Source organism: Streptomyces sp. NPDC102490 (genome assembly GCF_044765285.1).
GTDB lineage: Bacteria > Actinomycetota > Actinomycetes > Streptomycetales > Streptomycetaceae > Streptomyces.
The window spans coordinates 57,672-169,778 of record NZ_JBIWJU010000004.1; the positions used below are offsets into that span (position 1 = coordinate 57,672).

Below are 112,107 nucleotides of genomic sequence, written 5' to 3' on the forward strand. Positions count from 1 at the left end.
CAACGTTTATAGTGAGTCCATGAGTGGTGCGAACGGCGACCTCCAGCCACCGGCACGACTGCGGGCACTCACGAGCTGGCAGGCGAGCAGGGTCTCCACGATCGGGGCCCGCATGACGGCGAGGTACATGCCTCTGACGGCGCGCTCCGACTTCGCTGTCCTCGCCGCACTGGAGGAGTACGGCGCACTCAGCCAGGCCGATCTCGGCAGGCGGCTCGGCCTCGACCGCAACGACGTCAGCGGCATCGTGACCCGGCTCCAAACCGGCGGTCACCTCGACCGCCAGGCCGATCCAGCCGATCGGCGTCGCAACCTCGTCACCATCAACCAGGCCGGCAGGCGCTATCTCGAACAGATCCAGCGGAACGCGGACAAGGCCCAGGCCGAACTGCTGTCGAGCCTGGACGAGGACGAGCGCCGGCAACTCCACGCGCTCCTGGTGAAGGCCCTGGAAGGACACAAGCCCGAACCCGCGTAGCAGGGTCCGGCACGGAGTCCGTTCGCGAACACCGGCACCGCGCCCGCCGAGGGTCATCCGGGCAGATCAGCCGGCACGGCGGTCTCCTCCAGCCGGTCCACAGCGCTTCCGATCTCGGTCACGCTGTCCTGCTTTCCTCCGAGTCGACCGCTGCGGCCACGGTGTCGATGACACCGAGCGGCCGGTGCGCCGGCACAGGTTCGCGGACACGTACTCGCGTATCCGCTCGCGATCCGGCCTGGGGTACACATGCCCTGCTCGCGGCCGAGATCGGTGCCCGGCGGCCCAGATCGGTCCGCAGGGCGCTTGTCAGCGCGGATCCGATGGGGACGGACACGTGGCCGCCCCGGCCCGATGCCGGGCACGCGGATCTTTTCCAAGACGGGTTCGAACCGCGGTGAGTCCTCCGCGCTGCCCACTGGTCACCACGTTCGACGTGGACTTTTGCCCCTGCGCGACGGCCAGGTGCAGTGTGGTGGTGAACCCGCCGCGCGAGTGTCCCAGCCCGTGATCACCTGGTTCGGCGAAGAAACTGCCTCACATTCTCCCTGGCCGGCCCCGGCGCCCGGAAGTCGCCCGGCCGAGATCCGGCGTGCGCTGCCGGGCCTCGGCCGGTAGGCCGGGGCGTTCTATGTCCCCGGCAGCAGTGGTGACGGGTCAGAGCCGGTTCAGGAGGGCCTTGTCGACCCGGTTCGCGTCGTCGAGGTCGGCGAGTTCCTCCGCGACCGCCTTCGCCGTTCGGACGTACGAGGGGTCGGAGATCACCTGCGCACCGCGTCGCCCGCCGACGCGAGGTCCTCGATCTCCACGGCGATGCTGCAACCAAAGGCGGAACGCGACGACTCCCCCGGCCGTCTTCCACTCCGTCCGGAACCCCACAGCGCAACGGACGGTGGACGAGCCCTGCCCGCACCCGGCGGACCGGTCGCCGCGGTGACTTTCGGCACCTCGGTGCAGGACCCCGCCGCGATGGGGTCGCTGGTGCGGTCGATCGCGAGCACTGGTGTGTCCGTACTCGCCACGGTCGAACCTGGCGAGTTCGACGTCGACGAGAGCCTGCGGCACAGGCTCCACACGGTCGGCTTCGTACCGCTGGCGCGGCTGCTGCCCTCGGTGGACGTGGTGGTGAGCGCGGGCGGGACGGGCACACTGCCGGCCGCACTGGCCCTGGGCAGGCCCCGCGTCGGGATACGGGTCCACCACCGCGATCGGCGCGGGGCGTGCGACACCGCGTGCCCTGTACTCACCCTCCGCCCGATCGGCCATCGCCCGCAGCAACTGCTCGGGCATCGGTCCGGTGATGCGGTGCTCGGCCAGGGGAATGCCGAGCACGGCGGCGATCAGCGTGGCCCATCGCGTCGACGGTGTCGTGCACGACGAGGTCAGGCGCGAACCGCCGCGCGACCTCGACCGCCTCGTCTACGACCCCGGCGAGGCGCACCGCGCCGAACAACTCCACAGTTCGGGACCGGGCTTGGTCCCGTCCTGGCCGTCGCCGAGGCGACGGCCGGTTTCCGTGATCGCCTCGGCCATGGACGGGCCGACCCTCGAATACGTCCATGGACGGCACCATCGCCGCCCCCCCCCGGCCCGGGAAGATGAACGAATGGGGGACGACGCCGTGACCGATGAGAGAGGCTGTGCGCATGCGGTGTCCCGCCGGGAAGGGGCGTCGGACACTCCGCGTTCCGCCCGCCCCATGATTGTCCGGCAGGCCCGTCCGGGCGCGGCTTGCGCGGGTGCCGGGTTGTCGTACGCGGAGGCTGCCGTGGCGGGGACGAGGTGTGCCCTGTGTCCGCGGGCCGCGGAGTGGACCACCACCAGGGGCGGGATGGGGGCGCGGCGAGGGGGACGTCCTGTCACTCGCCGTTGGTCCGGCCGAGGAGCCGTCGCATCCAGGCTGCCCGGGTAGCGGACGCGGTCCGTGACAGGGCGGCCTGCGGGGCCATCGCGTCGAATCCGTGGAAGGCGCCCGGCCACAGGTGCAGTTCGCACTGGACGCCGGCCTGCACCAGCCGGGCGGCGTAGTCGACGGCCTCGTCGCGGAAGGTCTCCACCGAGCCGACGTCGACGAACGCGGTGGGCAGGCCGGCCAGGTCCGTCGCCCTGGCCGGTGCCGCGTAGACGCTGACGTCGTCGCCGCCCCTGCGCGCGCCGAGCAGCGCGTTCCACCCGGTCTCGTTGCTGGTGGCGTCCCAGATGCCCTCGCCTTCCAGTTCCTGGCTGCTCGGTGTCAGGAGCCGGTCGTCGAGCATCGGGCACATCAGCATCTGAGCCAGCAGCCGAGGACCGCCGCGGTCGCGGGCGAGCAGGGCCACACCGGCGGCAAGTCCCCCGCCGGCGCTCGTACCGGCGACGATGACGCGGCCGGCGTCACCGCCGAAGTCGGCGGTGTGCTGGTGTAGCCACAGCAGGCCCGCGTAGCAGTCCTCGATCGGAGCAGGGTCGGGATGTTCCGGCGCCAGCCGGTAGTCCACCGACACCACGACCGCGCCGTTGTCGACGGCCCAGTCCAGCACATTGCCGAGGCCGGTCCGGTTGTTGCCGATGATCATGCCGCCGCCGTGCATGTAGTAGATGACGGGCGCCTGGGGCGCCAGCCCGGCGGGCCGGAGGACGAGCATCGGGACCTCGGGGGCGCCTGCGGGCCCCGGGGCGGAGAACTCCCGCAGTTCCACGGTGCCGTCGCGTGTCAACTCCTCGTCCAGGACGGCGAACGCGGGGTTGGCCCGCAGCGCCCCGATGTCCCCGGGGGTGACGGTCGGCGACACGTGCTGCTGCACCACCGCCAGCACCGGGGCGAGTTCGGGATCGATCGGCGGATGTGTGGTCAACGTGGGCTCCTCGGTGCGGGGTTGCTTGTGTCGGTGAAGGTGTCGGCGACCCAGCGCGCCACCCCCGCCGGATAGGGCGCGCTCAGCCCGAGCACGATGTGGTCGAACCCGCCGTCCAGCGCCTCGCGGGCGGCCTGGCGGGTGTCGTCGGGCCGGTCGTAGGAGATTGGCAGGACGATGGATCGGGTGATCTCGGCCGGGTCCCGGCCGATCTCGGCGCACAGCCGGTCCAGCCTGGCGCTGACCTCGATCGCGTGGTCGATGCTGCCGCCGGGCATGTTCCACCGGTCCGCGTGTTCGGCGACGACCCGCAGCGTCCGGGTGGCCTGGCCGCCGATCACCAGCGGCGGATGGGGCCGCTGCACGGGCCCCGGGGCGCAGAAAGCGCCCTCGAGTCGGTAGTGGTCGCCCGGGAAGTCGAACGGCTCGGTGGCGGTCCACAGCCGTCGGATGAGGGTGCATGCCTCGGCGAGAGCGCCGACCGCGTGGGCGGCGTCGTGGTAGGGCAGGCCGTGAGCGTCGTACTCACGCCGGGCCCAGGGCACGTCGGTGCGTGAGCCCGCGCCGATGCCGAACTCCAGCCGGCCGCCGGAGACGACGTCGACCGTGGCGGCGATCTTGGCCAGCATGGCCGGCGGACGGAACCGGTTGCTCGTGACCATCACGCCGAGACGCAACCGCTCGGTCCGGGCCGCCAGCGCGGACAGCAGCGTCCACGCCTCGAAAGTGGGACCGTTCGGGTCGCCGCCGAGCGGCATGAGGTGGTCGAACAGCCAGGCGTGCTCGATCTGCGGGATGCCGTCCGCCTCGCGCCAGACCCGCAGCAGGTCCGCATAGCCGACCTGGGACGGCGGGGTCATGATGCCGAAGCTGGGCCGACGGGCCGGCCAGAGGGAGCCGGTCACTTCGAGTCGATCCTGCCCAGCGGCTCGGCGGCCGCGGTGAGGGCCTCCCGGGCAGCGGGCCACGCCTGGGCGTCCAGACCGAGAGCCGTGCGCAGGTAAACCAGGGTGGCCTGCTGGACGAGTGCGACGCGCTCGGGGTTCTCGTCGGTGGTGCGCGTGTCGAAGGTGCCCTGGATGCCGCCGAGGCCGTGCTCGGCCCCGAAGAGGGTCAGCAGATCGGTGGCGCCCGGGCTGAGGTGGTAGCCGTCGGTGAACCAGTCCGGGCCGCGCACCGTCAGCGGGGACTGGTCCCGGTCGCCGGCCACGATCAGGCTCGGGGCCTTGAGCTCGGAGAAGTCCGGGCTCATGAAGGGGAAGTACTGGGCGGCCAGCGGGGACAGGTCGTCGCCGCCGGTGCCGGGCAGGCACAGCAGGACCGCGGCCCGCACCGCGGGTCGGCCATGCTCTCGCCGGGCGTGCCGTCGGCGTCCACGACCCGCGCGCCTACCAGGATGCTCGCCGACTGGGCACCCCATGAGTGTCCTGCGACGGCGACGCGGTTGTGGTCGATGCGGCCGGCGAGGCCGGGCACCTCGGCCTCGATGGTGTCCAGGTGGTCCAGGACGCCGGTCAGATCGTCGGTGCGGATGCGCCACACCCGTGGAGTGCGCGGGTCGTCCAGGGCGAGGCCGAGGGAGTCGAGGTGGGTGGGCTGGACGACGACGAAGCCGTGCGCGGCCCAGTGGGCGGCCAGCGGTGTGTAGTCGTCCATGAGCGGCCTCGTCAATACGGGGCGATGTGGGACGGGCAGGTGATGCCGGTGCGTGAGGCACGGCCGGGCACGGTGATCGGCGGACGGTACCGGCTCGACACGGCGCTTGCCCGCGGTGGATTCGGCGTCGTGTGGAAGGCCCGCGACCTCCAGCTGGAACTGGGCGTTGCCGTCAAAGAGGTGTATCTGCCGCCCGCCACATCGCCGCAGGAACATGCCGCGCGGCTTGTCAGGGCGCGCAGGGAAGCCCGCAATGCAGCCGCCCTCCGCGACCGGCCACACATTGTTGCCGTACACGACATGGTCACCCAGGATGACCGGCCATGGATGGTGATGCGTCTCGTCGACGGCCACTCCCTGGAACAACACCTTGCCACCCGGGGCACATTGCCGGTCGGGGAGGCCGTGCGCGCTGCTCGGTGCCTGCTCCGCGCCCTCGCCGCAGCACACGACGCCGGGATCGTCCACCGCGATGTCAAACCCGCGAACGTGATGATGACCGACGACGGCGACTACTTGCTCACCGACTTCGGTATAGCCGTCCACACCACCGACACCTCCCTTACCGACACCGGGGCGATCATCGGCTCGCTGGAGTACATGGCACCCGAGCGTTTCAACGGCGAGGACCTACCCGCCGGAGACTTGTTCTCGCTAGGCGCAATGCTTTACCAGGCCACTGAGGGCATCTCGCCATTCCGCAGGGCCCATCCCAACGAGACACTAACGGCCCTGCTCGGAGAATCGCCGCCGGCACTCCGCAAGGCGGGACCACTCGCCCCCTTGATCACCGGGCTCCTGGACAAGGACCCGCGCCGCCGGCCCACGGTCACCGAAGCGCTCCGGATGCTCGACACACCCCCGACGCGCACCGAGGTCATCGCCGACCGGACGACCGTGGTCCAGCGGAAGGATTCCCCACCACAGGCCACCGAAGCCGCCCGTGCCCGAGCGGCGGAACGGGGCGTAGACCTCGACCAGGTCAAGGGGAGCGGCAAAGACGGACGCATCACCATTCAGGACGTCTACGCGGCCGAGGGGCTGAGAGAGCGACAGCGGAAGAGCAACGAGACAGCTTCTGCAACAGGCTGGCTCGTCGTCCTCGGCATCGTCGTCGTCATCATCGCCGTGTTGACTCAGCGCTAGCTAGGAGCTGGCCGGAGGATCAGGTCGCATACGGGCGGTATCCGCCCACGGCAAGATCTGTCGGGCAGGATCGTGTCATGGGCCACGGCATACCGCAGGGATCTCGCGTTGTCAGCCCAGAGACAACTCAACGGAAAGGTCAGTAGGCCGGGATCACAGCCGGCCAGAACTGATCCGAGGCACCCGTACGGCCTCCAGGACCGGCTGGAACTGTGGGCTGTCGTGCCGGTGCCCCGCGGTGATGAGGAGCGAAAATGGCTTCTGACCCTGCTCGCAGGCCAGGTGAATCTTCGTGGTGAACCCACCCCTTGACCGGCCCAGCCCGTGGTCGTCGGGCTCGGTGGCGATACCACCAGGCGGTTCCTTCTGCCCTGCGCCGTCCCGGCGGGCGCCGGCCGCGTGCTGGTGGGCCCGGCAGATCGCGGAGTCGACGTTGACCTCCCAGGTGATCAGCTTGGCCCCTTCGGCCCGGGCCCGTAACAGCGTCCGCAGCCTCGCCCACACCGCCTGCCGCTGCCATCGCCGGAACAGCCCGTACACGGTCTGCCAGGGCCCGTACTCACGCGGCAGGTCACGCCATGGAACACCGGTCCGCACCCGCCAGCGCACCCCATCCACCAACCGTCGCCGCCCTGGCCACCTGCGACTCACACCCGCCGCAGGCAGCAACGACTCCAGCACCGACCACTGCTCATCAGAGAGATCCCCACGCGCCACACGGCGATCATCACGGCACGAGACGTGGACCGGAGCCCCGACCCAAAGCGCGGCCTGCTACCGCAGCATGAAGCGTTGTGGTCGAGAGGAGCGGCCCATGAGCGCCAACAGCAGGCTGACCGTCGCCGCCCACGCGCTGGCCTGGATCGGCCTCTACCAGCGCCAGGGCCGTGAGGTCGCCACCTCCGAGCAGATCGCGACCAGCGCGAACACCAACCCCGTGGTGATCAGAGGGCTGCTGGAGGCCGTAGGCAGTATTGGCAGACAACGGCGCGGCGGCAGCCCCCAGCGTGACAACATCAACGCATGGGCAGGGCATCTTCGACTCCATCGCGCGTGGCCCCGGTAGCCTCCGCCCGGTGTCCGACGCGGAACTCGAAGACGAGCGCGACGCGCTGGGACAGCGTTACGTATCTAGCGGAATGACAACGAGGCGTCGGAACTCCACGACGAGCTGCACCACTACGACGAAGAGATGACGCGCCGCGCAACCGAAGCCTTCGAGAATCCGAACCCACCCAGAGCCCGGGCATCGCAGGCACGGGTGGTACCTGCCGAACGACGACTGGCCTGATCTTTAACCTGTGCGGCGAGGTCGCGGAGTGGGCGACTTCTTGTTGGCGGATGTGCCGGAAGTCGCGGCGAACACCTGCCGGGGTCAGCCTGTCTGAGAAAACGGGCCCCTCCCATGGCGACGTCGGTCGGCTGCGAGTGGCCGAGCCAGTCGCCGTTGGGTGTAGTCAGCGAGGATCAGCCAGGTCCAGCGGTCCGCCGCCTCGGGGGTGCGGACCGTCGGCCACGTCCGCCGAGTGGCTCCTTGAACAGGCGGAAGGTGTGCTCGATGTCGAAACGACGCAGGTATGCATGCCGGAGTCGATCGCTGTCCGCTTCGGTGGCGTCCGTGCCCGCCCGCCACAGACAGACCGGCTTCGGGTGGCTCCGCTGGGCAGACGATCGATGTCCAGGCGAATCACGGTCCCCTCGACGACAGGGAGTGAGCCGTCGACCGTGGCCCAGGAAGAACGGTGGGTGAGCTTGGGATGGAGCCGGTTCCAGGAGCGTGCGGTGACGGTGCCATAGCGGCGCATGTCGGTCACAGTTTCGGTGTCCAGGGTGCCCCAGGTGGCGGGCTGCCCGAGGACGAACTCGCCGCCGTGCCGGGGCGGCCGGCCCATGGTGTGAGGCTGCCGCGGCGGGGCCGGCCTGCGCAGGACACGGTCCGAACGCATCCTGGCCAGGACCTGAACCGGCAGATCCCCCAGGAGATGGGCCAGACGAGGTGCGTCGTGTCCGGTATCCGCGATGGCGAGGACGTCCGGGTCGCCGACCTGCCACTGGCCTGTGGTGATCAGCCACTCAACCAGTTCGCGCAACCGTCGGGCGGTGACTGTGGCGGTGTCGTCCCCAGGCGCCAGACGCAGAGCATCTAGCGGGGCGGTCCACGAGCTGCGACCAGGCTCCAGCGCACAGACGATCGAGTACAGCCACCCGGGAACGGGAATAGGCTGGTCTTTGCCCCGGCCGTAGGTGTGGAACAGGGGCCGCTCCGGTGATGTCTGGGCGTCCGGCCGCAGCCAGCACGTGACTTCGACGGCCAGGACCAGCCGGCCGTCCGCCGCCCGCGGCAAGAGCACCGATGCCAGGGCCCGCCGCATCTGATCCGCTTCTAACCTGCCCTTTGAGACGGCGGCGTACAGCCCTCCGTGACCACGGCGGTGTTTTCGCCCGGGCGCGGGCCACATCGCCAGAGACCCGGCCGACGGCAACGATGGCGGCCAGTACGTGCAAGGGACAGAAAGTGCTTGGTCACTGCTGGTACTCCGGGGCGGTCCGGCGCTCGCCGGTAACCTTCGAAGACGGAAGGCGGCCGGCCTTGGAGGTGCCCTGGAGGATGTCGCCGTCGACCCTCACGTCGAACACCAGGTCAAGCCGCATGGGCTTGGTGATGGCCTGGGTCCAGGTGAGCCGGTCGCCGTCGAGGGAGAGGTCACCGAGTGGTACGTCCTCGCCGGCGCCGTGGGCGACACCGGTCAGGAGGCCGTCCCGCTCACGGAGTTCGACGACGGCCTTGATTTTGCCGATGGGGGTGGAGATGGACAGGTTCCAGGTGCCATCAACGGACATGTGGGTGTTCCTGACTGTGCAAGGGGATGGTGAGCGCCTCGGTCTGCGAAGGGCCGAGGCTCAGAGGGTGGTGGGCACCGGTCCCTGGGCGCGCCAGACAGTGCCGCGCCGCTCGTAGGAGAAGAGTTCTTCGACGGCGTGCGCGACGCGGGGCCCCACCTCGCGCTCCAGAAGGTAGAGGCCCAGGTCGAGCCCCGAGGTGACACCAGCGCCGGTGACCAGGTCGCCGTCATCCACGATGCGCGCGCGGACCACGTGGGCCCCGGTGGCGTCCAGCATGTCGAGACCCATGTGGTGGGTGGTGGCGTGACGTCCCTCCAGCAGGCCCGCCAGGGCCAGGACGAGCGAGCCACCGCAGACGGTGGCAACCGTGGTGTCCGGGTCGTCCATCGCCTGCTTGAGGAGCGCGGGAAGCTCAGTGGTCAGCGTGCGGCCCAGCAGCACCGGGATGAATTCGTCCTGCCGCCACTCACCGGCGCCCACCTCTTCTTCCGGGACCTCGCCGGGTTCGCCCACACGGCCGGAGGCCCCGGGCACCAGAAGCATGTCCGCACGCTGGGGGTCGAGGACACCGGCGGCGCGCAGCGTCAGTCCTCCGGTGCCGCTGATCACCTCGCGGGGGCCCTCGGCAGTGACCAGTTCGACTGTCACCGCGCCGTCCGACGCCGAGCCGCCGGCGTACAGCACCTCGTAGGGAGCAATGGCATCGAGCGGGTCGAAGCCGTCGTACAAGACAACCTGGATGTGCATGGATGTTCCTTCAGGGTCGTTTTCCCTCGGATGCTGCGAAGTCAACCGGCTGCCGCTGTGATCGCCCAGTGGCGCCAGAGACAGGTTTCGACGGGATAGTGCCAGGCCCTCACAGAAGGTTGAGAGCCGCGATGAACTGGGGCTTTGCGGGTATCGGGCCGGTTCCGCCCGAGGCGTTTCCTCCGGGGCGCTTCGCGGACCAGATGAAGGTCGGTGTGAGGTGGGGTGCGGGGAGGTGGACGGTTGCGGTCTTGTCGTGGCGGGTGGCGGGGCCGCGCCCTTGTCTGTTCCTCTTCCCCCGCCGCTCAGGCGGTGCACGCCGCATCGCCGCCTCCGGCCTGCGGGTCGGCACCAGGCGCATGCGCGTGCGGTGTCGGCCGGCGGGATGGCTCGTCCTGGCTGAGGCCGTCGTGTTGGCCCTGGCGCCTCAGCTCGGCCGGCACGGCAACGGCTCCTCAGATTGTCCGGGCGAGCACCGCGCATACGCGTTCGTGATCGGAGATGGGTACCAGATGGGGTCAGCGCCTGGCCGACCTCGCCGGCGGCAACGACGTCTCGCGCACCACCGTGGACCGGTGGCTGAAGGAGATGATCGAGGTGCTGGCCGCGAAGGCGCCGCGGCTTCAGCGGGTGCTGGCGAAGATCGTCTGGGAGGGCGGGGGCATGGTCCTCCTCGACGGATCGCTGATACCCGGCGAGCGCCGAGCGGGCTTGCCCATCAAGCGTCGCTGGTCGGCCAGGGATAAACGGCACGGGCTGCTGGTCATCGCGCTGACCGACGTGCGCGGGCGGCTGTCGTGGACCTCCACAGCCCGGCCCGCCCACGGTTCGGAGATCACCGCCTGCCGCCACGACGACCTGGTTGGCCGTCTCCGCGCGGCGGGCCTGGCCGCGATCGCCGACCTCGGCTTCGTCGGCCTGGACGACGACCGCGGCCCGGACGCCGACCCGGCGGTCATCACCGGTTACAAGAAGCCCAGGGGTAAAAAGCTCCCGCCCGCAAAGAAGCTGGTCAACCAGCTCATCGCCGCGAAACGAGCGGTATGCGAGCACGCGTTCGCCACGTGAAGAACTCGCGCGTGCCGACCAAGCTCCGCCTCGACGTGAAGTGGGCCACCCGACTCGTCCGGCCCCTGATGATCCTCACCCAGCACGAAATCGCCCGCTGACCGACGATCTTCACCCCAGACAGGCCCCAACGACCAGCGCGAGCACCACATCACCCGTCCACGCCACCACCGTGACCAGCACGAGCACGTCCAGGCTGAACGTTCATGCGGGGAGGGCGTCTCCTGGGAAGCCGTGGCACGGGTGAACCTCGAAACGCATCATCCCCGCTCGCACGCAGGGGTCCCCGGCCATGATCTCCGCGGCTTCCTCGGTCGGCACGGTCATGATTGCGACGCCGGCCACAGTGTCGGAGGCGACCGGACACAGGATCGCGATCACCCCCTCAGCGCGCAGCGACACCATGCGTCGCTGGTGTTCCAGTTCGATCGCGTCCGCGCCGTCCATGGTCCGCTCCTGCCCCCACTGAAGGAGCGCCAGGCTGTAGGGCTTCGCGGTCGCGGCCAGTGCCTGAATCTGTTCGTCGGTCACGGTCGTGCTCATGATGTCTCCCTACTTCTCGCTACTTCTGAATGCGCTCGGCCAGCGAGACGATGATTCCTTCGGGCCCGCGGACGTAGGCCATCCGCCACACGCCCTCGTATTCGCCCATGCCTCCCACCAGGCCGTAGCCGGCGACTGCGGCCTGGTCGACCGCGGCTTGGAGGTCGTGCACCTCGAAGGCGACGCTGCGCAGGCCCAGCTCGTTGGCCGGCGCGGCAGGCGAACCCGGGAGGTGGTCCGGCCGCGTGAAACTCGAGAGCTCCAGCGTCGTGCCTCCGCCGGGCGGTCTCAGCATGACGATCTCAGTGCGGGCGTCGGTCATGCCGATCACCGTGTCCAGGAACTCCCCTTCGACGGCCATCTTCCGATCGGCCTCCAGACCGAGGCTGACGAAGAACGCCGTCACGGCGTCGAGGTCGGCGACGGTGATGCCGACGTGGTCGAAACGCCTGATGAAGGTCATCGGATCCCTTTCGGTGATTCTTTAAGAGACGCCGAGGACGGTAGCACTCAAGGTTCCCTAAGGGAACTCAACTTGCTAGATTGCCGCCATGCAGCGAACGCAGTTCGGACGGATGACGTGTTCCATCGCGCGCACCTTGGACGTGATCGGCGAGCCTTGGTCGCCGCTGATCCTGCGCGACGTGTGGGCCGGGGTGCACCGCTTCGCCCACATCCAGGCCGACCTCGGGATTTCCCGCAAGGTACTCACCGAACGGCTCAACTACCTGGTCCAACAGGGCGTACTCGAGCGGCTGCCCTACGACGCCCGCCCCCGCTACGAGTACCACCTCACCGCCAAGGGCGCCGACCTCGTCGAGACGCTCATGGTGATGGCGCGGTGGGGTGACCGCTGGCTCGCCGGCGAGGCCGGGCCTCCCGTCCTGTACCGCCACCATGCCTGCGGGCAGATCGGCCACGTCGACCCGCGCTGCAGTCATTGCGGAGAGCCGATGCACGCCGACGACGTCGACCTCCTCCCGGGCCCGGGTTCAGCCTGATGATCAAAGGCCGTGCCGCCGGCCACTGACAGACGATCTTCGCCGCGGACAGCGCCCACGATCAGCATGAGCATCCCGGCGACCGATCACACCAGCCTCTTGACCTGCGGCTTCAGGATGAACGGAACTCATTTCGGCTCAGCGGCGACTCCGGGTGGCAGGTCGGGACGGGCAACCGGTGTGGTGAGCATCGGCTCCGGCAGCGTCCCGGTCATGCCTGATGCCTTCCAAGCACGCTCGCTCTGTGTGCGCCTATGGGTCAAGCGGCACGGAAATCGTGAGCCGGGCCGCCGCGCCATTCCACCCACCGCCCGTCGTCCAGAACGGCCTCCGCGTCGTCGATGCCGGTGCCTTCGAGGAACACCACCACGTCGTGATCGCTGTAGGCGGTGCCGAGGATTTCGTCCCGGCCGTGGCGGCGCACGCTGACCCGTCGGCCCCCGGAGATCGAAGGCCGATGCACGACGATGGGCGCACGGCTCACTCCTCCAGGGTGCCCCTGCCACCCCGGAAGCGCGAGCAGCGCGCGAGGGGGCGGTCAGCGGCCGGCGTCGTTGATGCCGGAGGCCGGCTGCCCCACGACGTCGAGCACGCCCTGCCCGAACCCGGTCGGCGCGACGAGGACGCCGAAGACAAGGACGATCAGCACGGTCAGCTTCTCGTCGTCGCGGCTGCGCGCCTCGGTCCTACGGCGCAGCCGCACGACGATGATGACCGCCAGCAGCAAGGATGGCCGCATCTATCCGCCAGATCGGCCGGTTCAGCCGCCTTGTCTCCCGGCTCGAACCCCCTCACCGCTCAGCCCGACTCAGGTGGCGCGGAGCGTCCTCCCCCAGCGCTGGACTGCCTTGGCGTCGCAGCTCGCACAGCGGGAAGCGGGCCCCGGAGCCGTATTTGCGGGTCGGCCTATGACACGTGGAACACGGGCCGATGCGGTCGCCGGGACACGTGCGCGCTGATGTGTCCGGCTCGCTGGTGGGCGGTACGGGGGCGGTCATCGTGTTTCCTCTCCGTTCTGGTCCGTTCTGGCTGCCTTGTGCCACCGAGCCATGACGTGTGCCAACGAAATTTGAGCGGTGCGGGCCGCTCGCTGAGATTCGTAGCGGAGGATGTCGAGAACGTGCCGCTGGCTCCGTCCCAGGGACATCAGCGGCCACCACCCGGCCGCACACGGAAGAAGGAGAAACCAGCATGGCGATTCAGCGGATGGACAACGTCGGCATCGTCGTCGAAGACATGGCCGCCGCCATCGCGTTCTTCGTGGAACTCGGTATGCAGCTGGAGGGCAGGGCGGAGGTCGAGGGCCTCGTCGCCGACCAGTGCACCGGACTCGACGGCGTCCGCTGTGACATCGCGATGGTCCGGACCCCTGACGGTCACAGCCGACTCGAGCTGGCGAAGTACCACAGCCCCGAGGCGATCAGCGACGGGCCGCGCAACCGGCCGCACAACACTCTGGGCACGCACCGCGTCATGTTCGCCGTCGACGACATCGAGGACACCGTTGCCCGCCTACGCACCCGCGGCGCCGAGCTCGTGGGCGAGCTGGCACAGTACAAGGACAGTTACCGGCTCTGCTATGTCCGCGGTCCTGAGGGCATCATCGTCGGACTGGCCGAGCAACTCGGCTGAAGGCCGACGACGGTCCGGCGGGCCCGCAACCCTCCGGTCACCACTTCTCACGACAGGTACGGCCCGTGCCATCCGAACTTCGGTGGCAGTCGTCCCCGCCGACGCGCGGGTGCTCCGGAGGGGCGCGAGGCCGCCAGGTCCAAGGCCCTGAGCAGCGCCGGTACAGGTGCAGTGACCGGCGGGGCAGCTGTGATCCTGGCCTCCGCCCGGTGAAGGTCAGGAGTATCGGCGTTGGGTTGCGACACTGGTCTCTGCGCTTGCTCCTCTTTTCACGATCACATGATCCAGGCCGGGTTCTGGGGGATCAATGAGCTTCCCAGGGACCGCCTCTCTCCATCGGCCGTTGAAGGGGAGGGCGGGGAGCATCTCAGCGCGGCAAGTGGCAGCCACTCGGTCGGGACAGATCGGCCTTGCGCCCGTTCGACCGGGCGGCGACGGCGAACAGGTTGGTAGATGCGCCCTGTCCGTTGGAGTACGCCTCACGCTGCTGCGCCGACCACGCGGACGCACCGACTGGCAGGGGGCGTTGACGGCGGCAGGCGGCACTGACAGTGCTCTGAGACCTGGAGAAGGGGCGAAGCGTATGGGCACATCCGCGCTCGTACGCTTCGCCCCTTCGTGCGGCCTTGATGCCACACCCGCGCGAGCAGGGTGCAGAGCGCCGCAGAACTGGAACAGGCGGCGCCTGCCCCGGTTCTGCGGTGTGAGGGCCGCGAGGTGCTGCTCAGGTCACAGTTGGAGCAGCGTGCGGTGGGCGAAGCTGGTGTCTCTCAGCGGTTTCAGGGCGAGGCGCACCAGTTTCAGTGCGTTGTCGTCGCCGGCGATCCGGTTGGCGCTGAGCTCACCGCAGGACTGGCACAGGTGGATGATCACCCACTCACCATCGGGCCGTACCGACATGCTCAGCGCTTCCATCCGTCCACGGCAGGCTGCTGCCCGGTCCCCCGGGATCCGGAGGTCGACGTGCAGGCTGGCCAGGCAGTTCGGGCAGTGGTTGCGGTGGCTGGTGCCGGGCGCATCCAAGGACACATCCAGGCGGCAGCCCACACACCTGAACTCGTGTCGCCGGTGCCCTCCCTGGCGGTGCAGGACGTCCTTGTGCCGCTGTGGCCGCCGTGTTCTCCGCGTACGTCTGCTGGAGTTGTTCGCTCGTCCGGGCATGGGGGGTCTTCCTCCTTCCAGTTTTTACAGGTCGCCGAATGCTTCGAGCGGGAACGGTGGTTGTGCCAGCGGCCGCACGGCCATGCGCATCAGGATGAGCTGGTTGTCGTCGGTGCAGATCGGGTTGGAGGTCAGCTCGTCGCAGCGCACGCAACGGTGGATGACCATCCAGCCGCCGGTGCGCAGCACGGCGACGGAGATGGGCGACATCCGGCCCTGGCATTCGCTGGAGCCACCCTCGACATGGTCGAGAACGTGCTGCGAGTGCAGGCACGACGGGCAGTGGTTTCGCCGTGTGCCGTCGCCAGTGGCGGCGGACACCGTCAGGCCGCACCACGCACAGGTGAAAGTGCCGACGAGAACGGTGTGGGGGGTATTGGAGCGAGTGTTGTTGGTACTGGACACCCGGAGGGCTCCTTGCTGAGAAGTCGGTCATGACAGCAAGAGCAGGCCGAGCGGGCCTCGCCGAAGAGGCCCCCGTATACCGCAGCGCGCGGGGACTACGGGGTGTGTGGGCAGGTCAGAGCACCAGAGAGCCGCGTCCGGCAACCGTCGGAGTGGGACGGGGGCAGGAGGACGTGATGGCTGGAGCCGCACAGCGAGGCACGCGCGGCGTAGGCCGGGGCACAAAACTCACTCCTTCCGGGGCGCAGCAGGCGCGAGTAGTTCGATGAGTCGCCCGACAGTAGCAAGGGGGCGTAAGCGGCCGTCAACGGATTATCGGGCTCGCCACTGCGGTGAACAGCGAGGACGTCGTGAGGAACGCGGGCCTGCGATGTCTGCGCCGTTCGCGTCCCTGCGCGAGATCGTCATAGTCGTCGGGGGGGCGTCGCTGGTGCGCATGCGACTGGTGCGGGTAATTCGGTCTTCCGGAAGGGAAGCTTGTCCCGGATCGGCAGGCGCAAGGCTCCGGGAAGGCTGAAGCTCTGTTCATGAGAGGTCCCCGCGTTGCCCGGCCGGGGCAAATGTTTTCAGGTGATGCCACGGTCTGTGTGGAAGTGGCGGACAGGCCACTCTTGGGGATCGGAGGAGATGCGCGATGACGGTCGTGGTGACCATCGCTGTGTGCGGTGCCCGACTCGTTCGCATCTCTCGGGTCTCGGCCTGACGTTCCCTCTGCTGCCTCCCCTCTGCGGGAGTGGTTCCGGCATGCCTGCCGTCCGGCGGGACCCCCCGTTTGTGAGAACGCGAACCGAGAGCGCGTGAACACTGCGCGACTCGGGCACCTCCCGTTCACATCATCCGGTGGAAGTGCCGACGACCACGGCCTCCGCGCCGTGGTCGCCAGATGTGCTGTCTGTTGCGACGCTAGATCGCGGTGAAACCGCCGTCAGCGGCGACCACGGCTCCCGTGACGAAGCTGGAGCGGGGCGAGACGAGGAAGCACAGGACTTCGGCGATCTCCTCGGGCTGCGCCACACGTCCCAGTGGCTGAGCGGCGGCGAAGGACGCCAGGTAGGCACGGCTGTCGGGGCGGATCGTGTCGAGGAAGTCGGTCTCGATGACGCCCGCGGCTACGAGGTTGGCGCGGATGCCCAGCGGGCCGCCCTCGACGGCGAGCACCTTGGTCAGCTGGGCCAGAGCGCCCTTCGACGCACTGTAGGCGACGCCTTCGGGCAGGGCGACGGTGGAGGCGTACGAGCCGGTGCTGACGATGGCGCCGCCGCCGCGGCTCTTCATGGTCCGGAATGCCTCGCGGGCGCAGAAGAAGGAGCCACGGGCGTTGACCGCCATCACGGTGTCCCAGTCCTCGGCCGTGGTGTCGGTGATGGGTTTGTTCTGGGTCCGCCCGGCATTGTTCACGAGGATGTCCAGTCCGCCGAAGGCTTCCAGGGCCGTTGCCACCGCGCGGTGGGCGGTCTCCTCCTGGGTGATGTCACCGTTTGCCGCGACGACGCCGGGAAACTCCCCCGCCAGGTTCCTGACGTCGGGGCGGAGGTCGAGGGCGACGACCCGGGCACCGCGGGCGTGGAGGAGGGCCACGGTCTCCCGGCCCACCCCTCTCGCGGCTCCGGTGACGAGGGCGATCTTCCCGGCGAACTCGGTGGATTCGGAGGGTGCGGCGGATGCGGTTGCAGGTGTCATGGTGCGGTCCCTGGAGATGGTGAGTACGGGCGCCGGTGCGGAGAACCTGGGCACCTGAAGTGCTGTGCAGTGGTGCGGTGCGCGGACCGGGTGGGTCGCGCTGTTGACGCCTTCACGGGAGGCCCACGTGAACGTCGTACGGCTGGGTGTTCAGTGCGCGGTGAGCCCGCCGTCGACCACCAGCTCCGTGCCGGTGACGAACGAGGAGTCGTCGCAGGCCAGGAAGAGGATCGCGGGTGCGATCTCGTCGGCGCGGCCGGCTCGGCGCATGGGGGTGCGTTGGATGTCCGGTTGCTGGTCGCCCTGTTCGTCCAGGAGTTCCTGGATCATCGGCGTGGCGATCACGCCGGGATGCACCGAGTTGATCCGTACTCCCTGCCGGGCGTACTCGACTGCGGCGGTCTTGCTCAACAGGCGCACGGCCCCCTTGGACGCCTGGTAGGCCGCAGCAGCACCGCTTCCTACCAGGCCGAGGACTGACGACGTATTGATCACCGAAGCGTTGCCGTTCGCGCGCAGGAGCGGCATCGCCGCCTTCATGCCGAGCCATGTGCCTTTCTGGTTCACGTCGATGACGCGGTCCCACGCCTCTTCCCGTGTGTCCTCGATCCCTGGCCAGTCCAGAATGCCGGCGAGGTTCACGAGCACGTCCAGCGTTCCGAATCGGTCGCGTACGACGGTGATCACTTCGTCCCACTCCCGCGCGGAGGAGACATCGAGGCGAGCAGTGACGACCTCCGCGCCTTGTGCTCGGATCCGGTGGGACAGGTCCCGCAGGGGGCCTTCGGCGATATCGGTGATCACTAGTCGGGCGCCTTCGCGGGCGAAGAGTTCGGCGGTCGCTGTGCCTAGGCCGCCGGTCGCGCCCGTGATCAGCGCGATCTTGCCGTCAAGTCGTTGTCCTGTCATGGATGTGGTCCTTCATTCTCGTTGCTGCTGCTGACCGGCTGGCTGACCGCTGTGCCGGGACTTCTGGGTCCGCCGACGGCGGATTCGCCCCCGGTGCCCGGAGCAGCCGTGGCCGGCCCCTCTACGACGACTTCTTCTCCCGGTAGAGCACGAGGTGCTCGTGATAGAGCACCCCGCCCCGGATGTCGCCCGTGGCGGTGAACCCGGTGTCATCGATGTAGTCCAGGTGGCTGCCGGTCACCGTGTACCGGCCGGTGTACGCGCTGCGCCGCTCGCCGCGGGCTTCGTCGTAGCGGCCGTCCGGCAACAACTCCTGACGGATGTGACCGTCCGCGGTCACCCACATCCCGACCACGTCGACGTGGTCGCCCTCAACAGCCCCGGCCATGGCGGACTCCTCTCCTCGAATGGTGCGGTCCTTCCTGCACCGCCGAGTCTGGGCAGGTCAACGGCCATCAACCAGGGCGCCTGCTGCCTGGGTGTGGCTCACCCAGGCAGCACACCGGGCCACCGCCTAGTGCTGTGACCGGATTGGTTCACCGGGTTGGCCGTACTGTCCGCGCATGAATCGGTTCCCCAGCGCTTTGGAAGTCCTCGTTGTGCGCGCCGGCTTCTCGGCAGAGGGTGCTTGGGAGGCGCTGCGGGAGGCGCTGTTCTCGCCCAGCAAGGACGGCTTCTTGGCCAACGTCGCGCTTGTTGATGACCGGAGGTTCGAGAGCCTGTCACCCGACCAGGCCCTCGACCTGATCCCTGCGGAGTACCAGCATGCATTTCTGGTCCTGGCGGATTCAGTAGCTGTGGCCTCGACTGAACGGCCACTCCTCGTGGTGGAATTGCAGACTGAGCGTCTGCGTTGTGGCAGCCGAGTTGTGGAGCATCGAGAACAACCTCTCGGGCGCGAACATGGACTTCGAGGAGTTCGCCCACGCCGTCGACGACGACGGCGTGTTCCGGGGGTTTGAGTCACTGGCCGCCCTGTCGCCGCGGGGTGGCTGCGGTAGCGGGAGTCGGCACGGAGTAGCAGCCGTGAAAGTAGATGACGCCCTGGGTGCGGCGGTAGGTCGCCGGCAGGCGGTCGGGCTGCCCTGTTTCGTCCAGCAGGAGCCCGGCGACCCCCTCCAGGTCGTGGTCCGCTGGAAGGTTATGCCGCTGCGGGCGAGCAGGCACCACAATGCCTCGCGGCCGATCTGGATCACGTGTACGCGCTCTTCGACGCGCTCCTGAACGCGGGGCGCGTGCCCCGGACCGGTGTCGGGCGGCCGGGCCGACGGCAGACCGCCGGCCTTCGACCGCGACGTCTGCAAGGTCCGCAACGTCGTCGAACGCTGCTTCAACCAGCTCAAAGAGTCCCGCGCCGTTGCGACCCGCTTCGATAAACTCGCCGTCCGTTACCGGGCCGGTCTCCACCCGCAGCTCTCATGCTCTGGCTCCACGAATCACAAAGCTGTCGAGCTTCCCGCAGCAGGCCCGGAATCAACTCGTCGTGCCCGGCCCGGGGCAGGCGTGATCACCTCGTGCCAGGCGGCTCCGGCGGTATCCCCACGGCCACACTCTTCCCATTCCTGGCACCTATGAGTGCGGACTCACTGCATCAGGCGGTCCGCGCCGGGCGGTGGACGACCGGTGCTTGGGATGCCCTGGCACCCCAGGGACCCGCCGAGGCCGATTCCACCGAGTCTGCTCGACGCCGGCTCCCGTCGTCCTCGGCCTCTGGCGCCCCCGACTCATCCGCCCTGAGGCAGTGCTTTCAAGTCTGATACGGCCGGGCGGAACTATGCCTCGTCTATGCGTCGGAGCGCGTCCGCGAGGACTGGTGGCCGACTTATGGCCACGCTCCGAGGCGCCCCGGCCAGCCTCGATACGGTCGACGGCCAGGAACGGACGCACCGCCGAGGCACCTGGCGATCTCGAACTCTGATTCGATTATCATCTCATCCGTGCATGAGAACCCACGTGTTCGGCGACGCGGACGCTCCCGTCGGGAGCAACGACGTCGCCGCAGGGCCAGGCGACGCCGCATAACGTGGACCGTGACATCGGTCGTGATCCTGGTCGGCGGCGTCACCACGTATGCCATCACCGGGAGCGACTCCGGCGAGTCGCCCGCTCCCGCCCGGGCGAAGACTCCGTCCTCACCAGGCGACTCGGCCCGGGCGAAGGCAGGCGAGGCGCCTGCGGACGCACCGGAACCACTGCCGTCGCCCATCCCGGCACAGAAGTCATTCGACCTCCAACCGGCTCTGGCTCCCGTGACCGCGCTCTTCGGCGCCAACCGGATGTCCGTGGCGATGCTGGACGTCGACAGCGGCGCCATGGCGACGTACGGACACGACGCCTTCGACACCGCCAGCATCGTGAAGGTGGACATCCTGGCTACCCTGCTGCTCCAAGCCCAGGACGAGGGTCGGAAGTTGAGCACCGAGGAGCGTGCCCAGTCCGCTGCCATGATCCAGAAGAGCGACAACGCCTCCACCAGTGCCCTGTGGACCCGCATAGGCAGTGCCCGCGGGCTCGACGCGGCCAACGAACGACTCGGCCTGTCCCAGACACAGGGTGGTAAAGGGACCGTGTGGGGCATCACCCAAACCACAGCGGAGGATCAGATACGCCTGCTCCAGTCCGTGTTCGGCGACAAGTCGCCCTTGAGTGAGGCGTCGCGTGCCTACATCCAGGACCTGATGCGGCACGTCGTGGGAAGCCAGACCTGGGGCGTGTCCGCGGCAGCCGACTCGGGCACGACAGCGCTGAAGAACGGGTGGCTCAAGCGGACTCAGACCAAGAAATGGGACGTCAACAGCATCGGTCGGATACAGCATCAGGGCCGCGTCTATCTGATGGCGGTACTTCTCAACGGCTGCAGCACCCAGGAGGTCGGCATCAGCATCGTAGAGCAGGCGTCGCGCGCGTCCGCGACGGCGTTCTCCCGACAGCTCAGGGAGAAGTCCACCACCTGACGCCCCGGCATCGCATGCTCGCGAGTGGCTTCACCCATCCGTGCCCGTAGATGGCGACGGCCGCACTGGGCGCCTGAGTCGCCCCGAGCGGCATCATGCGACCCACCACCGATGCCTCAAGACCTCTGCCGGGTAGTGCTCCCGGCCGGGGCTTTCTCGGCGGTGGCGTGCCGACGGCGTCTGCGGGACCGGACTGAGGCCGGCGTCTGGCCCAGCCTGCACGAGATCCTCCTCGCGGAACCCCGCAGAGCCGACCTGCTGGACATGAACGACGCCGCGGTCGACGGCTCACATGTCCGGGCCCTGAAAGGGGGCTCACACCGGACCTTCACCAGTCGACCGCGGCTGTCGGGGCAGCACGACGTCACCCAGCTCATGCCCCTGCTCGACGCAATACCCCGCAGCCGCGGCCTGGTGGGCGGGCCCGTCACCGACCACGGCGGCTGCTCCCCGACCGCGGCTATGACTACGACAAGCACCGCCCACGGATCCGGCATTGGCAAGACCAGGCGGGTCGTCGAGCTATTCTTCGCCTGGCTCCCCCAGTTCAAGCGCCTGGGGACCCAAACCTCATCCTGAAATGATCAGTTTAGAAGAAGTGCTTGCGTCCACCGACCGCGCGACCGGTCGCACCCAGGATCCACAGGATGGCGCCAACCAGAATGAGGATGCCACCGATCGTCGTCAGCAGACCCATACCGACAAGCAGACCGATGATCAGCAGAATAAGCCCAAGAATGATCATTTCAAATCCCATCGTCAATTCCGACTCAGGCACCTATACGCACCAGCGTCACAAGGGCCTGAGTTTGTCCCTTGGTTGGTAGATCCCGACCAGCTCCACATGCCAGAACCTCGGTGCGATAGTCCGGGTGCCCGGCGACACGGTGTTCACACCCTCCTTCGAAAATTCGTTCAGTACGCCATCTCCTCGACCGAACCCCGCTCCGGTAAGGCCCCCTCCATGCTGGACCCTCACCAGCCAGCGCCGGGTGACGGTCCATGGCCGCAGGCTGGTTCGGTGGCTCGCCTCGAACCTTCCTCGGCTCGTGACACCGCCAGCCCTTCCAGGGACACCTACGGCTCCTGCGAGAAAGCACCGCCGCGAAGGAGTAGTCCTGTTCCGACTGGAAGGTTCGGCAGGCCGTGCTCCTTCACGGGCAGCACGGCTGAGCCGCTCGCTTCGGGAGGGTACGTCGGGTACGTGTCTGTGGCGTTGGAGCCGCAAACGGTGAACGTCGACCGTACTGACAGTTCACTCCTCACCCGGTGCACCGACCAGTCCTCCGGGGCCGGTCACGCTGATCACGGGGCGACGTTCTTCACGGTTACCCGCGCACTGCCGCTGACCGGACGGTTCACGCCGTCGTCAGCGGTCAGCGTGACGGTGTAGGTGCCGTCATCGGTACAGGTGAACCCGGTGTTCACGCTCAACTGGTCCGTGAACGTGCAGGTGGGTTCCCCACGTCCACGTCCTCGCCCGCGGTAGAGGACCACTCGGCTTCCAGACGGCCGCCATCGTCGGAGGCAGCCCCGTCGGGCCACGCCTGTGAACCCTCGTTCCCGGTGGCGTCGGGCCCGGCATGCACCATCGGGGATGAGTCGTCCGGATCACCGTTCATGGGAGCAATGGTGGGCATCCGGTCCCCGTCGAAGCCCCAGTTGCATTCGTGGGTCGGATCCAGCACCTTCTCCCCCGGAATGTTCGCGTGCTCCGCCTCCAGCTCCCACGTCGGGATGCCTGTCCGCCCCGGTATGGCATACAGCAGGTGGCAGGCCAGTTGCTTGAGCATCGACTCGCTCTGGTCCGCGATGGCGCCCGAGGGCAGCGGTGTGCGTTCCAGGAGTTCGTCCCGGGTCTCGTCGAACGAGCCGACGCGTCCGTACGCATTCGTGGTCGGCACGATGGGCGCGATGACGGTGTCCTTACCGGTGGTACCGACCTCGTCGCGGCAGACGCTGGAGTGGACGGAGAACAGGTCGTCTCCCTCATGGTCTCGGGGCGCAGCCGATCTTCACCATGTGGGTGCGATGGGGAAATCGGGCAACAGGCGGTCGTCCGTGAGTGCCGCGATGCGGGTCCTTGTGTCTTCGGTGTTGGCCTTCTGCAACGTTGACTACCGCGGCCGTATCGGCTGTTCAGCGCCTCCCGCAGCGCGCGCGACCTGGGGACGTGCCGAGGTGATCACGACGGATGTGTAGGGCATGGTGACGTGGCCGCCGAGCTTGTCGATCGCGGCCCCGGCGCTGTCCAGGACCTTCGCCATTCTCACGGGAGTACGTGCGCTCCCAGGCGAAGCGCCACTGTTCCGGTTCGCTGAAGCTTCCGGTCTGACGGATTCCGTCGGCGATTTTCGCGAACCCTTCCCCCTGGACTGCATCAGGCAGCGGCCTCCTCCTCTGTCGGTTGCCGCAGCGGAAAACCGGAGCACAGCCCCCTGCGCACGATGGCGTCCAACCGCATAGAAACGGGCCGATGGAGCACATCTCCTGCATGGGAACAGTGGTGCACGTACCGCAGACGAGGGACATGATCGGTGACGAGTTGTCCGGAGACGAAGCGTGGACCGCGCTGCGCCGCTACGGGGGCCGCCGGCTGGTGACCGACGCGTTCCTGCGCTTCCGGTACGCCGACGGATTCAGCTTCGCACGGGCCCTCGCCTTCCAGTTGGTGATCGGGATGGTGCCGCTCGCCATCGCCCTGGTCGGGGTCTCCGCGGCCATGCACACAGAGAGCGTCGGACGGCTGATCGAACTGACCTTGAGCGAAATCGTTCCGGCGGCCAGCGCCGAACTCGTGCGCGATGGCTTGCTGGCAACCCGCACGCATGCCGATGCCGACACGGCGGGCACCGTGGCCATGTGGCTGGGCCTCGGTTTCGCCGTGCTGAACCTCGCATCGGCCATGGGCCAGGTCGAGCGGGGGTGCAACCGCATCTACGGGATCGAACGCGACCGGCCGTTCCTGGAGAAGTACGGCCGCAGCCTGCTGCTGGCGGTCGGTGCGGGCGGACCGCTGGTACTCGGATTTCTCGTGACGGTGGCCGGCGAGACGGTGGGCAGGGCGGTGACGGAGGTGTTCGGCTGGCCCGGTGCCTGGCTGAGTTGGTGGGACTGGGGGAAGGTCCCAGTGGGCGTGGCGCTCGCCTGCATGGCATCGGCTGTCGTCCTGCGGTGGGCGCCCCGGCGCAGCCAACCAGGCTACACCTGGCTGGTGTTCGGGTCCGTCGTGCAGCTCGTCCTGTGGATCACGGCTACCTGGCTGCTGGCCCTCTACGTGGGGCACAGTGGGTCCTTCGGCTCGCTGTACGGGCCGCTGACCGCCCTGATGGCCCTGTTCCTCTGGGCCAACCTGGCGGGCGTAGCGCTCTTCTTGGGTGTGGCCTTCGCGGCCCAGCTGGAGGCCGCCCGGGCCGGCATCACCAGGCCCGTGCATCCGGATCCCGGTTCCGGGCCCTGGTCCACTGACCAACTGCCTCAGCAGCGGATGGACAGGGATCAGCCGATGACGCCGGCGAGGCGGCCACGCCAGAGTTCCTAGTGCGCCGACCACGCCCCTTCGGCGAACGCTCCGGTTCGGTGGCCGTGCCCGGCGTGCGGTGCGGCGCACGAGCTGCGGCAGGCGTGCCTCGACCTCGTGCCGGTTGAGGCGCTTGGTGTGGGCGTGGTGTGTCCCCGCGGTCTGCGCGGCTTCCGGCCCTGCGCGATGCCTGCAGCCTGTTGCAGCGTGATGAGTTCGGCAGGCAGCTCCCTCGTGGTCTGGTCGTCCGCACGGCGTGGTCTTCACGCTGTCCGAGGATTGGGGTGTCGTCTCAGGGTTCGTGGGCGGGTGTGCAGCCTCGGCGGCTGGCGTGGCCGGCTGCGGGGGCCGTGCGGCCAGGAGGGGACGGACTGCCGGGAGGAAGTCCGGGGCAGACGGGTCCTGTGTGACGGGCGGGGCGGTGGGCGGCTGGCAGGCGGGGCGGTTGCGGCTGGCTCCGGTCGCTGGGGGGGGCGGGCGTTCGGGAGGCCGGGAGGTGTCGTCGATGTCCAGGTCGTTCAGGCGGTCGCGGTCGGCACTGGTCAGCAGTGACACTGCCCGGCCTCCCGGCGCGGAACCGGATGGGCGTCATGGTGCCGGCGGTGTCTGGCGGACCATGCCGTCGAAGGAGACGTCGCGGGGGCTTGGCGGTGGTGCGGGCGAGACGCTCAGCGACGGCCCCGTCGGCCAAACGCGCTTCACTGGTGAACAGGCGGTGTTCCGACCGTGCACTCTTCCCTGCCGTGAGGCGGCACGGTGGGAGATGCGTGCTTTCAGAAGCACGGCCGGTGTGTGACCTCCCCTCGAATTCCTGCGCCCTGGGCCCAGGCGTCAGCCGCAACGTAGGCCACGGAACTGCCTGACCGCAGTCACGGTCCGCCGGCTACGCTCCCGGCGACAGTGCAACAGCTGCCGCTGCACACCGACCCCCGCTGCAGCACCGCCTCGATCACCGGCCTCGTCAAGGGCGCCCTCGCGCCCTTCACCTCGCCGTATCGACATGAGGTGGGTAGTGCTCGCTGTGGTCAGTGGGGTTTGAATTCGGGGTAGTAGGCCGCGGCGGCGGTTGCGGTGTCGATGTTCCGTGGGAAAAGCGCGGCTTCGTAGGCGCGGATGGCCGCGTCGATGTCCTTGGGCTGTTGGGCTATGGCGTTGCCGAGCTGGCCTGCGTCGAAGAGTGCCCAGTTCGCTCCTTCGCCGTCCGGCGGTGCCAGGTGGGCGGCGTCTCCGATGAGTGTGGCTCCGGGTACATGGTCCCAGCGGTGCCCGATGGGTAGCCCGTACAAGGGGCGGAAGATCGGCGGGATGTCGCTGTCCGCGACCAGAGCGACGAGTTCGGGCGCCCACCCCTCGAACATCGCCGCGACGGTGCGGGCGGCCGCGGGGCCGTCCTTGAAGTCGATGCCGTCGAACCAGTCGAGCGGCTGGTCGAACATGGCGTAGGAGTGCAAGGTGTCCGCGCGCTCGCGCTGCACGCCAAGACCAATGCGGGTGGTTTCGTCGTAGGCGGTCATCGATCCGCCGCCGACCAGCGCCAGGGTGGCAGGGTGCCGGGTGTTGCTCCCATACAGGTATGTCTCGATCATCGAGCGTCCGGCATAGGCGGGCGTGGCATCGGAGAGCAGGGGTCGGACCCTCGACCAGGCGCCGTCGGCACCGACGAGGATGTCGGTGACAAGCGTCGCTCCGTTGGCGAAGGTCACTTCGTGGCGGCCGTCAGCGAGGGTCCGGACACTCCGGGTCTTGTGCCCCCAGACGATAGTGCCGGCGGGCAGGGATTCCAGCAGCAACTGTCGCAGTTCGCCCCGCTGTACCTCGGGGCGGCCTCCGGCGGGGTCGTCGGGCTGGTCCGCCAGGATGGTGCCGTCAGGTGCCACGTCGCGGGATGCCTGGCGGCCTTCGAGGATGAGGGATCGGAAGCCGTCCATCAGGCCGGTGGCACGGATCCCGTGTTGTCCGTTGTAGTCGTGGATGTCGAGCATGCCGCCTTGGCCACGGGCCTGAGCAGACGTCTCCGCCTCGTACACCGTGGACGGGATTCCATGGACTGCCAGGGTTCGTGCCAGTGTCAGTCCCGCGAGACCGGCACCGATGATCGTGATCTGAGCCATACATGCGTTCCTTACTGCTGGTGAATGAGCCTGCGGCCCTGACCGCGAGGCTCCGGGCGCCGTGCGGGGCAGTAGAGCGGATCAGGGAGAGCTGGGTGGTTCGATCCGGGAGGCGAGCTGTTCCAGGAGTTCATGGAGTCGTGCCCGCCCTGTGGCACCCAGCGGCGCGAGGATCGACTCCTCGACTCGGTCCATGGCCTCTTCGAAACCCTGGATCAGTTCGGAGCCCGCTGCAGTGACATGCACCCGACGGCTTCGCGTGTCGTCCTCCTGCGTCCGGCGCTCCACGAGTCCGCGCCGCTCGAGTCCGGCCAGGAGCCGCGAGACGCTCGGCGCACTGGTACGCATGGCCCGCGCGACGTCACGCTGAATGGCCTCCGGATTCTGCGACAGGTACGCCAGCACGGCGCTCTGCTCGTGCGTGAGGCCGCGTTCCCGTATCCAGTCGTCAGCGGAGCGTCGCTGCGCCCACACAACCCACCGCATCAGCTCCAACGTGTCCTCTCGTCTCACACCGTTCATAGTTAACACGCTAACTGTTGCAGGGCTAACGGTCAAGCCTCCGTGAGCAGGGGTGCGATGCGCTTCTCAGTAGGCAGGCGAGGTCCTGGCGACGACGGCGGTGCCGGCAGCCGATGGCTCTGTGCCGCTCGGGCAGGTGTCGGCCGAGGAACCGCGGGGCTGGTTTGGAAACGACTCAGTGCCGCTCGGCCAGGCCGGCCACCGGTTCCATTCCTGTCAGGCATGAAACGAGAACAGATGAATCTTGGACGGGCACGGAAAATGCCTGTTCCCTGGAGGCATGATCCACCACACGATGATCGTAGCTTTCGATGATCCGATTCCCACGAGTGAGCTGGACGAGTACCTCAAGGAGTTCGAGGAGCTCGTGATGGGTTCCGGTCTGGTCGAGTCGGTCGCCACCCGGCACCACCTCCGTGTTCCGGGCGACGATCACGCCCCAGTGGCCGTCGCCAGCGCCGTCCTGCAGCTGCGCCTGGCCGACCTCGACGCCCTCAACGCGACCTTCACCATGCCTGGGGCCGTCGACCTGATCAAGCGCTGGCAGAGCCGTCACCCGTACAAGGCGGTCTGGGTCAACCACGAGCCGCTGGCATGAGCAGTTACGCCGGCAAGGCCGGTCTGGTGACCGGCGCCGGCAGCGGAATCGGGCGCGCCGCTGCGCTCGAGTTCGCCCGGCGCGGGGCCGCGGTCGCCGTGCTCGACCTGGACGAGGGCAGCGCCCGGGAGACCGTGGGGCTGATCGCGGAGGAGGGCGGCCGAGCCGAGGCCGTGGCCGTTGACATCGCCGATGAGAACTCCGTGCAGCGAGCCGTGACTCAGGTCGTGGCACCGTTCGGTCGGCTCGACTTCGCGGTGAACAACGCGGGGATACCCTCGACCGGTCAGGTCCTGACGGAGATGCCGGTCCACGAGTGGGAGCACGTGCTGCGAGTGAACCTGACCGGCACGTGGCTGTGCCTGAAGTACGAACTGCCCGTGATGAAGCAGCTCGGCGGCGGGGCAATCGTCAACGTCGCCTCCAACGGCGGCCTGTACGCGATCCCCGGCGCCCCGGCGTACGTGGCCAGCAAGCACGGGGTCGTCGGCCTGTCCAAGGTGGCCGCCGTCGACTACGGGCCGGACAACATCCGCGTGAACGCGCTGTGCCCGGCACTGACGAAGACCACCATGTTCGACGGTGTCGTCGCTTCGGCCGACGCGCAGATGGCCGAACAGCAGGCGACCGTGACTCCGCTGCGCAGGCTGGCGGACCCCGAGGAGGTCGCGGCAGCGGCAGTATGGCTGTGCTCGCCAGGGGCCTCCTATATCACTGGCGCGGTCCTGTCTGCTGACGGCGGCCGACGGGCCTGACCGGGGAACGGACGGCGGTGGGGCCGCCGCAGCCGCCCCGCTCCCCCCAAGTAGTCGGTCGTCGCCGGGGCTTGGCCGGGGCAGATGCGGATGCGGCCGCCACGCGTCCCGCTGAGCGGCTTCCCGTTCCTCACGGCACCGTTCCTCTTCCCTGTCGGCCCGGCGGCCGTGGGCGAGACGGGCGTCCCGGCGAGCGATGCCGATCGCGTCCAGCAGCGGCTGGCGGTGGTTGTGGCCGAAGCGCCAGAGATGGGCTCGGCCGGGCCGGGTCGCGCAGTTCCTCCAGCTTGGTCGCCATGCTGGGCGCCGCGTGAGACCGGTGATCCGGCCCATCTGGTTCTCGCCGGAGCGCTGGACGGCCTGGTGGAAGATCCGGGGCAGCACTCCGGCGAGAACCCTGGCTAGGCAGCCAGCTCCTCTTCGTCCTGGGAAACGGCCGTACGGTCGGTGTATTGGTCGAGCAGGGCGTCCGCCGTGGTCAGGGCGTCCTCGGCGGTGCGAGCTCCGGTGATCACACACAGCGTGTAGGTGGCATCGTCGAGTGCCCTGCGGGTGCGGCCGGTGGGACACACGTCGTATTCCTTGCGCGCGTGGGCGAACCGAGCCAGCACCGCACGCAGTTCCTTCTCCGCCGGAAGGATCATCGTCTTGCCTCTCCCCTAGGTGAATCCCGCCCGCGCGGCGGCCGACCGCCGCACCGCGAGGCGGTGACTGTCTCCATCTCCCCGGTCCCCGCAACTCGGGCAGGACCGCGTCAAACAGAATCCCGAATGCCCCGTGTCGAGAGGTCCATTCCGACCTCCTGGCCAGAATTGCGGAAGCAGGTACGACGAAAGACACCGCAACACTCGCCGGCCACTGCCGCCTCATCGAATGCGGCGTCCAGCGGACGGTCTCCGACGCAGGAGGCGCGAGGCGCGACCGTGGCCTTCCCCCGTCTCCTTGCTCGTACAGGACGAAACCCATCGCATCATCACCGTGTGCGGCATGCGACCCGCTTCAACGGGCATATGAACGGACCACAAGCGGAGGGAAAAACACAGACATGACGACGGAGTCGATCGGGCGGCCGCAGGCAAGGGCCGGCGGGTGCTGTACGTGCGGAGGGCACGGCGACGTCGCCACGGACGAAGCACCGGAGACGCCAAGCGAGCGGGTCAACCGTCGCTGGAACGAGATCATGCAGGAAACGCGCGTCGCTCAGACCGGAGTCCAGATCCTGTTCGGCTTCCTGCTCAGTGTCGCGTTCACGCCGCTCTTCCGTGACCTGGACACCTTCGACCACGCCGTCTACGTCACCACCGTCGTCTCCGGCGCCACGGCCACCGCGTGCCTGATCGCCCCGGTCTCCATTCATCGCTTCCTCTCGGGGCAGCGGATGAAGGACGAGATGGTCGAGGCGGCGCACCGGCTGATGATGTGCGGCTTGCTCCTGATGGCCCTGACCATCGGCTGCACACTGCTTCTGATCCTGCACGTCGTGGTGCCGGGACTCTGGGCGAAACTGCTCGTCGGCGGCGTGATGACGTGGTTCGCGCTGTCCTGGTACGCCCTGCCCCTGTGGCTTCGCCGCCGGGCCGCACGGCGTGCGGCCCGTTGACAGGCGCCGCAGTCCGCAGCAGAAGCGGAAAGAAGTAGCGAAGTAAGGAACGGAACAAAGGGATGTCACACCCGCAGATTCGCCGTGGAGAGCAGGCCGTTGAGCGGACGGCTCTCCCCAAGCCTCAATGGCAGAACCTCTTCACGGCCCCCGCCTACGGTCCCGAGGTCGGCGAGGACCTCGACCATGACGAAGCGCTCCTCCCCCGGCGTCCGCGACAGCGCCGCGGTGGACGGGGCCGCATCCGGGCCGCCTGAGTATCGGAGCCGGTCCGCCACGGCGGACCGGCTGCGTTCCCGCCGGGATGATCAGTAGAATCAGCGCATGGCAGAGGCACCTCAAGCTCACGTCGGATGGACGTTCGTCACCAACCACGCCCGCGTGCTGGCCGCCATCGCCGACAACCCGAACATCCGGATCCGCGACATCGCCGCCCGCTGCCGGCTCACCGAGCGCGCCGTCCAACGGATCATCTCCGACCTCGAACAGGACGGCTACCTCTCCCACACCCGGGACGGGCGCACCAACACCTACCGCATCCAGCCGGACCGGGTCCTGCGCCACCCCGCGGAAGCGGGCCTGACCGTGGCCTCGCTCCTCTCCCTGCTCGTACAGGACGAAACCGACCGCGGACGACCGTCCGGGACCACGCTGTCGCGTTTCGCTCACACGAGCGGTGCGCGATAGGGGGCAGGGTCGCAGTTCGCCCACGAGGCGCCACCCGTGTTGCACCGGCACCGCGTGCCCTGACAGCATGCCGTCATGGACGGTCCTCCGCGGCGCGACGGCCGGACGCCACACGACTCCCCCGAGCCCCGGAACCGGCCGCGGCCCGGTGCCCTGCTCCACCTCACGCTGGACGACGTGAGCACGTCCGCCATCGTGCTGGACGACGACGGCGCCATCGTCGCAGCCAATGACGCGGCCCTCAGGATGCTGGGCAGAAGCCTCTTGGAGCTCGTCGGAGAGGACTTCCACGACCTGCTGCACCGGGACGACCACGGGCACACCATGCCCCGCACCAGCTGCCCGCTGCGCAGAGCGCTGCTCGAAGGCAGCACCAGCCACGGCGACACCGGGCGGTTCGTCCTCGGGGACGGCTCCCTCGTCCTGCTGTCCTGGGTGGTCACCCCCTACGCACTCGGCGCGCAGGCGCCGGGCGGGCTCGTACTCCTGTACGAACCGACCGGAGTGACACTCGCCAAGGGTGATGAAGGAGCCCCTGCCCCCCTGACGGAACTGGAGCGCCTGGCCCTGCTGGCGGAGACGACCACGAGGCTCACCTCTACGCTGGACGTGGACGAGGCGCTGCACCGGCTGGTGGCCCTGACGGTGCCCCGGCTGGCGGACTGGGCGGTGTTCGACCTGCTCACCGAACGCGACGAGGTGACGCGCGCGCTGGTGATGGAGCACAAGGACGGCGTCCTGGTCGAGCGGGAGGATCTTCAGGGGCCCATGCCACCGGTCCCGGACGCGTCCCCGATGCCTCTGTCCAGGGCGCTGCGCGGCGTCGCCTCCTCACTCGCCGGCCCCTCCACCTACCAGGGCGAGCCCGACTCGGGCATCGCCGTCGAACAGCACCGTCTCTTCACCACCACGGGCATGCATTCCGCGATCATCGCGCCCATCCGCGGCCTGCGGGACGTACTCGGCGCCCTGACCCTGGGTCGCTCGCAGCGCCCTGACGCCTTCACCGCCGCGGACCTGCCGCTGCTGGAGGACCTGACGCGCCGCACGGGTCTCGCCCTGGACAACGCCCGCTTGTACCAGCGCCAGCGCAAGGTCGCCGAAACCATGCAGCGCCATCTGCTGCCCCAGCTCCCCAGCGTGCCCGGCCTCGAGATGACCACGAGGTACGTGCCCGCACCGCACGCCTCCTCCGTGGGCGGAGACTGGTACGACGCCTTCGCCCTGTCCCCCGACGCGCACGCCCTGGTCATCGGTGATGTCGTCGGACACGATCTCGACGCCGCGGCCGGCATGGCGCAGGTACGCAACATGCTGCGTGCCTTCGCCTGGTCCCAGCCGACGGCCGACCCGAGTGCCGTGGTCAAGCAGCTCGACGAGGCCGTGATGCACATCGCCGAGGTCCCCATGGTGACCATGATCCTCGGCAGGATCTGTCGCGGTGACGACGATCTCTGGCATCTGCGGTGGACGAACGCCGGTCATCCGCCGCCCCTGCTCATCACCCACGACGGGCAGGCCCGCTATCTGGACGACGCCCACGGCCTCCTCCTCGGCACCGGGGCCGACAGGCCGCGTCCCGACACCGTCACCGTCCTTCCGCCCCGCGCGACGCTGCTGCTGTACACCGATGGGCTGGTTGAGTCCCCGCACCATTCCATCGACCGGGGACTGGACCGGCTGCGCCGGCACGCGGCATCCCTCGCCCGCCGTCCACTCCCCCGTTTCTGCGACTCCCTGCTGCACGGGGTGCGACCGGACGACAACGACGACGACGTCGCCATGCTCGCCTTGCGCACGCCGGACCGATCCCAGGAATGACGCTCGTTGGTACGGCGAGCTGTGGTGGCTGCTGCCCGGACACGCGGGTGGGCCCGCCGCCTACCTGAGGCGGCGGGCCCACCCGCGTTGCGAGGGCGCTCGGCCGGTGAGCGCAGGGCGGTGGCGTGGTCACTCACCCGGCCTGATGCGCCCGCGCCAAGCTCCCGACTCGTCGCCGCGCTTTTCGATGTACTCCTTGAAGCGCTGCATGTCGCCCTTCACCCGCCGGTCGATGACTCCCAGCATGTCGCCGGTCTTCTCCGCGACGCCGGTGGGCTCGACGTCCATGACGAGTTCAACCCGGGTGTGCGTGTCGTCCAGGCGCTGGAAGCGGACAGTGCCCTTCTGGTCGGTGTCACCCGTCGTGGTACGCCACGTGATGCGCTCGTCGGGGAGCTGATCGACGATCTCGGTGTCGAACTCACGCTTCACACCGCTGACTTGGGTGACCCAGTGGTTGTGCCGCTCGTCGAGCTGCCTGACCTCCTCGACCCCCTCCATGAAATGCGGGAACTCCTCGAACTGGGTCCACTGGTTGTAGGCGGTGTGCACGGGAACCTCGACGTCCACCGCTTCCTTGACCGTGCTCATCTGAGAACTTCCCTCTCTGTAGCGTTCGTTGCTGCCAAGAGGCTGAGCTGACGTCCGGCCAGAGCCCTCGGCACGATGAGGCGAGTACCCGAGGACCAGCCGTAAAACGTCGATCCGCCGACGCGAACCGTGCGAGGGCCACGCCCCAGACAATGAAGGCCAAGCGGCGCTGCTGCCGACGACGCCGTCGGGCAGTCGGACTCACATGAACGCACCGGGGGACATCGTTCACGGCCGTTTCAAGCTGATCGAGCGGCTCGGCAGTGGGGGAATGGGCGTGGTGCGGCGAGCTCGGGACACCGTGCTGCACCGTGAAGTCGCACTCAAGTCCGTACGCCCGGACATGGACGCCTCGGACGCCGTACGTGAGCGCGTCATACGCGAGGCGGGCCACCACCACGCCGACGGCCACGGGCGAACTCATCGGGTCGCCCGAGTACATCGCTCCTGAGCGCGTTCGCGGTCACGACGACGATCCGGCGTCCGATCTGTGGTCGCTCGGGCTCGTCCTGTAACACATGACATCACCGAGGCGTCGGTCTGCCACGGAGGGGCGGGGCTGCTCCTGGCCGTCGACCGGATCGCCTCGGACGCCGCGCTTCCCGACCTACGGCTTGGCTGACGAGGTGATCGGCGGTCCGGCCTGGGCCACGGAGTCCGGCACTCCCGTGTAGTCGGGCAGCTCGATGCCGTTGATCGCGCGCCCGACCAGCTCGGTGAACCATTCGCTCGTGAAATCGGGGCGCGGCTCGGCGTCCGGTCCGGGGACCTCGCGGCTGCGGGCGTTCAATCGGCCGATCTCCTGGTTGGCCTCGACGAACGAGCGCATCCGCGCCTCGTAGCGGGCGAACCCGGTGTCGGGGTCCCACTCGGCGGCGGCCAGCTCTCCGGCCAGCACGTAGGCGCCGACCAGCGCCAGCCCGGTGCCCTGCCCGGACATCGGTGACGAGCTGAACGCCGCGTCCCCGAGCAGTCCCACCCGTCCGCTAGACCAGCGGTCCATCACCACCTGGGCGACCTGGTCGAGGTAGAAGTCCGGGGTGTCGTCCAGGTGCGCGAGGATGTCCGGGACCAGCCAGCCCAGGCCCGCCATCCGCTCACGCAGCAGGCGCTTCTGGGCCGCGACGTCCCGGTAGTCGACGTCGAAATCAGCAGAGGCAGAGGCGGTGTAGAACATCGCCATCGCCCGAGTGGCGTCCTGGATGGGCCGCAGGAGGGCTGAGCGCCCGGACTCCTGGTCCTGGTACTCGAGCAGCCAGCGGTCCAGCCCGAACTCGTTGGGCACACTGTAGAAGGCCAGCACGTGCCCGAGGTGGCGGAGGAACCGCTCATGCGGCCCGAAGACCATCGCCCGCAGTTCCGAGTGCAGCCCGTCGGCCCCGATCACCAGGTCGAAGCGCCGCCGGTCGCCGCCCGCGAAGACCACGTCGACCCCGTCCGTGTCCTGGGCGAGTTCGGCGATTCGGTCGCCGAAGATGTACTCGACGCCGTCGCGGGTGTCGTCGTAGAGCACCTGGGACAGGTCCCCTCGCAGGATCTCGATGTCCGCGATGAAGCCGTCGCCACCGTCGTCGTCCGCATGGAAGGTCTCCAGCACCTGCCCGTCCGCGTCCACGGTGTGGGCGCCGGCGGTGTCGGTGCACGCCGCGCGGACCGCCGCGTCCAACCCCATGCGCCCGATGACCTCCTTGGCGACCCCGCGCGCGTCCACCGCCTGCCCGCCGGGACGCAGCTCGGGAGCCCGCTCCGCCACGGTCACCTCGGCCCCCCACCGGCGCAGCCAGTGGGCCGCGGCGGGTCCCGCGATGCTCGCCCCCGCCACCAACACCCTGGGACCGCTCATCCGCGTCCCCTGCTCGGAGTCGTCGACGCCCATCACTGCCTCCATGTCCTTCGTCCTGTGCTGGAACGTTCCCGGCACAGGCCCACCCCGGTCGGTGGATCCGGGGGTAGGGACTGCGGGCCCGCACGAGACTCATCGGTTTGGCCGACATCGCATTCGCGCTCCCGCACACCGGTCGCGGCTCGCCGGGCACGGCTGCTACAGGTCGAACTCGAGGTGCTCGATGTCCGTGAACCGGACTTCTTCCAGGGAGCCGGCGCGTCGGCCGCCGTCCTGGAAGTAGACCTCCTTGAGGGCCTCGGCCGCGATCTCCTGGAGGCGGGTGTCGGTGGCGCCGGCCTCCTGGGCGTCGAAGAGGCGGGCGGCGTAGGCCGGTGGCAGGGCGACGGTCAGGTGCCGGATGCGGTCCTGGTCCGTCGACCCGATGGGGGCGGTGTAACCCAGGCGGGCTCGGGTGTCGATGACGATGCCGTCGGTGGTCGCCGCCCTCTGCCTCGCCTTGGCGCGGATCTGCGGCTGCCAGCGCCTGTTCACCTCGCGCTCCAGGCGGGCTGCGAGGTCCGGTCGGGGCTTTTTGATCTCGTCCTTCACGTAGCGCTCGACGGTGCGCTGGGAGACGCGCAGCAGCTGGGCGACCGCGCGGGTGCCCTTCAGCTGCCGGACCAGGTAGCGCATCCGCGCGGGCGCGGTCTTCGGTGCGGGGCGGGTGAACGCCTTCCGCACGGCGGCGTCCAGGCCGTCCGCGAACATGCTCATCGCCTGCCTGCTCCCCTACTCGCCGTGGTCGGCATCGGTGACCGAGCCGTCCTTGATGTACCGGGCGAGGTTGAGGTCGGGGGCGTCGAACCGGTCGCGGACCTCTTCGCCCCACAGCACGCTCTGGGTGCCCTCGTGTTTGACCAGGCCGGGGTTGACGCCGAGTTTGAATCCGCCGGGCAGCGCCTTGCCACTCCGGTAGGGCAGGAAGTCCAGCGGCGAGGGGCCGGCTGCCGCGTAGACGACGCAGTCCGAGAGGACGGCGACGGGGTACTGGCCGGTGAACGCCGCGTGCTTGACGATCTTCCGGTGGAGGTTGATCCGGGTGCGGGAGATGACCGCCGCGCGGATGTCCGGCCGCCAGGTGGGCCTGGCCAGGGCGTGCCAGGGCTGGCCGGGCTTCCAGCCCTCGCCGCGGGGGCGTTCGCGGAGTTTGCCCAGGCCGCCCTTGACGGTCGCCTTGATGGCGGAGGCCACGATGGCGAGTTGCGGGTCGCGGTCCCGGTAGCCGTCCATCGCCGTGAGGAAGTCGGCCGGCGGCATGTCGGCGCTCACGCCGAGGTCGGCCATGGTGGCGAGGTAGGCGTCGCGCAGCCGCTGGTACCAGCCGTCCAGGTAGCGGCCGCTGTCGTGGCGGACGTATGCCTCCAGCGGGCGTACCTCGTAGCCGAGCTCCACCGCGTAGGCGACGGTGGGTGTGGCGTACCAGGCCGGGCCCTGGGGCCGGTCGCCCTTGGGGGTGAACGGGGAAGGCAGCAGGGCGGCGTCCAGCTCCACCCACTCCTTGCCGGTCCTCACCCTGGACAGGTCGACGTGGGAGAGGTCGACCAGCCAGGAGCCGGGCAGCTTCGCGTCGAACTCGGGTGCCTTGACGTGGGTGGGGGCGCCGAGGCCGACGGTCAGGCCGTTGGCGCCGGCGGCGAAGGCCATGTTGACGTCGATGCCGACCAGGTGGCGCAGCATGCACTCGGCGTCGGTCATCGGCCTGGCCCAGTCGTATGCCTCTTCGAACAGCTTCTCGTCGGGTCCGCGGACGTGGAAGCGCGGCAGGTCCGCCAGGAGCGGGTGGCCGTCGGGGGCCTCGCAGGGCGCGCAGTCGACGGGGTCCTGGCCCAGACTGCCGGGGTTGTGTTCGGAGCGCCGTCTGCCCGCCGCGTCCGGCGCCGAGGCGCGGGTCGGTGGATGCAGCGCGGTCATCAGCTCCAGACCGGTGACAGCGGTCGACCCGCGCGGCGTCATCACCCTTGAGGCGTACACGCCCAGCACGCGGGCCAGTTCCGCCGGCGGCAGCTGCGCGGCGGCACCCCAGTGCCGGGCGTCCAGGGCGTGCCACGACAGGATGCACAGCTGCACGCAGGAGCGCTGTGCGCCGGTGGCGGGGCGGTAGATCCGCGCCCACGGTCCGAAGCCGCGCCGGGTCAGCTTCCAGTCCGCGCGGGCCAGCTGCTTGATGACCTTGTGGTCCTCCGGGATCCGCCCGGCGAGCCGCTCCTTCTCCGTGAGCGTCGTCGGCAGGCCGTAGCGTTCCAGCGCGGTCTCGGTGAGCACGAGCAGCGGGTCGGCGTCCTTGCCCGGCCCGGACAGTCTCGCCTGCCCGAGCCGTGCCTCGTGCAGCGTCCAGTCCACCAGGGCCGCGAGGCTTTTGGCGGGTACGTCCAGGACGAGGCCACCCATGCAGTACGCGAGGACCTGGCCGTCGGCGTCGGTGTCGACGACCGCCAGCGGCCCGTGCGCGAACCGCGCATCGGCGTCCGCCGACGTGCCGGCCGACGCGGCGTGGGGGGCGGCGGTGCTCTGTTTCCCGCCCGCACGCCTGGCCGGCTGTCTGCTGCCGGCCGCCGCCGGGCGGGACGGGGGCGCGGGCGCGGCATGCGGTGTCGCGCGGACGGCTGGTGGCGGGGGGGTGCCCTGGTCCGGTCGCGGCAGACCGGCCTCGCTGCTGCCGGACGGCGCGGCGGACACCGGGAAGCGCCGGGACAGGCCGTCCAGGAGTCTGCGGTAGGCCTCGAGGCGTTCGGCCTTCGGTTCGGCTCGGCCCGCCTCCCATGCCTGGATGCTGGCAACGCGCACGCCGAGGGTCTGGGCTACGGCGGCCTGGGTCAGTCCGGCCGCCTCGCGCAGCCTGACCCGTTCGTCCAAGGCAGGCAGCACACTGCCGCCGTCGACGGCGGCGAGCAGCGCGTCGACCGCGGTGAACAAGGGCTGCGGCTGGTCCGTCATCTGCTGCGCCCCTCTACCGAACGCCCTGACGGATTTCTTCGAGGCGGGTCACCAGCCGCTGGTAGCGCTGGGAAGAGTTCAGGCCCTGATGCCCGGCGATCTGCCGCCAGTCCATGCCGCGGCGCCGGGCCTCGATGACGACCTGGGTCTCCAGCCGGTCCAGCGCCACGCGCATGTCCTCGAACAGGCTCAGCCCGGCCGCCACATCGTCGACGCTCACCTCAGGGTGCTGCCCGTCGCCGTGCTGGTGGCCGGCGGCGGTCAGCAGACGTCCCAGCAGCGCGGCGTCCTGTTCCAGACGATGCGCCGGAGCCCAGCCGACGGCGGGTTCCTCCGCGACCGCGGACCGCTGCGGGTGGGCGGGATGAGCTTGAGCTGCCATGTCGGCATGCTATCGCCACAGGACAAGGAGACAACGAACCGTTGTTCCGTTGCCCCCTTCCGAACTCACAAGGAGCGGGCCTCGAGCCGGGGCACGTCAGGCTGTCGGGGCGGCCGCCAGCAGGTCCGCGGGGACACCACCCTTGTCCGGCGCGTAGTAGTTCTTGATCTCGGCCTCCCAGACGTCCACCCGGATCCGGTCGGCGGCGTCGGGTTCGAACGCGTTGAAGAGGGCCTCGATGTTGGGCAGGTCGAAGCCGACTCCTCGCATCATTCCGATGAACACCGGGCGGGTGACGGTGCCACTGCCGTCCACGTCACCGAAGCGTGCGAAGCCCGCCGCGAACGCGTCCACGGCGCCGCTGAAGCGTTCCGGTGACAGGACGCAGTCCTGGAACTCGTCGTAGGTGATCCGGCCGTCGCGGTTGGTGTCGAGTTCCTTGGCCAGCGTCTCCCAGTAGCGCCGGAAGCCGGCGCGCATGGCCTCGGTGCGGGCCTCGTCGGCGTCGGGCACCGCCGCGGCCACCCGGTCGCTCATGAGCTTGAAGTCGTCGGCTTCCAGAACCCCGTTGCCGTCGGCGTCGAACAGGGTGAAGACCAGTTTTACGCGTGTGACTGCCTCGGTGCGCATGTGTGTGCCCCTTCTTGTTCTCGCGTCCGGGATTGGGCCGCGTGTGCCGGCCGAGCAGCAACTATCCGGGGCTGCGGGCCCGGTGTCCCGGGAAGACCGGCTGGTCAACATAAAGAGTGAAGATGGCACCGCGTCGGCATGAACGTGACGCGGTGCCGGTTGCACCGGCGCGCACGGCGCATCGATCCCGGGGGGAGCGCCTCCCTCGGTTCTCGTGCGCCCTACCGGTGGTCGCGGGCGACCGCTGATGATGAGCGGACCGCAAAGACCCGAGCGTGTTCGCACACTCCTGCCTGCTCCCCAGGCACTGAGGGGGGTGCGGGAAGGAGCACACGTTGTTACTTCTGATCTCCCCGGACAGCGTCGAGGAAGCCCTCGAGTGTGCGAAGGCGGCGCAGCATCTCGACATCGTCGATGTGAAGAGACCCGCCGAGGGTTCGCTCGGCGCCAACTTCCCGTGGGTCATCAGGGAAATCCGGGGAGTGGTCCCCGCCGACAAGCCGGTGTCCGCCACCGTCGGAGACGTGCCGTACAAGCCGGGCACCGTGGCGCAGGCGGCCCTCGGCGCGGTTGTCTCGGGAGCCACGTACATCAAGGTCGGGCTCTACGGGTGCACCACGCCCGCACAAGGGGTCGAGGTCATGCAAGGGGTCGTCCGGGCGGTGAAGGACCACCGGCCGGACGCCTTCGTCGTCGCCTCGGGTTACGCCGACGCCCACCGCATCGGCTGCGTCAACCCGCTCGCGCTCCCCGACATCGCCCTGCGCTCGGGCGCCGACGCGGCCATGCTCGACACGGCGATCAAGGACGGGACCCGGCTGTTCGACCATGTACCGGTGGAGGTCTGCGCGGAGTTCGTGCGACGAGCCCACGCTGCCGGGCTCCTCGCCGCTCTCGCGGGCAGCGTGAAGGCCGGCGACCTCGGTGCGCTGACCCGCATCGGCGCGGACATCGTGGGTGTGCGGGGAGCGGTCTGCGAGGGCGGTGACCGCGACACCGGCAGGATCCAGCCGCGGTTGGTCGCCGCCTTCCGCGCGGAGATGGACCGGCACGCCCGGGAGCACGCGGCCGCCCCCGCCGCGGGCTGACCACTGACATGGCGAGGAAGTTCGACGCGGCGGTCCTGCGGTCCCCCGAGGGACGGTTCGCGGTCGAGGAAGTGCTGCTGGACACAGGGCCCGACGACGACGAAGTACTGGTGCGGATCGCGGGCTGCGGGATGTGCCGGACCGATCTCGCCGTCCGACGACCGGGCGGCCGCTCACCGCTGCCGGCGGTGCTCGGGCACGAGGGTGCCGGGACCGTGGTGGAGACGGGCGGGCCGCACACCGGCCTGACCACCGGCGACCACGTCGTCCTGAGCTTCGACTCCTGCGGCCACTGCCCGAACTGCCGGGGCGGCGCCCCCGCCTACTGCGACTCGTTCGCCGAGCTCAACCTGTTCGGCGGGCGCAAGGAGAACGCCGCCAGGTTCACCGACGCGGCGGGGGAAAGACTGGCCCCGCGCTGGTTCGGCCAGTCCTCGTTCGCCGAGTATGCGCTGGTCCCGGCCCGCAACGCCGTACGGGTCGACCCCGCCCTTCCCCTCGACCTGCTCGGACCACTGGGCTGCGGATTCCTCACCGGCGCGGGGGCGGTCCTCAACACCTTCGGCGCGGGACCGCACGAGACCGTGGCCGTCTTCGGCGCGGGTGCGGTGGGCCTGGCCGCGATCATGGCGGCCACGGCGTCCGGAGCGGTGACCGTGGCGGTCGACCGGTCCCCCGAACGGCTCGTCCTCGCGGAGCGCTACGGCGCGATCCCCCTGCCCGTCACGGCATCCGATCTGTCCGCCCGCATCCGCCGGCTGACCGACGGCGGCGCGCACTACGCCCTGGACACCACGGCGGTCCCCTCGCTGATCAACGACGCGTTGTGGTCCCTGCGCCCGACCGGCCACCTCGGCTTGGTCGCACGGCTGCACACCACCTTGCCGATCGAGCCGGGAGCGCTGGACCGGGGCAGGCGCATCTCACACCTCTGCGAGGGGGACGCCGTGCCGGGCCTGCTGATCCCGCGGCTGATCGGCCTGTGGCAGGCAGGCCGGTTCCCTTTCGATGAGCTGATCCGTACGTACCCGCTCACCGACATCAACGAGGCCGAACGCGACTGCGAAGCGGGCCGTGTCGTCAAACCCGTCGTGGTCCCGCGGGAGCGGAGCCGATGAGCACATCCGTCAACGGAGGAAGCGTGGCCGGAACGACAGAGCACGACACCGGCGTCACGAGCGGGGTGGGGAGGACCGCGCTCCTGGTCGCCGCCGCGCGAGCCATCGAAACGTACCGCGACGACAGTCTCGCCCAGGATGTCTTCGCGGAACACTTCGTGCTCGCCGCGCCGGCCTCCCACGGCTGGCCGGTCCGCCTGCACCAGGTGGCGGGCGGGGACGCGAACCCGCTGTGGGGACGCTTCGCCCGCTACTTCGGCCTGCGGACGAGGGTCCTCGACGACTTCCTCCTCCAGTCGGCGCACCGGACCGACGCCCGTCAAGTCGTGCTGCTCGGCGCGGGGTTGGACACGCGTGCCTTCCGGCTCGACTGGCCCACCGGCAGTGTCGTCTTCGAGATCGACAAGGAGGAGGTGCTGGCCTTCAAACACAAGGTGCTCGACGGCCTGTCGGCCGCCCCGAAGGCGGCGCGCGTCCCGGTCCCGGTGGATCTCCGCGCCGACTGGGTCACCGCGCTTGCCGCCTCCGGCTTCGACCCGGCCGCACCGAGCGTCTGGCTCGCCGAAGGGCTGCTGTTCTACCTCCCCGCCGTCGCCGAGACGGCCCTCATCGCACAGGTGGACCGGTTGAGCGCGCGAGGCAGCGCCCTGGCCTACGAGGTCAAGCTCGAGCCTGACCTGATGACCTACCGCGACAGTCCTCTCTACACCGCGACAACCCGGCAGATCGGCATCGACCTGCTCGGCCTGTTCGCGAAGGAACCGCGCCCGGACTCCGTCGGCGCGCTGGCGGGCAACGGCTGGTCCACATCGGTCCACACCCCCTTCGAATTCACCCACCGCCACGGACGCGGCCCATTCCCCGAGGAGAACGACGCCTTGGCGGGCAACCGGTGGGTGTTCGCGAACAGGTGACCGGCTTCCTTCACGCATCGAGCGCTTCGGTCACCCGCGCTGCGAGGACTCCTCGGGTGGCGGGGCCGTCGAGGCACGTACGACGAGTTCGGTGGCGAGCTCGATGTGGTGGGAGTCGACCTTCTCACCGTTGGCCAGTCGGAGGGCCGTACGCAGGGCGGCACCGCCCATCTCCCGCAGCGGCTGGCGCACGGTGGTGAGGGGCGGTGAGGCCATCTCGGCGAGGCTCGTGTCGTCGAAGCCGACCACGCTCAGGTCTTCCGGGACGCGTAGTCCTCGGCCCCGGGCGGTCTCGATGACCCCGACGGCGATCTCGTCGTTGCCCGCGAAGATCGCCGTCGGGGGCTCGTGCAGGTCCAGCAGCGCGGCGGCTCCGAGTAGTCCGGTTTCGTTGGTGAACTCTCCCGGCCGGACGTAGGCCTCGGGTACTCGGGCCCCTTCGGCCTCCATGGCGGCGCGGTAACCGTGCATACGTGCCTGGTTGCACACGGCCATGGCGGGTCCGCCGAGATAGGCGACGCGGCGGTGGCCCAGGGAGAGCAGATGCCGCGTCGCGGCCAGGCCGCCTGCGAAGTTGGTCGCCCCCACGCTGTGCACCCGGCTGTCCGGCAGGTGCAGGGGGTCCAGTACGACCAACGGCAGCCCGGACCGGGCCAGTTCGTTCAGGTGCGCCGTGGTGTACACGCTGGTGATCGCGATGACGGCACGACGTCCGGCGGAGACCAGGTCCCGGGCCCAGTGCGGGGCACGGGACGCCTTGCTGATCACCACCGAAGCCCCCAGTTCGGAAGCGGAGTCGATGATCCCTTCCAAGGTCTCGGCGACGTAGGACTTCAGGCCGCCCTTGAACTGCACCTCGATGGTCGGGCTTTCGACGGCCTCGGTGTGGCGGAAGACGGGGGCGAGGTAGTCGTGGTGGTGCAGCAGCTCCTGCACCCGGGTGCGGGTCTGCGGCGCCACGTCACCGCGGCCGTTCACCACTTTGGACACGGTCGCGACGGAGACGCCGGCCGCTTGGGCGATGTCCGCCAAAGTGGTGCGTCTCGCGTTCGGTCGCATCGGTTCCCTCCCCAGACGTCCACCGGCGTGGTGAGTCGCCGGTCGGGCCGGCGACACGGGTGGAACCGGTCAACAGTACGGCAACCTGCCACGAGCCCGTCCGGAGAGGTACCGGCAGGTCCTGCGACCTCGACCGATTTCGAAATATTTTCGAACCTGACGAGGTCTCTCGGATTGCCCGATCGGCCTGGTATTGCAGCGGCGACGGCACCACCAGAACGCTCCTGCACATCCCTTGACAGTCACTCAGCTCGAAACCTAGCTTGCACGAACAGAGCTTCGGAGAAGGCTGTTTCGAAAAACTTTCACCATGACTCCCGAGAAGCCGGTGGCTCTCGAGTGCGGAGGAAAGACATGGCGCTCTCCCGACGTACCCTCCTCGGCCTGGCCGCCGCTGTGCCCGTCTCCGCGGCACTGTCGGCCTGCGGCTCGTCCGGCCCCGGCAAGAGTGGTGGTGGGGCCACGTACTGGTACCTGAACGGCCAACCGCAGGAAGGTGTCCGGTCCGGCGCGGTGGACGCGTTCAACAAGTCCCATCCCGACGACCGGATCGACGACACGACGTTCCAGAACGACGCGTACAAGACGAAGATCAAGACCGCCATCGGTGCCGGGCAGGCGCCCACCATCATCTGGGGCTGGGGCGGCGGGACACTGCGCACCTACGCGGAGGCGGGCCAGGTCGAGGACCTCACGTCGTGGTTCGACGAGCATCCCGAGGTCAAGAACGGGCTGATCCCGACCTCGTTCGGCGCGGCGACCGTCGACGGCAAGATCTACGCGATGCCGTGCGAGACCGTGCAGCCGATCATCCTCTACTACAACAAGAAGGTCTTCGACCAGGTCGGCGTACAGCCGCCGGAGTCCTGGGACGACATCATGGCGCTGGTGCCCAAGTTCAACGCGAAGGGCATAGCACCGTTCTCCCTCGGGGGTCAGTCCCGCTGGACGAACATGATGTGGCTGGAGTTCCTGTTCGACCGCATCGGCGGCCCCGAGGTGTTCCAGGCCGTCGTCGAGGGAGAGAAGAACGCCTGGTCGAACCCGGACGCCATCGCCGCGCTGAGCAGGGTGCAGGAACTGGTCGAGGCCGACGGGTTCGTGAAGGGGTTCTCCTCCATCACCGCGGACTCCAACGCCGACCAGGCGCTGCTGTACACCGGCAAGGCCGCGATGATGCTGCACGGTGCGTGGTCGTACGGCATCCAGCAGACCGACGGCGGAGACTTCGTCTCTAGCGGCGGACTGGGTTACATGAACTTCCCGCCGGTCGACGGCGGCAAGGGTGATCCGAGCGACGCGGTCGGCAACCCCGCCCAGTACCTGTCCATCTCCGCGAAGGCCACCGCCGAGGAGAAGAAGATCGCCAAGGACTTCTTCGCGACCGGCGTCCTCCAGGACGCCGAGGTGAAGGCGTGGATCGACAACGGGTCGGTTCCCGTCCGGCTGGGCACGGAAAAGCTGCTGGCCGCCTCCAAGAGCGCCGACTTCCTCCAGGTCAACTACGGTATCGCCACCAAGGCCAAGACGTTCGTGCAGTCCTGGGACCAGGCCCTCAGTCCGACGGCCGCCGAGACCCTGCTGGACAACATCGTCAAGTTGTTCCAGCTGTCCATCTCGCCGGAGCGGTTCGCCGGCAACCTCAACGCGGTCATCGGCAAATGAGTTCACTCACCGGCCGTCCGCCGCGCGGCCGTCCGCGCAGCATCCTGCCCTGGCTGGCGGCACCGGCGCTGGTGGTCTTCGTCGGTTTCGCCGTGATCCCGCTCGTCGGTGTCTTCGCGCTGAGCTTCACCACCTGGGACGGCATCGGCACCATCCACGGATCGGGGCTGACCAGTTGGCGTGCGGTGCTCACCGACCCCGGTCTGCCGCACGCCCTCTGGGTGACCTTCATGGTGATGGCGGTGTCGTGGGCCGTTCAGACGCCGCTGAGTATTCTGCTCGGCACGTTCCTCGCGGGCAGACAGCGCTACCGTGCGGTGCTGGGGGTGGTGTACTTCGTCCCCCTGATGCTCAGTTCCGCGGCGATAGCCATCGCCTACAAGGCCCTGCTGGACCCCAACTTCGGGCTCGGGGCCGGTCTCCGGCTCCCGCTGCTCAGCCAGGACTGGCTGGGGCGGCCCGGGCTCGCCTTCGGCGTCGTCGTCTTCGTCGTCTCCTGGCAGTTCGTCCCGTTCCACTCCCTGATCTACCAGGGTGGCGTCCAGCAGATTCCCAGCTCCCTGTACGAAGCGGCCCAGTTGGACGGGGCCGGACGGATCCGGCAGTTCTTCAGCATCACGCTGCCCCAGCTGAGGTACACCATCATCACCTCGTCGACGCTGATGGTGGTCGGGTCGCTGACCTTCTTCGACCTCATCTTCGTCCTGACCGAAGGCGGCCCCGGCGACGCCACCCGGGTCCTGGCACTGGACATGTACAAGCGGGGATTCCAGGCCAGCCTGATGGGGCCGGCCAGCGTCATCGCGGTCATCCTCGTCCTGGTGGGGCTCGCTCTCGCCCTGCTGCTGCGACGGCTCGGCGGCCGGGACGCCGGCGCGAGCCAACTGGAGGGGGCCTGAGGTGACCGCCACACTGCCCGAGACACGACGACCGCACACAACCGACCCCCGCAAGCGGCAACACCGCACCCCCCGGACGGCCCGCCGGCGCAACTGGCCCGGCGGCCTGGCCGGCTGGCTCTGGCTCGGCGTCGTCGCCGTACCCCTGTACTGGACCCTCATCACCAGCCTCAAGGCCCAGAGCCGCTACTACGCGAGCAACCCGCTGGTGCCTTCGAGCGACCCGACACTGGACAACTACCGGCTCGTCATCGAGTCCGACTTCCTCCGCTACTTCGTGAACAGCGTCCTGGTCACCGCGGGCGCGGTGGTGCCGGCGGTCGTGTTCTCCTTCATGGCGGCCTACGCCATCGTCCGGGGCTGGCGCATGCGAGTCCTCCGTGCGATGAACGGGCTGTTCCTCCTGGGCCTGGCCATCCCGCTGCAAGCGACGGTGATCCCGGTCTATCTGATCATCATCAAGCTGCACCTGTACGACACGCTGCTGGCGCTGGTCCTCCCGTCGATCGCCTTCGCCATCCCGCTGTCGGTGCTGGTGCTCGCCAACTTCATCCGCGACGTGCCCAACGAGCTGTTCGACTCGATGCGGGTCGACGGCGCCACCGAGTGGACGACACTGTGGCGGCTGGCGGCACCGCTCACCCGCCCGGCCATCCTCACCGTGACCATCTTCAACGCCCTGACCATCTGGAACGGATTTCTGCTGCCGCTGGTGCTCACGCAGAGTCCGGAGCGCCGGACCCTGCCGCTCGCACTGTGGACCTTCCAGGGCCAGTACGGGGTCAACGTCCCCGCCGTTCTCGCCGCCGTCGTCCTCACCACACTGCCCGTCCTGATCCTGTACGCGTTCGGCCGCCGCCAGCTGTTGAGCGGTCTGACCGCCGGATTCAGCCGTTGACCGACGCCGACGCCGGCCGGCGCCCGGTCCGCCGGCTCACCTGTTCGCCCGCCGCACCCGGTCGCGGGTCCGCGGGCCGTGGGAGGGAAAGTGAACGCCAACGTGGCCGTAGACAACACCGCCGAAGTGTCCCGCTGGAACGACACCACTCTTCCCGTCGCCGCGAGAGTCGACGCCCTGATCGACGCGATGACCCTTCAGGAGAAGACCGCCCAGCTCTACGGGGTCTGGGTGGGCGCCTCCGACGAGGGCGGTGAAGTGGCCCCCCACCAGCACGACATGGAGGAGGCCGTTGATCTCGACGCGCTGTTGCCCACGGGACTGGGCCAGCTGACCCGGCCCTTCGGGACGGTCCCGGTCGACCCGGCCCTGGGTGCGCTCTCCCTGGCCCGCACCCAGAGGCGGATCGCCGCCGGCAACCGGTTCGGCATCCCCGCTCTCGCGCACGACGAGTGTCTGGCCGGCTTCGCCGCCTGGAGTGCGACGGCCTATCCCGTCCCGCTCTCCTGGGGTGCCACCTTCGACCCCGACACGGTGGAGCGCATGGCCTCCCACATCGGTCGGGACATGCGTGCCGTCGGCGTTCACCAGGGACTCGCGCCCGTCCTGGACGTCGTGCGCGACGCCCGCTGGGGCCGGGTCGAGGAGACCATCGGCGAGGACCCGTACCTCGTCGGCACCATCGGAACGGCGTATGTGCGGGGGCTCGAGTCGGCCGGGATCGTCGCCACCCTCAAGCACTTCGTCGGCTACTCCGCCTCCCGCGCCGGCCGCAACCTCGCCCCCTCCTCCGTGGGCCCGCGGGAGCGGGCCGACGTCCTGCTGCCCCCGTTCGAGATGGCGCTCCGTGAAGGCGGCGCCCGGTCGGTGATGAACGCCTACACCGACACCGACGGCATCCCCTCCGCGGCCGACGAGGACCTGCTCACCGGGCTGCTGCGGGACACGTGGGGCTTCGACGGGACCGTCGTCGCTGACTACTTCGCCATCGCCTTCCTGAAGACCCTGCACGGGGTGGCAGCCGACTGGGCCGACGCCGCCGGTCTGGCGTTGCGGGCGGGCATCGACGTCGAGCTGCCCAACGTCAAGACGTACGGCGCGCCGCTGGCCGAGGCCGTCGCCGACGGCCGCGTCCCGGAGGCGTTGGTCGATCGCGCCGTTCGCCGCGTACTCACCCAGAAGGCGCGGCTCGGCCTGCTCGATCCGGACTGGGCGCCGCTGCCGGCCGCGCTCGAAGGGGCGGACCTCGACGAGCCCGCCGCCCTGCGCGGCCGGATCGACCTGGACAGTCCTGAGAACCGCGCGCTGGCCCGTACGGTCGCCGAGGAGGCTGTCGTGCTGCTGAGCAACGACGGCACGCTTCCGCTCGAAAGGCCGCGTCGCATCGCCCTGCTCGGCCCCAACGCGGACGAGGCCGTCGCCGTGCTGGGCTGCTACTCCTTCCCTCAGCACATCGGCGTCCGTCACCCCGGGACTCCGCACGGCATCGAGTTGCCCACGCTGCGCGACGCCCTCGCGGCCGAGTTCCCCGACGCCGAGATCACGGTCGCCCGCGGCACCGGCGTCGACGACGGAGACCTCAGCGGCCTCCGCGAGGCCGCCCGGGTGGCCCGCGAGGCCGACATCGCGCTGGTGGTGCTCGGCGATCGCGCCGGGCTCTTCGGGCGGGGTACCAGCGGCGAGGGATGCGACGTCGAGACGCTGGCGCTGCCCGGGGCGCAGCAACCGCTGCTCGACGCCCTGTTGGACGTGGAGACCCCGGTGGTCACGGTGCTGCTGGCGGGGCGCCCGTACTCCCTCGGCCGCGCCGTGGCGGAGGCTGGGGCGATCGTGCAGTCCTTCTTTCCCGGTGAGGAGGGCACTCACGCGATCGCCGGTGTGCTCAGCGGCCGCGTCAACCCCTCCGGACGCCTCCCGGTCAGTGTGCCGCGTGGGCCGGGCTCCCAGCCGGCCGGCTATCTCGGAGCGAAGCTCGCCCACGCCGGCGCGGTGTCCACCATCGATCCGACACCGGCGTTCGCCTTCGGTCACGGCCTGTCCTACACGCGGTTCGACTGGACGGATCTGACCGTGGACACCCGGGAGGCGCCGACGGACGGCGAGTTCATCCTCTCCTTCACCGTCCGCAACACCGGCGCGCGGTCCGGAACCGAGGTCGTCCAGCTCTATCTCCACGACCCGGTCGCCTCCGTCGTCCAGCCGGTGCAGCGCCTGGTCGGCTATGCCCGGGTCGACTTGGCGCCGGGCGAGGCCCGGCGCCTGCGTGCCACCGTCCCGGCCGATCTCGCGTCGTTCACCGGCCGCGACGGGCGGCGTGTGGTCGAACCGGGCGAGCTGGAGCTCAGGTTGGCCGCCTCCAGCGCGGACCCACGCCTGACCGCCAGGGTCAGGCTGACCGGCCCCGAACGCCACCTGGACCACACGCGACGCCTGCGTTCCGTGCTCGATCAGGAGCCGGCTGCCCGGGCATGAGCCGAGCGGGCCGGGCCGTACCGGCCTTTGTGCCGCTGCGCGGGGGCCTGGTGGGTCCTCGATGTCTCACAGGACGCCGCGCCGAGCCAGGCTGCGCATCAGCGCTCGGACACCGAACGTCCACGGCGCGGCCTGTTCGCCGGCGACGACGGTGTTGACCAGAGCGCCGAGTCGCGGGCTGGAGATCCGCACGATGTCGCCGTACTCGTGGGTGAAGCCCATGCCGGGTGCCTTTCGGTCCTCGGTGGGGGCGAACAGCGTTCCGGTGAACAGCACGAACCCGTCCGGGTACTGGTGGTGCGGACCGTACGTGGCGGCCACCAGGTCCAGTACGTCGCGGCTGATCCCCCGCATCGTGCTGCCGCCCCGCAGTACGTAGCCGTCCGGGCCGTCGACCCGCAGGTCGACGTCGAGCCCGCGTACGGTGTCGAGGTCGAAGTCCTCGTCGAACAGGCGGATGAACGGGCCGATCGCGCAGGACGCGTTGTTGTCCTTCGCGCGGCCCAGCAGCAGGGCGCTGCGTCCCTCGATGTCACGGAGGTTGACGTCGTTGCCGAGCGTCGCACCGCGTACCCGGCCGCGCGAGTCCACGACGAGGACGACCTCGGGCTCGGGGTTGTTCCACACCGAGGCGCCGAGCACGCCGATGTCGGCGCCGACGCCGACCGCGGACAGGACCGGTGCCTTGGTGAACACTTCCGGGTCCGGCCCGATGCCGACCTCCAGGTACTGCGACCACAGTCCTTCGGCGACGAGCAGTTCCTTGGCCTGGTCCGCCTCGGGAGATCCGGGACGGATGCCGTCGAGCGCACCGCCCACCGCCTGCCCGACGCGGGTCCGCACCCGGTCGGCCTGCGCCGGGTCGCCGCCCGTGCGTTCCTCGATGACGCGTTCCAGCAGGCTCTGGGCGAACGTGACGCCGGCGGCCTTGATCACTTGCAGGTCGACGGGGGCGAGCAGATGGGGGATGTCACGGCGGCCGGCGGGTGCCCCGAGCAGTTCGTCCAGGCGCCAGACCTGTCCTCCGTCGGCCTCGCGGACGACTGCCGCCGCGTCGTCGCGTTCCATCAGGTCGGAGACGGTGGGTGCGACGGCCGTCAGGTCGACGACACGCTCGCCGCGCACCGCGGCCACACACGGTCCGTCGTGTTCCGGGGCGTGGACGCGGGCGACGAGGGTCGCGCGGTCGGCGTCCTCCGGCAGGACGGAGCCGCTGGTGAGGACCGGACGGGGACGGGCTGGAGCCGATTCCACCATCAATGCTCTCCTGGGTGCGGGGGGGGCGGGGGGGTGCGGAGTCCTGGGACGGTCTCAGTGGGAGTCGCGGGGGACCTCGTGTCCACGGCTTCCGCGCAGGAACCCGAAGTCGGCTCCGCGGTCGGCCTGCTCCACGTGCTGCGTGTACAGCCAGGTGTAGCCGCTGTCGTACCGCTCGGCGGGTGCCCGCCACCCCTGTCGGCGCCGGGTCAGCTCGACGTCGTCCACGTCCAGGCGCAGGGTGCGGTTCGGGACGTCGAGGACGACGGGGTCTCCGTCGCGCACCAGGGCGAGGGGCCCGCCGACGGCGGCCTCGGGCGCCACGTGCAGGACCACGGTCCCGTACCCGGTGCCGCTCATCCGGCCGTCGCAGACGCGCACCATGTCGGTGACGCCGGCCTTCAGCAGCTTGGCGGGAAGTGGCACGTTGGAGACCTCGGGCATGCCGGGGTAGCCCTTGGGTCCGGCGTTGCGGATGACGATGACGGTGTTCTCGTCGATGTCGAGGTCCGGGTCGTCGGCCACCTCGTGGTAGGCCTCCGGGGAGTCGAAGACGCGCGCGGGGCCGCGGTGGGTGAGCAGGTGCGGTGAGGCGGCGGACTGCTTGATCACGGCCCCGTCGGGACACAGGTTGCCGCGCAGGACCGCGATCCCGGTGCCGGCCGGCTGGAAGGGGGCGTCGAGGCGGGTGATGACATCGGAGTCCACGCGTTCGGCGTGCTCGGTGTTCTCGGCGAGGGTGCGCCCGGTGACGGTGATCTGGCCGCCGTGCAGCAGCCGGCCGCCGAGCAGTTCGGCCAGGACGGCCGGGAGGCCGCCCGCGTAGCAGAAGTCCTCCATGAGGTACGTACCGCTGGGCATCAGGTTGACCAGCGTCGGCACCGCGCGGGCCAGCTCGTCGAAGTCCGACAGGCTCAACGGGACGCCGACGCGCCCGGCGAGGGCGATGAGGTGGATGATGGCGTTCGTGGAGCCGCCGATGGCCGCGTTGACCCGGACGGCGTTCTCGAACGCTTCCCGGGTCAGGATCCGCGAGGGGCGCAGCTCCTCCTCCACCATCCCCACGATGCGCTGCCCGGCCGCCTGCGCGGTCTCCATCCGGCGGGAGTCGACCGCGGGCCAGGCCGCCGAGCCAGGCAGCTGCATGCCGAGCGCCTCGGCCAGGCAGGCCATCGTCGAGGCGGTCCCCATCGTCATGCAGTGTCCGTTGGAGCGGGCCATGCAGCCTTCCGCGAAGAAGCACTCCTCCTCGGTCATCCGGCCGGTTTTCAGGTCTTCCTCGAACTTCCACACGTGGGTGCCGGACCCCACGTCCTGGCCCCGGTACTTGCCGTTGAGCATCGGACCGCCGGTGACCATGACGGCGGGCAGGTCGACGCTGGCCGCGCCCATGAGCATGGCGGGTGTGGTCTTGTCGCAGCCGGACAGCAGCACGACACCGTCGAGCGGGTTGGCCCGGATCAGCTCCTCGACCTCCATGGCCATCAGGTTGCGGTACAGCATGGCGGTGGGACGCATCAGCGTCTCGCCGGTGGCCATGGTGGGAAACTGCAGCGGCAGGCCGCCCGCCTGCCACACGCCGCGCTTGACGGCTTCGGCGACGCGGGTCAGATGGGCGTTGCACGGGGCGAGTTCGGAGGCACTGGTAGCGATGCCGATGACCGGGCGGCCGTCGAACACCTCGTGCCCGAAGCCCTGGTTGCGCATCCAGGAGCGGTACACCATCCCACTGCGGCCCCGTGCGCCGAACCATGCCTGGCTGCGGCGACTCGTCTGCTGACCATCCGTCATGTGGGCACTCCCGTGGCTCTGGCGTCGTCCGCTGCGCGAGGGGCGTAGCAGGGCGGAGGCCCGCAGGCCGTACCCTGTCGGGCAATCATTAAATGATTCGATGAAGGGCGTCTAGGGGGAGGCGGAGTCGATGGTGCATTTCCCGACCACGCAGCAGCGTGTGGTCGACGAACTCGGACGGCGCATCGTGGAGGGCGCGTGGGAGCCGGGCGATCCGCTGCCCGTCGAGGACGCGCTCGCGGCCCGGATCGGGGTCAGCCGAGGGGTGTTGCGGGAAGCGGTGAAGGCGCTGGTGGCCAAGGGCATGCTGCGCGTGCGCCCGCGCACCGGCACACGCGTGCTGCCACCCGAGCACTGGAACCATCTGGACCGTGACGTACTGCGCTGGAAACAGGCCGGGGACGCCACGGCTCTGCTGCGCGACACGGGTGAACTGCGCCGGATCGTCGAGCCGGAGGCTGCCCGGCTCGCCGCCGGCCGGGCGGGCCCCGACGACGTCCGCGTCCTGTACGCGTCCCTGGCGTCCATGGAGGCAGCGGCGGCGGCGCCCGGCCGCAGCGGGTATGTCGAGGCGGACATCGCCTTCCACCGGGCCCTGCTCGACGCCAGCGGCAACCGTCTCCTGGGCTCGCTGGGCCGCGCTGTCGAGATCGCGCTGGAACACAGTTTCCTCATCAGCACCCAGACCCCCGGCGCGGTGGAGGCATCGCTGCCGGGTCACCGCGCCGTCGTGCGGGCCGTCGAGGCCCGCGATCCCGCGGCCGCGTCGGCTGCCGTACTGGCCCTGATCGAAGCCGCCGAACGGGAAATCGCCCAGTCCCCCGGATGGCCGAGCGACACCCTGGGCGGCGCCGTCTGACGAAGCCGTCACCTTCGGCGGGAGGACGCCCGCATACTCCTCTGCGGCGGCAAGGTGCGGCGGCACGACGGCTGGACGAGATGGCGCACTCGGAGCCGTGACCCCGGCGGCCGGGCCCGGGGTCGAGCCGACCGGCGCCCGCCGCGGGGGTCAGGACAGCGCGCGGTGCGCGCTCTTCAAGGCGTCACGGAAACGCTCGACGTCGGCGGGGGCGAGGTCCGCCACCATCCGCTGCTCCAGCAGCCGGGCCGGCTCGGCGTGGTCGGCGAGCAGCCGCCGTCCGGCGTCCGCGAGCAGGATCACCTTCTCCCGCCGGTTGTCCGGGTTCGGCTCCCGCCGTACCAGGCCCCGGCTCTCCAGCGCGCGCACCATGTCCGCCATCGACTGCGCCGTGACGAACGAGTCGCGGGCCAACTGCGCGGCGGAAATGCCGTCGTGCCGCTCCAGCACGGTCAGCGCCGTGTACTGCAAAGCGGTGACGCCCGCGGGCTTGAGCAACTCCTCCAGGCGGGCACGGACCACGAGTTCGGTCCGCTTGAGCAGGTAGAGCAGCGACGGCCCCGCTTCGGCCCCGGACCCGGCGCCCTCCGCGGACCGCTCCGGCGCTCGCGTCATCCCGTGCCTCCACTGCCTGCCGTCGATCCGTGTCTCACAGTGCACCACCCTAAGCCATTGACAGGATTCCTGTTAAAAGAGAACACTGACCCAACCGACAGGATTCCTGTCGATCAAGCGTGGGTGACGGCCCGGTCGGCCTCACCGCCCCTCAGGAACCTCACCGTCATCAGGGAAGAGGCACAGTGATGGAGCTACAGGGCAAGGTCGCCGTCGTCACCGGAAGCGGGCGCGGACTGGGACTCGCGTACGCCCGGGCCCTGGCCGCCGCGGGCGCCGCCGTCGTGGTCAACGACGTCGACACCGACGCGGTCGACGAGGCGGTGGGCGCCATCACCGCGGCCGGCGGCCGGGCCACCGGCGTCGTAGCCGCCGTGGGAGACAGCGAGGCCGCCGAACAGCTCGCCGACACCGCGGTGCGCGACTTCGGCCGGCTGGACGTCCTCGTCACCAACGCCGGCATCCTCCGCGACCGGGTGCTGTGGAAGATGACCGACGACGACTTCGACTCCGTGGTCAAGGTCCACCTGCGCGGGACCTTCACCTGTGCCCGGGCCGCGGCGGTGCGGATGCGCGAGCAGGGCGAGGGCGGACGGCTGATCCTGATCTCCTCCCCCGCCGGCCAGCGCGGCAACTTCGGCCAGACCAACTACGCCGCCGCCAAGGCCGGCATCGTGGCGATGGCCCGGACCTGGGCACTGGAGCTGGCCCGTGCCGGCATCACCGTCAACGCGGTCGTCCCCGTCGCCGCCACCGAAATGACCAAGACCATCCCGGCCTTCGCCCCGGCCATCGAGGAGGCCGAGCGCACCGGCATGCCGCTGCCGGACCGGCTGCGCAAGGACGAGGGGCTCGGCACCGTCGAGGACGTGGCGGGTCTGATCACCTTCCTCGCCTCGGACAGCGCCAAGGACGTCACCGGCCAGGCCATCGGCATCGGCGGCGACCGGCTGGCGCTGTGGGCCCACCCCAAGGAGGCCGCCGTCGCCTTCGCCGACGGCGGCTGGAGCGCCGACGCGATCGGCGAGCACTGGCACGACGGCGTCGGCGCCGAGCCCGAGATGTACGGCATCCCGGCTCCCAAGGCACCGGAGGCCTGACATGAGCGACCCGGTCCTCGATGTCGACAGCCTGACCGCCATCGACGTCCACACGCACGCGGAGATCTCCCGTACCGGTCACGGTGCGCTCAGCCCGGAGCTGTTCGGGGCCTCCGAGGAGTACTTCAAGGCGCACGGCCACCGACAGCCGACCATCGACGAGATGGCCGCGTACTACCGGGAACGGAACATGGCCGCCGTGGTGTTCACCGTGGACGCCGAGCACGCCACCGGCCATCCGCGCATCGCCAACGAGGAGGTGGCCGAGAGCTGCGCCGCCCACGCCGACGTGCTCATGCCGTTCGCCAGTGTCGATCCGCACAAGGGCCGTGCGGGCGTACGGGAGGCGCGCCGTCTGGTCGAGGAGTACGGGGTACGCGGCTTCAAGTTCCACCCCAGTATCCAGGCCTTCTCCCCGGACGACCGGATGGCGTACCCGCTCTACGAGGCCATCGAGGAACTCGGCGTGCCCGCGCTGTTCCACACCGGGCAGACCGGGATCGGCGCCGGAGTGCCCGGGGGCGGCGGTATCCGGCTGAAGTACTCCGACCCCATGCTCGTCGACGACGTGGCCGTGGACTTCCCCGAACTGCGGATCATCCTGGCGCACCCGTCCTTCCCCTGGCAGGACGAGGCCCTGGCCGTCGCCACGCACAAGCCCTACGTACACATCGATCTGTCGGGCTGGTCCCCGAAGTACTTCCCGCCGCAGCTGGTGCGGTACGCCAACACGCTGCTCAAGGACAAGGTGCTCTTCGGCTCCGACTACCCGGTCATCACCCCGGACCGCTGGCTCGCCGACTTCGAGAAGCTCGACATCAAGCCGGAGGTCCGGCCCAGGATCCTCAAGGACAACGCCGCCCGTCTGCTGGGCCTGGTCAAGGACTGAGGGAGGACGCCGTGTTGAATCAAGGCATCGGCTCCTGGCCCGCCCGCCGGGCACGCAAGACACCCGGGCGCACGGCTCTGGTCCACCGGGACGCCGAGATCACCTACCTCCGGCTGCACGAACGCGTCCTGTGCCTGGCACACGGGCTGCGGGCCCTCGGCGTCGCCCGCGGCGACCGCGTCGCGCACCTGGGTCCCAACCATCCGGCCTTCCTGGAGTCCCTGTTCGCCTCCGGCGTCCTCGGTGCCGTGTTCGTACCGCTCAACACCCGTCTCACTGCACCGGAGTTGGCCTACACCCTCAGCGACTCCGGCAGTACGGTGCTGGTGCACGGTGCCGAGCAGGCGGAGACGGCCGCCGCTGCCGCCGCGGGCGGCGGAGTCCGGCACCGCGTCACCCTCGGCACGCCGGACGGGGACGCGAGCGGCTACGAGGATCTGCTCGCGGCGGGTGGTTCCGGTCCGCTGGACGAGCCCGTCGCCCCGGACGACCCCTGCGTCATCATGTACACCTCCGGGACGACGGGTCGCCCCAAGGGCGCGGTGCTCTCGCACGCCAACATCACCTGGAACAGCGTGAACGTCCTCGTCGACACCGACCTGACCGGGGACGAGGTCACCCTGGTCGTCGCCCCGCTGTTCCACACCGCCGGGCTCAACATGACCTGCCTGCCGACCCTGCTCAAAGGGGGGCGGGTCGTGCTGCTGGAGTCCTTCGACCCGGGGACCGTGCTGGACGTCGTCGAGCGGCGGCGGGTGACGTACATGTTCGGCGTCCCCACGATGTACGACGCGATGGCCGCCCATCCGCGCTGGGAGACAGCCGACCTGTCCAGTCTGCGCTCCGTGAGCTGCGGCGGCGCACCGGTCCCGGCACGCACCATCGAACGGTACCTCGCACGCGGCCTGGCGTTCAGCCAGGGGTACGGCATGACCGAGGCCTCCCCCGGTGTGCTCTTCCTGGACCGGGAACAGACCTCGGCCAAGGCGGGTTCGGCGGGCGTCCCGCACTTCTTCACCGACACCCGGCTCGTCCTCGCCGATGGCAGCCCCGCGGAGCCCGGGCAGCGCGGCGAGATCCTGGTCCAGGGGCCGCACGTGATGTCTGGCTACTGGGGCCGCCCCGAGGACACCGCCGCGGCCTTCACCGCCGACGGATGGCTGCGCACGGGCGACATCGCCCGCACCGACGAGGACGGCTACGCCTACATCGTCGACCGGGTCAAGGACATGTTCGTCTCCGGCGGGGAGAACGTGTACCCGGCCGAAGTGGAGGACGCCCTGCTGAGTCACCCGGCGGTTTGCGAGTGCGCGGTCGTCGGCGTGCCGGACGAGGTCTGGGGCGAGGTCGGCCACGCCGTCGTCGTCCTGGAGGCCGGCCGTCGCGCCGACCGGGTCGACATCCTCGCGTACCTGCGGGGCCGACTCGCCAAGTACAAGCTCCCGAAGACCATCGCCTTCGCCGAGGAACTGCCCCGGACCGCCTCCGGAAAGATCATCAAAGCGGCCGTGCGGGAGGCCCATCCGGTCCCCCGATCCCGCGACCCCGAACCCGTGGAAAGGCAGCACCCGTGACCACCACCGCCCTGGGCATCGAAGAGCTCATCTCTCTCGCCGGCCGCGACCTCGGCCGTACCGACTGGCTGGAGATCACGCAGGAGCGGGTGAACACCTTCGCCGAGGCCACCGACGACCACCAGTGGATCCACACCGATCCGGACAGGGCCCAGCACGGTCCCTTCGGCGGTCCCATCGCCCACGGCTACCTCACCCTGTCCCTGATCATCCCGATGTTCGGCGGCCTGTTGGAGATCTCCGGCATCTCCATGAGCGTCAACTACGGCCTGGAAAAGGTGCGCTTCCCGAGCCCCGTGCCGGTCGGCGCGAAGATCCGCCTGCACGGAGCGGTCGACTCGGTCGACGAGGTCAAGGGCAACGGGGTGCAGATGGCGCTGACCTTCACCGTGGAGGTCGAGGGCAGTGCGAAGCCCGCATGCGTGGCACAGGCCGTGTACCGCCACTACGCCTGACCGGCGATGTTCAGGTCAGGACCAGCCAGCGGCGGCCGTCGATCAGCTCTCGTGCCGCGTCGAGGTGGCCGGCGTGGCACGCGGTCTCGGTGATGACGTGCAGCAGGACGTCGCGCAGGGTGTGCAGATGCGGTTCGCCGAACAGGTCGTGGGGCCACCAGGCCGGGGCGGCGTCGGCGGGGGTGGCCGTGATGACGGCATCGGCGAGTTCCGCCTCCCGCCGGTACCGGTCGAGGACGTCGACGGCCGGCACTTCCGGGGCCACCTTCCACGCTTCGTCGCCGCTCGTCAGACCGTGGATGACCTTCTCGTCCCCGGCGACGACCGCGCGGAACCAGAACCGCTCCACATCCAGTGCCAGATGCTGGACGAGCCCCAGGCAGTGCCATCCGGAAGGCAGCACGGGGCGTCGAAGGTCCTTCGCGTCGAGCCCGTCAAGGATGCCGAGAACGTGGCGTCGCTGTCCGTCCAGGACCCGAAGAAGCGTCCGTACCTCACGGCCCAGAGTTGTGTCGCTCAAATTTTCGGTCACGGTCGTCCAGCATCCCCGAATCTTTCTGCGCGCGTGAGGAGTTCTCCACTGGCACTGTCCGCTGTTCGGTGAGGTGCGGTGGGTCGATGCCGTCCTGGACGGACTGGTTCGTGCATCATGCTCGTCGTAGCCGTGGACCGGGACGTTCGAGTGGAGGGAGGGGGCGGTTGTGGGTGCGGGGCGTGCTGCCGCGGAGTACAGGCAACGGGCCGAGCAGCATCCCTGGCCACCACGATGGCTGCGTTGGCTTCCGCCCTCGCTGATCCTGGTGACGACAGTACTCGATCACGCGACGCCCCCACGTTACTTTTTCGGGTCGCTGCTGTCGGCATCGGTCGTGCTGGCCATCTTCGCCTACCCCCCGCTCGGGGTGGCAGCGACCGGAGCCACCGGATGCCTCCTTCTCGCCGTCACCCAGCAGGTCGAGGACTACATCGGTCCGATGACCATCGTGGCCTTGATCGTGCTGGGCTCCGTCACCGTGCTTTCCGTCGTGCTGTGCGTGGTGCTCCAACGGGGCGAAAGCCGCTTCCGTCGCGTGGTGGCGGTGGCCGAAGCCGCGCAATTGGCTCTGTTGCGTCCTCTGCCCGACAGGATCGGCTCCTTGCGGATGGCCGGCTTCTACCGGGCCGCCGATGACGAAGCGCTGATCGGCGGAGACCTCTACAGCGTCCGCCCGACTCCGTTCGGCACTCGCGTGATCGTCGGAGACGTCAAGGGCAAAGGCATCAACGCGACGCAAACCGTGGCCACGGTGATCTCGACCTTCCAAGAGGCGGCACTGCTCCACCCGACGCTTCCGCAGGTGGCCGATCGCATTGACGTAGCCCTCCAACTGGACCGTGACAACCCTCCGCCGGAGCCCGTCAGCGACACGCCGGCCGAGCCCACCGCCGCGCGCGCCGAAGGGCTCGCGGACGAGCTCTTCACCACGGCTGTCCTGCTCGAATTCTCCCCGGACGCGCGCACGGTACGGATTCTGGACCGTGGTCATCAGCCCCTGGTCGTCATCCGGCCCCGCGCCACATCGGTCGTGGAGACCGAGCACAGTCTCCCCCTGGGCATGGCCGACCTCCTCACCGAGCCGCCGGGCACGACCACGTGCCTGCTGGAACCCGGCGACATCCTCCTCGCCTACTCCGACGGCGTCACCGAGGCACGCGACTCCACCGGCACCTTCTACCCGCTGCCGGAACGACTTCAGCGCCACTGCGGCGACCGTACCCAGCCGGTATCGCCCTCCGACGTGATCTCCTTCCTCCAGGAAGACGTCACCCGGTGGGCCCACACCCTGGACGACGACGTCATCGCCATCGCCTTCCAACGCGTCCGGCACGGTGACCCGCAAATCCTGACTCCGACCGCGTCCTGAGCAACGCCCTTTTCCCTGCGTCTGGTTGTCCCCCGCGCGGCCGTGCGGGGGACAACCAGGCTCTCTCAGTGGGAGAACACCGCGACGGAGCGGGCCGGCACGGTGAACGTGCCCGAAGCCTTCTCGTACGAGGCCGTTTTGACCACGGGGTCCGCGCCCGCCGCCTGCACCGGGTGCAGGCGGTAGCCGGTCCCGGCCGTGGCCTCGACGCGCTGCTCCTGCCGCTCGGGCGTGGCGTTGAAGACGACCACGAGGTCACCGAGGCGCATGGTGATCACGCCGGGTGTCTCGTCCTTGCCGGAGAGCGGGAAGGAGAGCCGGGACTGGACCTGCGCGGCCGAGGCGAGGGAGAAGTCCTGCTCACCCGTACGGATCCTCAGCAGGTCCCGGTATGCCGCCGAGGCGGCGGTGATCTGCGGGCAGCCGACCTGTAGCGCGCCCAGCAGGGGCTTGCCGTAGGGCCACTTGTCCTGGTTGTCGGCGGCCGGCGGGAGGCCGCGGCCGAAGCCGTTGCCGTCGGCGCAGTTCCAGTGGAGGGCGTTGAACCAGTCGCCGCTGTCGTAGGAGTTGCGGTCCAGCGACTTGGAACGCAGTAGGTCGGTGCCCGCCTGGGAGAGCGCCGGGCCCTGCGAGAGGGCGGCGGTCGCCAGGGCGAGGACCTGCATGCGGGCCCGGTCGTCGGCGGACGTGTCCTTCGGCAGCTTGAAGGCGAGCGCGTCGAAGAGGGACTCGTTGTCGTGGGCGTCGGCGTAGGCGAGGGCGTCGCCGGGTGCCGCCGCGTATCCGGCGGGGGCGCCGTTGTAGTCGACCTCGGAGCCCGTGACCTCCTTGCCGTCGGTGTCGGTGAAGGCGTAGTCGGCGAGGTTGCCGGTCAGCCCGACTTTGATCAGGTCCTGGTAGTGCAGCAGGCGGGCCTTCTGCTCGGCCTCGGTGCCGTTGGCCTTGGAGGGGTTCGGGTCGGTGTAGAGGCCGGAGGCGAAGCCCTGGACGCGGGGGTCCTCGTCGAAGGGACCGCCGCCGCGCACGGCGTCGCGGGCCCGGTCGGAGAAGGTGGCGATGCCGGTGCCGGCCATGTTCTTCTGGGTGGCCTGGACGAAGCGGGCGTCGTCGGCGACCTCGCCGAAGTTCCAGCCCTCGCCGTACAGGATGATCTTCTTGCCGTCGACGCCGTCCTTCTTCGGGGTCAGCTCGTCCAGCGCCTTCCTGACCGCGAGGATGTTGGCCTTCGGGTGGTGGCCCATGAGGTCGAAGCGGAAGCCGTCGACCTTGTACTCCTTGGCCCAGGTGACGATCGAGTCGACGACGAGCTTGCCCATCATGGCGTTCTCGGTGGCCGTGTTGGCGCAGCAGGTGCTGTTCGCGACCGAGCCGTCGGCCAGCAGCCGCTGGTAGTAGCCCGGCACGATCTTGTCCAGGACCGAGGTCTTGCTCTGACCGCTGCTGGTGGTGTGGTTGTAGACGACGTCCATGACGACGCGCAGGCCGTCCTCGTTGAGTGCCTTGACCATCTTCCGGAATTCGACGGTGCGCTCGGTGCCGTCCGGGTCGGTGGCGTAGGAGCCCTCGGGGACCGTGTAGTGGTACGGGTCGTAGCCCCAGTTGAAGGCGTCCTTGGCGGCGGCCTTCGTCACGCACTCCTGCTGCTGGTCGGAGTCGGCCGGGTAGGAGGCGAGGTCGCAGTCGGGCGTCGTCCGGTCGGACTTCTTCTCGGGGATGGTGGCGATGTCGAAGGCGGGCAGCAGGTGCACGTAGGACGTGCCGGCCCGGGCCAGCTCGCGCAGGTGCTGGGAGCCGTCGCTCTTGTCGTCGGTGAAGGCGAGGTAGGTGCCCCGGTGGTCCGTGTCCGCCGTCGCGTCGGCGACGGAGAAGTCGCGGATGTGCAGCTCCTGGATCTGGGCGTCGGGCAGCGGCACCGCCTCGGGCTTGTCGTAGCTGTCCCAGCCGCGCGGGGCGAGGGAGCGGTCGTCCAGGTCGACGACGAGGCTGCGCTCCGAGTCGGCGGTGAGTGCGACCGAGTACGGGTCGGTGACCTTGTTCGTGACGAGCTTCTGGACGCTCGGCGCCCACACGGTCACCGAGTACCGGTACTCCTGGCCGCGCCAGGCCGCTGCCGGGCCGGTCACGGACCAGGTGCCGCTCGTGTCGTCACGGCGCATGGGGACGGTTCTGCCGCCGAGTTCGAGGGACACGTTGTGGGCGGTCGGCGCCCACACGGCCAAGGACACGGTGCGGCCTTTGAACACCGGTCCCAGGGCCGCCCGTTCGGCCTTCGGCGCGTACACGTCGTCGAGGACGCCCTGGGTCTGGACCCCGGTCGCGGTGGCCAGCGCGCCGTTCGCGAGGCGTTGGGTGAGCACGAGCTGCCCGAGGAGGGCGTCGCGCACGCGGTCCCGGTCACGTGGGTCGACGGTGAACGCCGCGTACGACTTCAGGTGCGGGAACCTGGCCTTCTGGGCCTCGGTGAGCTGCGCGGGCCGCAGCCGCAGCCAGCGCCCCTCGCTGCTGAGCGCGCCGTCGTCGACGGTGATGCCGCCGTCGCGGGAGTACACCAACTGGGTCGACGCGGCAGCCTTGACGTTCAGCGACGGGGGCAGGGCGACGGTGTCGGTGTCGATCCACTGCGCCTGGGCCTTGGTGACGTCCAGGTCCGGAGCGGAACCGACCGAGGGCAGCAAGTAGTCGCTCTCCCCCGCGTTCAGCCAGACTTCGTGGCCGTAGGCCGCCAGGTCCAGGGACCGGTCGCTGGGGATGTCCTTCTCGTCGCCCTTGTGCAGGATGTAGCTCAGGGAGGTCGCGCCGTCGGCCAGCGGCACCTCGAAGGTGGCCCCGTAGGTGTCCCTGCCGACCGGTTGCAGGGGCTTCGTCCAGTCCGTCTCCTTGGCCGAGCCGGTCCAGGTGTGTAGGCCCCAGCCGGCGTAGTCGCCGTCGGCACGGTGGACGTGGATGACCGCCTTCGCCTTGTCCGGGGGCGGGTACACCCCGTCCGGCCTGGTGGTCGTCTGCCCCTCCTTGCCCTGCTCGACCCAGACCTCACCGGTCTCCGCCAGGTCGATGGTGCGCTCCCCGCCCGCTGCCGTGCCGGACTCCTCGATCGTGTACGTCACCGAGTCCGAGCCGTCCGGAACCCGCACCCAGGCGAAGGCGCCGTAGGCGTCACGGCCGACGAACGGTGCCACTGTGTCTCCGGACTTGAGGGTGACGTCGCCGTAGTCGCCGTCCGCCCGCTGGTAGTGCACGACCGCGTGTGCGCGGTCCACGGCGCTCGGCTTCTCGGGCACCGGGGCCTGCCCCGCCACCGTGTCGGCGAGGGCGCTCGCGGTGCGTCCGGCGCGGTCGACCACCACGGCCTTGTAGCGCAGGGGTGTCCCGGCGGCCACTGTGCCCGGGATCTTCTGCGTGAACGTGTACGGGGCGTGGTCGGCGGAGCCGAGCGTGTGCCACGTGCCGTTGCCCGTCTGGGCGGCCAGGACGACGCGGGCGCCTTCCGTCCGTCCCGGGTCGGCCGTGATCGTGACCGTGCCGGTGGCGCCGGCGTCCGGCGCCGTCAGGGACAGGGTGGGCCTGAGCGTCGGCTTCCTCAGCTTGTTCTGCGCGCGCAGCACCAGCGAGGACAGAGCCGGGACCGTGACCTCGATGTGCCCGTGCTTGGCCCGTACCGTGCCCGAACCCCCGTACAGGGCACGGTACTTGCCTGACCCTGCGGTCTCCACCGGCAGCTCGACGGTCTTCGGCACGCTGGCGTTGTTGACCGCGACGACGTACTCCCGGCCGCCGCCCGTACGCGAGAACGCGTATACCGAATCCTTCGCGTACAGCTCCTTCTGCACCCCGTCCGCCAGCGCCGGATTGTCCTCGCGCAGCTTCGACAGCGCCGCGATCGACCGGTACAGCGGATGCCGGACGTCGTAGGCGTCACTCGCGTGCGTGCGCGCCGTGCCGATCTCGTCGTCGTCCAGGTAGTCGGCCACCCTCGACGCGAACATCGTCTGGCGGGCGTCCTTGTCGCCGCCGGCGCCGGTGAAGCCCTGTTCGTCGCCGGAGTAGATCACCGGATTGCCGCGCGACAGGAACATCAGCTCGTGCGCCAGCCGGTCCCGCCGCAGCAGTTCCGCATCGTCCGCCTTCGGCTGGTCGGACTTCAGGAAGGCGCCGATGCGGCCCATGTCGTGGTTGCCGAGGAACGTGACCTCGTTGTACGCGTTGGCCCGGTCCGTGGTGTAGCGGTAGTCCTGCGCGAGGACGTCCGACAGGCCGGATGCGGGCATGCCCTGCGAGGCGTAGCCGCGGATGGCGTTCTGCATCGGGAAGTCGAGTGTCGCGTCGAGGCGCCCTTCGGTCACGTACGGGGCGGTGACGGAGGGGTCGGCGGAGAACGTTTCGCCGAAGATGAAGAAGTCGTCCCGGCCGCGCTCGGCGGCGTAGGCGTCCAGCGCGGTGGCCCACTGCGTCCAGAACTTCATGTCGACGTTGCGGACGGTGTCCACGCGGAAGCCGTCGATGTCGAAGTCCTTGACCCACCTCTCGTAGATCTTCTCCATGCCCTCGACGACCTCGGGCCGCTCGGTCCACAGGTCGTCCAGACCGGTGTGGTCGCCGTAGAGGCCGCTCTCACCGACGAACGTGGAGTCGCCGCGGTTGTGGTACATCGTCGGATCGTTCAGCCACGCCGGGACCTTGGCTCCCTTCTCCGCGGCCGGGACCTGGGGCGTGTAGGGGAAGGAGTCCGCGTCGACCTTGCGGCCGGGGTCCTCGGTGTCGTCGAAGGGGCGGCCTTCGGTGTCGAGGTAGGGGTAGGCGCCCTTGCCGCGGTAGCCGTACGCCTGCTCGGTGTTGGTGACGACGTCGGCGGTGTGGTTGGTGATGACGTCGAAGTAGACCTTCATGCCCTTGGCGTGGGCCTTGGAGATCAGGGTCCGCAGGTCCTCGTTGGTGCCGAAGTGCGGGTCGACCCGGGTGAAGTCGGTGATCCAGTAGCCGTGGTATCCGGCGCTCTCGCCGTTGCCCTGGACCGGCTTGTTCTTGAAGATCGGCGCCATCCAGATGGCGGTGGTGCCCAGACCCTTGATGTAGTCGAGCTTGCGCGTCAGGCCCTTGAGGTCGCCGCCCTGGTAGAAGCCCTTGTCCGTCGGGTCGAAGCCGGTCACCGAGCGGCTGCCGGTGAGACCTCCCCGGTCGTTGGACCGGTCGCCGTTGGCGAACCGGTCCGGCAGGACGAAGTAGAACTGTTCGCGGGTCACGTCGTGGCGGGCGGGCTGCGCGGCCAGCCAGGCGTCGGACGGGGGTGCGGGCGCCCGGGGCGCGGGTGCCGCGTGCCCGGGTGACGGCAGCGCCGTGGCCAGGACGGCCGCCAGCGCCGCGGTGAGAACGGACCTTCGCAGAGAGCCGGTCACGCGTGTGTGCTCCTCGTCTGTGCGGTCGGGTGGGAACCGGGGCACGGTCCGGCCGCCCGGCGCCCGCGGCGAGGCGCGGGGCCGGGCGGCCGTCGGTGGTGGAGGTGGAGGTGCGGGTGGTCAGTCGCACCAGGTGTCGCCCAGGACGACGGTGCCCGATGACGGGGCGGTGGCGGTGCGGTTGGCGCCGCTCTCCCAGGTGACCTTGCCGTTCGCGTCCTTGCGCAGGTACTTGTACGCGAAGGAGGTCCCCGCGGGCAGCGGGACGTCGAGCTTCCAGACCGGGTAGGCGGCCGGGTCGAGCTTGAGTGCGTCGGCGGGGTTCCAGTTGCCGAGCCGGCTGTTGTCGCCGGTGACGTAGATGCTCTCGCCCCAGCTGGTGGTGGCGTTGACGCGGAAGGAGGCGCCGGAGGCTGGGTCGGGGTCGGTGGTGCCGCCACAGGTCCTGGCGCCGACGTGCAGGGCCAGCGCGGTGTTCGCGCCGAGGGTGGCCGTGAACCGGCCGGCGGAGTTCACCGTCACGCCCTTGCCGCTCTGCACGTCGCAGTAGTCGCCGGCGGGCAGCGAGGTCTGGAAGGTACGGGTCAGCGATCCGCCCTCGTGGTTGATGGCGACGTACGCCTTGGTTCCGCGGCCGAAGGCGATCTGGTTGTTCCCGTTGTCCCACCAGTCCGTGACGGCCTCGCCGCGCGCGGTGTTGCGCCAGGCGACCATGCCCGCCACCTCGCGCCAGGCATGCTGGCACTGCCAGCCATCGGTGTGACAGGCCCTGACCTGACCGCCGTTGGGGCCGCCCGCGGCCGTGTCGGTGAAGGAGTAGCCCGAGTGCACGTCCGGAGCTCCGTACGGCCAGGCCAGCGAGAAGACCTGAGCGAGCGTGTAGGTGGAGCCGTCCTTGTAGGTGAGCGTCCTGCCGTTGCGTTCGGTGTCGTGGTTGGTCACGAACACGGACGCCTTGTCGCTGGGCAGGTAGCCCCACGCCTCCCCGAAGTTCTTCAGGTACGCGAGCTTCTCGCCGCCGAAGATCCGCTTGAGGTCGTAGGCGTACGTGAACTCCTGCGGGTCGCCCACGCCCTTGTACTCGCCGGGTTGCACAGCCTCCCCCGGGGCGCCGATCGTCTCCAGCTTCATGTAGGCGTTCGGGTCGGTCAGCCGCGACTTGATGTCCTGGAGCTCGTCGACGGCGATGTGCTTGGCGGCGTCGACGCGGAACCCGTCGACGCCGAGGGAGAGCAGGTCGTTCAGGTACCCGGCGATGGTCTTGCGGACGTACTCCTCGCCGGTGTCGAGGTCGGGCAGACCGCCCATCTCGCAGTGCTGGACGTTCCAGCGGTCCCTGTAGTCGGTGATGTCGGTGCGGCAGTCGTCCATGTCCGCGCCGGAGTAGGTGCCCGGGTAGTCGTACTTGCTGTACGTGGAACCGCCGGTGCCCGTGCCGGCGGAGTTGGCCATGTGGTTGATGACGGTGTCCGCCACGACCTTCACTCCGGCCGCGTGGCAGGTGTCGACCATGCTCTTGAAGGCGGCACGGTCACCGAGCCGGGTGGCGATCTTGTAGCTGACGGGCTGGTACGCGGTCCACCACTGGCTGCCCTGCACCCGCTCGTTGGGCGGCGAGACCTGGACGTAGCCGTAGCCGGCGGGGCCGAGTGTGTCGGTGCACTCCTTGGCGACCGACGCGAAGTTCCACTCGAACATCACCGCGGTGACGTCCTTCCCGCCGGGCGGTGCGGCCTGCGCCGGGACCGGGGCCGTGACGGCTGCGGCGGCTCCCGCCACGACGGCGAGTGCGGCAGCCACGGACTTTCTGGCCATGGTTCCTCCTGAATCGAAGGGCAACGCGCCATGCCCGCGGGGTTGGTGGGGGGATTGAGCTGCTCACCGAGTAGCTGAATCTTGCTGCAAGTGGTTGCGGGGCGACCGTACGAGGAGGCGACTTCGCGGTCAACCCTTTTGGCGTGCCCTCCTCAGAACCCGGAGGGAAACCGGGAATTCTGCATGCAAGGGCTTACGCAAGGAATCCAACGGTGTTACCTTCAACCACGCTTCCGGTCCGGTGCCGGTGGCCCGGCAGCACCGGGCCACACGCGCCCGGCCCGGACCGGAGCAGTGCACACCGGTCCCTTGCGGGGACCTACTCGTGAGCCTGCCGGCGTGCCACCTGCGCCGTGGAGCCGCGTACGACCAACTCGGGCTGGAACACGTACTCCGTGCGTTGCACGGGGGTGCCGCCGATCTCCTCCAGGAGCGCTCCCACCGCCGCCGTCGCCATCGCCTGCACGGGCTGGCGCACCGTGGTCAGCGGCGGATCGGTGAACGGGATCAGCGGTGAGTCGTCGAAGCCGATCACCGAGACGTCGCGCGGCACGTCGATACCGCGCTCGCGCACCGCCCGGATGACGCCGAGCGCCATCGGATCGCTGCCGCAGACGATGCCGGTACAGCCCTGGTCGAGCAGCGCACCGGCGGCCGCATGGCCGCCCTCGACGCTGAACAGGGTGCGCTGGATCAGCTTCTCGGCCTCGTCACCGGGGGTGCCGAGGAGAGAGTGCAGCGCGGCCACGAAGCCCTCCGCCTTGCGCCGCGACGGCACGAAACGAGTGGGCCCGACGGCCAGACCGATGCGCTCGTGCCCGAGGTCGACGAGGTGACGCACGGCCATCCGGGCCGCCGAGCGGTCGTCCGGGGACACGAACGGCGCGTTGATGTGGTCGTTGAACCCGTTGATGAGGACGAACGGCACCTTACGCTCGGCGAGCCGGGCATAGCGCAAGGCGTCCGCCGTGGTGTCCGCGTGCAGCCCGGACAGGAACACGATGCCGTTGACGCCCCGCTCCTCCAACTGTTCGACCAGTTCGTCCTCGGTCGCCCCGCCCGGCATCTGGGTGCACAGCACGGGCGTGTACCCGTACCCCGCGAGGACCTGCTCGATGACCTGCGCGAACGCCGGGAAGATCGGGTTGGTCAGCTCGGGGATGACCAGCCCGATGAGCCCGGCGCTGCGCCGGCGCAGCCGTGTCGGCCGCTCGTAGCCCAGGACGTCGAGCGCGGCGAGCACCTTCTGCCGCGTGCCGGACGCGACTCCGGGCTTGCCGTTGAGCACACGGCTGACGGTGGCCTCGCTCACCGCGGCCTGGGCCGCGACGTCGTGGAGCCGCAGCGTGCCGCCGTCGGCTGCGCGCGGCGACCGTAGGACCGTCATACGGCCCACCAGACGGCGGTGTCGGCGGGCAGTTCGAACGCGTCGCCCCCGTCCGCGACCGGGCTCGACGCGAGCAGTACCCGGCCGGGGGCCGCGATCCGGACCGCGCTCCCCGTCGTGTTGACGGTGCAGGCGAAGCCGGGGCGGTCGAACCACAGGACCCCGGCCGGGACCTCGTCGTGCCAGCTCACGTCGGTGCCGGCGCCGAGGCCGGGCTGCTCGCGGCGCACGGCGAGGGCGGTGCGGTACAGCTCCAGGGTGGAGTCCGCGACGCCGGTCTGCGCCTCGACGCTCAGCTCGCCCCAGCCGGCCGGCTGCGGCAGCCAGCTGCCGCCGTCACCGAAGCCGTACGAGGAGCCCTCGCGGGTCCACGGGATCGGCACCCGGCAGCCGTCGCGGAAGCCGTCCTGGCCCTGGGCACGGAAGAAGGACGGGTCCTGGCGCAGTTCGTCGGGCAGGTCGGTGACGTCGGGCAGGCCGAGTTCCTCGCCCTGGTAGAGGTAGGCGGAGCCGGGCAGGGCCAGCATCAGCAGGGTGGCGGCACGGGCACGGCGCAGGCCCAGCGCGCGGTCGCCGGGGGTGCGGATCTGGGTGCCGAGGCCGGGCGGGTTGGCGTACCGGGTGGCGTGCCGGGTGACGTCGTGGTTGGACAGCACCCAGGTCGCCGGGGCGCCGACGGGGCGCATGGCGTCCAGGGAGCTGTCGATGATCGCGCGGAGCTCGGCCGCCTCCCAGGGTGCGCCCAGGTACTGGAAGTTGAAGGCCTGGTGCAGCTCGTCGGGGCGGACGTAGTTAGCGGTGCGCTCGACGGTCGGGGTCCACGCCTCGGCGACGAAGATCCTGTCTCCGTCGTACTCGTCGAGGATGAGGCGCCACGCGCGGTAGATGTCGTGGACGCCGTCCTGGTCGAAGAACGGCATGACGTCGGTACCGAGCAGCTTGAGCTGGTCGCTGCCGCCGAGGTCGGGCAGGCCCTCTGCCTTGACCATGCCGTGGGCGACGTCGATGCGGAAGCCGTCGACGCCCATGTCCAGCCAGAACCTCAGGATGGAGCGGAACTCGTCGGCGACGGCCGGGTGCTCCCAGTTGAGGTCGGGCTGTTCCGGTGCGAAGAGGTGCAGGTACCACTCGCCGTCCGGCAGCCGGGTCCAGGCGGGGCCGCCGAAGATGGACTCCCAGTCGTTGGGGGGCAGTTCTCCGTGCTTTCCCTTTCCGGGACGGAAGTGGTAGCGCTCCCGCAGTGGCGACCCGGGGCCCTCGGCGACCGCGCGCTTGAACCACTCGTGCTGGTCCGAGGAGTGGTTGGGCACCAGGTCGACGATGATGCGCAGATCCAGGGCGTGGGCGTCGCGGATCAGCGCGTCGGCGTCCAGGAGGGTGCCGAACATGGGGTCGACGGCCCGGTAGTCGGCGACGTCGTAGCCGCCGTCGGCCTGCGGGGAGGCGTAGAACGGGCTCAGCCAGACCGCGTCCACACCCAGTTCGCGCAGATACGGCAGGCGCTGCCTGATGCCTTCGAGGTCACCGGTGCCGTCGCCGTTGCTGTCGGCGAAACTGCGGGGGTAGACCTGGTAGATGACGGCGTCGCGCCACCAGTCCGCGGCCTCGCGGGTGGAGGTCGCGCAGACGGGTGCCATGTCGGTGCGGTGCTGGCTCATGATGTCCCTTGAGACGTGAGGGGTCGGACAACTGGTCAGTGGTGCGGGGCGGTTCACCCCTTGGTGCCACCGGCTGTCAGACCGGTCACCAGGTTCTTCTGAACGAGGTAGAAGACGGCGGAGATCGGGATGGCGATCAGTACGGCCGTCGCGGCCATGTACTGACGCTGTGCGTCGTGCTCGCTGACGAAACTCTGCAGGCCGACGGCGAGGGTGTACTTCTGGTCGTCGAGCATGAACGCGTTGGCGAACGCCACCTCGCTCCACGCCGTGATCATGGTGTAGAACGCGGCGACGGCCAGGCCCGGGCGGGCCAGCGGCAGGATCAGGCGGAAGAACGTGCCGAACGGCGAGAGCCCGTCGACGCGGCCGGCCTCGTCGATCTCGACCGGGATGGTGTCGAAGTAGCCCTTCATCAGCCAGGCGCAGTACGGCACCGCGGTCGTGAGATAGACCAGGACGAGCGCCGCGTAGGTGTCGATGAGGCGGAGGTCCGAGAGAATCACGTACATCGGCACCATCAGGACCGCGACCGGGAACATCTGCGTGATCAGCAGGATCCACATGAACTTCCGGTAGCCCGGGAAGCGCATCCGCGAGACGGCGTACCCGCTGGTCGCCGCCACGAGCACCCCGATCACGGTGGTGCCGAGGGACACGATGAGCGTATTGCCCAGCCACTTGAGGAAGTTGGTGTGCTCGAGCACGAACGAGTAGTTGCTCAGGGTCGCGGTGTCGAGGATGCGGGACGGATGGAGGTAGTCGTCCTTGCCCGGGCCGAGCGACAGGAACACCAGCCAGCCGATCGGGAACAGTGCGACGAGGCTCGCGACGACCAGTACGGCGTGGGTGGCCACCGACGCCGCGCGGCTGCGCCGGCCTCGGCGCGGAGCGTTGCGCGGCGCCGGCGTCTCGACCGGGTCCGGGGCCAGGGTCTGGGAAAGGGTCTGGGTGCTCATGGGGGTGGCTGCTCCTGCGGCGTCAGATGGCGGCTTGCACGTCGTTGCGGTTCAGCCAGCGGCGGTAGACGGAGGTGAACACGATGAGGAGGGACAGCAGCAGGACGCCGTAGGTCGCGGACTGGGCGTAGTCCCGCGGTGTCTGTCCGAAGCCGAGGTAGTAGGCCCAGGTGACCAGGATCTGCGCGTCCGGCGCGGTGTTGCCGAACAGCAGGAAGATGATCGCGAACTGGTTGAACGTCCAGATCACGCCGAGCAGCACGACCGTGGAGCTGACGGACCTGAGGCCGGGGAGGGTCACGTTGCGGAACTGCTGCCAGGCGTTCGCGCCGTCCATCTCCGCCGCTTCGTACAGCGTCGAGTCGATGGACTGCAAACCGCCGAGGAGCGAGACCATCATGAAGGGCACACCGCACCACGTGTTGACCATGATGGCGGCGATCTGCTGGAAGAGCGGGTCCTCCAGCCAGGCCGGCGAGGGCATCCCGAGCGCGTCGAGCGTGGTGTTGACGACACCGGCGTCGGCGAGCATGAAGCGCCAGGCGAAGACGGTGACGAACGTCGGCACGGCCCAGGGCAGGATCAGCATCATCCGGTAGGCGGTGCGGCCGCGCAGCCCCTTCTGGTTGAGCAGCAGCGCGAGGCCGAGGCCGAGGCCGTAGTGCAGGGCGACGCAGGACGCCGTCCACACGATGGTCCAGATGAAGTGGGACCAGAAGCGGTCGTACGCGGTCGGCCCCCACAGGATGTCGGCGTAGTTGTCGAGGCCGATGAACTTGTAGGTGGCGTCGATGTGGTTGACGCCGATGGTGCGGGCGGAGTTGAGGCTCGTGGCGTCCGTCAACGTCAGATAGAAGCCCCGGACCAGCGGATACAGCACGATGACGGCGAGCACGACGAGGACCGGGGCGATCATCGCGTACGCGTACCAGTGCTTCTGGTAGCCGCTCTTGAGGCGGGTGACGAGGCCCGGACGCCGGCCGCGGTCGTCACCACTGGGGGCGGCCGGGCGCTCCACGGCGACTGTCATGAGGAAACACCTTCTGGTCTGGGGCGGGTGTGGCGGGTGCCGCGGCCGGCCACGCGGGGCGGGCTGTTGGGGCCGGGCCGCGGCACCTGATCGGGGAGTGCGCGGTCAGCGCGTCACTTGCCGAAGCCGTCGGGCAGGAGCTTGCCGTACTGGGTCTCGACGGAGGACAGCACCTTGTCGAGGCTCTCCTTGCCGCTGGCCGCCTTGGGCAGTTCCTGGTCGAGCGGCCCCCACAGCGAGCTGTACTCGGGCAGCTCGGGCCGCGGCTGGGCGGCGGCGAGCACCTTCTGGTATCCGGCGAGTCCGGGGTCGGACGTGACCTTCGCGGTGTAGGCGTCCGAACGGGTGGGCAGCGTCGAGTTCTTCAGGGCGATCTGCTCCTGCGTCTTCGCGGAGGTCATCCACTTGACGAACTTCAGGGACGCGTCCTGGTGGGCCTGGTCGGAGCCCGCGTAGACGGACAGGTTGTGGCCGCCGGTCGGGGCGGCGGCCTTGCCGGTGGAGCCGGCCGGGACGGTGGCGATGCCGAGGTTGCCCTTGTCCTTGAAGGCCGAGCCCTTGTAGAAGTTCGTGATCTCCCAGGGACCCTCGATGGTCATGGCGGCCTTGCCGCTGACGAACGCGTCCTGGCGGTGCGCGTACGAGTCCGCCGTGACGTCCGCCTTGTGCAGCCCCTTGCCGTCGAACAGGCTCAGCCAGGTCTCGGCCGCCTTCTGTCCCTCGGGAGAGTTCAGGGTGATCTTCTTCGCCTCGGCATCGACCGTGTCGGTGCCCTCGCCCAGCAGGAACGGTTCGAGGTAGTAGCCCTTCTCGGAACCGAAGAAGCCGTCGACGCCGGTCTTGTCCTTGATGGTGGCGGCGGCCTTCTTCAGGTCGTCCCAGGTCTTGGGCGCCTCGCTGATGCCCGCCTTCTCGAACAGCGCCTTGTTGTAGACGAGTGCGAGCGTGTCGGTGAGCAGCGGAACGCCGTACGTCTTGCCCTCGTACTGGGCCTGCTTCATCAGGTTCGGCTCGAACGAGTCCTTCTCGGCGAGCGCCTCGGTGCCGTCGAGCGGTAGCAGGTAGCTCTTCTTCGCGAAGGCCGGGGTCCAGCCGACCTCGGCCCGCAGCACGTCGGGCGCGCCGCTGGCGCCGGCCGCCGTGTCGAACTTGTTCTGGGCCTGGTCGAACGGGACGTTGACGTACTTGACCTTGATGTCCGGGTTGGCCTTCTCGAAGTCCTTGACCAGCGCCTTGTACGTGGGTGCTTCATTGGTGGCGTTCGACGTGTCCCACCACGTGATGGTCACGGGGCCGGAGGCGTTGCCGCCGTCGTCACTTCCGCCGCAGGCCGTCGCCGCGAGTGCGAGGGACGCCAGCACCGCGGTGGCCGCTATGCCACGCCGCATGAGATCTCCTAGAGGGTGAAGGCCCGTGAGTGGGCGAGGAACGGTCCCGTCCGTCCCTCTGGCCGACGTGCCGACTGAGCCGTCGCGGCCACCGGGCGACGTGAACGTAACAGCGCCGTAAGACCGACGAAAGACGTTGCGCGGATTTTCTGCAAGAACCACTCATCGTTACTTCTTCGTGGCCCATCAGTTGCCTACGGAGTACTTGACATCCCGCGAGCCTCGGGCACGTCCAGGACGAAAGCACCACGAAGGTGACGACAAGGCAAGTCGAGCCCACCGCACGGCTTCCGCAGCGTGCCGCGCGGTGCTGCAAGGTCTTCCAGGACGAGGCCGACTCGCCCGTCTCGGTGGCCGCCGTCCTTTGGTGGGCTTTCCAGCAGGTAACCGGTACAGTCCACTTCCATGACCGCGCGGCTCTCCGACATCGCAGCCCAGGCGGGGGTCAGTGAAGCCACAGTCAGCCGCGTACTCAACGGCAAGCCCGGAGTGGCCACCGGCACCCGCGAATCCGTCATGGCGGCACTCGACGTACTCGGATACGAGCGACCGTCGCGGTTGCGCACCCGCAGCGCCGGCCTGGTGGGGCTGATCACCCCGGAGCTCGACAACCCCATCTTCCCCGCGCTCGCCCAGGTCATCGGCCAGGCGCTCACGCGCCAGGGTTACACGCCGGTCCTCGCCACCCAGACACCGGGCGGCTCGACCGAGGACGAACTGACCGAGATGCTCGTCGAGCGCAGTGTCTCCGGCATCATCTACGTCTCCGGGCTGCACGCCGACACCACCGCCGACACCCACAGGTACGACCAACTCCGCGGTCAGGGCATACCGTTCGTACTCGTCAACGGATTCTCGCCGCACATCAAGGCCCCCTTCGTCTCCACCGACGACCGGGCTGCGACACGACTGGCCGTGCAGCACCTCGCCTCGCTGGGACACACCCGGATCGGCCTCGCGGTCGGCCCGCGCCGGTTCGTCCCGGTGCAGCGCAAGATCGAGGGCTTCGTGGCCGGGATGTCCGAGTACTTCGGGCTGACCGAGGAGCAGAGCGAGGAGCTGGTGCAGCACTCCCTCTACACCATGGAGGGCGGCCAGGCCGCGGCGACGGCACTCCTTGCGCAAGGTTGCACGGCGATCGTCTGCGCCAGCGACATGATGGCCCTCGGCGCCATCCGCGCCGCCCGCCAGGCCGGCTGCCGTGTCCCGCAGGACGTCTCCGTGGTCGGCTTCGACGACTCCCCGCTGATCGCTTTCACCGACCCGCCCCTCACCACGATCCGTCAGCCGGTCCACGCCATGGGCCAGGCGGCCGTCCGCACGGTTCTCGAGGAGATCGGCGGGACCCCCGCACCTCACACCGAGTTCATGTTCATGCCCGAACTCGTGGTGCGCGGCTCGACCACCGCGGCACCCTCGGCGCCGACCCGCTGATCTTCGCCTCCGGCGGGACGGGTCTTGCGGTGCGTGCGGTCGCACGGGCTCCTTCTCGGTCCAGCTCGGTGAGCGGGGCGCGACCCGACTCAAGCAGAGCCTCCCCACCTCACGCTAGACATTGCTGCAATTTTCAGAAAGTACTTGCTGAGACCGTCGCCGCAGTGTTTCACTCGGTGCTCTCATCGACCAATGCCCTTGCTTCATAGGTCAGTTCGGACCCCGTAGGGGGCCGCCGTGAGGCACCAGCACCACCGGCTCGTCCAGTTGGAGCGGGAGGAGCTGGGGCGGCGGGTCTTCGCCTGAAGAACGGGAAAATCTACCCCATACCACAGGCAGAAAGAGTACTGACGTGAACGCGTCCTCGACCACGTACGACATTCTGGTGGCGGGCGGCGCCGGGGTGGACACCATCGTGCGGGTGCCTGAACTCCGGGTGCCGCCCGGCGACTCGATGTTCGTGCCCCCGGTCTGCGACTACGTGGCCCACACCGGCAACGGCGTCGCCCGCGGCGCCCACGCCCTGGGGCTCAGCACCAAGTTCATCGACTTCCTCGGCGACGACGCACAGGGCCGGCAGATCCTCGCCGCGTACGCCACCGCCGGGCTCGACTTCAGTCACGTCGTCTCGCCGCACGGCACCCCGCGCGGCGTCAACCTCGTCGACGCGCAGGGCCGACGCTTCTCCTTCTACGACGGCCGCCACCCGGCCGGCCTGCGGCTGCCCCGCGACTTCTACCTTCCGTTCCTGGAGCGGGCCCGGCACGTGCACCTGTCCATCACCGGCGTCACCATGGACATGTACGCCGACATCCACCGTCTCGGCATTCCCAGCTCGACGGACCTGCACGACTGGGACGGCGTCAACCCGCACCACCTGACCTACGCGGTCGCGTCCGACTACGTCTTCTTGAGCGCCGCCGCGATCCACGACCGCCTCGGCGACGTGATGCGTTCCGTCGTGGAACGGGGCCGCGCGCGCCTCGTCGTCGCCACCGACGGCGCCGCCGGCTGCCACGTCCTCGAACGCGGCGACGAGAAGGTGCGGCACTTCCCCGCCGTACGGCCGGAGCGTCCGGTCGTCGACAGCAACGGCGCCGGGGACGCGTTCGTGAGCGCGTTCCTGTACGCCCTGATCCAGGGGCAGCCGGTGGCCGACTGCGTGCTCGCCGGGTCGGTGTCCGGGGCGTTCGCGTGCACGAGCGCGGGCACGCACACCGACTTCATCGACCGCGACGCGTTGCGGGCGGGCTGCGCGCGCGGCGCGACCGACGGCTGATGCGCGGCGGGCCGTCCCCGCTGGTCTGGCAACTCTCCCGCCGCTATGCCGTGCACGGCGTCGCCGTGGCGAACTCCTGCACCACCGACCGCGGTGCGACGCGACACGAACTCCGGTCCAGCACCCACGCTCGGCCTGCCCCGCGGCACCGACGGGCACGTGGAACTGGAGCACGGAGCGAGAGGCTCACCGTGGTCCACGAGCCGCGCCCGCTGGCCGAAATGTTTTACAGCAACTTGCGCAAGGACTACTGGGCCTCAAGTATGCCCTGCATGTCCCACATGAAGCGCGCATCGCTCGCCCTTGTCCTCGCATCCACGACCACGGTGGGCCTTCTGACGACCGTGACCGCCACCCCGTCCGTCGCGGCGCCCGCCGTATCGCCTGCTCCGGAGTGCGTGGAGTACTACCAGAGTTGGCGGTACACGGACGTCGTCAACAATTGTGGCGACACCGTCGCCGTCACAGTCGCGTACACGAACGGCCAGGACGCCCCCTGCCGCGTCATCGCACCCCGCGCCTGGGCGACCTTCGCCGGCTGCGGAACCGACGGCAACTACGTGACGGCGTTACGGACGTGCGAGCCCGCCCTCGTCACCGGCAGCGGCGCCTGAGACCCGCCCCCTTCGACCGTCCCTCCCAGACCTGCTCACGCGGCGCCGCGTCGTCCCGCACCGACGCGGCGCCGCCCGAGCTGGAGCCCTGCGTACCCCGATGGGCCACCTCACTGGGCCACCGGTGTGAAGGGTGCCTCGCGTGGCCGGCGCGCAAGGCGTGTCGACCGGCGGTGGCTGGCGGGCGAAGGGCGCGCGGAGAGCTCCGACGAGTACCGGCGCCGGATCGCGGCGGACCTCGACCGGTCGGTCCGCGACCTCATGGCGCACGACCTGCTCCGGCCCCGGCTCTTCGCCTACCCCCTCTCGGAGCGGCTGGACGAGTCCAACCTGGATGCGCGCGACGCCGACGCCCTGCGGCCCCTGCCGCGGAAACGCTTCACGTCCACGCTCACCAACAGCACCGCGCGTGCCGGCCGGACCTCGTGCCGCCGCTGCCGGTCTGGTGCGCGAACTCGCCCGCTGGGCTCCGGTGGAGCCGTCCGACGCCGACCGGCCGCTGTCCCACCCGACGCGCTGGCAGCCAGCCGGCGACGGCGAAGAGACCGGTCCCGCGATCCTCACCGGCGACGGCCATCCCCCGTACGGCACCGACTACGTGGCGGCCGAGCCCGGTCGAATCTCTCGGCATCCGGTCCCGGTCCCGGCGTCCTTCATGCGGGTGGGGTCAGCATCTCCTGAAGGATGCGGTGCAGTTCGGCGCGGTCCTGCGGAGTGATCCTCGCCAGCCTGCGGTCGTACTCCGCCGCCAGGGCCGCCAGGGCACGATCTCGCGCCTCCGTGCCCGCGGAGGTCAGCACGAGGCGGTGACGCCGCAGGTCCGCGTCGTCGATCTCGCGCCGGATGAAGCCCTTGGCGACCAGGTTGCGCACGTAGACCGTCACGCTTGCCTTGGGGAGCAGCAGCGCCGCCGCGATCTCCGCCGGGTAGGGCGAATCGGCCACCTCCGCCAAGACGAAGAACTCCTTCGTCTCCAGCCCGAGGTCGGCCAGCTCCTCCGTGCAGGCATCCATCACGACACTGAGCAGCCGCTGGTTCAGCGTCCACAGCTGCGCACCGTCGACCGACATGCGAGCCCCCAAGAAAGTGGTACCGTTCCGTACTAGTTCCAAGTCGTACTAGTACGCGTCTCGTACTGGTTCGACCGAGAGGCAATAATCTCACGAAGGGCGCTGTCCATGCTCCAGCACATGACCCTCCCGCGCGGACCGATCGAGCTCGCCGCCGATCTCCACCTTCCCGACGGCGCCGACGGCAGCGCGCCGCTGCGCGCGGTGGTGCTCTCCACCCCCGGCAGCAGCGTGAAGGAGCAGATCGGAGCGAACTACGCGTCCCGTCTCGCCGCCCGCGGTCTCGCGGCGCTCGTCTTCGATCCCGCTCACCAAGGACAGAGCGGTGGCGAGCCCCGCGACCTGGAAGACCCCTACCGCCGCGGCGAGGACATCTCCTACGCCGTCGACGCACTCAGCACCGTCCCCGGCATCGACCCGCAGCGCATCGGCGTCCTCGGCATCTGCGCCGGCGGGGGCTACGCCGTGCACACCGCCCGCACGGACCACCGGCTCAAGGCGGTCGGCACCGTGGTCCCCGGCAACATGGGCACCTCCTTCCGCGGCTTCCAGCCCGACGGCCCGGTCGCCGCGCTCGAAGCCCTGGCCGACGCGCGCGTGGAAGAGGCACGCTCCGGCGAGACGGGCCGGGTGAACTGGCTCCCGGACACCCTTGAGGACGCCGCGGCAGCGGGTCTGACCGACCTCGACACCACGCAGGCCATCACCTATTACCGCACCGAGCGGGGCGGCAACGAGCACTCCACCAACCGCCGCCTCTCGCGCGGCGACTCACTCCTGCTGGGCTACGACGCGTTCCATCTGGTCGACCCCCTCATGACCCAGCCACTCCAGGTCGTCCTCGCCGGGCGCGTCGGCAACACCGGCTCCTACGAGGCGGGCATGCAGCTCTGGAAGACGGCCCCCAACCCGGTCGACCTGATGGTGATCGAGGGCGCCGGCCACTACGAGCTGTACGACGTGCCCGAGTACGTCGACGCCGCCGTCGAACGGCTGACCGGCTTCTACTACGACAACCTGTGACGGGCCGCGCTCCCCTTCCACACTCCCATCCCCTGCGGCCTGCTCAGCCGTAGGCCGAGGGGCCCTAGAGGGCGGCCCCGGCTTCGAGGTCGAAGGGGACACCTGTGAGCTGCTCGCTCGCCGCCCACAGCCGGCTGCCTTCCGCGGGGTCGTCGGCGCCTGTGGGGAGCTTGGCGGGCTTGGGGGTGCCGGAGGTCTGGTCCCGTCCGGCGGGGCCGATGAAGCTGCCCGACGGGACCTGCGGGCTGGTCGCCGCGTACAGGGAGGGCCAGGCCGCGCCCTCGGCCGAGCCCATGAGCAGGCGTGCGGCGAGCGGAGTGATCACGCGGCTCAGGGCGCCGTTGCCGTGCTGTTGCAGATTGGTCATCGCCGACCCCGGGTGGACGACGAGCACCTGGAGAGGGCTGTTCGCGGTGCGGCGCGCGAGTTCGAGGGTGTAGACGATGTTGGCGCGCTTGGACTTGGCGTAGGCGCCCATGGCGCGGTAGCTCTTTTCGCTCAGCAGGTCGTCCAGCCTGCCCATCGGCCACCGTGCCGCGATAGCGCTGACGGTGACCACGCGCGGTGCGGACGAGCGGCGCACGGCGGGCCAGACCTGAGCGTCGAAGGCGAAGTGGCCGAGGTGATTGGTGCCGACTGTCATTTCGAGGCCGTCGCGGGTGGTCCGCCGCTCGGGCAGGTTCATCACGCCGGCGTTGTTGAAGAGCAGGTCGACCGTCTCGGTCTCGGCGATTCGGGTGGCCGCCTCGCGCACGGAGGAGAGGTCGGAGAGGTCGAGCACGAGGGTGTCCGTCCGGACCCCGGGGGCCGCGGCACGCACCGTCTCCGCGGCCTGGTCCAGCCTGGTCCGGCTGCGGCCGGCCAGGATGACGCGGGCCCCGTGCCGGGCGAGCGCGCGGGCGGTCTCGAGTCCGATCCCGCTGTTTCCGCCGGTGATCAGCGCCGTGCGGCCGGTCTGATCGGGGATGTCGTCGGGAGTCCAGTGGTTCACCGTTGTCACGTTCCTCGGATTCGTGGGCCGCCATGAACGTCCTGGGCGCCGGCCCTGGTGCAGCCCAAGCCCCGGTCCCTCTTTTCAGACCGGTGGTCTGTTCGCCCGTGGCCCCCAACATAGGAGACCGCCGGTCTGGTGTCAAAAGACCGGCAGTCTGTAGCCTGGGGGCATGACGACCTTCCAGCGCGCGCGCAGTGAGGAGCAGCGTGAGATACGGCGCCAGGCCATCCTCGACACCACCGCCGCCATGCTCGAGGAGATGTCCATCGGCGAGATCAGCCTGAACGAGCTGAGCCGGCGCGTCGGGCTGGCGAAGTCCAATGTGCTGCGCTACTTCGAATCGCGTGAGGCGATCCTGCTGGAGCTGCTCGACCGTGCCTGGCGGCAGTGGGTGGCCGACTTGCCCGCACTGGTGCACGCGGGCATCGACCAGGACGCTCCGGTGGGCCGGCGCGGTGAGCAGTTCGCCGCCGTCATCGCGGCCTCCCTCGCCCGGCGCCGGGTCCTGTGTGACCTGCTGAGCGCCCAGGCGGGCGTACTGGAGCACAACGTTTCCCCGCAAGTGGCCGCCCGCTACAAGCGCGCGGCCGTGGCCAACGTCGCCGACATCGCGGCGCTGGCCCGTCAGCACCTTCCCGAGCTGGGCACCAGCGCCCCGCAGTTGACCGCGGCGATGATCATGGCCGTCGGCGCCGTGTGGACACACGCACGGCCCTCCCCGGCGATGCTCGCCGCCTACGAGGCCGACCCCTCACTCACCGCGTTCAAGCTGGACTTCGTGACCGCCTTGCGGGAGATACTGGCCACGCTCACCGCGGGCACCCTCGCCCGCGCCTCCGCCTGAGCCCGTCCAGGCGACAGCCAGGCGACAGCCGCGGGCCGGGCCGCAACCCGGCCCACCTGCTCCAAACACCCCCCCAGCCCCGCCGAGACGGGTTCATTTCCCGTCGCCCGCACTCCTGCTCCGGGTGCCGTCCGTGCCCGTCAGGATCGCGTCGGCAAGAACGGCGAACAGGTGGTCGGCGCGGGGAGCGAGCGCCGGTTGGTCACCGGCCCAGGCGAGCATCGCTATCAGCGCGAACAGGTCGTCACCGTCGAGGTCGGCGCGCGCCAGGCCCGCGGCCTGGGCCCGGGTGAGGAGGCGGGCACCGGCAGCGCGCAGGGTGGTGCACGAGACGTGCAGTGCGGACTCGGGGTCCTCGATGGCGGCCGCCATCAGCACCGTCACGCCTCGGTACTCGGTGGTCCACGCGACGCACTGGCGCACCCACGCGACAAGGGCGCCCTCGGCCGCCTCCGATGCCTCGAGCTCGGCAGCCCGGGCCGTCAGCTCGTGGAAGCTCGTGTGGAGCAGCGCCTCCAGCAGCGCCTCGCGCGTCGGGAAGTGCCGCAGCAGCGTCGCCAGCCCGACGTCGGCCCTGCGCGCGATGTCACGCATCGACACGTCGACACCCTGCTCGCTGACGACGTCGCCGGCCACGGCGAGCACGTGGTCACGGTTTCTCCTGGCGTCGGCACGCATCGCTGCCTCTCCTGCCCCTTGACGAAGTGGTTCACTGATCCATATATTCGGATCACTGAACCACTTACCTGGATCACTGATCCGGATCAGCGTACCCGCATCACGCACAGGAGGAGAACCATGCCCGCCCACACCATGAAGGCCATCCGGCTGCACGCATTCGGCGGCCCCGAAGTACTGCGCCACGAAGAGGCGGAGATCCCCACACCGGCACCGGGCGAGGTCCTCGTGCGGGTGCGCGCGGTCGGCCTCAACCCACCCGACTGGTACGTGCGCGAGGGCATGCCCGGCATCCCCGACGAGTTCAGGCCCCCGTTCGACCTGCCCCTGATCCCGGGAACCGACGTCTCGGGCACCGTGGAAGCCGTCGCCGACGACGTCCACGGCTTCACGGCCGGGGACGAGGTGACCGGCATGCTGCGTTTCCCCGTCCAGATGCAGAGCGGTGCGTACGCCGAGTACGTCACCGCTCCGGCGTCCGATCTCGCCCACAAGCCGGACACCGTCGACCACACGCACGCCGCCGCGCTGCCCATGTCGGGGCTGACGGCGTGGCAGTACCTGATCGAGGTCGGACACGACCACCCCTCCCCTTTCCAGGACGCCGGACACCGCCCCCCGGTGCTGAACGCCGACACCACGGTGCTCGTCAACGGCGCAGCGGGCGGCGTGGGCCACCTTGCCGTGCAACTGGCCAAGTGGAAGGGGGCCCGCGTCATCGCCGTGGCATCCGGACGCCACGAGAGGTTCCTGCGCGAGCTGGGCGCCGACGAGTTCATCGACTACACCGAGCAGCGCCCCGAGGACCGTGTCCGGGACATCGATGTCGTCCTGGACGCCGTCGGCGGCCCCACCAGCCGACGCTTCCTGTCCACCCTCAAGCGCGGCGGCGCTCTTCACCCGGTGTACTTCGGGGAGTTCGACGATGAGGAGAACAGGAGGCTGGGCATCACCGTCACCGGCACACAGGTCCGCGCGAACGGCGGCCAGCTCGCCGAACTGGGGAACCTGCTCGACACGGGCGTGATCCGCGTCGCGATCGACAGCACCTTCACGCTCGGCGACGCCCGGGCCGCGCACGCACGCGCCGCCCAGGGTCATATCCAGGGCAAGATCGTCCTCACGGTCCCATAGACCTCGCCCGCACCCCCCTCGTCGACGGACCTCAACTCTCCGCGACCGCAGGGTCGATTGCGGAACGGAACCGTCGTGGAAGGCCCATCGGGCGTGCGGTTGCAGCCCCTGTGCGTCTGAGCCTAAGCTGGTCGGCCAGGCGATCGTCTGATGCGGGGGATTGAACGTGCCCAGGGCAGCAGCGAGGTGTCTGTCTCAGGGGTGGGGGACGCCGTGACGGCATCGCCGGGCGACAGGAGCCATCCCTCGACGGCTACCCGCCTCAAGGAACTCGCGGGTCCCGACCTGTACCGGCGCAACGCCTTCCGGCGCACCGGGCTGCCGACCCTCGCGGCCCACAGCGACATCAAGAACCGCCGTCGTACGGTCAACACCAGTATAGAACTGGACATCGAGATCGACGTGCCCGGAGAGTTCCCACCCCGCGAACCGGTCACCGCGGATCAGGCGCGGGCCGCCTTCGAGGATCTCACCGACCCGCAACGACGCATCGTCGACGAGGTGTTCTGGTTCTGGGGCCCGGACTGCTCCGGGTGCCTCTGCCCCGAGTCGGTGCACCGCAACCATGACGACGCGGTACGCGCGCACGTGCGCGCCCTGGATGCCGAACTGTCCGACCAAGGACGCCCGCCGGACACCGAGGCGGCCAGGCAACGGAACGAGGAGTGGGAGCAAGCCGCTTTGCAGTGGCGACTGTTACTGCGCCGCGCGCCCTTCTGGGAGCACCTGCGGAGGCGATTACAGTCCCTGGACGACCGGCGGCTGGACGAATCGGTCATCGATCTGCTGCGCGGCGCGGTACCCCGGACCCTGGTCGCGCCGGTCGTGCACCTCGCGGTCGCCGACGGCGCTCCGGAGCGCCTGGTCCAGCTGTGCCTCAAATGGTCCGACGTGGGTCGGCACGCGCTGGACGACGCCCTCGACGACACGTGGCCCACCGCGACCGTGACGCCTACGTCCGGGACGTCGCGGCGCTGCAGGACGCGGCCGGGGTGGAACCGGTCCCGGTCTTCTGGGGTGATCTGGGGGCCCGGGAAGAGCACATCCGGGCGACGCTCCCCTCCAGTACGGCACCTCACCGAGACCCCGCCGACGAGGGTGCGCGCGACGGCGCCCCTGTCTCCCAGGACACCGGCGCCGCTCCCCTCCCCCTGTCCGCCCTGCTCCACCACGGCCCCGCCGCACCCGGTCCCGCCGCCCGGCTGGCCGCCGTCGAAGCGGCCGTACGCGAGCAGTACGCCTCTCCGGCGGACGACTCAGGACTCCGGGCGGGCGGACCGTCCTCCTCCGCCCCCGATGTGGAGGACGTCCTCGCACTGCTGCGGGAGGAATGGCCCCGGACCGAGTGGCTGTGCCACACCGACGACCCGGCGCTGCTCGCCGAGGTCGGCCGCGCCCTGGCGGACGCCGTCTCGGACACCGCGGACATCGCGGCACGTGCGGGCGAGGCCCTGGACGACTCCTACGACGGCCTTCGTGCCCCTGCCCCTGAGGACGGCCGGCTGCGCGCGCTGGTGCGGCGCAGACTGCGTGACCTCGACCGGGTGGCCGGCGCCGCGATCGAGGCCGTGGCGGGGCGGCTGAACCACCTGGTGCGCAGCCGCCTGGGCCCCGCCACGACCCGGTTCCTGGGAGACGTGCTCGTCTACCAGCGTCATCAGGCGACGATCCACGCCCGCGTGCGCGAGACGATCGACGCGGTGGATCCGGCCCTGGGCCGGGGCCCGGACCGTCCGGTCCGGATCATCGCCCACAGCCTCGGCGGCGTCATCGCGGTGGACATGGCCACCGCCTCCGCACCGCTGTGGACGAGTTCGCTGCTGACCTTCGGCTCCCAGGCGGCGTTCTTCCACGTCTGCGACCCGCGCGGCGGTCAACTCGCCCCCTACGCAGGGGGAAAGGGCGTGGCGCTGCCGCCCTCACTGAGCCGCTGGACCAACCTCTGGGAACCCCTGGACATGCTGGCGTTCGCCGCGTCGACCGTCTTCCGCCTGCACGACGGAAGCACGCCGGTCGACGTCTCCCTGCCCCACTCGGCCGCAGACGGACTGTGGACCCACTCCGCCTACTGGACCCTCCCGTCTCTGGCCGAGACCATCGCCGGCGTCATGGGGTCCGCGCCTTGACCCGACACCCGCGCGGGGCCGGGCCGATGGCCCTCGTACCGGGCGCATCGGGCCCGGAGAGCGGCTCCCCCGGCTCATGGGCAGAACCGGGGGGAGCCTCAGCCGGGCCGGCCACCCCCGGGGGAACGCTGCCGGTCCAGCCTGCGCACCGGGTCTCCCCTTCCGTGCCGCTCACACGCCGACGGGGCAGCCGTCTGGGTCAGCCGTGGTGGCGGCGCGGGCAAGGCCCGGCGAGGGTGGAGTAGCGCTCGACACACGTCGGCCTCCACCGCCACTCCCGCAAGGAGCACGCCCATGTCCGGACGCCATACCGTCATCCGCAGCCTGCACGACGTGGGCCTGGCCGCCTGGTTCGGTGGCTCCCTGATGGGCGCGGTCGGCCTCAACGGGGCGGCCGAGCACGAGGGCTCCACGGTCGCCGCCCGGGCCCGGATCGCCTCGGTCGGCTGGACCAAGTGGGTGCCGGTCAACGCCGCCGCCATCGGCGCGCACCTGTTCGGCGGTGGCGGCCTGCTCGCCGTGAACGCCCACCGCGTCAAAACCCAGCACGGCGTGGGCGCCTCCACCACCGCCAAGACCGTCGTCACGGCGGCGGCCCTGGCCGCGACCGCCTACGCCCGCGTCCTGGGTAAGAAGGTCGAGTGGGCCGCCTCCGCCAACCCCGACGACACCGAGAAGGGGGCCCGGCACCCCATCGACCTGGGGAAGGCCCGGCGCCAGCTCGCCTGCGTGCAGTGGACGGTACCGGCCCTCACCGGATGCCTCGTCGTACTCAACGCCCTCCACGGTGAACAGCAGCGCCCCCGCGAACAGCTCCACGGCATGTGGGAGCACGCCCGCGCCATGACTCCGCTCATCCCGTGAGCCGGCCCGCCGCCCCCGCGCCGTTTACCCCCGGGGGTGAGGTCTGCGGTGCCGTCCAACTGGCGAGGAGTCTGAGGCGGTCCTCCGAGGGGGTGCCCGGCTCGGCCGTGTAGACGATCAGGTCGTGCACGGCCCGTTGGGGCAGGGGCAGGTCCAGGGAGCGGAAGGTCATCTCCAGACGGCCGACTTCGGGATGCTCCAGCCGCTTGACGCCTTCGTGCCGGATGCGGACGTCGTGACTGGCCCACATGGTGCGGAAGTCGGGGCTGAGCGTGGACAGTTCACCGACCAGCTCACGCAGGTTCCGGTCGTGGGGTTCGCGTCCGGCTTCGGCGCGGAGCACTGCGACCGTGGCCCGCGCGCCTTCCTCCCAGTCGACGAAGAAGTCGCGGGAACCGGGGTCGAGGAAGAAGTAGCGGGGAAAGTTGGCGCAGCCCCGCTCGCCGGTGGTGTCGCTGTCGAACATGGGTGAATACACGGCCCGGCACAGCGTGTTGCTCGCGACGATGTCCAACCGGCCGTTGCGCACGAAGGCGGGAGCCATCACCATCGCGTCCACCATCCACTGGACGGAGGACGGGATCTCGACGTCCCTGCGGCGGTTCGACCTGCGCCGGGCGGGGCGAGCCGCTCTGGCCAGCTCGAGCAGGTAGGTGCGCTCGTCCTCGTCGAGGCGCAACGCCCGCGCGACCGCTTCCAGCACGCTCTCGGAGACACCGCCGACGTGTCCCTTCTCCAGCCGCGTGTACCACTCGGTGCTCACGCCGGCGAGGGCCGCGACCTCCTCGCGCCGCAGTCCCGGGACCCGGCGCCGTCGGCTGGTGGGCAGGCCGACCCGCTCCGGGGCGAGCTTGGCGCGCCGGCTGGTGAGGAAGTCGCGGATGTCCGAGCGGTTGTCGGCCGGAGCACCGGACTGGTTTTCGGACGGAGGTTCCATTCGTCCACCGTACTCATGGTCCGGGTGACGGGGGAGGTTGCGTTTGTACCCCCCATAAACGCGACCTTGCCCGCCTCTGCCGGCGCCGGTTTCCTGAGGTCGGCGGGCTTGAACGGCACCCCTCCCAGCGGGCCGCCCGCCGTCCCCTTCCACACCTCAGGAGCACGGCCATGGCCAGCAAGACCGTACTGATCACCGGCGCGACCAGTGGTATCGGCGCCCAAACCGCGCGGTTGCTCCTCGACCGCGGCCACCGTGTCGCGGTCACCGGCCGCGACGAGCGCAAACTGAGCACCTTCCTCGACCGGGCCGGCCACTCCGAGGGGCTGCTGGGCCTGGTGGCGGACGCGGCGGACTGGCAGGCCACCGAGTCGGTCGTGACCCGCACCGTCGAGCGCTTCGGTGCCCTTGACGCGGCGGTGGCCAACGCCGGATTCATGTCCGGTGGCTCCATCGGGGACGGCGACCCCGCACTGTGGTCGCCCATGGTCCTCACCAACGTCCTCGGCCCCGCCCTGCTGGCCCATGCCACCCTGCCGCACCTCGAGGCCACCGGCGGACGGCTGGTGCTCATCGGCAGCGTCGCCGGGCTGAAGAACTCCCCCGCCAATCTCTACTCGGCCACCAAGTGGGCTACCACCGGGCTCGCCGAGAACCTGCGCCTGCACGCCACGCCCCGCGGCGTCGGTGTCACGCTCGTCAACCCCGGAATGATCGACACTCCCTTCTGGCAGGGCGCCGGCGTTCCCCCCTTCGCCCTGTCTCCCCAGCCCATCGCCGAGGCCATCTGCTTCGCTCTCGACCAGCCGGCAGGCGTCGACCTCAACACCCTGACCATCCGGCCCCTCGGCCAGCCCGCCTGAACCTGCCGCTGGGACCCTCGTCGTCGCCGCGTCACCGCGTCGCCGCCGTGGCCGACGAGTCAGTCGGGCAGCGGCTTCGAGGGCAGGCGTGCTCCCGTGGTGGAGAGCGAGCGGTACAGCCTGTCGAGGTAGGTGCGCAGGCGCTGTGCCATGTCGACGGAGTCCGGGGCCAGGGCCCACTGGATCTGGTGTCCGTCCATGACGGCGAGGACTTCCTGGGCCGTCGCCGCACAGTCGGTGTCCGGGCCCAGCTCGCCCGTGCCGACCGCGGCCCGGAGGGTGTCGGCCAGCCGGGTGACGATCATGTCGTAGCGGCGCGTGAAGAAGGCGTGTGCGGGGTGCCCGGTTTCGGAGGACTCGCCGACCAGGACGTTGAACATCCGGGTGCGGCCCGGGCGGCGGCTGTTGTACGCGACGAGGTCGATCAGGCGCAGGAAGCAGTCCGCCGCGGAGTCGAACTCGGCGGCGAAGAACTGCTCGACGTCGTGTTCCTCGCTGCGCCCCAGCACGGAGACGAGCAGGTCCTCCTTGCTGCGGAAGTGGTGCAGCAGCCCACCCTGGGTGACGCCCACCTCCTTCGCGATGCGGGCCAGGGAGGAGGCGTGGAAGCCCCGCTGCGCAAAGTGCTCGACGGCGGCGTCGAGGATGCGCCGCCGCCGCTCGTCGCCGACCGCGTAGGGGCCGCGCGTCCCGGCTCCGTTCCGCGGGTGACGGCCGTTCGTCCGATTCGGCGGGCCCCCGGCAGATGGCGCAGTGGCACAACACCGTCCAGGAGCTCGCCGCCGGCACCCGTCTCGGCATCCCGGTGACCGTCTCCACCGATCCCCGTCACGCCTTCACCACCAACCTCGGCGCGTCGATGAGCGCCGGGGCGTTCTCCGCCTGGCCGGAGCCGACCGGTCTCGCCGCCGTACGCGACCCCCAACTCGTCCGCCGTTTCGCCGACACCGCCCGCCGCGAGTACCTGGCGGTCGGCCTGCGCGTCGCCCTGCATCCGCAGATCGACCTGGCGACCGAGCCGCGCTGGTCGCGCCAGGCGGCCACGTTCGGCGCCGACGCCACCCTGACGAGCGAGCTGGTCCAGGCGTACATCCACGGCTTCCAGGGGGAAGCACTCGGCGCCGACAGCGTGGCCACCATGGTCAAGCATTTCCCCGGCGGCGGCCCCCAGAAGGACGGCGAGGACCCGCACTTCCCGCACGGCAAGGAACAGGTCTACCCCGGCGGCATGCGCGACTACCACCTGCGGCCGTTCCGGGCCGCCATCGCCGCCGGAGCCTCGCAGATCATGCCGTACTACGGACAGCCCGTGGGCACCGACTGGGAAGAGGTCGGCTTCGGCTTCAACCACGGTGTGGTCACCGGGCTGTTGCGTGAGCGGCTGGGGTTCGAGGGCATCGTCTGCACCGACTGGGGTCTGCTCACCGACCACGAGATCTTCGGTGAGGTGCACGAGGCCCGTGCCTGGGGCGTCGAGCACCTCACGGTCGCCGAGCGCGCGGCGAAGGCCCTGGACGCGGGCGCCGACCAGTTCGGCGGCGAGGCGTGTCCCGAGATCGTGGTGGAACTGGTCCGCTCCGGCCGCGTCGGCGAGGAGCGTCTCGACATCTCCGTACGCCGCCTGCTGCGGGAGAAGTTCGTCCTTGGCCTCTTCGACGACCCCTTCGTGGATCCCGACCTGGCCGAGGAGATCGTCGGGAACAGCGAGTTCCGCAGGGCGGGCGAGGCAGCCCAGCGCCGCTCGTTGACCGTTCTGGTGAACCGTGACCGGACCGTGCCGGTGGCCTCGCCGCGTCCGAAGCTGTACGTGGAGGGCATCGACGCGGACACGGCGGCGCGGTACGGGGACGTGGTCGGTGACGCGGCCGGGGCGGACCTGGCCGTGCTGCGGCTGCACACGCCGTACGAGCCGCGGGACAACCGGTTCGAGGCGCTGTTCCACTCCGGGCGGCTGGACTTCACCGAGGAGGAGCTCAAGCCGGTCCTGCGGCTGCTGGACACCGTGCCGACCATCGTCTTCCTCAACCTCGAACGGCCCGCCGTCGTCCCCGAGGTGGCCGAACGGGCCGCCGCGCTCGTCGCGGACTACGGCGCGAGCGACGAAGCGCTGCTGGACGTGGCCTTCGGGCGCGCCCGGGCCGAGGGACGGCTTCCGTTCGAACTGCCCCGTTCGATGGCCGCGGTGGAGAAGTCCCGCGCCGACGTCCCCCACGACACCGCCGACCCGCTCTTCCCGTACGGCGCCGGTCTGGACCTCTGACCGACCGGCCCGCCCAGTCCACCGGGGGCGGCGCCGCCTGACCCGGCGCCGTCCCCGGTCTCCCGCCCCACCTGTGAAGGAATCCACTCATGGCCTCAGCTCCGCGCACGTTCCTCGTCGCCACCGTCGTGACCGGCGCCGTCCTGTCGGCCCTCGGCACGACCGCCGCGGCCGACCCCTCGTCACCCCCCGCCCTGAACCAGCACGCAGGCCCCTCCCGGCCGCTGGCCGGACTGCGGGTACTGCTGTCCAACGACGACTCCATGCGCGCCGCCAAGGCATCGCACTCCGACGGCCTCGGCCTGTACGAGCTGCGCAAGGCGCTGTGCGGCGCCGGAGCCGATGTCGTCGTCATGGCGCCCTGGCAGGTGCAGTCCGGGAAGGGCACCGCCGTCACCAACGGCGGCACGCTCACCCTCGCCCAGCGCACCCGCATGCCCGCGGAATACGAGAACGACTGTGCCGGCACCCCGTCCGGCTCCCCCGTCTACGGCATCTGCCTCTCCGACGGTCCCTGCGCCGCGGACAGCCCGAGCGCCACCCCCGCCGACACCGTCAAGTTCGCCCTGCGCACCGGTCTCGCCGCGAAGGCGGGCTGGACGGGCGGTCCCGATCTCGTGGTGACCGGCATCAACTCGGGCCCCGACGTCAGTGCCCAGGTCAACGACTCGGGCACGGTGAGCGCCGCGGTCGCCGCGATCGACCAGGGCGTTCCCGCAGTCGCCCTCTCCTCCTCGGGCGACGCCTCCCAGACGTCCTTCCCCGTCGCCAATTACCGTGCCCACGCCCGCTTCGCCGCGGCCCTTCTCGCCGGGATGCGCGGCCGCGGGCTGTTCACCGACCGCTTCGTGGTCAAGGTCGACTACCCGGACGTGAGCGCCGGGCAGCGGGCCAAGGCACCCGTGTGGACGCGGGTCGGACACGGGCAGGTCGTCTGGCACGCCTACCGGCCCGCGCCGCGAAGCGGTGCGGAAAGCTACGACATCACCTTCGGCGTGTGTCCCGACCGTCCCGGCGACCCGTGCACCGAGACCGTGCCGAACGCCGATTCCACCGCCCTGCTGACGCGGGGTCACATCGCGGTCGCCCCGGTCACCGCCGACCGCGCCTACGGCGTCAGGACCGACGACGACGGGAAACTCGACAGGCTGAAGCACTACGTCACCCACGACGCCCCGCGCTCCTGACCCTCCCACCCCCGTGGAGACCCGTATGCCCGACCCCGCCGCCGCTCCCCCCGTGACCGTCCGAACGCCCCACGGACCCGTACGCGGTGAGCGCCACGCCACCGGCGTGCGCTTCCTCGGCATTCCCTACGCCCAACCACCGGTCGGTGAACTCCGGTTCGCCGCGCCCGTGCCACCCGACCCGTGGGCCGGCGTCCTCGACGCGACCTCCTACGGGCCGACCGCGCAGCGCCGGCCGTTCGCCGAGGTCACCACCATCCCCGAGCCGTCCGTCCCCGGTGCGTCCACCCTCAATCTCAACGTCTTCACCCCCGACCCCTCCCCCGGCGCCGGCCTGCCGGTCCTGGTGTGGATCCACGGCGGAGGCTTCGTCGCCGGCTCGGCCGCGAGTCCCTGGTACGACGGCAGGGCCTTCAACCGGGACGGCGTCGTCCTGGTCTCCCTCGGCTACCGGCTCGGCGTCGAGGGCTTCCTCCACCTGCCCGACGCACCCGACAACCGGGGCGTGCGCGACTGGATCGCGGCCCTGGAATGGGTGCGTGACACCATCGCCCGCTTCGGCGGCGACCCCGGCAAGGTCACCGTCGCGGGCCAGTCGGCGGGCGGCGGGGCCGTACAGACGCTGCTCGCCACGCCCGCCGCCCAGGGCCTGTTCCGGGCGGCGATCTCGGTGTCCGGTGCCGTGATGGAGCCGCAGGACCGGGCGACCGCAGAGGCCGTCAGCCGGTTGTTCACGGCCCGTACCGGCGTCGCCGCGACGGCTGCCGCACTCCGGGAGGCGACCGACAGCGAACTGCTCGCCCACCAGGACGCCCTCCTCGCCCCCGGACCCGACCGCGCACGGTTGCAGCTGCTCGCCCTCGCCCCCTTCGCCGACGGTGAACTCGTCCCGCGACCGGTGCCCGAGGCGCTCGCCGCGGGCGACACGGGCGCGGACGTCCCGCTGCTGGCCGGCTTCACGGCACACGAGTTCAACGCCATACCGCGCCCCGGCCCCCTCGACGACGACCCGTACGCCATGCTCGCCGCCTTCGGCCTCGACGCCCGACGCGCCCGGCTCTTCCTCGACACACACGCCTCGTCCGTCCGGCCGGCTCTCCTGTGGGGCCAGGCGGTCACCGACGTGGTCTTCCGCGCGCCTACGCTGGCCATCGCCGACGCGCGAGCCCGGCTCGGACGGCCGACCTGGCTCTACCAGTTCACGCGACCGGCCACCGCGCCGGGCTTCGACGGCCTGGCGTACCACTGCACGGACCTGCCCTTCGCGTTCGACCTCCTCGACGCCGAGGGCGTCACGGCCGCCCTGGGCGAGGACCCGCCCCAGCACCTGGCCGACGCCGTGCACGCCGCCTGGGTCGCCTTCGTCCGAGAGCTGGATCCGGGGCCGTCCTGGCCCCGGTACAGCTCCGAGGGACGGCAGACGATGATCTGGGACGACACCCCGCGCGTCGAAGCCGACCCGCTGCGTCCGGTGCGTGAGACGTGGGCGCACCTGCCGCCGACGTCATGAAGCCGCTGACTCCCACCCCTCCCACCACTCCCCCCACTCCCTGGAGTTGACGTATGACCACTGATGCCCCGCGCCTCGACATCCCCGCGCTCACGCTGAAGGAGAAGGTCTCGCTGCTGGACGGCTCGGACTTCTGGCACACCCAGCCCGTGGAACGGCTCGGTATCCCGTCCGTGATGCTGTCGGACGGACCGCACGGACTGCGCAAGCAGCCCGAAGGCGGTGACCATCTGGGTCTCCTGGACAGCGTCCGTGCCACCTGCTTCCCGCCCGCCGCGGGTCTGGCGTCCAGCTGGGATCTCGAACTCCTCGGCCGGGTCGGCGAGGCCCTTGGACGCGAGTGCCGGGCGGAACGCGTCTCGGTCCTCCTCGGTCCCGGCGTCAACATGAAGCGCTCTCCGCTGTGCGGCCGCAACTTCGAGTACTTCTCCGAGGACCCGCATCTCGCCGGTGAACTCGGCGCCGCTCTGGTCAACGGCCTCCAGAGCGAGGGCGTCGGCGCGTCGCTCAAGCACTTCGCCGCCAACAACCAGGAGACGGACCGCATGACGGTCTCCGCCGAGATCGACGAGCGGACCCTGCGCGAGATCTACCTGCCCGCCTTCGAAACCGTCGTCACCAAGGCCCGGCCCTGGACCGTCATGTCCTCCTACAACAAGATCAACGGCACGTACGTCGCCGAAAGCCACCGCCTGCTCACCGGCATCCTGCGGGACGAGTGGGGGTTCGAGGGGCTGGTCGTCTCGGACTGGGGCGGCGTCGGCGACCGCCCGGAGACCGTCGCCGCGGGGGTCGATCTGGAGATGCCCTCCTCCGGCGGGGCGGGCGCCCGCGCGATCCTCGACGCGCTGGCCGCCGGGCGACTCGACGAGGGCGACATCGACGCGGCGGCCACCCGCGTGCTCACCCTCGTCGACCGTGCGCTGCCCGCCCTGGACGAGGGGTCCGCCGGCGTGACCTTCGACGCCGACGCCCACCACGCCCTCGCCCGCGAAGCCGCCACCGCGAGCGCCGTACTGCTGAAGAACGACGACGCGCTGCTGCCTCTCGACCCGGACGCCGGTGGCGCCATCGCCGTGGTCGGCGAGTTCGCCCGCACCCCCCGCTTCCAGGGCGCGGGATCGTCCCAGGTCAACCCCACCCGTGTCGATACGGCGCTGGACGCGCTGCGGGCCGCACTCGACGGCCGACGTGAAGTGATCTTCGCCCCCGGCCATGTGATCGAGTCCGAGGAAGCCGACCCCGCACTCGTCGCCGAGGCCGTCCGCGCGGCGGCGGCCGATGTCGTCGTCCTGTTCCTCGGGCTGCCGCCGTCGTACGAGTCCGAGGGGTACGACCGGCCCCACATGGACCTGCCGGCCCAGCAGATCGCCCTGCTGGACGCCGTCGTCGACGCCAACCCCCGCACGGTCGTCGTCCTGTCCAACGGTTCCGTCGTCACCCTCGATCCCTGGCACCACCGCGTACCGGCCGTGCTCGAAGCGTGGCTGCTCGGCCAGGCCGGCGGCTCGGCCGTCGCGGACCTGCTGCTCGGCGGGGCGAACCCGTCCGGCAAACTCGCCGAGACCATTCCCCGGCGGTACGCGGACACCCCGACCGTCGGCACCTTCCCCGGAGAGTTCGGCCGCGTCCGCTACGCCGAGGGCCCGCTCGTCGGCTACCGCTGGTACGACACCCGCCGGATGCCGGTCGCCTACCCGTTCGGACACGGCCTGTCCTACACGACGTTCGCCTACAGTGACCCGCGCGTCACCGTCCGGGCCGACGGCGACGATCCCCGCGTCGACGTCACCCTGACGGTGACGAACACCGGCGAGCGGGCCGGTGCCGAGACCGTCCAGCTCTACGTCACCGACCCGGAGGCGTCCGTCCACCGTCCCGAGCAGGAACTGCGCGCCTTCACGCGCGTCTTCCTCGAAGCGGGCCGGAGCGAACGCGTCACCATGACGCTCAACCGCCGGGCCTTCGCCTTCTGGCACGAGATCGCCGGTCACTGGGTGGTCGAAGGCGGCACGTTCGGCCTGCGGCTCGGCGCCTCCTCCCGCGACATCCGGCTGGAGACCACCGTCGAACTCAGCGGCGACGCGTTCACCGTGCCGCTCACCGCCGACACCACGGTGGAGGAGTGGCTCGCCCACCCCGCGGCCGGCCCCTGGCTGCGCGAGGCGCTCGGGACCGAGGGGTTCGCGGCGATCCTGTTCGACCCGCGCAACGGCGCCATGATGCGCGCGATCCCCCTCAGCCGCCTGGCCCGGTTCCCGGGCTTCCCCGTCGACACGGACCAGGTGGCCGCGGCGGTGGCGAAGTACACGGAGCGCTGACCTGCGTCTGCCGCGAGCACAGGAGGGTGGACGTGGAGCGGCCGGGTCCAGGGGGCGTCGAGGTCGGTCCGCTCGCCGGCCCGCGACGTGAGCCGGACCGCGGGCGACCGGATACAGTGCGCGGGTCCGCAGTCTGGTGAGGGAGGGGAAGCATGACCGACACCAGCAGCACCCGGTCGGCCGAGGATGGGGCGCGAGCGCCGCGACAGAGCCCGCTGCTCCGTCTGATGCGCTACCTCCCCCTGATCGCCCCCCTCCTGCTGTGGGCCGTGCCCTGCTGGGTGCTCCTGCACGCCGGCCAGCACTGGCCCCTGCCCGTCACGCTGGCCGGCACCGCCCTGTTCGCCCTGGGCCTCGCCGGTATGCCGCTGGCGATGGTGCGCGGTCATGGCCGACGCCAGCAGGACCGGGCGGCGATCGTCGGTGACACCCTGCTGGGCGCCAGCTGGGTCCTTTTCACCTGGTCCGTGCTGCTCGGCGTCTTCTTGCGGCTCGCCCTGGCCGTGACCGGCGTCGGCGAGAGCCAGGACCGGGCCCGCATCGTCACCTGGGCCGTCCTCGGCGTGGCCGCCGCGCTGCTGGCCTGGGGGTATGCCGAGGCTCGCCGCGTGCCGCGTGTGCGCCGACTCGATGTGCGACTGCCGCGGCTGGGCGCCGGGTTGGACGGCCTCCGGGTCGCCCTCATCACGGACACCCACTACGGCCCGCTCGACCGCGCCCGCTGGTCGGCCCGGGTGTGCGAGACGGTGAACGCCCTCGAGGCCGACCTGGTCTGCCACACCGGCGACATCGCGGACGGTACGGCCGAACGCCGCCGTGCCCAGGCCGTGCCGCTCGGTACCGTCCGGGCCACCCATGCCCGGGTCTACGTCACCGGCAACCACGAGTACTACAGCGAGGCCCAGGGCTGGGTCGATCTGATGGACGAGCTGGGCTGGGAGCCGCTGCGCAACCGCCATCTCCTGCTCGAACGCGGAGGCGACACCCTTGTGGTCGCGGGCGTGGACGACGTCACCGCCGAATCGTCCGGTCTGGCGGGCCACGGCGCCCACCTCACCGGGGCCCTGAAGGGCGCCGACCCCGATCTGCCCGTCCTGCTCCTCGCGCACCAGCCCAAGTTCGTCGACCGGGCGGCAGCGGCCGGCGTCGACCTCCAGCTCTCCGGCCACACCCACGGCGGCCAGATCTGGCCCTTCCACCACCTGGTCCGCCTCGACCAGCCCGCCCTCGCCGGTCTCAGCCACCACGGCGCCCGCACCCTCCTCTACACCAGCCGCGGCACCGGCTTCTGGGGTCCGCCGTTCCGTGTCTTCGCCCCCAGCGAGATCACCCTGCTCGTCCTCCGCAGCCCGCAGACGACGACGTCGTAGCACAGGACGGGTCGACGCCTCGTCCGGCCGACGCACTGAGCACGGTGTCGCAGCACGTCGTTCCGGAGGACCCCGGCTCGCCGTCGAGTACCCGGCTCACGGTGGCTACAGGTCGCGGTTCACGTGGACCTGGCGGAACCCCTGCTCCAGCAGAGCCGAGCGGTTCGCACGCCCGTTGGACCGCACCCACTGGCTGGACACGGCGTCGAGTACCGCGGTGGCGGCGTTGGTGAGCAGGTCCGCGGTGTAGGCGTCGATGCCGGCCCCCGGCCGGTTCCGCAGCGCATCGCTGACGCGCCGCCGCCATTCCGCTCTCCGCTGGTGGAGGCGTCCTACCAGCGCAGGGGTGGCCTCGATGAGGCGCAGCGTCGCGAGTACCTGCTCGCCGGCATGGATCTCCTCCTGCCAGGCCCGTAGGACCTGACGCAGAGAGTCCCAGGGGTCTTCCTCGGCGGGGCGTGCCGCGATGTCGGCGACCACCTTCTCTCCGGTGAGGTCGATGCCGTCGAAGACGACGTCTTCCTTGGTGGGGAAGTACCGGAAGAAGCTGCGTTTGGTCATGCCGGCCGCCCGAGCGATGTCCTCGACGGTCGTGTCGTCGAAGCCCTGGCGGACGAACAGGCCGATGGCCACGTCGGCCAGCTCTGCCCGTACTGCTCTGCGGGTGCGTTCACGCAGTCCTTCTTCCATGCGCGAAGCCTACTTTGCATCACTCGATGACTGTAGTGTCACCGAGTGACAGGTGCAGGCGGACCGAAGGGAGCGGTGACCGTGGAAGGCAAGACCGTGCTGATCACCGGCAGCACCGGGGGCATCGGCAAGGAGACGGCACGTCAGCTGGCGGAACTCGGCGCCGCCGTCATCCTCGTCGGCCGTGACACGTACCGCGCCGAGACTGCCGCGGCGGAACTCCGCCGCTCCAGCGGGAACGAGGGCGTCACGGCGATCACGACCGACATGTCCCGCCTCCGCGACGTCCGTCGGCTCGCCGAGGAGGTCGGCACCCGGACCGGCGGCGTGGATGTGCTGATCAACAACGCCGGGGCGACCCGGTCCCACCGCGAACTGACCGAGGACGGCATCGAGACCGCGTTCGCGGTCAACGTGGTCGCGCCGTTCTGCCTCACGCACTGGCTGATGCCGGCCCTGACGGCCTCGGGAGCGGCCCGGGTCATCAACATCACCGGCGGCATTCCACGGGGACGGATCGACCTGGACAACCTCCAGGGCGAGAAGTCCTATGTCGGACTGTCGTTCTACAACCAGACCAAGTTGGTACAGATGGCCATGAGTTACCGCTTCGCCCAGCAGCTCGAGGCGACACCGGTGACGCTGAACGTCGCCTACCCCGGGCACGCCTACACCTCGATGAACAACAACCTCGCCACCAGCGCCTACCCGCCCCTGGCCCGCCCGATCGTGCCGCTCCTGCGGCTCGCGATGCCCCTCGTGTACGGGCACCGGGCGCTGCTCAAAGCCACCCGCTCCAGCGTGTACCTCGCGTCCAGTCCCGAGGTACAGGAAACCAACGGCACCTACTTCAACAGCAAGGCGATCCCCACCCCGTGGCCCGACGCGGCCCTGGACGACACCACGCGCAACACCGTCTGGGAACTGTGCGAGACCTACCGCGATCGTCCGACCGCCACCTGACACCCACCGCCACCAGGGACGGCGGGCTTGCGGTCTCGCGGACAGGGCATCCGCCCCCTGTACGAATAAAAAAAGGGGGGCATGGATGAGTTCACAGCTGGAGGTCTTCCTGGCGCGCGGCGACACGGACGACCCGTCGGACTGGGCATGGGTCGCCGGGGCCTTCGCGCTCTACTTGCTCATCGGATACGGGCTGGAGTACCGAGCGAAGAAGCGCAGAGGTGTTGAACGCCCGGTCAAAGCAGCGGCACGAGGCCTCTTCCACGAGCGTGACGGCAACGATCCGTGGCAACACTTCGCCAGCCGCATGGTGATGCTGTGCGGCGCCCTGGCAGTGGGACTTGCCGGTTACTTCACCCGGCACGCACCCGCGGCAGTGCAGTTCCCGGTCGTTGGCACCGTGGCCCTGCTCGGCATCTTCGCGTGGGCGTACTTCGACCACCGTTCGGAACCACGCAGCGAAAGCAAGCCCTAGAGGTTCTTCACCGACTTCGCCCACTACGACCTGATCCACTTCCGATACACGCCTGCGTCCGGCACTTGATTCCAGTGGGTGCGGGAACGGCGTCTACTTGTTCGCGGCCAGCGTCTGTGCGAGGGCGTCGAGGGTCACGTTGACGATGGCGCGCAACTGTTCCGTGCTCGTCCCGGCTCTGCTCATGACGGCGAGGGACTGGTTCACGGCCGCAAGGTGGGCCGCGAAGGACTCGGCCGCCTCGTCATGCAGTCGGGCGGCCCTCAGTGCGGCAGAGAGCCGGGTGCGCTGGAAGCCGATCGCTTCCCGTGCGCGCGCCGCGACGCTCGCGCTCAGTACGGGGGTCGCCATGACCGTTTGGGCCACCAGGCACCCGCCGGGCAGGCCGGGGTCCGCGATGCGTTCCAGGGTGACGTCGAAGAACGCCCGCGCGGCCGCCAGGGGCCGGTCGGCGGCGCAGGACAACGCGGCGTCGTACTGGTCGCCGTAGCGCGTGGTGTAGCGCTCCAGGCAGCGCAGGAAGAGCGTGTCCTTGTCGCCGAAGGAGGAGTAGATGGAGCTGCGGTTGAGTCCGGTCGCCCGGGACAGGTCGTCCACGGACGTGTCTGCGTAGCCGGCCCGCCAGAACTGAAGCATCGCGGCATCGAGCGCCGTGGCGATGTCGAACCGCTTCTTGCCTGCCATGCCGCGCCTGCCTCCTGCTCCGCCTTCTCGGTGGAGACCATCCTCTCATCTTGAACCAGTCAGTTCAAGATGGGTTAGGGTGAAGGCGTGGTCATGACTGACACCGCTCAGGCCACGGCGCAGCGACCCGTGCCCCACGTGATCGCGGTCGGCGCCTCACCCGCACCATGCTCACCGCTCTGTCGCGCAGTGGAGGAGAACCATGAATGACCCCGCAACCGCCCCCCGCCTCTCCGGCCGTCCGGTCCGGGACCTGCCGTTGGCCGACCTGGCCGGCTTCACCCACCGTTGGGTCGACGCGGGCGGCGTCCGGCTTCACGCGGTCGAGGGCGGCCGGCCGGACGGTCCGGCCGTCGTGCTGCTCGCCGGGTTCCCGCAGACCTGGCGGGCGTGGCGCAAGGTAATGCCCCTCCTGGCCGACCGATTCCACGTCATCGCGATTGACCTGCCGGGCCAGGGCCACTCCGAACGCCCGGACATCAGCTACGACACGCACACGGTCGCGGCGCACGTCCACACCGCGGTCGAGGTGCTCGGCATCTCGGCATACCGGCTCGTCGCCCACGACATCGGCGCGTGGGTCGCCTTTTCCCTCGCCCTGAAGTACCAGGACCAGTTGCGCGGCCTGGCCCTGCTCGACGCCGGTATCCCCGGCATCACCCTCCCCGACGCCATTCCGACCGACCCCGAGAAGGCGTGGAAGACCTGGCACTTCGCCTTCCACCTCGTGCCCGAACTGCCCGAGACACTGCTCGCCGGCCGCGAACGGGAGTACGTCGGCTGGTTCCTCAAGGCCAAGACCCTCTCCCCCGACACCTTCGACGACGCCGAGATCGAGCAGTACGCCGCGTCCGTGGCCGCCACCGGCGGTCTGCACGCATCCCTGGCCTACTACCGGGACGCCGCCGTGTCGGCGCGCAAGAACCACGAAGCGCTGGAGCAACAGCGCCTGAGGGTCCCGGTTCTCGGGATCTCCAGCAGCCACGGCTCCATCCCCGACATGGCGGCTTCCGTCAGGCCGTGGGCAGCCCACGCCACCGGGGTCTTCGTGCCGGACGCAGGACACTTCATCCCCGATGAGCAGCCCGACGCGGTCGCCGCCGCGCTGACCGACTTCCTCACCGGAGACGACTGAGACCGGGCGGAAGCCGGATGGCGTCCCCGTTCGTACTCGATTTTGGGGACTGGTCGGGTTGCACGGGTCAAGCCGGTTCTGGTTAGGGTCGGTTGCAGTGCTTGGGAAGCAGGCGCTGCCTGCGGCCGGCGTGCAGGAGGCGATCGCGGCCCTTCGTCATGCCCGCCGTACCGCATTGGAGCTTCCCATGGGCCATCTTTCCGAGTATCCGGGCGGAGAAGCCGCCCCGATGTCGTCGCCCGGATCGGAGCCCGCCCAGAAGGGCCCCCGCTGGACACGGGAGCAGCTCGATCGACGCAACCGACGGCTGGGGCATGCCGGCATCGCCCGCGCTCAGGACATCCTTGCCCGGCGCTACCGCCTCGAGTGCGCCGACGCGGCGTTCGAGCTGCTCAAGACCTCGTCGCAGCAGTCCAACGTCAAGCTCCACACACTCGCCGACGCGGTCGTTCGCACACCGGCACCGGACCAGGACGCGACGTCGTGGTTTGCCGGCAGGGGCCGTTTCAGCCCGCCACGGCTGCCCGGGCTGCGCCTGGACGCGGGCTCACGCCACAGCCAGGGTGCCGTACTCAAGGCGACACTGCACCGCCTGCTGACGATCACGCAGACACCGATGGGCAATGTCCAACTGGCGGAGAGCGGTCGACTCCATCTGGCCCGGCACACGGGCCTGAACAGGTACTTCACCGACTTCTTCGCGTTCGTCGAGACGCCCACCACCCTCTGCGCGCAGGCGGCCTCCGCCGGCGTGCTGGTCAACGGCGCCGGCGGAGCGGTCGGCGGCTACGCGGTGCAGCTGGCCAAGAAGGCCGGCGCCCATGTCATCGCCACGGCCAGCCCGCGCAGCAGGGAGGCGGTCGCCTCGGCCGGGGCCGACGAAGTCGTCGACCACACGACCACCGGCGTCACCGCGGCGGTGACCGAGCCGGTCGACCTCGCGCTCAACCTCGCGCCGGTCGACCCCGCCGAACTGGCCGCGCTGGTCACCCTGGTCCGTCCCGGCGGGGTCCTCGTGAACACCACGGTCTGGATGCCCGCTCCCGGCGACGAGGAGCGCGGCGTACGGGGCATCGACCTGTTCGTCCGCAGCGACGCCGACCAGTTGGGGAAGCTGGTGGCGCTGATCGACGGCGGCGAGCTGCACGTCGCCGTCACCGAGCGGGTGGCGCTGTCCGAACTCCCGGCCCTGCACGCCCGCGCCGCCGAGGGCTCGGTGCACGGTAAGGTCGTCGTCCTCCCGCCCGCCGCCTGACATCGCTCACCGCTAGTGGGACGGCCCGTCCGTGATTCCCCAGGCGGCGGCTCGGGCGGCGGCGGCCGCGCGGTTGGGGAGGCCGAGCTTGGCGAGGATGTGCTCGATGTGGGTCCCCACGGTGCGCGGCGTGATGTACAGCCGCTCGGCGATCTCCCGGTTGGTGCGGCCGGCGGTCAGTTCGGCCAGCACCTGGAGTTCACGGGGCGAGAGCCCGTTGGGCCGCCGGGCACCGGCGGCGCGGTCGGCGGCGGCAGGGGCGTCGGACGTCAGGCCCGCGCGGGGGTCGACGGCCGCGGCGAGTGCCTCGGTGAGCAGGGTGACCACGGCGCGCGCCGGATCGGGCGCGCGCCGCGGTCGACGGATGCTGACGTTCAGCATGCCGACGTACCGGCCGTCGGCGGCGAACAGGCACTGGGCCACGCCGTCCTCGATGCCGAGGGGACACAGCACCTTCTGGAAGCCCGGGGACACCTCCAGGAGCTGCCGGGGGACATCCGTGAGCCAGAGGCCGCCTCGGGCGGGGTCGCGGAGCACGGGGAACACCGGGTCGTGCTGGAGGCGGGTTTCGATGTAGGCCGTGGCGTCGTCCGGGTAGCTCCCGGCCAGGGTGGTGTGGCGCCGCCGCAGCGGGTCCCAGCGGGCCAGGGAGGCGTGGTCGTACTCCATCACCTCCGACAGCGCCGCCAGGACCGTACCGACGCCCGTCGCGCCGCTCATGGCGCCCCTGGCGGCCTCGCGGACGTGGACGGCCGCGTCCAGGATGCCCGCCGTGCTCCGCTCCGCTGCCATGCCCCAAGGATGATCATGTGCGGGGAGTAGGTCAATCGCGCAGGGTGTCGTGGACGACCCGCCCGTCCACGACGGTGAGGACGACGGGCATCTCCGGTATGTCGTGCGGGTCGGCGGTCAGCAGGTCCCCGTCGAGTACGCAGAGGTCGGCGGCCTTGCCCGGCTCCAGGGAGCCCTTCCAGTCGTCGGCGAAGTCCTGCCAGGCCGCGTCGATCGTGTACGTGCGGAGCGCCTCGGCCAGGCCGATGCGCTGCTCGGGGCCGCTGATCCGGCCGGCGGCCTTCGACTCGCGCAGCACCATGGTGGCGACGCCCTGGCGCCAGTCCGGGTGAGTGACGGGGGCGTCGGACCCGCTCGCGACGCGCACGCCGGCGTCGAGGGCATCGCGGTAGGGCCATGCGTACGCCGCCCGTCCGGGGCCGACGAACGCCTCCTCCATGTCGGCGACGGTCCACTTGATGGTGGGGTTCATGTTGACGCCGAAGCCGTGCTCGGCCAGCACCTTCATGCTGTGCGCGGTGAGGAAGTCGCCGTGGATGACGTAGTGGCGGGCATCGGGCCGCGGGTGTTCGGCCATGGCCGCGGCGAAGGCGTCCGCGACGGTGTCGATGGCCCGGTCCCCGGTGACGTGCACGCCGAGCTGGTGCCCGGCGGCGTGGGCGTGCCGGATCATGGCGTCGATCCCGGCGACCCGCTCGGCGTCGGTCTCGCCGCCGACGCACAGGGACCCGCAGCCGCCACCGACGTACGGCTCGTGCATCCACGCGGTCTTGTTGGGGACGATGCCGTCGGCGAAGATCTTGACGCCGTGGATCGCGAGGCGGCGCGGATCGGCGTCACCGGACTCGGCGAGGGCGGTGAGGGCGCGGGCGAACTCCTCGGCGGTGCTCGCCATGCCGGTGGGCAGGAGCAGGACGCCGACGCGGGCGGTCAGTTCGCCGTCGGCCAGCAGCCTGCGGTAGACGTCGAGGGTCTCCCTGCCGAGCGCGCCCCGCATGATGCCGTCGCCGCCGGGGCCGAGCCCGGGCTCCGTGTAGCTGGTCACACCGAGCCGGGCGAGCGTGGCGAGGGTCGACCTGATCGCGTCGGTCCGCTCCTGCCGACTGAGCGGCGGCAGCGCGTTCTGGACGAGGGCCTGGGCCCCCTCGTGGAGCAGCCCGGTCGGCTCCCCGGCTTCGTCCACGACGATGGCCCCGCCGGGCGGCGCGACGGTGCGGCGGTCGATCCCGATGAGCTCCATCGCCTTGGAGTTGACCCAGGTGGCGTGCCCGGAGAAGGAGTACAGGGCGACGGGGTGGTGCGGGCTCACCGCGTCGAGGTCACGCCGCGAGGGCTGCCGCGACGGATCGGGGGCGCACTCGTCGAGGTAGCCGGTGTCCCAGCCGTGCCCCGTGATCCACTGACCGTCCGGAACCCGCCCGGCGGCCTCCCGTACCGCCTCGGCCACGTCGGCGAGGGAGGACACGGCGGGATGGCCGAGGTCGAGGGAGAGCGGCGGCGTCGCCATCCCGAAGGCGCATCCGTGCAGGTGGGAATCGTTGATGCCGGGAAGCAGTGTCGCCCCGCGCAGGTCGATGACGCGGGTGCCGGGTCCGACGAGCGGCGCGACGTCGTCCCTCCCGCCGACCGCACTGATGAGGCCGTCGGTCACCGCCAGGGCCGAGGCGACGGAGAACTCCGCGTCGACCGTGACCACCCGGCCGCCGAGGAACACCAGATCCGCATACGCGTCCACAGAAGGTCCTTTCCGTCATCGGGCGCACGACGGCCACCCGCGAAACGATCTCCCGAGGACTATGGCCACTCCCCCGGCCCCGGCACATCGGTCATCCCACCGATACGCGGTTCTCACAGCGGCGGGCGCCCGTCTCGTGCCGTCGGTCCGTGCCGGGTTCAGGTTCCCTTCTGCCACAGGGGCCGGGTGCCCAGTCCCACGGTGTCCAGGGCGAGTTCGGCGTACATCGCGTTGGCCCAGGAGAACCAGGGGCGGGTGAACCGGCGGGGATCGTCCTTGTGGAACGACTCGTGCATCTGGCCGGTGCCCGCGTCGGTCGAGAGCAGGGTCGTCAGGGCCCTCACCCGCTCGGTGGTGTCGTCGGCGGTCAGTCCCTGGACGGCGATGGCGATGGGCCAGATGTGCTCGTCGGGCGTGTGCGGGCTGCCGATGCCTTCGGCCGCCGCCCCCTGGTGCCAGGTGGGGTTCGCCGATGAGAGGACGAACCGCCGGGTCGCGAGGTACACCGGGTCGGTGGTGGGGATGTTCGCGACGAGGGGCAGGGAGAGCAGCCCGGGCATGTTGGCGTCGTCCATCAGTACCGCGTTGCCGTTGCCGTCCACCTCGTACGCGTACATCCGGCCGACGTCGGGGTGACGCACGATGCCGTGCCGTACGGTGGCCGCCCGCAGCTCGGCCGCCAGTCCGGCGGCGTCCTCGGCGAGTTCGGTGTCGTGTGCGTGGCGCGCCAGTTCGGCGGTGCCGTCGAGCGCGGCGGCGGCGCAGAGGTTCGCCGGGATGTTGTAGCCGAGGGCGCAGGCGTCGTCGCTGGGCCGGAACCCGCTCCAGGTCATCCCGGTCCGGGCGACGGGCGTGCCTCGTCCGGCGTTCGGCAGGGTATCGCTCGGTGGGCCGTTCTCGCGGCGGAAGCGGTACGTGGAGAGACGTTCGTGGTCCTGCTCCGTGCGCCACACCGAGATGACGGTGCGCGCGGTCCTGAGCATCGCGGGGACGTGGTCGGTCCGTCCGGTCGCCGCCCAGAAGCGGTGGGCCAGCAGCAAGGGGAAGGCCAGGGAGTCGACTTCGTACTTCTCCTCCCACACCCAGGGGTCCCCGCACAGGTCCTCGGGATCGTGGGCCTGCCCGGAGGGTTCCGCGTTGAAGGCGTTGGCGTAGGGATCGTGTGCGATCTGCTGGAACTGCCGGCGCAGCACGGCGAGCAGGAGGTCCTGGAGGGCGGTGTGATCCTTCAGGAGAGCCAGGTACGGCATCAGCTGCGTGGACGAGTCGCGCAGCCACATGGCGGGGATGTCGCCGGTCACGACGAAAGCGGTGCCGTCGGGCATCGGCCGGATGGTGCGGGCCAGGGTGTCGTTCAGGCAGCGGGTCAGCGTCTGGCCGAAGCGCGGGTCCCCGAGGCCGTCAAGGCGGTGAACGGCCTCTTGCACGATCGGGTGGTCGGTGACGCCGGTGGGAAAGCTCATGGGTCGGCCTTTCGGCGGTCGGCGGGCGGCCGTCGTCGGTCGGAGGCTTGTTGACGGGGTGTCAGGCGCTGGCGGGCGGGTGACCGGGTCCGGGCGCGGAGGGTACGCCGTGGCGGACGACGCGCGTGGGCACGGTGACGCGACGGGAGGCCCGCGGCGCCGCGTCGTCGTCCTGTTCGAGTCGGTCGATCAGCAGCCGCGCGGCCTGGCGGCCGATCTCGTCGGCGTCGTAGGAGACGAGGGTCAGCGGCAGACCGAGGACGTCGGAGAGGTCGAAGTCGTCGAAACCGGCGACGGGCAGGGTAGTTCCGGATTTGTACAGGGCCCGGATCGCGCCCTGGCTGATGCGGTTGTTGGTGCAGAACAGCGCGGTGGGGGGTGCGGCCAGGCCGAGCAGGTCGAGAGTGGCGCGCTCCGCCGTCGCGGCGTCGACCAGACCCTGGCGGATGAGGGCGTTGTCCGGTTCGATGCCGACTTCTTCGTGTGCCGCCCAGAATCCGCGCAGGCGTTCGGCACCGGTGTACAGCGCCGGCGGGTTGCCGAGGAAGGCGATGCGGGTCTGTCCGTCGGCGAGGAGGCATGCGGTGGCCTCGCGTGCGCCGTGGAAGTCCTCGACCAGGACGCAGTCGGTGTCGAGTCCGGCGGGCGGCCGTGCGGCGAGGACGACGGGGACGTGCCGCATGGCCCGGGCCAGGTGCTGCTGCCGGCTGCCGGCCGGGACCACGATCAGCCCTTCGACCTGGTGGTCCACGAGGCCGTCGATGAGTCCGGGTTCGCGGTCGGCCTGTTCGCCGGAGTTGCTGAGCAGGACGCGCAGGCCGTACTCGGTCGCGACTTCCTGGACGCCGAGGGCGAGGCGTGAGTAGAAGGGGTTGGCGAGGTTGGTGACGACGAGGCCGATCATCCCGCTGCCCCCGAGGCGGAGACTGCGTGCGGTCTGGTTGCGGCGGTACCCCAGTCGGTCGACCGCCGCGAAGACCCGCTCGCGGGTCGCTTCCGACACACCGGGGTCGTTCTTGAGCACACGCGAGACGGTCATCGCGCTGACCTGCGCGAGCTTGCCGACGTCGTGCATGGTCGGCCCGCTGCCCCGGCGAGCGGTCATGCTCCTGCCCCTTCCTCTGCCTTCCTGCACCGGTGCCCCCGCCCTCATGACGCGTCCGGCGCGCCCTGTGCCCAGCGGGCGGCCCCGAGCAGGGGGGCCTCCTCGGGCTGCCGGGCCGGCAGGACGGGTACGTCCGGTCGGTCGGCCGACGTCCACCCTGTGGTGAGCGCGGGGTGGATCAGGTCCCACGACCGGGCCATGGAGCCACCGACGACCACCGCGGTGGCCGCGAAGCGGTCGATCCATGGAGCCAGGGCCTGGCCGAGTGCGTCGAAAGCGTAGCGGAAGGCTTCCTGTGCGGCGGCGTCGCCCTTCCTGGCGCGCGCGGCCATGTCACGGACGTCGGGGAGGTGCTGGTCCCCCGTCACGGTGGTGAGGCGGGCGTAGTGCGCGCGGATGGCGCGACGCGAGACCGTGTCCTCCAGTGGCCGGCCGTGCACCGTCAGGCGGTACGCGTGTCCGCCGGGCGGGACGAGGGGGCCCGTGTGGACAGGGCGGCCGCCGGACAGGAACGAGGAGCCCACACCCGTGCCCAGCGTCAGGCAGATGACCCGGTCGTGCCCCGCGGCGGCACCGGAACCGTACTCGCCGACGGCGAACGCGTCGGCGTCGTTGAGGAAGCACAGCCGCTCGCACCGGTCGGCCAGCCGCTCGCGCAGGCCCGCCCCCACGTCGACGCCGTTCAGGGATTCGAACTTGTCGACGCCGGCGAAGCGGCCGACGCCGGTGGCGTAGTCGAAGGGGCCGGGCATCGCCACACCCCAGCGCGGGTCGTGCCCGCCGGGCAGCGCCAGGGCGGCCCGGGCGATGGCGTCGAGGAGGGCGCCGGCCTCCGCGTGCGACCTCAGCGGCCTGCGGATCACCGGGGAGGGCACGGGGCGGGGCGCGGTGGGGTCGACGAGGGCCGCGGTGACGTGCGTACCGCCGATGTCGAGCACCGGGACCGGCGGCGGGGCCTGCCCCGTGGGGGCCGCGGTCACGGTTCGACCACCAGTGCCTTGACGATCCGCACCTCGTCGCCGCCCAGGGCGCGGACGCGGTACGGGCCGACCGCGGCGGGGACCGTGAGGGTCTCCGCGAAGGCCAGGGTGTGGGTGCGGCCGTCGTGGGTTTCGATGACGGCGCCTTCGCCGGCGGCCACGTTGAGGATGTGGAAGCGTCCGGCGGTGTCCTCGGGCAGGGCGCAGCCCTGTGCCACCACGAGGCGGTGCACCGCGTAGAACATCTCGGGCAGTGCGCCGATGACCTCCTCGCGCCAGCCCTCGCCGGAGCGCAGCGTACGCGGCTGCTGGACGAGGTCCTTCGTGACGTCCTCGCCGCGCCGGGCCGTGTCCAGGTTGGCGAAGCCGTGCTCGTAGGGCAGGGGCCGGGAGGCACCGGCGGCGTCCTTGCGCAGCCAGTCGTAGAGCCGCAGGGAGTACAGGTAGGGGGTCGCGCTCACTTCCAGCACCAGGTTGCCCGCGCCGGACGCGTGCGGTGTGCCGGCCGGAATCATGAACAGCTGGCCCACCGTCGCGGGGTGCGACTGGATGTGCTGCTCGACGGGCATCGGGGTGCCGTTGGCTATCGAGTCCTCCACCTGGTGCCGCATGACGTCGAGGTCCGCCTCCCCGGTGAGGCCGAGCAACACCCGGGCGCCGTCCTCGCTCGCGGTGACGTAGTACGTCTCGTGCTGGGTGTAGGGCCAGCCGAACACCTCCCGCATGTACCGCTCCCGCGGGTGGAGGTGCAGGGACAGGTTGCCGCCGCCCATCGTGTCCAGGTAGTCGAAGCGGATCGGGAAGGAGGCGCCGAAGGCGCGGTGCACGTCCACACCGAGCATGTCCTCGGGGTGGGCGACGCAGAGCAGTTGGAAGGGGACTTCGACCTGGGCCGCGCCCTTGTCCCCGATGACGACCCCCGCTTCGGGCGCGATCAGCTCGTAGCCCAGGGCGGTGTTGCCCGCCTGCGGGGTGAAGCCGAGTTCGCTCGCCGCCCACCGGCCGCCCCACGGGGTGGAGTTGAAGTACGGACGGGTGCGCACCGGGCCGCGGGCCAGGTGTGCCAGTGTGCTGCGCAGTGCGGCACCGTCCAGTGCGGCCGGGCCGGCCGCGTCCTGGACGTCGATCCATCGGTCGATCCGTCCCGCGATCGCGTCGCGGTGCCGGTCCTGCACGGGCCAGTCGGTGTAGAACAGGCGCACCAGGTCGCCGGGCGCGGCGGAGCGCCCCAGGTTGACCCCGACCGGCAGCTCGCCCTTCGACACGGCCGCCTCGGCGTACCGCTTCGGCAGGTCCGCGTACCACAGCAGATCGGGACCGCACAGCGACGCGCCCGGCCCGTACACCAGCACCACTCCGTCCCCCACGGGCCGCTCGGGCCGCGGAGGGGCGTCGAACAGGTCCGCGACCCGCGCCTGGGACAGCGGGGTGAAGAACGGGTCGTCGGCGGGGACGGGCAGGGCCGCGATCCGCTCGTCGGCCGCCTCTGCGTAGTGGTCGCGCACGTCGATCAGGTCGATGTCGCGCCCCGCGGCACGTACGGCTCCCGCGAGGCCGTCGGCCAGCGCGGTCCAGTCGAGGGCCGCGGGGCCGTCGACGGCCAGGACGAGCGGGCCCGGCGGAAGGTCCGCGGCCAGGGCCGGCCAGCCGGTGGTCACCGTGCCGTCGACCGGCTGGTAGCTGGGGAGGGGGTCGTACGAACGAGACGCGGGCACAGCTGCTCCTTACTCGGCTCCACTTGCGTTAACGATAACAGTGCTTGGCTGGAGGTGTCCACGGCCGATCCGACACCTGATGACGACGCAGCCATGCGTGTGACCTGCACATTCATTCCCCATCTCTCTTAAGGGAGATTCTTTTCCCTTCGAAGTCTTGCTACCGGCGGAATGGTGTCGTTAACCTCCACGCAACACGCACCGGGGCTGCTCCGGGGTCTCTCCGACGCCGCACACGTCCTGTGATTCACATCCGGCCATGCAGATGGCCCGATTTCGTGAAGGTGATCAATGTCAGCATCGGGCAGGACCAGCAGTGCGGCCGCGCCGCTCGCTCGGCGCCGCTTCCTCACCGGGGCGGCCGCCGGCGCGGCCGCTCTGGCGGCCGGGGGCTGCGCACGGGGAGCCAGCACGTCCGCGCAGCCGGGGACCACGAGCATTTCCAACGACAACGCCACCTGGGACGACGGCTACCGGGCGGCCGGCCGCGAACTGAAGAAGATCACCGGGTACACGCTCAGGCCGCTGTCGAACCCGTCGGTCACCTCGTACCAGCAGGTCGTGCAGATGACCCTCCAGACCTCGAAGTCCTCGGACCTCGTCAAGTGGGCGTCCGGCTACCAGCTCAAGCGCCTGGCGCGCGCCGGCGGGCTCACCGACCTGACGCGGGTCTGGAAGGGGTACGCGGCCAAGGGCTGGGTGCGCGGCACGTCGCGGGAGTCCGTCTCCTACCGGGGCAAGGTGTTCGGGGTCCCGCTGTACGAGTCGTACTACGTGCTCTTCTACAGCAAGCCGGTGTTCGGGAAGCTGGGCCTGTCCGCCCCGGGCAGTTGGGACGAGCTGCTGCACTGCGCCGAAGTCCTCAAGCGCAACAGGATCACGCCGTTCCTCGCCAGCCAGGTGGGTGGCTGGCCGGCGATCGAGTGGTTCCAGGAACTGGTCAGCAAGGTCGACCCCGGCTTCTACCAGCGGCTGGTCGCCGGGGAAGCCTCCTACACGGACGACCGGGCCCGCCGGGCCATGGACATCTGGCACGACTTCATGCGCAAGGGCTGGATGACCCCTCCCGACTTCGACCAGGCGCGCGGCCCCGGCGCGCTGAAGGAGGGCACGGTGGGCATGTTCCTGCACGGCACCTGGCAGGCGTCGGGCATGTCGGCGGTTGGGATGGAACCCGGCACCGACTACGGCGCCTTCATTCTGCCGACGGTGCGTCCCGCCACCCCGAAGAGCGTGATCGCCGAGTCGGGCGTCTTCGTGGTGCCCAGCCGCGCCTCGTCCCACGAGGCGGCGATGGCGAACGTCGGTGCCTGGCTCGACCCGTCGGTCCAGCGGGTGTGGAGCGACTTCCTCCAGGACAGCTCCGCCAACCCGAAGGTGCGCGCCGGCAATCCGGTGGTGGCGGGGCTCCAGCGGGACGTGGCCCGCAACCGCCGTACCGCGCTGGTCCGTTACTGGGAGGCCAGCCCGCCCAGCCTCATCCAGGGCAACACCAACGACCTCGGCGGCTTCATGGCCGGACAGACCTCACCGGCCACCACCCTGCGCCGGATGCAGGAGCGCGCACACGACGAATGGGCGGCCTGGAAGCGAGACGAAGCATGAGCACCTCAGTGACCGACCGACGCCCGCCGACCCCGGCCGGCGGACCGGGAGCGCCCCGGCGCACCATGCGGCGTCCCCCCTTGAGGCAGAAGTGGGCCACCGCGCGTGAACGTGTGACGGCGGGCGGGTTCATGGCTCCGGCCGTCCTCCTCGTCACGCTGTTCCTGCTGGCCCCCTTCGTCTGGACCGTCTACCGCAGCTTCTTCAGCGACACGCGGACCTCGCCGTTCAGCTGGTTCGACAACTACTCGCTGTTCGCGTCCGACCCGGCCCTGTCCCGCTCCATCCAGAACACCCTGATGTGGGTGGTCGGCACGGTCGCGCTGCCGTTCGTGCTGGGACTCGCGATCGCCTGCATGACCAACGCCGGCCGCTTCTCACGCCTGGCGCGGCTGTGCGTCGTACTGCCCTACGCGCTCTCGGGTTCCGCGGTGGCGGTGGTGTGGAACTTCATGCTCACCACCGACGGCGCCGTCAACCAGGTCCTGACCGGCATGGGGCTCGACTCGCTGGCCCAGGGCTGGCTGCTGACCTGGCCGGGCAACACCGTCGTGATGATCCTCGCCAACGCCTGGCAGGCCACCGGCGTGGCCGTCATCCTCTTCCTGGTCGGGCTGCAATCCATCCCGCCCGAGACCCTGGAGGCCGGTGCCCTGGACGGCGCGAGCGGCTGGCAGCAGTTCCGCCACATCGTGCTGCCCCAGCTCCGCCCGGTGTCGATCATCGTGATCGGCATGAGCCTGGTCAACGGCCTCAAGTCCTTCGACCTGATCTGGGTGCTCACCCAGGGCGGACCCGGGCGGGCCACCGAGACGCTCGCCGTGTCCATGTACAACGAGACCTTCCTCGAACTGCGGCCCGGCGCGGGAGCGGCGATCGCGGTCGTCCTCACCGTGATCGTGCTGGCCGCCTCCTGGCTCTACCTGCGCCGCCAGCTCGACGTGAAAGGCGTGTGACGATGTCCCTCGGCCGAGTTCTGCGCAACGCCGTCATCGCGGTACTGGCCCTGCTGTGGCTGGTGCCCACCTGGCTTCTCGTCGTCAACGCGCTGGTGCCCGCGGAGAGTTACTCGGGCAGTCCGCACTGGCTGCCCCAGGACTTCGGACTGTTCGGCAACATGTCCCAGGCCTGGGACAAGGCCAACCTGGGCCCGGCGCTCGGCAACAGCCTGCTGTACTCGGTGGTCAGCGCCGCGGCCGCCGCGGTGATCGCCGGCTTCGCCGCCTTCGCCACGATCATCATGCCCGTCAAACGGCAGGCGCTGTGGTTCTGGGTGATCTACTCCGGCACCCTGCTGCCCCTCCAGGTCTTCATCAGGCCGCTGTTCCTGTCCTACGCCCACACCTCGCTCTACGACACCCAGACCGGTCTGGTGCTGATCTACACGGCGATCGCGGTCCCGTTCGCGTTCTTCGTCATGCGCAACTACTCCCTGACGCTGCCGCGGGAGGTCGTGGAAGCCGCCCGCATGGACGGTGCGTCGTGGTGGCGGGTGTTCTGGCAGATCCACGTTCCGCTGACCCGCTCCGCCATGATCGCCGTGTTCGTGTTCCAGTTCGTGGCCGTCTGGAACGACCTGATGTTCGGCATCACCATGGTCACGAGCCGCAACATCCGCCCCGTCATGGCCGCGCTCGCCGACCTCCAGGGCAACTACTCCAACGTCGGGCCGCCCATCGTCCTGGCCGGCGCCCTCCTGGTGTCGCTGCCGACCGTGGTGCTGT

97 protein-coding genes and 9 pseudogenes (1 of these 106 cut by a window edge) are annotated in these 112,107 nt (G+C 70.2%); 51 read left to right on the forward strand and 55 right to left on the reverse strand.

Annotated features, from left to right (window positions below; all coding sequences use genetic code 11):
* Nucleotides 1-19: 19 nt before the first annotated feature.
* A complete protein-coding gene (locus ACIRGB_RS09490) occupies nt 20-478 on the forward strand; it encodes a MarR family winged helix-turn-helix transcriptional regulator (RefSeq protein ID WP_403860779.1) in 459 nt (152 codons plus the stop codon).
* 1,859 nt (nt 479-2,337) lie between these two features.
* On the opposite strand, the gene ACIRGB_RS09495 is transcribed toward ACIRGB_RS09490, so the two are convergent.
* From ACIRGB_RS09495 to ACIRGB_RS09505, 3 genes and pseudogenes are all read right to left on the reverse strand, one after another.
* Entirely contained in the window at nt 2,338-3,312 is a 975-nt protein-coding gene (locus ACIRGB_RS09495; RefSeq protein WP_403860782.1) for an alpha/beta hydrolase, read from the reverse strand.
* Nucleotides 3,309-4,172 (reverse strand): LLM class flavin-dependent oxidoreductase, encoded by an 864-nt coding sequence (locus ACIRGB_RS09500; RefSeq protein WP_403860785.1) that lies wholly within the window; start codon nt 4,170-4,172, stop codon nt 3,309-3,311. Before ACIRGB_RS09500 ends, ACIRGB_RS09495 begins: the two co-directional genes overlap by 4 nt.
* A gap of 41 nt (nt 4,173-4,213) precedes the next feature.
* Nucleotides 4,214-5,007, reverse strand: a pseudogene (locus ACIRGB_RS09505) (alpha/beta hydrolase family protein).
* 9 nt (nt 5,008-5,016) lie between these two features.
* Here ACIRGB_RS09505 and ACIRGB_RS09510 point away from each other — a divergent pair.
* Complete coding sequence (locus ACIRGB_RS09510; protein ID WP_403860788.1) at nt 5,017-6,114, forward strand: protein kinase; 1,098 nt, start codon at nt 5,017-5,019, stop codon at nt 6,112-6,114.
* 153 nt (nt 6,115-6,267) lie between these two features.
* Here ACIRGB_RS09510 and ACIRGB_RS09515 read toward each other — a convergent pair whose 3' ends face one another.
* A complete protein-coding gene (locus ACIRGB_RS09515; protein ID WP_403860791.1) occupies nt 6,268-6,831 on the reverse strand; it encodes an IS5 family transposase in 564 nt (187 codons plus the stop codon).
* Between the two features lie 97 nt (nt 6,832-6,928).
* On the opposite strand from ACIRGB_RS09515, the pseudogene ACIRGB_RS09520 reads away from it, so the two are divergent.
* Nucleotides 6,929-7,108 (forward strand): annotated as a pseudogene (locus ACIRGB_RS09520) (transcriptional regulator); the annotation flags it as partial.
* A gap of 343 nt (nt 7,109-7,451) precedes the next feature.
* Here the strand turns inward: ACIRGB_RS09520 and ACIRGB_RS09525 are convergent.
* The 3 genes and pseudogenes from ACIRGB_RS09525 to ACIRGB_RS09535 all read right to left on the reverse strand — a co-directional run.
* A pseudogene (locus ACIRGB_RS09525) lies at nt 7,452-8,627 on the reverse strand (transposase); the annotation flags it as partial.
* Between the two features lie 10 nt (nt 8,628-8,637).
* Entirely contained in the window at nt 8,638-8,955 is a 318-nt protein-coding gene (locus tag ACIRGB_RS09530; protein ID WP_403860794.1) for a hypothetical protein, read from the reverse strand.
* A gap of 60 nt (nt 8,956-9,015) precedes the next feature.
* Complete coding sequence (locus tag ACIRGB_RS09535) at nt 9,016-9,705, reverse strand: DJ-1/PfpI family protein (RefSeq protein ID WP_403860797.1); 690 nt, start codon at nt 9,703-9,705, stop codon at nt 9,016-9,018.
* A gap of 501 nt (nt 9,706-10,206) precedes the next feature.
* On the opposite strand from ACIRGB_RS09535, the gene ACIRGB_RS09540 reads away from it, so the two are divergent.
* Nucleotides 10,207-10,773 (forward strand): transposase family protein, encoded by a 567-nt coding sequence (locus tag ACIRGB_RS09540; protein WP_403860800.1) that lies wholly within the window; start codon nt 10,207-10,209, stop codon nt 10,771-10,773.
* A gap of 204 nt (nt 10,774-10,977) precedes the next feature.
* Here the strand turns inward: ACIRGB_RS09540 and ACIRGB_RS09545 are convergent, their stop codons facing one another.
* Both ACIRGB_RS09545 and ACIRGB_RS09550 read right to left on the reverse strand, forming a co-directional pair.
* Nucleotides 10,978-11,316 carry a hypothetical protein gene (locus ACIRGB_RS09545; protein ID WP_403860803.1) on the reverse strand — a complete coding sequence of 113 codons (339 nt, stop codon included), beginning with the start codon at nt 11,314-11,316 and terminating at the stop codon, nt 10,978-10,980.
* 19 nt (nt 11,317-11,335) lie between these two features.
* The gene (locus ACIRGB_RS09550) at nt 11,336-11,779 is read right to left on the reverse strand and encodes a VOC family protein (protein WP_403860806.1); all 444 of its coding nucleotides are present in this window, start codon (nt 11,777-11,779) and stop codon (nt 11,336-11,338) included.
* A gap of 88 nt (nt 11,780-11,867) precedes the next feature.
* Between ACIRGB_RS09550 and ACIRGB_RS09555 the strand changes: the two genes are divergently transcribed.
* Nucleotides 11,868-12,317 (forward strand): winged helix-turn-helix transcriptional regulator, encoded by a 450-nt coding sequence (locus ACIRGB_RS09555; RefSeq protein WP_403860809.1) that lies wholly within the window; start codon nt 11,868-11,870, stop codon nt 12,315-12,317.
* 259 nt (nt 12,318-12,576) lie between these two features.
* Here ACIRGB_RS09555 and ACIRGB_RS09560 read toward each other — a convergent pair whose 3' ends face one another.
* Nucleotides 12,577-12,801, reverse strand: coding sequence for a hypothetical protein (locus ACIRGB_RS09560; protein ID WP_403860812.1), 225 nt, complete (start codon nt 12,799-12,801; stop codon nt 12,577-12,579).
* Between the two features lie 54 nt (nt 12,802-12,855).
* Nucleotides 12,856-13,056 (reverse strand): hypothetical protein, encoded by a 201-nt coding sequence (locus ACIRGB_RS09565; protein ID WP_403860815.1) that lies wholly within the window; start codon nt 13,054-13,056, stop codon nt 12,856-12,858.
* Between the two features lie 452 nt (nt 13,057-13,508).
* Between ACIRGB_RS09565 and ACIRGB_RS09570 the strand changes: the two genes are divergently transcribed.
* On the forward strand, nt 13,509-13,949 hold the full coding sequence (locus ACIRGB_RS09570) for a VOC family protein (RefSeq protein WP_403860818.1): 441 nt from the start codon (nt 13,509-13,511) through the stop codon (nt 13,947-13,949).
* A 729-nt stretch (nt 13,950-14,678) separates the two neighbouring features.
* Here the strand turns inward: ACIRGB_RS09570 and ACIRGB_RS09575 are convergent.
* The 5 genes from ACIRGB_RS09575 to ACIRGB_RS09595 form a co-directional block, all read right to left on the reverse strand.
* A complete protein-coding gene (locus ACIRGB_RS09575; RefSeq protein WP_403860821.1) occupies nt 14,679-15,110 on the reverse strand; it encodes an RNHCP domain-containing protein in 432 nt (143 codons plus the stop codon).
* A gap of 24 nt (nt 15,111-15,134) precedes the next feature.
* Entirely contained in the window at nt 15,135-15,515 is a 381-nt protein-coding gene (locus ACIRGB_RS09580) for an RNHCP domain-containing protein (RefSeq protein ID WP_403860824.1), read from the reverse strand.
* A gap of 903 nt (nt 15,516-16,418) precedes the next feature.
* Nucleotides 16,419-17,195, reverse strand: coding sequence for an SDR family NAD(P)-dependent oxidoreductase (locus ACIRGB_RS09585; RefSeq protein WP_403860827.1), 777 nt, complete (start codon nt 17,193-17,195; stop codon nt 16,419-16,421).
* A gap of 150 nt (nt 17,196-17,345) precedes the next feature.
* On the reverse strand, nt 17,346-18,104 hold the full coding sequence (locus tag ACIRGB_RS09590; protein WP_403860830.1) for an SDR family NAD(P)-dependent oxidoreductase: 759 nt from the start codon (nt 18,102-18,104) through the stop codon (nt 17,346-17,348).
* A gap of 121 nt (nt 18,105-18,225) precedes the next feature.
* Nucleotides 18,226-18,492 (reverse strand): Atu4866 domain-containing protein, encoded by a 267-nt coding sequence (locus ACIRGB_RS09595; protein ID WP_403860833.1) that lies wholly within the window; start codon nt 18,490-18,492, stop codon nt 18,226-18,228.
* Between the two features lie 175 nt (nt 18,493-18,667).
* Between ACIRGB_RS09595 and ACIRGB_RS09600 the strand changes: the two are divergent.
* A pseudogene (locus ACIRGB_RS09600) lies at nt 18,668-19,004 on the forward strand (DUF6924 domain-containing protein); the annotation flags it as partial.
* Between the two features lie 69 nt (nt 19,005-19,073).
* On the opposite strand, the pseudogene ACIRGB_RS09605 reads toward ACIRGB_RS09600, so the two are convergent.
* A pseudogene (locus ACIRGB_RS09605) lies at nt 19,074-19,309 on the reverse strand (IS630 family transposase); the annotation flags it as partial.
* Between ACIRGB_RS09605 and ACIRGB_RS09610 the strand changes: the two are divergent.
* The 3 genes and pseudogenes from ACIRGB_RS09610 to ACIRGB_RS09620 all read left to right on the forward strand — a co-directional run.
* A pseudogene (locus ACIRGB_RS09610) lies at nt 19,252-19,540 on the forward strand (IS5/IS1182 family transposase); the annotation flags it as partial. The pseudogenes ACIRGB_RS09605 and ACIRGB_RS09610 sit on opposite strands and share 58 nt — an antisense overlap.
* A gap of 501 nt (nt 19,541-20,041) precedes the next feature.
* Complete coding sequence (locus ACIRGB_RS09615; protein ID WP_403860836.1) at nt 20,042-21,058, forward strand: serine hydrolase; 1,017 nt, start codon at nt 20,042-20,044, stop codon at nt 21,056-21,058.
* Between the two features lie 156 nt (nt 21,059-21,214).
* A pseudogene (locus ACIRGB_RS09620) lies at nt 21,215-21,625 on the forward strand (IS5/IS1182 family transposase); the annotation flags it as partial.
* Between the two features lie 22 nt (nt 21,626-21,647).
* Here the strand turns inward: ACIRGB_RS09620 and ACIRGB_RS09625 are convergent.
* From ACIRGB_RS09625 to ACIRGB_RS09640, 4 genes and pseudogenes are all read right to left on the reverse strand, one after another.
* Entirely contained in the window at nt 21,648-21,836 is a 189-nt protein-coding gene (locus tag ACIRGB_RS09625) for a hypothetical protein (protein WP_403862134.1), read from the reverse strand.
* A gap of 527 nt (nt 21,837-22,363) precedes the next feature.
* Nucleotides 22,364-22,486: a hypothetical protein gene (locus ACIRGB_RS09630; protein ID WP_403860839.1), complete on the reverse strand. Its 123-nt coding sequence runs from the start codon at nt 22,484-22,486 to the stop codon at nt 22,364-22,366.
* 2 nt (nt 22,487-22,488) lie between these two features.
* Nucleotides 22,489-22,962, reverse strand: coding sequence for a hypothetical protein (locus ACIRGB_RS09635; protein ID WP_403860842.1), 474 nt, complete (start codon nt 22,960-22,962; stop codon nt 22,489-22,491).
* Nucleotides 22,963-23,175: 213 nt separating this feature from the next.
* Nucleotides 23,176-23,419: pseudogene (locus ACIRGB_RS09640) on the reverse strand (hypothetical protein); the annotation flags it as partial.
* A 133-nt stretch (nt 23,420-23,552) separates the two neighbouring features.
* On the opposite strand from ACIRGB_RS09640, the gene ACIRGB_RS09645 reads away from it, so the two are divergent.
* On the forward strand, nt 23,553-24,599 hold the full coding sequence (locus ACIRGB_RS09645; protein WP_403862087.1) for a YihY/virulence factor BrkB family protein: 1,047 nt from the start codon (nt 23,553-23,555) through the stop codon (nt 24,597-24,599).
* 1,004 nt (nt 24,600-25,603) lie between these two features.
* Here ACIRGB_RS09645 and ACIRGB_RS09650 read toward each other — a convergent pair.
* Nucleotides 25,604-26,689, reverse strand: a complete 1,086-nt coding sequence (locus tag ACIRGB_RS09650; RefSeq protein WP_403860845.1) for an FAD-dependent oxidoreductase — start codon at nt 26,687-26,689, stop codon at nt 25,604-25,606.
* An 81-nt stretch (nt 26,690-26,770) separates the two neighbouring features.
* Nucleotides 26,771-27,211, reverse strand: a complete 441-nt coding sequence (locus tag ACIRGB_RS09655; RefSeq protein ID WP_403860848.1) for a MarR family winged helix-turn-helix transcriptional regulator — start codon at nt 27,209-27,211, stop codon at nt 26,771-26,773.
* 280 nt (nt 27,212-27,491) lie between these two features.
* On the opposite strand from ACIRGB_RS09655, the gene ACIRGB_RS09660 reads away from it, so the two are divergent.
* Both ACIRGB_RS09660 and ACIRGB_RS09665 read left to right on the forward strand, forming a co-directional pair.
* On the forward strand, nt 27,492-27,809 hold the full coding sequence (locus ACIRGB_RS09660) for a hypothetical protein (RefSeq protein ID WP_403860851.1): 318 nt from the start codon (nt 27,492-27,494) through the stop codon (nt 27,807-27,809).
* Nucleotides 27,806-28,564, forward strand: a complete 759-nt coding sequence (locus ACIRGB_RS09665; protein WP_403860854.1) for an SDR family NAD(P)-dependent oxidoreductase — start codon at nt 27,806-27,808, stop codon at nt 28,562-28,564. Before ACIRGB_RS09660 ends, ACIRGB_RS09665 begins: the two co-directional genes overlap by 4 nt.
* 401 nt (nt 28,565-28,965) lie before the next feature.
* Here the strand turns inward: ACIRGB_RS09665 and ACIRGB_RS09670 are convergent, their stop codons facing one another.
* A complete protein-coding gene (locus tag ACIRGB_RS09670; protein WP_403860857.1) occupies nt 28,966-29,208 on the reverse strand; it encodes a DUF5133 domain-containing protein in 243 nt (80 codons plus the stop codon).
* Between the two features lie 401 nt (nt 29,209-29,609).
* Between ACIRGB_RS09670 and ACIRGB_RS09675 the strand changes: the two genes are divergently transcribed.
* The 3 genes from ACIRGB_RS09675 (at nt 29,610) to ACIRGB_RS09685 (ending at nt 32,672) form a co-directional block, all read left to right on the forward strand.
* Nucleotides 29,610-30,164 carry a DUF6328 family protein gene (locus tag ACIRGB_RS09675; RefSeq protein WP_403860860.1) on the forward strand — a complete coding sequence of 185 codons (555 nt, stop codon included), beginning with the start codon at nt 29,610-29,612 and terminating at the stop codon, nt 30,162-30,164.
* A 324-nt stretch (nt 30,165-30,488) separates the two neighbouring features.
* On the forward strand, nt 30,489-30,851 hold the full coding sequence (locus ACIRGB_RS09680; RefSeq protein WP_403860863.1) for a helix-turn-helix transcriptional regulator: 363 nt from the start codon (nt 30,489-30,491) through the stop codon (nt 30,849-30,851).
* Between the two features lie 75 nt (nt 30,852-30,926).
* Nucleotides 30,927-32,672 carry a SpoIIE family protein phosphatase gene (locus ACIRGB_RS09685; RefSeq protein ID WP_403860865.1) on the forward strand — a complete coding sequence of 582 codons (1,746 nt, stop codon included), beginning with the start codon at nt 30,927-30,929 and terminating at the stop codon, nt 32,670-32,672.
* Between the two features lie 129 nt (nt 32,673-32,801).
* On the opposite strand, the gene ACIRGB_RS09690 is transcribed toward ACIRGB_RS09685, so the two are convergent.
* Complete coding sequence (locus ACIRGB_RS09690; RefSeq protein WP_403860868.1) at nt 32,802-33,263, reverse strand: SRPBCC family protein; 462 nt, start codon at nt 33,261-33,263, stop codon at nt 32,802-32,804.
* Between the two features lie 205 nt (nt 33,264-33,468).
* Between ACIRGB_RS09690 and ACIRGB_RS09695 the strand changes: the two are divergent.
* Nucleotides 33,469-33,775, forward strand: a pseudogene (locus tag ACIRGB_RS09695) (hypothetical protein); the annotation flags it as partial.
* A 95-nt stretch (nt 33,776-33,870) separates the two neighbouring features.
* Here the strand turns inward: ACIRGB_RS09695 and ACIRGB_RS09700 are convergent.
* The 5 genes from ACIRGB_RS09700 to ACIRGB_RS09720 all read right to left on the reverse strand — a co-directional run bounded on the left by ACIRGB_RS09700 (nt 33,871) and on the right by ACIRGB_RS09720 (nt 39,094).
* Nucleotides 33,871-35,151, reverse strand: coding sequence for an FAD-dependent monooxygenase (locus ACIRGB_RS09700; protein WP_403860871.1), 1,281 nt, complete (start codon nt 35,149-35,151; stop codon nt 33,871-33,873).
* A gap of 153 nt (nt 35,152-35,304) precedes the next feature.
* Nucleotides 35,305-35,862, reverse strand: coding sequence for a telomere-protecting terminal protein Tpg (tpg, locus tag ACIRGB_RS09705; RefSeq protein ID WP_403860874.1), 558 nt, complete (start codon nt 35,860-35,862; stop codon nt 35,305-35,307).
* Nucleotides 35,863-35,877: 15 nt separating this feature from the next.
* A complete protein-coding gene (gene tap / locus ACIRGB_RS09710) occupies nt 35,878-38,082 on the reverse strand; it encodes a telomere-associated protein Tap (RefSeq protein WP_403860877.1) in 2,205 nt (734 codons plus the stop codon).
* A 13-nt stretch (nt 38,083-38,095) separates the two neighbouring features.
* Complete coding sequence (locus ACIRGB_RS09715) at nt 38,096-38,464, reverse strand: hypothetical protein (protein WP_403860880.1); 369 nt, start codon at nt 38,462-38,464, stop codon at nt 38,096-38,098.
* A 96-nt stretch (nt 38,465-38,560) separates the two neighbouring features.
* Nucleotides 38,561-39,094, reverse strand: a complete 534-nt coding sequence (locus tag ACIRGB_RS09720) for an EF-hand domain-containing protein (protein ID WP_403860883.1) — start codon at nt 39,092-39,094, stop codon at nt 38,561-38,563.
* A gap of 335 nt (nt 39,095-39,429) precedes the next feature.
* Between ACIRGB_RS09720 and ACIRGB_RS09725 the strand changes: the two genes are divergently transcribed.
* The 3 genes from ACIRGB_RS09725 to ACIRGB_RS09735 are packed head-to-tail and all read left to right on the forward strand — an operon-like array spanning nt 39,430 to nt 42,214.
* Nucleotides 39,430-40,182, forward strand: coding sequence for a (5-formylfuran-3-yl)methyl phosphate synthase (locus ACIRGB_RS09725; protein ID WP_403860886.1), 753 nt, complete (start codon nt 39,430-39,432; stop codon nt 40,180-40,182).
* A gap of 8 nt (nt 40,183-40,190) precedes the next feature.
* Nucleotides 40,191-41,300 carry an NAD(P)-dependent alcohol dehydrogenase gene (locus ACIRGB_RS09730; RefSeq protein WP_403860890.1) on the forward strand — a complete coding sequence of 370 codons (1,110 nt, stop codon included), beginning with the start codon at nt 40,191-40,193 and terminating at the stop codon, nt 41,298-41,300.
* Nucleotides 41,297-42,214, forward strand: a complete 918-nt coding sequence (locus ACIRGB_RS09735; RefSeq protein ID WP_403860892.1) for a class I SAM-dependent methyltransferase — start codon at nt 41,297-41,299, stop codon at nt 42,212-42,214. The genes ACIRGB_RS09730 and ACIRGB_RS09735 overlap by 4 nt, the downstream gene beginning before the upstream one ends.
* Before the next feature lie 30 nt (nt 42,215-42,244).
* Here ACIRGB_RS09735 and ACIRGB_RS09740 read toward each other — a convergent pair whose 3' ends face one another.
* Nucleotides 42,245-43,273 carry a LacI family DNA-binding transcriptional regulator gene (locus ACIRGB_RS09740; RefSeq protein WP_403860895.1) on the reverse strand — a complete coding sequence of 343 codons (1,029 nt, stop codon included), beginning with the start codon at nt 43,271-43,273 and terminating at the stop codon, nt 42,245-42,247.
* 354 nt (nt 43,274-43,627) lie between these two features.
* Here ACIRGB_RS09740 and ACIRGB_RS09745 point away from each other — a divergent pair, with 354 nt between their 5' ends.
* The 4 genes from ACIRGB_RS09745 (at nt 43,628) to ACIRGB_RS09760 (ending at nt 49,207) form a co-directional block, all read left to right on the forward strand.
* Nucleotides 43,628-44,938, forward strand: a complete 1,311-nt coding sequence (locus tag ACIRGB_RS09745; RefSeq protein ID WP_403860898.1) for an extracellular solute-binding protein — start codon at nt 43,628-43,630, stop codon at nt 44,936-44,938.
* Complete coding sequence (locus ACIRGB_RS09750; RefSeq protein ID WP_403860901.1) at nt 44,935-45,837, forward strand: carbohydrate ABC transporter permease; 903 nt, start codon at nt 44,935-44,937, stop codon at nt 45,835-45,837. The genes ACIRGB_RS09745 and ACIRGB_RS09750 overlap by 4 nt, the downstream gene beginning before the upstream one ends.
* A gap of 1 nt (nt 45,838) precedes the next feature.
* Entirely contained in the window at nt 45,839-46,735 is an 897-nt protein-coding gene (locus ACIRGB_RS09755) for a carbohydrate ABC transporter permease (RefSeq protein WP_403860904.1), read from the forward strand.
* A gap of 90 nt (nt 46,736-46,825) precedes the next feature.
* The gene (locus ACIRGB_RS09760) at nt 46,826-49,207 is read left to right on the forward strand and encodes a glycoside hydrolase family 3 N-terminal domain-containing protein (protein WP_403860907.1); all 2,382 of its coding nucleotides are present in this window, start codon (nt 46,826-46,828) and stop codon (nt 49,205-49,207) included.
* Between the two features lie 66 nt (nt 49,208-49,273).
* Here ACIRGB_RS09760 and ACIRGB_RS09765 read toward each other — a convergent pair whose 3' ends face one another.
* Both ACIRGB_RS09765 and ACIRGB_RS09770 read right to left on the reverse strand, forming a co-directional pair.
* Nucleotides 49,274-50,461, reverse strand: coding sequence for a fumarylacetoacetate hydrolase family protein (locus ACIRGB_RS09765; RefSeq protein WP_403862089.1), 1,188 nt, complete (start codon nt 50,459-50,461; stop codon nt 49,274-49,276).
* A 57-nt stretch (nt 50,462-50,518) separates the two neighbouring features.
* Nucleotides 50,519-52,255 carry an IlvD/Edd family dehydratase gene (locus ACIRGB_RS09770; RefSeq protein WP_403860910.1) on the reverse strand — a complete coding sequence of 579 codons (1,737 nt, stop codon included), beginning with the start codon at nt 52,253-52,255 and terminating at the stop codon, nt 50,519-50,521.
* 130 nt (nt 52,256-52,385) lie between these two features.
* Here ACIRGB_RS09770 and ACIRGB_RS09775 point away from each other — a divergent pair, with 130 nt between their 5' ends.
* Nucleotides 52,386-53,114, forward strand: a complete 729-nt coding sequence (locus ACIRGB_RS09775) for a FadR/GntR family transcriptional regulator (RefSeq protein WP_403860913.1) — start codon at nt 52,386-52,388, stop codon at nt 53,112-53,114.
* Nucleotides 53,115-53,264: 150 nt separating this feature from the next.
* Here the strand turns inward: ACIRGB_RS09775 and ACIRGB_RS09780 are convergent, their stop codons facing one another.
* Entirely contained in the window at nt 53,265-53,729 is a 465-nt protein-coding gene (locus ACIRGB_RS09780) for a MarR family winged helix-turn-helix transcriptional regulator (protein WP_403860916.1), read from the reverse strand.
* A 188-nt stretch (nt 53,730-53,917) separates the two neighbouring features.
* Here ACIRGB_RS09780 and ACIRGB_RS09785 point away from each other — a divergent pair, with 188 nt between their 5' ends.
* The 4 genes from ACIRGB_RS09785 to ACIRGB_RS09800 are packed head-to-tail and all read left to right on the forward strand — an operon-like array spanning nt 53,918 to nt 57,747.
* Nucleotides 53,918-54,829: an SDR family oxidoreductase gene (locus ACIRGB_RS09785; RefSeq protein WP_403860919.1), complete on the forward strand. Its 912-nt coding sequence runs from the start codon at nt 53,918-53,920 to the stop codon at nt 54,827-54,829.
* Nucleotide 54,830: 1 nt separating this feature from the next.
* Nucleotides 54,831-55,718, forward strand: coding sequence for an amidohydrolase family protein (locus tag ACIRGB_RS09790; protein WP_403860922.1), 888 nt, complete (start codon nt 54,831-54,833; stop codon nt 55,716-55,718).
* An 11-nt stretch (nt 55,719-55,729) separates the two neighbouring features.
* Nucleotides 55,730-57,292, forward strand: coding sequence for a long-chain fatty acid--CoA ligase (locus ACIRGB_RS09795; RefSeq protein WP_403860925.1), 1,563 nt, complete (start codon nt 55,730-55,732; stop codon nt 57,290-57,292).
* Nucleotides 57,289-57,747 carry a MaoC family dehydratase gene (locus tag ACIRGB_RS09800; protein WP_403860928.1) on the forward strand — a complete coding sequence of 153 codons (459 nt, stop codon included), beginning with the start codon at nt 57,289-57,291 and terminating at the stop codon, nt 57,745-57,747. Before ACIRGB_RS09795 ends, ACIRGB_RS09800 begins: the two co-directional genes overlap by 4 nt.
* Before the next feature lie 10 nt (nt 57,748-57,757).
* On the opposite strand, the gene ACIRGB_RS09805 is transcribed toward ACIRGB_RS09800, so the two are convergent.
* Nucleotides 57,758-58,252 carry a DUF664 domain-containing protein gene (locus ACIRGB_RS09805; protein WP_403862092.1) on the reverse strand — a complete coding sequence of 165 codons (495 nt, stop codon included), beginning with the start codon at nt 58,250-58,252 and terminating at the stop codon, nt 57,758-57,760.
* Nucleotides 58,253-58,547: 295 nt separating this feature from the next.
* Here ACIRGB_RS09805 and ACIRGB_RS09810 point away from each other — a divergent pair, with 295 nt between their 5' ends.
* Complete coding sequence (locus ACIRGB_RS09810) at nt 58,548-59,651, forward strand: PP2C family protein-serine/threonine phosphatase (protein WP_403860931.1); 1,104 nt, start codon at nt 58,548-58,550, stop codon at nt 59,649-59,651.
* Between the two features lie 65 nt (nt 59,652-59,716).
* Here the strand turns inward: ACIRGB_RS09810 and pulA are convergent, their stop codons facing one another.
* The 7 genes from pulA to ACIRGB_RS09845 all read right to left on the reverse strand — a co-directional run bounded on the left by pulA (nt 59,717) and on the right by ACIRGB_RS09845 (nt 73,278).
* Nucleotides 59,717-65,041 (reverse strand): pullulanase-type alpha-1,6-glucosidase, encoded by a 5,325-nt coding sequence (pulA, locus tag ACIRGB_RS09815; RefSeq protein WP_403860934.1) that lies wholly within the window; start codon nt 65,039-65,041, stop codon nt 59,717-59,719.
* Nucleotides 65,042-65,161: 120 nt separating this feature from the next.
* Nucleotides 65,162-66,856 carry a carbohydrate-binding module family 20 domain-containing protein gene (locus ACIRGB_RS09820; RefSeq protein ID WP_403860937.1) on the reverse strand — a complete coding sequence of 565 codons (1,695 nt, stop codon included), beginning with the start codon at nt 66,854-66,856 and terminating at the stop codon, nt 65,162-65,164.
* A 319-nt stretch (nt 66,857-67,175) separates the two neighbouring features.
* The gene (locus tag ACIRGB_RS09825) at nt 67,176-68,243 is read right to left on the reverse strand and encodes a LacI family DNA-binding transcriptional regulator (RefSeq protein WP_403860940.1); all 1,068 of its coding nucleotides are present in this window, start codon (nt 68,241-68,243) and stop codon (nt 67,176-67,178) included.
* A complete protein-coding gene (locus ACIRGB_RS09830) occupies nt 68,240-69,901 on the reverse strand; it encodes a glycoside hydrolase family 13 protein (RefSeq protein ID WP_403860943.1) in 1,662 nt (553 codons plus the stop codon). Before ACIRGB_RS09830 ends, ACIRGB_RS09825 begins: the two co-directional genes overlap by 4 nt.
* A gap of 53 nt (nt 69,902-69,954) precedes the next feature.
* Entirely contained in the window at nt 69,955-70,860 is a 906-nt protein-coding gene (locus ACIRGB_RS09835; RefSeq protein ID WP_403860945.1) for a sugar ABC transporter permease, read from the reverse strand.
* A 22-nt stretch (nt 70,861-70,882) separates the two neighbouring features.
* Nucleotides 70,883-71,890, reverse strand: a complete 1,008-nt coding sequence (locus ACIRGB_RS09840) for a carbohydrate ABC transporter permease (protein WP_403860948.1) — start codon at nt 71,888-71,890, stop codon at nt 70,883-70,885.
* Nucleotides 71,891-72,003: 113 nt separating this feature from the next.
* Nucleotides 72,004-73,278 carry an extracellular solute-binding protein gene (locus ACIRGB_RS09845; RefSeq protein WP_403860951.1) on the reverse strand — a complete coding sequence of 425 codons (1,275 nt, stop codon included), beginning with the start codon at nt 73,276-73,278 and terminating at the stop codon, nt 72,004-72,006.
* 405 nt (nt 73,279-73,683) lie between these two features.
* Between ACIRGB_RS09845 and ACIRGB_RS09850 the strand changes: the two genes are divergently transcribed.
* From ACIRGB_RS09850 to ACIRGB_RS09860, 3 genes are all read left to right on the forward strand, one after another.
* Complete coding sequence (locus ACIRGB_RS09850) at nt 73,684-74,712, forward strand: LacI family DNA-binding transcriptional regulator (RefSeq protein WP_403860954.1); 1,029 nt, start codon at nt 73,684-73,686, stop codon at nt 74,710-74,712.
* Between the two features lie 352 nt (nt 74,713-75,064).
* Nucleotides 75,065-75,991, forward strand: coding sequence for a carbohydrate kinase family protein (locus tag ACIRGB_RS09855; RefSeq protein ID WP_403860957.1), 927 nt, complete (start codon nt 75,065-75,067; stop codon nt 75,989-75,991).
* Nucleotides 75,992-76,263: 272 nt separating this feature from the next.
* Nucleotides 76,264-76,605: an alpha-amylase gene (locus ACIRGB_RS09860; RefSeq protein WP_403860960.1), complete on the forward strand. Its 342-nt coding sequence runs from the start codon at nt 76,264-76,266 to the stop codon at nt 76,603-76,605.
* Nucleotides 76,606-77,258: 653 nt separating this feature from the next.
* Here the strand turns inward: ACIRGB_RS09860 and ACIRGB_RS09865 are convergent.
* Nucleotides 77,259-77,675: a MarR family winged helix-turn-helix transcriptional regulator gene (locus tag ACIRGB_RS09865; protein WP_403860963.1), complete on the reverse strand. Its 417-nt coding sequence runs from the start codon at nt 77,673-77,675 to the stop codon at nt 77,259-77,261.
* A gap of 108 nt (nt 77,676-77,783) precedes the next feature.
* Between ACIRGB_RS09865 and ACIRGB_RS09870 the strand changes: the two genes are divergently transcribed.
* On the forward strand, nt 77,784-78,698 hold the full coding sequence (locus tag ACIRGB_RS09870; protein ID WP_403860966.1) for an alpha/beta hydrolase: 915 nt from the start codon (nt 77,784-77,786) through the stop codon (nt 78,696-78,698).
* Between the two features lie 64 nt (nt 78,699-78,762).
* On the opposite strand, the gene ACIRGB_RS09875 is transcribed toward ACIRGB_RS09870, so the two are convergent.
* Nucleotides 78,763-79,689, reverse strand: a complete 927-nt coding sequence (locus tag ACIRGB_RS09875; protein WP_403860969.1) for an oxidoreductase — start codon at nt 79,687-79,689, stop codon at nt 78,763-78,765.
* Nucleotides 79,690-79,861: 172 nt separating this feature from the next.
* Between ACIRGB_RS09875 and ACIRGB_RS09880 the strand changes: the two genes are divergently transcribed.
* Nucleotides 79,862-80,536 (forward strand): TetR family transcriptional regulator, encoded by a 675-nt coding sequence (locus ACIRGB_RS09880; protein WP_403860972.1) that lies wholly within the window; start codon nt 79,862-79,864, stop codon nt 80,534-80,536.
* 93 nt (nt 80,537-80,629) lie between these two features.
* Here the strand turns inward: ACIRGB_RS09880 and ACIRGB_RS09885 are convergent, their stop codons facing one another.
* Nucleotides 80,630-81,214: a TetR/AcrR family transcriptional regulator gene (locus ACIRGB_RS09885; protein WP_403860974.1), complete on the reverse strand. Its 585-nt coding sequence runs from the start codon at nt 81,212-81,214 to the stop codon at nt 80,630-80,632.
* Between the two features lie 120 nt (nt 81,215-81,334).
* On the opposite strand from ACIRGB_RS09885, the gene ACIRGB_RS09890 reads away from it, so the two are divergent.
* From ACIRGB_RS09890 to ACIRGB_RS09900, 3 genes are all read left to right on the forward strand, one after another.
* Entirely contained in the window at nt 81,335-82,348 is a 1,014-nt protein-coding gene (locus ACIRGB_RS09890) for an NADP-dependent oxidoreductase (protein WP_403860977.1), read from the forward strand.
* A 929-nt stretch (nt 82,349-83,277) separates the two neighbouring features.
* Entirely contained in the window at nt 83,278-84,474 is a 1,197-nt protein-coding gene (locus ACIRGB_RS09895) for a hypothetical protein (protein WP_403860980.1), read from the forward strand.
* A 294-nt stretch (nt 84,475-84,768) separates the two neighbouring features.
* Nucleotides 84,769-85,338 (forward strand): hypothetical protein, encoded by a 570-nt coding sequence (locus ACIRGB_RS09900; protein WP_403860983.1) that lies wholly within the window; start codon nt 84,769-84,771, stop codon nt 85,336-85,338.
* On the opposite strand, the gene ACIRGB_RS09905 is transcribed toward ACIRGB_RS09900, so the two are convergent.
* Nucleotides 85,328-86,275 (reverse strand): helix-turn-helix transcriptional regulator, encoded by a 948-nt coding sequence (locus tag ACIRGB_RS09905; RefSeq protein WP_403860986.1) that lies wholly within the window; start codon nt 86,273-86,275, stop codon nt 85,328-85,330. The two genes, ACIRGB_RS09900 and ACIRGB_RS09905, sit on opposite strands and share 11 nt — an antisense overlap.
* A 170-nt stretch (nt 86,276-86,445) precedes the next feature.
* Between ACIRGB_RS09905 and ACIRGB_RS09910 the strand changes: the two genes are divergently transcribed.
* Nucleotides 86,446-87,138: an SDR family oxidoreductase gene (locus ACIRGB_RS09910; RefSeq protein ID WP_403860989.1), complete on the forward strand. Its 693-nt coding sequence runs from the start codon at nt 86,446-86,448 to the stop codon at nt 87,136-87,138.
* Between the two features lie 59 nt (nt 87,139-87,197).
* Here ACIRGB_RS09910 and ACIRGB_RS09915 read toward each other — a convergent pair whose 3' ends face one another.
* A complete protein-coding gene (locus ACIRGB_RS09915; RefSeq protein WP_403862095.1) occupies nt 87,198-87,785 on the reverse strand; it encodes a TetR family transcriptional regulator in 588 nt (195 codons plus the stop codon).
* A gap of 98 nt (nt 87,786-87,883) precedes the next feature.
* On the opposite strand from ACIRGB_RS09915, the gene ACIRGB_RS09920 reads away from it, so the two are divergent.
* The 5 genes from ACIRGB_RS09920 (at nt 87,884) to ACIRGB_RS09940 (ending at nt 95,786) form a co-directional block, all read left to right on the forward strand.
* Nucleotides 87,884-89,398, forward strand: a complete 1,515-nt coding sequence (locus ACIRGB_RS09920; protein WP_403860992.1) for a glycoside hydrolase family 3 protein — start codon at nt 87,884-87,886, stop codon at nt 89,396-89,398.
* Nucleotides 89,399-89,487: 89 nt separating this feature from the next.
* On the forward strand, nt 89,488-90,585 hold the full coding sequence (gene surE / locus ACIRGB_RS09925; RefSeq protein WP_403860995.1) for a 5'/3'-nucleotidase SurE: 1,098 nt from the start codon (nt 89,488-89,490) through the stop codon (nt 90,583-90,585).
* 25 nt (nt 90,586-90,610) lie between these two features.
* Nucleotides 90,611-92,095 carry a carboxylesterase/lipase family protein gene (locus ACIRGB_RS09930; RefSeq protein ID WP_403860998.1) on the forward strand — a complete coding sequence of 495 codons (1,485 nt, stop codon included), beginning with the start codon at nt 90,611-90,613 and terminating at the stop codon, nt 92,093-92,095.
* A gap of 53 nt (nt 92,096-92,148) precedes the next feature.
* A complete protein-coding gene (locus ACIRGB_RS09935; protein ID WP_403861001.1) occupies nt 92,149-94,416 on the forward strand; it encodes a glycoside hydrolase family 3 C-terminal domain-containing protein in 2,268 nt (755 codons plus the stop codon).
* 152 nt (nt 94,417-94,568) lie between these two features.
* Nucleotides 94,569-95,786 carry a metallophosphoesterase gene (locus tag ACIRGB_RS09940; protein WP_403861004.1) on the forward strand — a complete coding sequence of 406 codons (1,218 nt, stop codon included), beginning with the start codon at nt 94,569-94,571 and terminating at the stop codon, nt 95,784-95,786.
* A 105-nt stretch (nt 95,787-95,891) separates the two neighbouring features.
* Here ACIRGB_RS09940 and ACIRGB_RS09945 read toward each other — a convergent pair whose 3' ends face one another.
* The gene (locus tag ACIRGB_RS09945; RefSeq protein ID WP_403861007.1) at nt 95,892-96,476 is read right to left on the reverse strand and encodes a TetR family transcriptional regulator; all 585 of its coding nucleotides are present in this window, start codon (nt 96,474-96,476) and stop codon (nt 95,892-95,894) included.
* An 81-nt stretch (nt 96,477-96,557) separates the two neighbouring features.
* Here ACIRGB_RS09945 and ACIRGB_RS09950 point away from each other — a divergent pair, with 81 nt between their 5' ends.
* Together ACIRGB_RS09950 and ACIRGB_RS09955 are read left to right on the forward strand one after the other, a co-directional pair.
* Complete coding sequence (locus tag ACIRGB_RS09950; RefSeq protein ID WP_403861010.1) at nt 96,558-97,439, forward strand: SDR family NAD(P)-dependent oxidoreductase; 882 nt, start codon at nt 96,558-96,560, stop codon at nt 97,437-97,439.
* Nucleotides 97,440-97,524: 85 nt separating this feature from the next.
* Nucleotides 97,525-97,914, forward strand: a complete 390-nt coding sequence (locus ACIRGB_RS09955) for a hypothetical protein (RefSeq protein WP_403861013.1) — start codon at nt 97,525-97,527, stop codon at nt 97,912-97,914.
* Between the two features lie 93 nt (nt 97,915-98,007).
* On the opposite strand, the gene ACIRGB_RS09960 is transcribed toward ACIRGB_RS09955, so the two are convergent.
* Nucleotides 98,008-98,598: a TetR/AcrR family transcriptional regulator gene (locus ACIRGB_RS09960; protein WP_403861016.1), complete on the reverse strand. Its 591-nt coding sequence runs from the start codon at nt 98,596-98,598 to the stop codon at nt 98,008-98,010.
* Between the two features lie 202 nt (nt 98,599-98,800).
* Between ACIRGB_RS09960 and ACIRGB_RS09965 the strand changes: the two genes are divergently transcribed.
* Nucleotides 98,801-99,733 (forward strand): alpha/beta fold hydrolase, encoded by a 933-nt coding sequence (locus ACIRGB_RS09965; protein ID WP_403861019.1) that lies wholly within the window; start codon nt 98,801-98,803, stop codon nt 99,731-99,733.
* Nucleotides 99,734-99,962: 229 nt separating this feature from the next.
* Nucleotides 99,963-100,988, forward strand: a complete 1,026-nt coding sequence (locus ACIRGB_RS09970) for a zinc-binding dehydrogenase (protein WP_403861021.1) — start codon at nt 99,963-99,965, stop codon at nt 100,986-100,988.
* Nucleotides 100,989-101,000: 12 nt separating this feature from the next.
* Here the strand turns inward: ACIRGB_RS09970 and ACIRGB_RS09975 are convergent, their stop codons facing one another.
* The 6 genes from ACIRGB_RS09975 to ACIRGB_RS10000 form a co-directional block, all read right to left on the reverse strand.
* On the reverse strand, nt 101,001-101,780 hold the full coding sequence (locus ACIRGB_RS09975; RefSeq protein WP_403861024.1) for a response regulator transcription factor: 780 nt from the start codon (nt 101,778-101,780) through the stop codon (nt 101,001-101,003).
* A gap of 31 nt (nt 101,781-101,811) precedes the next feature.
* The gene (locus tag ACIRGB_RS09980; protein WP_403861027.1) at nt 101,812-103,515 is read right to left on the reverse strand and encodes an amidohydrolase; all 1,704 of its coding nucleotides are present in this window, start codon (nt 103,513-103,515) and stop codon (nt 101,812-101,814) included.
* A 158-nt stretch (nt 103,516-103,673) separates the two neighbouring features.
* Nucleotides 103,674-104,978 (reverse strand): glycoside hydrolase family 125 protein, encoded by a 1,305-nt coding sequence (locus ACIRGB_RS09985; RefSeq protein WP_403861030.1) that lies wholly within the window; start codon nt 104,976-104,978, stop codon nt 103,674-103,676.
* A 61-nt stretch (nt 104,979-105,039) separates the two neighbouring features.
* Complete coding sequence (locus tag ACIRGB_RS09990; protein WP_403861033.1) at nt 105,040-106,083, reverse strand: LacI family DNA-binding transcriptional regulator; 1,044 nt, start codon at nt 106,081-106,083, stop codon at nt 105,040-105,042.
* Between the two features lie 44 nt (nt 106,084-106,127).
* Nucleotides 106,128-107,063, reverse strand: a complete 936-nt coding sequence (locus ACIRGB_RS09995) for an ROK family protein (protein ID WP_403861036.1) — start codon at nt 107,061-107,063, stop codon at nt 106,128-106,130.
* Nucleotides 107,060-108,778 carry a class I mannose-6-phosphate isomerase gene (locus ACIRGB_RS10000; protein ID WP_403861039.1) on the reverse strand — a complete coding sequence of 573 codons (1,719 nt, stop codon included), beginning with the start codon at nt 108,776-108,778 and terminating at the stop codon, nt 107,060-107,062. Before ACIRGB_RS10000 ends, ACIRGB_RS09995 begins: the two co-directional genes overlap by 4 nt.
* 291 nt (nt 108,779-109,069) lie before the next feature.
* Here ACIRGB_RS10000 and ACIRGB_RS10005 point away from each other — a divergent pair, with 291 nt between their 5' ends.
* The 3 genes in view from ACIRGB_RS10005 to ACIRGB_RS10015 are tightly spaced (at most 2 nt apart) and all read left to right on the forward strand, a layout consistent with a single transcriptional unit that may run on beyond the window.
* Nucleotides 109,070-110,383, forward strand: coding sequence for an ABC transporter substrate-binding protein (locus ACIRGB_RS10005; RefSeq protein ID WP_403861042.1), 1,314 nt, complete (start codon nt 109,070-109,072; stop codon nt 110,381-110,383).
* Complete coding sequence (locus ACIRGB_RS10010; protein WP_403861045.1) at nt 110,380-111,339, forward strand: carbohydrate ABC transporter permease; 960 nt, start codon at nt 110,380-110,382, stop codon at nt 111,337-111,339. Before ACIRGB_RS10005 ends, ACIRGB_RS10010 begins: the two co-directional genes overlap by 4 nt.
* Nucleotides 111,340-111,341: 2 nt before the next feature.
* A protein-coding gene (locus tag ACIRGB_RS10015) for a carbohydrate ABC transporter permease (protein ID WP_403861048.1) crosses the window boundary here: on the forward strand, nt 111,342-112,107 show its 5' portion. The gene runs 50 nt beyond the window's last position; the window shows 766 of its 816 coding nt (coding positions 1-766); the start codon lies at nt 111,342-111,344; its stop codon lies beyond the right edge, outside the window.

Coding starts and splice junctions, on each gene's coding strand:
- ACIRGB_RS09490 (WP_403860779.1), top strand. CDS start 20: ATGAGTGGTGCGAACGGCGACCTCCAGCCACCGGCACGACTGCGGGCA.
- ACIRGB_RS09500 (WP_403860785.1), bottom strand. CDS start 4,172: ATGACCCCGCCGTCCCAGGTCGGCTATGCGGACCTGCTGCGGGTCTGG.
- ACIRGB_RS09530 (WP_403860794.1), bottom strand. CDS start 8,955: ATGTCCGTTGATGGCACCTGGAACCTGTCCATCTCCACCCCCATCGGC.
- ACIRGB_RS09535 (WP_403860797.1), bottom strand. CDS start 9,705: ATGCACATCCAGGTTGTCTTGTACGACGGCTTCGACCCGCTCGATGCC.
- ACIRGB_RS09540 (WP_403860800.1), top strand. CDS start 10,207: ATGGGTACCAGATGGGGTCAGCGCCTGGCCGACCTCGCCGGCGGCAAC.
- ACIRGB_RS09545 (WP_403860803.1), bottom strand. CDS start 11,316: ATGAGCACGACCGTGACCGACGAACAGATTCAGGCACTGGCCGCGACC.
- ACIRGB_RS09550 (WP_403860806.1), bottom strand. CDS start 11,779: ATGACCTTCATCAGGCGTTTCGACCACGTCGGCATCACCGTCGCCGAC.
- ACIRGB_RS09555 (WP_403860809.1), top strand. CDS start 11,868: ATGCAGCGAACGCAGTTCGGACGGATGACGTGTTCCATCGCGCGCACC.
- ACIRGB_RS09565 (WP_403860815.1), bottom strand. CDS start 13,056: ATGCGGCCATCCTTGCTGCTGGCGGTCATCATCGTCGTGCGGCTGCGC.
- ACIRGB_RS09570 (WP_403860818.1), top strand. CDS start 13,509: ATGGCGATTCAGCGGATGGACAACGTCGGCATCGTCGTCGAAGACATG.
- ACIRGB_RS09575 (WP_403860821.1), bottom strand. CDS start 15,110: ATGCCCGGACGAGCGAACAACTCCAGCAGACGTACGCGGAGAACACGG.
- ACIRGB_RS09585 (WP_403860827.1), bottom strand. CDS start 17,195: ATGACACCTGCAACCGCATCCGCCGCACCCTCCGAATCCACCGAGTTC.
- ACIRGB_RS09590 (WP_403860830.1), bottom strand. CDS start 18,104: ATGACAGGACAACGACTTGACGGCAAGATCGCGCTGATCACGGGCGCG.
- ACIRGB_RS09595 (WP_403860833.1), bottom strand. CDS start 18,492: ATGGCCGGGGCTGTTGAGGGCGACCACGTCGACGTGGTCGGGATGTGG.
- ACIRGB_RS09645 (WP_403862087.1), top strand. CDS start 23,553: ATGGGAACAGTGGTGCACGTACCGCAGACGAGGGACATGATCGGTGAC.
- ACIRGB_RS09650 (WP_403860845.1), bottom strand. CDS start 26,689: ATGGCTCAGATCACGATCATCGGTGCCGGTCTCGCGGGACTGACACTG.
- ACIRGB_RS09655 (WP_403860848.1), bottom strand. CDS start 27,211: ATGAACGGTGTGAGACGAGAGGACACGTTGGAGCTGATGCGGTGGGTT.
- ACIRGB_RS09660 (WP_403860851.1), top strand. CDS start 27,492: ATGATCCACCACACGATGATCGTAGCTTTCGATGATCCGATTCCCACG.
- ACIRGB_RS09665 (WP_403860854.1), top strand. CDS start 27,806: ATGAGCAGTTACGCCGGCAAGGCCGGTCTGGTGACCGGCGCCGGCAGC.
- ACIRGB_RS09670 (WP_403860857.1), bottom strand. CDS start 29,208: ATGATCCTTCCGGCGGAGAAGGAACTGCGTGCGGTGCTGGCTCGGTTC.
- ACIRGB_RS09675 (WP_403860860.1), top strand. CDS start 29,610: ATGACGACGGAGTCGATCGGGCGGCCGCAGGCAAGGGCCGGCGGGTGC.
- ACIRGB_RS09680 (WP_403860863.1), top strand. CDS start 30,489: ATGGCAGAGGCACCTCAAGCTCACGTCGGATGGACGTTCGTCACCAAC.
- ACIRGB_RS09685 (WP_403860865.1), top strand. CDS start 30,927: ATGGACGGTCCTCCGCGGCGCGACGGCCGGACGCCACACGACTCCCCC.
- ACIRGB_RS09690 (WP_403860868.1), bottom strand. CDS start 33,263: ATGAGCACGGTCAAGGAAGCGGTGGACGTCGAGGTTCCCGTGCACACC.
- ACIRGB_RS09700 (WP_403860871.1), bottom strand. CDS start 35,151: ATGGAGGCAGTGATGGGCGTCGACGACTCCGAGCAGGGGACGCGGATG.
- tpg (WP_403860874.1), bottom strand. CDS start 35,862: ATGAGCATGTTCGCGGACGGCCTGGACGCCGCCGTGCGGAAGGCGTTC.
- tap (WP_403860877.1), bottom strand. CDS start 38,082: ATGACGGACCAGCCGCAGCCCTTGTTCACCGCGGTCGACGCGCTGCTC.
- ACIRGB_RS09715 (WP_403860880.1), bottom strand. CDS start 38,464: ATGGCAGCTCAAGCTCATCCCGCCCACCCGCAGCGGTCCGCGGTCGCG.
- ACIRGB_RS09720 (WP_403860883.1), bottom strand. CDS start 39,094: ATGCGCACCGAGGCAGTCACACGCGTAAAACTGGTCTTCACCCTGTTC.
- ACIRGB_RS09730 (WP_403860890.1), top strand. CDS start 40,191: ATGGCGAGGAAGTTCGACGCGGCGGTCCTGCGGTCCCCCGAGGGACGG.
- ACIRGB_RS09735 (WP_403860892.1), top strand. CDS start 41,297: ATGAGCACATCCGTCAACGGAGGAAGCGTGGCCGGAACGACAGAGCAC.
- ACIRGB_RS09740 (WP_403860895.1), bottom strand. CDS start 43,273: ATGCGACCGAACGCGAGACGCACCACTTTGGCGGACATCGCCCAAGCG.
- ACIRGB_RS09745 (WP_403860898.1), top strand. CDS start 43,628: ATGGCGCTCTCCCGACGTACCCTCCTCGGCCTGGCCGCCGCTGTGCCC.
- ACIRGB_RS09750 (WP_403860901.1), top strand. CDS start 44,935: ATGAGTTCACTCACCGGCCGTCCGCCGCGCGGCCGTCCGCGCAGCATC.
- ACIRGB_RS09770 (WP_403860910.1), bottom strand. CDS start 52,255: ATGACGGATGGTCAGCAGACGAGTCGCCGCAGCCAGGCATGGTTCGGC.
- ACIRGB_RS09775 (WP_403860913.1), top strand. CDS start 52,386: ATGGTGCATTTCCCGACCACGCAGCAGCGTGTGGTCGACGAACTCGGA.
- ACIRGB_RS09780 (WP_403860916.1), bottom strand. CDS start 53,729: ATGACGCGAGCGCCGGAGCGGTCCGCGGAGGGCGCCGGGTCCGGGGCC.
- ACIRGB_RS09785 (WP_403860919.1), top strand. CDS start 53,918: ATGGAGCTACAGGGCAAGGTCGCCGTCGTCACCGGAAGCGGGCGCGGA.
- ACIRGB_RS09790 (WP_403860922.1), top strand. CDS start 54,831: ATGAGCGACCCGGTCCTCGATGTCGACAGCCTGACCGCCATCGACGTC.
- ACIRGB_RS09820 (WP_403860937.1), bottom strand. CDS start 66,856: ATGGCCAGAAAGTCCGTGGCTGCCGCACTCGCCGTCGTGGCGGGAGCC.
- ACIRGB_RS09825 (WP_403860940.1), bottom strand. CDS start 68,243: ATGACGGTCCTACGGTCGCCGCGCGCAGCCGACGGCGGCACGCTGCGG.
- ACIRGB_RS09830 (WP_403860943.1), bottom strand. CDS start 69,901: ATGAGCCAGCACCGCACCGACATGGCACCCGTCTGCGCGACCTCCACC.
- ACIRGB_RS09835 (WP_403860945.1), bottom strand. CDS start 70,860: ATGAGCACCCAGACCCTTTCCCAGACCCTGGCCCCGGACCCGGTCGAG.
- ACIRGB_RS09840 (WP_403860948.1), bottom strand. CDS start 71,890: ATGACAGTCGCCGTGGAGCGCCCGGCCGCCCCCAGTGGTGACGACCGC.
- ACIRGB_RS09845 (WP_403860951.1), bottom strand. CDS start 73,278: ATGCGGCGTGGCATAGCGGCCACCGCGGTGCTGGCGTCCCTCGCACTC.
- ACIRGB_RS09850 (WP_403860954.1), top strand. CDS start 73,684: ATGACCGCGCGGCTCTCCGACATCGCAGCCCAGGCGGGGGTCAGTGAA.
- ACIRGB_RS09860 (WP_403860960.1), top strand. CDS start 76,264: ATGTCCCACATGAAGCGCGCATCGCTCGCCCTTGTCCTCGCATCCACG.
- ACIRGB_RS09865 (WP_403860963.1), bottom strand. CDS start 77,675: ATGTCGGTCGACGGTGCGCAGCTGTGGACGCTGAACCAGCGGCTGCTC.
- ACIRGB_RS09870 (WP_403860966.1), top strand. CDS start 77,784: ATGCTCCAGCACATGACCCTCCCGCGCGGACCGATCGAGCTCGCCGCC.
- ACIRGB_RS09880 (WP_403860972.1), top strand. CDS start 79,862: ATGACGACCTTCCAGCGCGCGCGCAGTGAGGAGCAGCGTGAGATACGG.
- ACIRGB_RS09885 (WP_403860974.1), bottom strand. CDS start 81,214: ATGCGTGCCGACGCCAGGAGAAACCGTGACCACGTGCTCGCCGTGGCC.
- ACIRGB_RS09890 (WP_403860977.1), top strand. CDS start 81,335: ATGCCCGCCCACACCATGAAGGCCATCCGGCTGCACGCATTCGGCGGC.
- ACIRGB_RS09900 (WP_403860983.1), top strand. CDS start 84,769: ATGTCCGGACGCCATACCGTCATCCGCAGCCTGCACGACGTGGGCCTG.
- ACIRGB_RS09905 (WP_403860986.1), bottom strand. CDS start 86,275: ATGGAACCTCCGTCCGAAAACCAGTCCGGTGCTCCGGCCGACAACCGC.
- ACIRGB_RS09910 (WP_403860989.1), top strand. CDS start 86,446: ATGGCCAGCAAGACCGTACTGATCACCGGCGCGACCAGTGGTATCGGC.
- ACIRGB_RS09920 (WP_403860992.1), top strand. CDS start 87,884: ATGGCGCAGTGGCACAACACCGTCCAGGAGCTCGCCGCCGGCACCCGT.
- surE (WP_403860995.1), top strand. CDS start 89,488: ATGGCCTCAGCTCCGCGCACGTTCCTCGTCGCCACCGTCGTGACCGGC.
- ACIRGB_RS09930 (WP_403860998.1), top strand. CDS start 90,611: ATGCCCGACCCCGCCGCCGCTCCCCCCGTGACCGTCCGAACGCCCCAC.
- ACIRGB_RS09935 (WP_403861001.1), top strand. CDS start 92,149: ATGACCACTGATGCCCCGCGCCTCGACATCCCCGCGCTCACGCTGAAG.
- ACIRGB_RS09940 (WP_403861004.1), top strand. CDS start 94,569: ATGACCGACACCAGCAGCACCCGGTCGGCCGAGGATGGGGCGCGAGCG.
- ACIRGB_RS09945 (WP_403861007.1), bottom strand. CDS start 96,476: ATGGAAGAAGGACTGCGTGAACGCACCCGCAGAGCAGTACGGGCAGAG.
- ACIRGB_RS09955 (WP_403861013.1), top strand. CDS start 97,525: ATGAGTTCACAGCTGGAGGTCTTCCTGGCGCGCGGCGACACGGACGAC.
- ACIRGB_RS09960 (WP_403861016.1), bottom strand. CDS start 98,598: ATGGCAGGCAAGAAGCGGTTCGACATCGCCACGGCGCTCGATGCCGCG.
- ACIRGB_RS09965 (WP_403861019.1), top strand. CDS start 98,801: ATGAATGACCCCGCAACCGCCCCCCGCCTCTCCGGCCGTCCGGTCCGG.
- ACIRGB_RS09970 (WP_403861021.1), top strand. CDS start 99,963: ATGTCGTCGCCCGGATCGGAGCCCGCCCAGAAGGGCCCCCGCTGGACA.
- ACIRGB_RS09975 (WP_403861024.1), bottom strand. CDS start 101,780: ATGGCAGCGGAGCGGAGCACGGCGGGCATCCTGGACGCGGCCGTCCAC.
- ACIRGB_RS09985 (WP_403861030.1), bottom strand. CDS start 104,978: ATGAGCTTTCCCACCGGCGTCACCGACCACCCGATCGTGCAAGAGGCC.
- ACIRGB_RS09990 (WP_403861033.1), bottom strand. CDS start 106,083: ATGACCGCTCGCCGGGGCAGCGGGCCGACCATGCACGACGTCGGCAAG.
- ACIRGB_RS10005 (WP_403861042.1), top strand. CDS start 109,070: ATGTCAGCATCGGGCAGGACCAGCAGTGCGGCCGCGCCGCTCGCTCGG.
- ACIRGB_RS10010 (WP_403861045.1), top strand. CDS start 110,380: ATGAGCACCTCAGTGACCGACCGACGCCCGCCGACCCCGGCCGGCGGA.